Origin of the sequence: Catenulispora sp. MAP12-49 (assembly GCF_041262705.1) — a bacterium.
Taxonomy (GTDB): Bacteria; Actinomycetota; Actinomycetes; order Streptomycetales; family Catenulisporaceae; genus Catenulispora.
Map to the genome: position 1 here is coordinate 169,165 of NZ_JBGCCP010000014.1, position 89,249 is coordinate 258,413.

The window sequence follows — 89,249 nt, forward strand, 5'->3', positions numbered from 1 at the left end:
TGTCCGAAGAGCAGACCCTCGACAAGATCATGGAGGCCACCCGTGGCTGACCCCCGTGGCTTCCTGACCACTCCGCAGGAGCACCCCGAGCGCCGCCCGGTCGCCGAGCGGGTCCAGGACTGGAAAGAGGTCTACAAGCCCGGCGGCCTGCTGCCGATCATCAACAAGCAGGCCGGCCGCTGCATGGACTGCGGCATCCCCTTCTGCCACAACGGCTGCCCGCTCGGGAACATCATCCCGGAGTGGAACGACCTGGTGTGGAAAGGCGACTGGGAGGGTGCCTCGGACCGGCTGCACGCGACCAACAACTTCCCGGAGTTCACCGGGCGGCTGTGCCCGGCGCCGTGCGAGACCGCCTGCGTGCTGGGGATCAACCAGCCGCCGGTGACCATCAAGAACGTCGAGGTCTCCATCATCGACCGGGCGTGGGAGGACGGGACCGTCAGGCCCCTGCCGCCCGAGCGCCTGTCCGGCCGCACGGTCGCGGTGATCGGCTCGGGCCCCTCGGGCCTGGCGGCCGCGCAGCAGCTGACCCGGGCCGGGCACACCGTCGCGGTCTACGAGCGCGCCGACCGGATCGGCGGCCTGCTGCGCTACGGCATCCCCGAGTTCAAGATGGAGAAGCGCCACCTGAACCGGCGCATCGAGCAGATGCGGGCCGAGGGCACCAAGTTCCGCCCCGGGATGCACATCGGCGTGGACCTCACGGGCGACGCGCTGCTGGCGCGCTACGACGCGATCGTGCTGGCGGTCGGCGCGACCAAGGCGCGCGAGCTGGACGTGCCGGGCCGTGACCTGGCCGGCGTGCACCAGGCGATGGACTACCTGCCGTACGCGAACAAGACGTGCGAGGGCGACTACCTGACCGCGCCGATCGACGCGTTCGGCAAGCACGTGGTGGTCATCGGCGGCGGCGACACCGGCGCGGACTGCCTCGGGACCGCCACGCGGCAGGGCGCCGAGTCGGTGACGCAGCTGGAGATCATGCCGCAGCCCGGCGAGGACCGGCCGGCCGGCCAGCCCTGGCCGACCTACCCGATGACCTTCCGCGTCACCTCGGCGCACGAGGAGAACGGCGAGCGGGTCTACGCGGTGTCCACCACCGAGTTCGTGGGCGACGACAACGGCCGGGTCAAGGCCCTGCGCCTGGTCGAGGTGAAGTTCGAGGGCGGGCGCCCGGTCCCGGTGGAGGGCACCGAGCGGGAGATCCCGGCCGACCTGGTGCTGCTGGCCATGGGCTTCGTCGGCCCCGAGCGCGGCAACGGCCTGATCGACCAGCTGGGCCTGGCCCTGGACGAGCGCGGCAACATCGCCCGCGACGGCGAGTACGCCACCAACGTGCCGGGCGTGTTCGTGGCCGGCGACGCCGGCCGCGGGCAGTCGCTGATCGTCTGGGCGATCGCCGAGGGCCGCTCGGCGGCCAGCTCGGTGGACGCCTACCTGTCCGGCTCGACCACCCTGCCCAAGCCGATCCCGCCGACGGCGCGGCCGGTGACGGTGTGACCGCCGGCGCGGCGGCTTCGGACGGCGGACCGTCCGGAGCCGCCGCGCCGTTTCGTCCGGCCGGACCTCAGTGCTGGTTGGCGATCAGGATCAGACCCAGGATCCACAGCAGCAGCGTGACGATCCCGAGTACGAACCCGGCCTGCGCCACGCCGCGGTTGGTGGCCTCGCCGCGGGCCACCCGGGTCAGCCCGATCCGGCCGAAGATGATCGCCAGGATGCTGGCCGGGCCGATCAGGAACCCGACGATGCCCAGCACCAGCGCGGCCGTGCCCATGCCGTTGCGGCGGCGGACCGGGGGAGCGCCGTATCCGCCGTAGTCGTAGCCCTGGCCGCCGCTGTAGGTCGGGTAGGCCTCGGGGGGCAGCGGGGGCGGGGGCGGGTACTGCTGGTCCGGGCCTGGGTACTGCTGGTCCGGCCCCGGGTACCGGGGCACCTCTCCCGGCTGCTGCTCGGGCTCCTGATTGCCGGGGCCCGGGGTCACCGCGGAGGCGGGAGGCTCGATGATCGGAGAGGAAGGAGGCTGAACCGGCTCTTCCGGCTCTTCCGGCGACCGGTCCGCGGGCTTGTCAGAGCTCTGCGAAGATGGCGGGGTCTGCGGGCTCTCGGGCTCCGCCGGCTGGTCCGGCTTCGGGGACCCCGAGGACTCCGAGGACTCCGAAGGTTCCGGCGGTTCCGGGGGAGTTGTCGTCATGGAGGCCAATTGTCTCCATGACTGCCGGTTCAATCCATACAGACACACGGTGAACGGCGGCCGAAAGTTGTGTTCGGAGCCGTGCGAACTTGTGAGACCCGAAAAAGCTACTAACGAGTAGGACATAAGGTAGTAGGCATGCGCCGCGCGAAAATCGTTTGTACCCTGGGCCCCTCGGCCGGAACCCTAGAGCAGCTCACCGCCCTGGTGGAAGCCGGCATGAATGTGGCCCGCCTGAATCTCTCCCACGGTTCCTATGAGGACCACGAGGAGCGATATCGCAACGTCCGGCAGGTCGCCACGACCAGCGGCCAGGCCATCGGCATCCTGGTCGACCTGCAGGGCCCCAAGATCCGCCTGGGAACCTTCGCCAACGGCAAGGAGGTCCTGGCCAACGGCGCGCAGTTCACCATCACTACGCGCGAGGTCGCCGGGGACGCCACCATCTGCGGCACCACCTACAAGGGGCTGCCCGGCGACTGCAAGCCCGGCGACAAGATCCTGGTCGACGACGGCAAGCTGGCCCTGGAAGTGGAGAGCGTCAGCGACACCGACGTGGTGACCCGGGTCCTGGAAGGCGGCCCGATCTCCAACAGCAAGGGCATCAACCTGCCCGGCGTCTCGGTCTCGGTTCCGGCGCTGTCCGAGAAGGACGAGCTGGACCTGCGCTGGGCCCTGGGCAAGCCGGAGACCGGCCACGGCAACCCCGGCGTGCGCGCCGACATGATCGCGCTGTCCTTCGTGCGCGACGCCGCCGACATCGAGCGCGTCCACGAGATCATGGACGAGATCGGGCACCGGGTCCCGGTGATCGCCAAGATCGAGAAGCCGCAGGCGGTGGCCAACCTGGACGCCATCGTCGACGCCTTCGACGCGATCATGGTGGCCCGCGGCGACCTGGGCGTGGAGCTGCCGCTGGAGCAGGTCCCGATGGTGCAGAAGCGCTGCATCACCCTGTCGCGCCGCAACGCCAAGCCGGTCATCGTGGCCACCCAGATGCTGGACTCGATGATCACCAACTCCCGCCCCACCCGCGCCGAGGTCTCCGACGTGGCCAACGCGGTCCTGGACGGCACCGACGCGGTGATGCTCTCGGCCGAGACCTCGGTCGGCGCCTACGCGGTGCAGACCGTGGAGACCATGGCCAAGATCATCACCGCGGCCGAGGAGGAGACCCTGTCCGCCGGCTTGAAGCCGGCCCTGAGCAAGCCGCGCACCAAGGGCGGCGCCGTCGCCCGCGCGGCGGCCGAACTCGGCGAGAACCTGTACGCCAAGTACCTGATCGCCTTCACCGAGAGCGGCGACACCGCCCGCCGGCTGTCCCGCTACCGTCCCCCGACACCGCTGATCGCCTTCACCCCGCACAACGAGATCCGCAACCAGCTCGCGCTCAGCTGGGGCATCCGCACCTTCTGCAGCCCCGAGGTCGAGCACACCGACGACATGGTCCGCCAGGTCGACACCGAGCTGCTCCAGCTGGAGCTGAGCAAGACCGGCGACACGGTCGTCATCATCGCCGGCTCCCCGCCCGGCATCCCCGGCTCCACCAACGCGGTCCGCGTCCACCGCGTCGGCGACGCCATCAGCGGCGTCGCGCCGGCCTACCGCGAGGAGCGGTAGGGCGGGCCTGTTCGGCCCGGCGGCCTCATGAGGAGTTGCCGGGCTGGTGATTTTCGCGCTGCGGCGCTGTTCCGGATCCGGGGCGGCGTCGTTTTCGCTTTTTGGGGGTGGGGGGCCGGGCTGACTCAGAGCGCGTGCCCGATGCGGTTGATCTGTGGGTTTAAGGGCTTTTCTTACGGCTTCGCGCATGGTTTACGGGATCCGCTGGTGGCGCAGTTCGGGTGAGCGTTGCGGGTCGCGTTGGCGGCCGGCGGTTCGGCTGGGCACGACCGCGCATGAGTCCGAGTCACTGCGCACACGTTGATCTGGCGGCCGTCTGCCGCGTTTGGTGGGCACCTAAGATCAAGAGCAGGCGCCTCCGGCGGGCGCTCTACAGCGGGGGGTGCCCCCTGCTGGCCTGCTTGATGCCGGCGGTCCGCGACTGTTCGGCTTTGTCTTCGTGCGTGGGCGCGCCTCGGTGTTCGGTGGCGGTGCTGCTTGTGGTCGCCAGTGTTCCGGGTCCCCCGAACACAACCCCTATTGGTGCGTGGGCTGTTGGTGGGGCGCGAAAAAGCCCGTCCATCGTTGCCGATGAACGGGCTTCGGGCCTTGCCTCGCGATATGTGCTCCGGGTGGGACTCGAACCCACACTGAATGGTGTTTGAGACCATCTTCTCTGCCGATTGGAATACCGGAGCAGCATTCTTGGTGCGAGCCGGGCCATTTCGCGCAGGCGCGAACGGTTCCCGCTCGGCTTCAGCATACCGAACCGCAGACCCACCCCCGCAACCGACTTCCCCGCAGGTAGGCTCGTACTGAAAAGAAACCGGCACCGCCGCCCAGTGAGGACCCCATGGCCACCGAGTCCACCCCTGCCCGTCGAGTGATCATTGCCGAGGATGAGGCGCTGATCCGCTTGGACCTTAAGGAGATGTTGCAGGAGGAGGGTTACGAGGTCGTCGCCGAGGCTGCTGACGGGGCCGCGGCGGTGCGGTTGGCCGAGGAGCATCGGCCGGATCTGTGCATCTTCGATGTGAAGATGCCGGTGTTGGACGGGATCACGGCTGCCGAGCAGGTGATCGAGGCTCGGATCGCGCCGGTGCTGATCCTCACCGCCTTCTCGCAGCGGGAGCTGGTCGAGCGGGCGGCTGAGGCCGGGGTGATGAACTACCTGGTGAAGCCGTTCACCAAGGAGAAGCTGGTGCCGGCCATCGAGATCGCGGTGTCGCGGCACACGCAGCTGACCGCGCTGGAGGGCGAGGTCGCGGACCTGGCCAGCCGGTTGGAGACGCGCAAGCTGGTGGACCGGGCCAAGGGTGTGCTGCAGACCGCCCACGGGATGACCGAGCCGGAGGCCTTCCGGTGGATCCAGAAGACGTCCATGGACCGGCGGATGACGATGCGGGAAGTCGCCGAGGTGGTCATCAGCGGGTCGACCGCGGTGGGGTCGCCGGCCGGGGGGCAGCCGCAGACGCCGGCCAAGGCCGAGTGAGGCACCATAACGATCTTGTGATCCGGCCGGTGGCTGTGACGGGTGTCACGCCGCCGGCCGTTGTCGTGTCCGGGGCTTGATCGACGCGTGCGCGGTGCCTGCGGGGGGCGGCTTCCGTAATATGCCCGCGGCCAGGACGCTGATTACCGTGCTCCGGTGACCCCGAGGCGGCGGGCTTCGAAGATCAACGGACCTCAACTCCGTACCCTGTCGGGAACCATGCCACTTGCGGGCTTTTGGCTCTGGTGAGCGCCTCGGCCCGGTTGGTAACGAGAGCATCACGCGATCTCCGACCCCCTCCCCACGCGTGACGTTCGGCACTAGCCTTCCCATCACCCATTGTGGTGACCGCGTGAATTCGGACGAGTACCAATGCCCAATCGGCTCCGGTGCTCGTCCGACGATCAGGGAGGATCTGGAAGTGCGGACCATCAACCGAGTGCGGGCCGGCGCTTTGATTGCCGCGGGCGTGTTCGCGCTTTCGGCTTGTGCCGGCAGCTCGTCGAAATCGTCGGGCAGCTCTTCGTCAAGTTCCAACGGGAGCGGAAGCTCCACTTCGGCCGCCAACAACGGCAAGCCCACGCTGGAGATCGGCGTGCAGGGTCCGTTGTCGGGCGCCAACCAGGCCCTGGGCCTGAACATCGACTGGGGCGTCAAGCTCGCCGTCCAGCAGGAGAACGCCAAGGGCGACCTGCCCTTCAACCTGGCCGTCAAGGAAGCCGACGACCAGGGTGACCAGTCCAAGGGCGCCGACGCGGCGAACCTGCTGATCCAGGACACCAAGGTCGTCGGCCTCGTGGGCCCGGCCTTCTCCGGCCCGACCGCCGCCGCGGGCAAGCTCTTCTCCGACGCCCACCTGGTGGCCGTCAGCCCCTCGGCGACGCGTCCGTCGCTGACGTCCTCGGGCTTCACCACCTTCTACCGCGTCGTGGCCAACGACGACGTGCAGGGTCCGGCGGCCGCCGACTACATGGCCAAGGTGCTCAAGGCGCCGAACGTCTACGTGGTCGACGACAAGTCGCAGTACGGCCAGGGTCTGTCCACCGCGATCGTCGCCGAGCTGAAGAAGGACGGCGTCACGGTCGAGACCGACAGCGCCGCGGCCGGCACGCAGGACTACTCGCAGCTGGCCTCCAAGGTCGCCGGCTCGCCGGCCAAGGCCATGTACTACGCCGGCTACTACGCCGACGGCGGCGTGTTCGCCAAGGCGCTGAAGGCGGCCGGCTACGGCGGCACGATGCTCTCCGGCGACGGGTCGAAGGACCCGAACTTCATCACCACCGCCGGCCAGGACGCGGCCCAGGGCTGGCAGTTCACCTGCCCGTGCCTGGACGCCGGCAGCGACCCGAAGTACGCGGCCTTCGCCACGGCCTACAAGGCGCTGGCCAACGCGGCCCCCGGCACGTACTCCATCGAGGGCTACGACGCCGCCAACACGATCATCAGCGTCCTGAAGAGCCTGAACACCGCCACCCCGACCCGTCAGGCCGTGGCCGACGGCGTGGGCAAGGTGGACTACCAGGGTCTGTCCAAGGAGATCAAGTTCACCCCCACCGGTGACGTCTCCGGGACCTCGATCTACGCCTACAAGATCAGCGGCAATGACATCACGCTGATCGGCGACATCTCCAAGCTGATCGCCGGCAGCTGACCTGAGACAGGGCCGGTGCCCGCACCCCTTCGGGCGGGCACCGGTGCACCGCCCACTGATCTCCCGGCGCCCGGGTCAGCCAGGCCCGACAGCGTCGCAAAGACGACGACACCCGCGAGCCGTGGCCCGCTGAAATTTCACAGCGGGCCACGGCTTTCGCGTGGCATCGGGCCACCCCCGCAACCCTGACGCCTCCTGCACAGGAAGCCCTTTATGTACATCACCCAACACTTTTGGGAGCTGCTGTTCCAAGGGATCAGGCTCGGCTCCCTCTACGCCCTGATCGCCATCGGCTACACCATGGTCTACGGTGTGCTCCAGCTGATCAACTTCGCTCACAGCGAGGTGTTCATGTCCGGCGCCCTGGGCGGCGTGTTCATGCTCACCGCGCTGGTCGGGACCAACGGCAACACCCCCAGCGGCTTCTCCGCCGTCGAGTACACGGCCCTGGCCCTGATCGCCGGTGCGGCGGTGGGCGCGGCGATCGCGTTCTCGCTGGAGCGCGTGGCCTATCGGCCGCTGCGTAAACGCCACGCTCCGAAGCTGGTCTACCTGATCACCGCGATCGGCGCCTCGATCTTCCTGTACAACCTGGCCGGCAAGCTGTTCGGCCGCAACAACCTGCAGGTCCCGGAGTCCTTCCATTCCGGAAAGGTTTTCGTCCTGCCCGGTACCGGCCCCTCGGGCCCGCGCACCGTCCGGACCCTGGACATGCTGATCATCATCACCGCGGTGGTCATGATGGTCGCGCTGGACCTGCTGATCAGCCGCACCAAGCTGGGCGCCGGCATCCGGGCCGTGGCCCAGGACGCCGAGACCGCGCAGCTGATGGGCGTGGACGTCAGCAAGGTGATCTCCCGGACCTTCATCATCGGCGGTCTGCTGGCCGGCGTCGGCGGCGTGCTCTACGCCATGTTCCACGCGGTGAACTACACGATGGGCTTCGTCCCGGGCATCAAGGCGTTCACCGCCGCGGTGCTCGGCGGCATCGGCAACGTCCGCGGAGCCATGCTCGGCGGTCTGCTGCTGGGTATCGTGGAGACCTTCAGCCAGGGCATCTTCAAGCTGGAGTGGGTCGACGTGGTCTCCTTCGTGGTGCTGGTCGCCGTGCTGCTGATCCGGCCGACGGGCATCCTGGGCGAGCGGACGGGGAGGGCGGCGTGACGACCTCGATCTCCGAGCTGTCGGCACAGGTCCGGCAGCTGCGCAGAAGCGACTCCTGGTGGAAGAACCCGATGATCGGCCGGCTGGCCGCCATCCTGGCCGCCGCGCTGGTCGTCAGCATCCTGACGAACAAGGTGCAGGGCTCCTCGTCCGACTACACGCTGCTGTTCAAGAACAGCTGGTTCTCCGGGCGCGGCGCCGGCTTCCTGGTCGGCGGCGTGGTGCTCTGGTTCCTCGCCGAGGTCTGGCGGATCCGGGGCCTGAGCCGGATCGCCTCGCAGGCCACGGCGCCGGTGCGGCAGGTCAAGGACATCAAGGCCCTGAAGAACATCTGGGTCAAGCGCACCTCGCTGCTGGTCCTGGTCGTGGTGGCCGTGATGCTGCCGACCCTGGGCATGTTCACCCTGCCGTACTTCCAGTCCGTGCTGGCCGGCCAGGTCGGCGTGTACGTGCTGGCCGCGCTCGGGCTGAACGTGGTGGTCGGCTGGGCGGGCCTGCTGGACCTGGGCTACATCGCGTTCTTCGCGATCGGCGCGTACACCACCGCCATCTTGTCCGGCAAGCTGCCCATCGGCGCCGACGGCAACCCCGAGGCGCACCCGCCGATCCACCTGAACCTGTTCTTCGCCTTCCCGATCGCGGTCCTGCTGACCATGACCGCCGGTCTCATCCTGGGCGCCCCGACGCTGCGGTTGCGCGGGGACTACCTGGCGATCGTGACGCTGGGCTTCCACGAGATCGTGCTGACCATCGCGCGGAACAACCCGAAGAACATCACCGGCGGCCCGCTGGGCGCCACCGGCATTCCCACGTTCCGGTTCAACCTGTTCGGCATCCACTACGACTGGGACACCACCGACTCCAAGCCGTATTGGTACCTGGCGATCGCGCTGATCATCATCGTGGTGTTCGCCTTCCGGCGGCTGGAGAACTCCAAGGTCGGCCGGACGTGGACGGCGATCCGCGAGGACGAGGTGGCCGCGGCCGCCTCGGGTGTGCCGACGGTGAAGTACAAGCTGATGGCCTTCGCGATCGGCGCCTCCACCTCCGGCTTCGCCGGCGTGCTGGCGACGGCGAAGATCACCGCGATCACCCCGGAGAACTTCCCGCTCGCGGTGTCCATCTTCGTGCTCGCCTACGTCATCTTCGGCGGCATGGGCTCGCTGACCGGAGTGATCGTCGGCGCCTCGCTGATGACCTTCCTGCCGGCCTTCCTGCAGGGCCCGCCCTCGTGGTTCAACGGCGGCCAGCCGGTGGTGGACCCCAAGGACATCCCGATGTGGATCGGCGCGATCCTGCTGGTCATGATGATCTTCCGGCCCCAGGGCCTGATCCCGTCCAAACGCCGGGCGCAGGAGCTGGCCCAGGCCGAGCACGGCGTGGGCGACGCCGACGCGATGACCGAGCCCGCGGAAGGAGTGGCGCCGTGAGTACGAGCACTGAGACGGTGCCGCAGCCGCGGGCCGAGCAGGGCCGGGCGGTGCTGCGGGCCGAGGGCGTCACGCTCCGGTTCGGCGGCCTGACCAGCCTGGACCACGTCGGCCTGACCCTGCACAGCGGGGAGGTCCTGGCGGTCATCGGCCCCAACGGCGCCGGCAAGACCTCGCTGTTCAACAGCCTGACCGGGGTGTACCTGCCCCAGGAGGGCTCGATCGAGTTCATCCCGGACGGCGGCTCGCCGGTCCCGCTGGTGCGCCTGACGCGCGTCACCCGCCGCCGCGCCAGCCGCAAGCCGCACCTGGTGAACCGCGCGGGCATCTCGCGCACGTTCCAGAACATCCGGCTGTTCAACGCCCTGACGGTCCTGGAGAACGTCCAGATCGCCGCCGAGACCCGCAGCGCCTCCGGCCCGGTCGGGGTCATGCTCGGGCTGCCGCGCAACCGCAAGAACGAGCGGGCCGCGCGGAAGCACTCGCGCGACATGCTGGAGTTCGTGGGGCTGCGCGGCAAGGAGAGCGACATCGCCGGCTCGCTGTCCTACGGCGACCAGCGGCGTCTGGAGATCGCCCGCGCCCTGGCCAGCGACCCGAAGGTGCTGCTGCTCGACGAGCCGGCGGCCGGCACCAACCCCTCGGAGAAGCTGGGCCTGGCGCAGCTGATCACCCGCATCAACACCGAGCTGGGCATCAGCATCCTGCTGATCGAGCACGACATGCGCCTGGTGATGTCGGTCGCGCACCGGATCACGGTGCTGAACTTCGGCAAGGTGATCGCCTCCGGCGCGCCCTCCGAGGTGCAGCAGAACCCGGCGGTCATCGAGGCCTACCTGGGCAGCGAGGCGGCCGAGGAGGCGGTGGCCGAGGCGGCAGCGGAGGCCGAACCGGTGCCGGCGGCGCCGGTGGTCGACGCGGTGCAGGCCGAGGCTGGGGCGGCGGCTGCTGAGGCTGGGTCCGAGCCGGCTGAGGCTGCGGCTGATGAGGCTGAGTCGAGCACAGCTGCCGAGTCCGAAGCCGACGCGCCGGTGATCGAGGCCGCGGCCGAGGAGACCCCGGCCGCTGAGGAGTCGTCGGAACCGGCTGAGGAGCCGGCAACCGAGGAACCCGCTGCCGAACCCGCGGCGCAGGAGTCCCCGGCCACCGAGGAATCCGCCAGCGAGGAATCCGCCGCCGAGGCTCAGGCCGAGGCGCAGGCGGCTTCGGCCACCGAGTCCGCCGAGACCGAGTCCGCCGAGACCGAGGCTGCCGAGTCCACCGGGACCGCCGAGGAATCCGCCCAGGAATCCGCTGCGGAAACCGGCTCCAAGACCGGATCCCCGGCCCGCGACACCAACGAGGAGGGGTCCGCATGAGCGAGGCGACCACCATCCCCGGTCCGCGCACCGAGACGTCCTCCGCCGAAGGCACTCCGCTTCTGGAGCTCCGTTCGGTCGAGGTCGCCTATGGCGGCATCGTGGCCCTGAAGGGCATAGACCTGGAGGTCCGGCAGGGCGAGATCGTGGCCCTGCTCGGTGCCAACGGCGCCGGCAAGACCACGACCCTGCGCACCGTCTCCGGGCTCCTCAAGCCGCGCTCCGGCGAGGTCCTGTACGCCGGCGAGGCCCTGACCGGCATCCCGGCGCACAAGATCGTCCAGCTGGGCATCGGCCACTCCCCGGAGGGCCGGCGCATCTTCTCCCGGATGACCGTCCTGGAGAACCTCCAGATGGGCGCCTACCGCTTCAAGTCGGTCTCCCAGAAGGACCTGGACCAGGTCTTCGAGCTGTTCCCGCGGCTGCACGAGCGGCGCACCCAGCTCGGCGGCAACCTGTCCGGCGGCGAGCAGCAGATGCTCGCCATCGGCCGGGCCATGATGGGCCAGCCCAAGCTCCTGCTGCTCGACGAGCCCTCGATGGGTCTGGCGCCGCTGATCGTGGCCCAGATCTTCGAGATCATCGAGCGCATCAACGCCCTGGGCACCACCATCCTGCTGGTCGAGCAGAACGCGGCGCAGGCGCTGAAGCTGGCGAACCGGGGCTACGTCCTGGAGACCGGCGAAGTCCGGATGAGCGCTCCGGCCTCGGAACTGCTGAACGACCCGCGCGTCCGCGAGGCCTACCTCGGCGAGACGGCGGAAAGTACCGAGAGCACCGAGAGCACCGAGAGCACGGAGTAGTACCGGCAGTACCCCATCAGCGGCCGTCGTCCCTCGCCCTCAGGCGTCGGACGACGGCCGCTGTGGTTCTAGGCCAAGCGCTCCATGGCCGCCTCCAAGAACGCGTCACGCCGCCGCTCCAGCGTCGGCCGATCGAGGTCGGACCGTCCCTGGTCCTGGATCACCGGCGTGAACTCGGCCATCGTCGGCGGCGTGCTCAGCGCGGCCACGACGTCCCAGTACGCCAGATCCTCGACCCGGCCCTGCCCGCTGCCCGTCAGATAGCCGGCCAGCACCGCCTCGGCGTACTCCCCGCCGAACATCAGCGCCGCGTCCAGCCGGATCGAGGCCACGTCCAGGCCCGGCTCCCCGATCCCGGCGCAGTCCCAGTCCACGAACCCGCTCAGCCCCGCGCCGACCCACAGCGTGTTCCCCAGCCACAGATCGCCGTGGACCAGCCCCGGGTCGCCCTCGGGAACCGGACGCCGCGCCACCGCCTCCTCGGCCGCGAGCAGCAGGTCGCTCGCGCCCTGGCGCCGGCGCGCGCCGGCGAAGTCGACCGATTGGATCGGCCGGGTCTTGTGCGCCATCCCGTCCAGCGCGCCGAGCGGCACGCCGCGCAGCGCGGCCGTGGCCCGGCCGTACTCGGCGAGCAGCTCCGGCGTCGGCTCCTCCGGGACGCGGCTGCTGCCCTCGACCACGGTGCTCAGCAGCGCCAGCGCGCCGGCCTCGGCGCCGGTCGGGTCGTGGGCGATCAGGCGGGCGCTCGGGACGCCGTGCTGCTCGGCGATCTCCAGCAGCCGGGCCTCGACGCCGAAGCCCTCGCGCTGCTCCTGGTTCTCGGGGTCGCCGACCCGCAGCACCACGGCCCGGCCGTCGTCCAGGCGCAGCATCCACGGGTTCGAGCCCTCGCGCAGACCCGCGGCGCCGGCCAGGGTCGCCCGCGAGTGGCCCGGCAGCGTCAGGCGCGTGAGGACCCATTCCAGTACCGGCTCGGCGATCTCATTCATGGTGCAAGACCATACGCACCGCCCCTCACAGGGCGCCCAGGCCCCCGATCGACGATGTGCGGCTCAGGAGAACGGCCACGTCCGCGCCGGCAGCGGTGCCCGCACCGTGGGGCCGCCCTCCCCGTCGGAGAACGTGAAGCCGTTCACCGTCGCGTCGCGCGGCACGTCGTAGTAGATGTCGAGCTCGTACCGGTCGTGCGACCCCACCTGCGCGATCTCCAGCGGCTGGCGCTTCACCTCCTGCGCGGGGTAGGAGACCGGGATCGAGGCCCCGGCCGTGGTCGTCAGCGCCGTCTTGTGGGTGTCGAAGGAGTGCGTGAACGTGTCGACGTTGGTCAGCGCGATCCGGACCAGGCAGAACTGGCCGTCCGCCTCCTGCTCGCCGTGCGTGCCGATGACCTCCGACAGCCCGCAGGACATCCGCAGCGGCTCCACGACGATCTTGCCGCTGGTGTACGGGCTCTGCGACGGCAGTACGATCTCCTTGGGCCGCAGCGTCTCGTTCACGGGGTCCGGCGCCAGGGCCGGCCCGGAGGCGGCAGCGGCCTTCGCGGATCCCGCGGCGGACGCGGCCGGGCCGGTGTGGGACGCGGCGGGCCGGGCCGCGACGGCGACCGCGGTGGCCACCGCGGCCCCGGCGAGCAGGCTGCCGAGCGCGACGACGGTGTCGCGGCGTGCGGGTCGAAAGGTCACGTTCCTTGGATACGCCGGGCCCCGTGTCTTGTATAGCCCTGTGTAGTTGTACGGCCCTGCGAAGCCCCTCAGATCCCGCACGCCTCGTAGAGCATCTCCGTCACCAGCCCCGGCCGCAGCTGCGCGACGAACACCTGCTCCACGGGCTCGCTCTGCCCGGCGGCCGGTCCGGTGGTGTGCGCGGTGAACTCCACGCCCAGATCCTGGCTCCAGCGCGGCGCGTGCTCGCAGTCGTCGACGTGCCAGTGCGTCGACACGCGCGCCGTCTGTCCCGGGACCACCGTGACCGGCAGCTCGGTGCCGGTGATGGTGACGCCGGGCCGGAACGCGGTGACCTTGTCCACGCTCCACGTCTGCGCCCCGGCCGACTCGACCGTGAAGGTCAGGTCGAAGCCCTCCGGATCGTCCGGCGCGCCGATCGGCTGCGTGGCGTCGATCGCGGAGGCGGAGATCTCATCGCCGGGCCGTGCGCACTGCGTGGCCCGCTGACGCATATACGTGTCCCATATAGCGTCGGTGAGCGGATAGGCGTAGTCGTGGCCTGCTTCGGGATTCTGCGGAGTGCTGATGCTATAGCGAACCGTGATCGGCAATACCGGAAGGAACCCATATACGTCGCATGCATATGGAAGCGTTACCGGTACCGAAGCAGTGCTGCCCGCACCCAAACCTTGGGCCGGCCACATGGAGGCCGACCCGAGCCGCGTCCCCACCGCATCCCACAGCTCAGCGCTGACCACCTCCAGCCGCGTCGCGGCGTTGTTGGTCAGCTGCAGGCCCAGCACTGCGTGGTCGGCACTGTTCCCGGCCTGGAGTGTGGTGGTGCCCAGCCGGACCTTGTACAGGTCGACGTCCATCTGTGAGGGCGTCGGGACCGGCTGCGGCGCCGCCTCCCGCCGCCCGGCCGCCGGCCACACGGCCAGGGCCAAGACGGTCGCCGCGGCGCACACCCCGGCGATCCGGACTCGGCGGGGGAGTCGCCTGATGCGCGCGTCGAGGCCCTCGGGCCCGTCGTCGCCGCCGCGGATCGTCTCCCGGTCGCTGGTGGCCGAGTTCGGCCCTTCCCCGGGCAGTGAGTCGTCGTCGACGAGCTCGATGACGAGTTCGTCCTCGTCGTCGCCGGGTTCCGGATCGCCTCCCATGGGCGCATTGTCCGTCCGGTGTGGACCTTGCGCCAGAGGATCAGCGGTGCGTTGTCGGCGCACCGCCGCGGGTCATCCCTTGACCAGGCAGGTGATGCGGCTGGTGCAGACCCGCCGGCCGTCCTGGTCGGTGACGACGATCTCGCTGACCACCAGCGTGCGCCCGGCGTGCAGCACCCGGCAGGTGCCGGTGACCAGGCCCTCCTTGGCCGAGCGGTGGTGCGTGGCGTTGATGTCCACGCCGACGACCTGCTTGTCCACGCCGGCGTGCAGCGAGGCCATCAGCGAGCCCAGGGTCTCGGCCAGCACCACCGAGGCGCCGCCGTGCAGCAGCCCGTAGACCTGGGTGTTGCCGGCGACCGGCATGGTCCCGACGATCTCCTCCTTGGTCGCGGAGGTGATGACGATGTCCATGCGCTCGGTCAGGTGGCCGGCGCCGATCTCGTTGAACATCGCCGCGATCTGATCGGCCTCGGACACCTGGTTGTTCTGGTCTATCGACATCGCGGGGCCTTCCTCGGGCGGGACAGGGCGGGACGGGGCAGGGCCGGCGCCGGGGCTCAGGCGCACGGCGGCAGCGGAAAACTACACCACATTAACTGCAACGTGTTACAGCCAGCCTAACCACCGCCGAGTTGCCCCGGCCTGTCGGTACCTCGCCCTAGGATTCATACCGTGAGCCCCGCCAAGAAGACCCCCGAGTCCACCGCAAGCCGCCCCGTCCTGCTCCTGCTGGACGGCCATTCCCTGGCGTACCGGGCGTACTACGCGCTGAAGGAGGCCGACCTGCGCACCACCACCGGTCAGCCCACCGGCGCGGTGCAGGGGTTCACGTCGATGCTGATCAACACGCTGCGCGACGAGCAGCCCACGCACGTCGCCGTCGCCTTCGACGTCTCGCGCCAGACCTTCCGGACCGAGAAGTTCCCCGAGTACAAGGCCAATCGCTCGGCCTCCCCGGACGACTTCAAGAGCCAGATCGGGCTGATCGACGAACTGCTCGCGGGCCTGGGCATCACGGTCATCCGCAAGGAGGGCTACGAGGCCGACGACGTCATCGCGACCCTGACCACCCAGGCCGCCGCCGACGGCTACGAGGTCCGCATCCTCACCGGCGACCGGGACTCGCTCCAGCTGGTCACCGAGGACGTCACCGTGCTCTACCCCAAGCGCGGCGTGTCCGACCTGTCGCGCTTCACCCCGGCCGCGGTCGAGGAGAAGTACGAGCTCACCCCGCAGCAGTACCCCGACTTCGCCGCGCTGCGCGGCGACCCCTCGGACAACCTGCCGAACATGCCCGGCGTGGGGGAGAAGACCGCCGCCAAGTGGATCCGCGAGTTCGGCTCGCTGACCGACCTGGTGGCGCGCGCCGACGAGGTCAAGGGCAAGGCCGGGGAGACGCTGCGGGCGCACCTGGAGCAGGTGCGGCTCAACCGCGAGCTGACCGAGCTGGTCAAGGACGTGCCGCTGCTGTCGGCCCCGGCGGACCTGGCCTGGGCCTCCGAGGGCGACCCGGAGGCGGTGTACCAGCTGTTCGACGCGCTGGAGTTCTCCACCTCCATGCGCGACCGGGTCTCGCCGCTGCTGGCCTCCTCGGCCGCGGACAGCCCGGTGGGCGAGGCCGTCGAGCTGCAGGGGCAGGTGCTGGAGGCCGGGCAGCTGGCCGACTGGCTGACCGCGAACGCCCCCGGCACCGGGGCCACCGGCGTCTCGGTGCACGGCACCTGGGGCCGCGGGACCGGCGACGTCAGCGGCCTGGCTTTCGCCAGCACCGACGGCAAGGCCGCCTACGTGGACCTCACGCAGCTCGACGCCGCCGACGAGACGGTGCTGGCGGCCTGGCTGGCCGACGCCGAGCGCCCCAAGGTCCTGCACGACGCCAAGGGCCCGACCCTGGCCCTGGCCGCCCGCGGCCTCACCCTGGCCGGCGTGGTCGCCGACACCGCGCTGGAGGCCTACCTGGCCCAGTCCGGCCGCCGCTCCTTCGAGCTGGAGCCGCTGGCCGAGGAGGTCCTGGGCCGCCGCCTGACCCCGGCCGGCGCCGACGCGAACCAGGGCACGCTGTTCGCCGACGAGGACGCCGAGGCCGAGCGCCAGATGGCCGCCGCGCACGCGGTCCTGGACCTGGCCGAGGCGCTGCGCGAGAAGCTCGCCGACACCGGCGCCATGCCGCTGCTCACCGACATCGAGCTGCCGCTGGTCGGCGTGCTGGCCGAGATGGAGCAGGTCGGCATCGCCATCGACGACCGGCTGTTCCAGGACCTGGAGAAGGGCTTCACCAGCGAGGCGACCAAGGAGGTCGACGCCGCCCGCAAGGAGGCCGGTGTCGAGACCCTGAACCTGGGCTCGCCCAAGCAGCTGCAGGAAGTGCTCTTCGAGAACCTGGGCATGCCCAAGACCAAGAAGATCAAGACCGGCTACACCACCGACGCCGACTCCCTGGCGTGGCTCCAGGCCCAGACCCAGCACCCGTTCCTGGACCACCTGCTGCGCTGGCGCGAGGTGAACCGGCTGCGCACCGTGGTCGAGGGCCTGTCCAAGTCGGTCTCGGCCGACACCCGCATCCACACCACCTACAACCAGATGATCGCCGCCACCGGCCGGCTGTCCTCGGTGGACCCGAACCTGCAGAACATCCCGATCCGCACGCTGGAGGGCCAGCAGATTCGCAAGGCCTTCATCGCAGGTCCCGGCTACGAGTCCCTGATGACCGCGGACTACAGCCAGATCGAGATGCGCATCATGGCCCACCTGTCCGAGGACCAGGGCCTGATCGACGCCTTCACCTCCGGTGAGGACCTGCACAACACCGTCGCCTCCAAGGTCTTCGAAGTCGACCCGACCGCCGTCGACCCCGAGCACCGCCGCCGCATCAAGGCCATGAGCTACGGCCTGGCCTACGGCCTGTCCGCCTTCGGCCTGTCCCAGCAGCTCGGCATCGAGACCGGCGAGGCCGCCAAGATGATGGAGGACTACTTCCAGCGCTTCGGCGGCGTCCGCGACTACCTCCACGACCTGGTCGTCCAGGCCCGGGCCACCGGCTACACCGAGACCATGTTCGGCCGCCGCCGCTACCTCCCGGACCTGGCCAGCGACAACCGCCAGCGCCGCGAGATGGCCGAGCGCATGGCCCTGAACGCCCCCATCCAGGGCTCCGCCGCGGACATCATCAAGGTGGCGATGATCCGCGTCCGCGAAGCCCTGCGCGAGGAGCAGCTGAAGTCCCGCATGCTCCTGCAGGTCCACGACGAACTCGTCCTGGAGATCGCCCCCGGCGAGGCCGAGCGCGTCGAGGAACTGGTCCGCCGCGAGATGGGCTCGGCCGCCGAGCTGCGCGTGCCCCTGGACGTGTCGGTCGGCGTCGCCGCGAACTGGGCGGACGCCGCCCACTGAGGTACTTGCTTTGCGGTCTGCCGGATGCCCGGCCGGGTGCCGCGCCCGAACAGTGTCGCCGCACCCGGACCCCGCCTACGTGCTCTGAACCACCGCCCCGACCGCCTGCGCGTCCTCGGCTCCGAGCGTCGCGGCGACCGGTTCCGGCGCGGTGCGCGCCATCAGGCACGCCGTCACCGAGGCCGTCGCGGTCACCAGCGAGCACGCCGCGGCGGCCGTCACGATGGCGCCGGCCGAGTCGTGCGCGAAGCCGACGATCACCGTCGTCTCCAGCACGATGCCGCCGAGCACCACCGCCGAGACCACATGCGAGCGGCGCGCGACGCCGTCCAGCAGCGCCAGGTTCACCAGCGCCAGCAGCGCGCCCACGCTCGTGAAGACCCAGCCCTCCGCGCCGAGGTCGAAGCCGCCGGGGGTCGCGTACTTCTCCCCGAACGCCACCCCGATCAGCGGATCGCGGCCCACCCCGGCGATCGCCACCCCGAGCACCCCGATCCCGCCGGTCAGCGCCAGCGACACCAGCAGCGCACGCCGCCGCTCCACCGGCCGCGCCAGCCGCGGATACGCCAGCATCGCCACGAAACTCGGCGCGAAGAACGCCGCCCGCGCCAGCAACGCCCCGGTGTTGTACCGCCCCAGGTCGCCGTCGGTCAGGTAGCGGCTGGCCAGCAGCGTGTCGAGCACCGTCAGCAGCAGGATGCCGCCGAGCCCGCCGGTCGCGCGGAGCACCTCGGGCAGGTAGCCGTGGTGGTGGTCGCGGCGCGCCGCCGACTGCTCAGCCTCCTGCCACGCCGGTTCGGCAGCCGGTCCCGCAGGCAGCTCAGCACCCTGCCGTGCCGCCGCTCCCGGTTCCGCACCCGCCACGGCCGCGCCGGCCACCGCCTCCCCCCGCAGCAACCACCGCCCGGCCACCGCCGCGAACGCCCAAGCCGCCGTCTGCGCCGCCATCACCGTCGTCGGCGATACCTGTGCCGAAGCCGCCACCGCCCCGATCGCCAGCCGCGACCCCTGCGCGGCCAGGTACAGCACCGTCATCGTCATGAACCGCGACGTCCCCTGCGCGATCCCCAAGTACGACGCGAACACCGTGTTCGCCGCCAGCGACACCCCCGTCCACGCAACACCCCCGACCGTCACCGACGGCAGCAGCGCCGCGATCGCCGGCGCGAGGGCCACGAACACCGCCGCGACCCCCGCCGCGACCGCCAGTCCCCGCCGGCGCAGCCCGCGCACCAGCGCGGCGCGCGCTGGCTGCGGGGCGTCCGCCAGCACCGCCAGCCGTCGCGCGTTGATCGCCTGGACCGCCAGCCCCGGCACCGTCCCGATCAGGAACACCGACAGCAGCGTCCCCAGTTCCGCGTACCCGCCGGGTCCGAGCCCGCGGGAGAGCACCAGGTTGAACCCGTACGCCAGCACGTTCCCGACCCCGGTCCCCACCGCCACCAGCAGCCCGGCCGACGCCGTGCGCCGGCCCCCGCGGCGCGGGCCTCCGGAATCCTGTCCGTCCCTGGCCCTGCGGGGCATCGAGGTACCTCCGGTGCTGTGCCGCGCGTGTCGCTGTGCCACGCGTGTCTCTTGAGCGGTCACGCTAGACGACCCGGAGCCCCGCGCCCCCCAAGCTCCGCCGGGACGCGCCACGAACAACCCGAAAAGCGTCACCCGCGTGTCGGGCCCGGCCGGAGCCTCGTTGGATCGCAGTGCGCTTAGCCATCCTGAACTGGCGCGACCCCTGGCAGCAGGCCGCCGGGGGAGCGGAGACGTTCGCCCACGAGATCGCCCGGGGCTTCGCGGCGCGCGGCCACACCGTCGACTTCCTCACCTGCCGCGAACCCGGCCAGCGCCGCCGGGAACGCCGCGACGGCATCAGATGGCTGCGACGCGGCGGACGCTGGACCGTCTACCCCGCCGTCCTCGCCCGACTGATCGCGGCCCGCCTCTCCGGGCGCGGATACGACTTCGTCGTCGACTGCCAGAACGGCATCCCGTTCTTCTCCCCGCTCGCGGTCTCCCGGCGCCGCACCGGCGTGGCGATCGTCGTCCACCACGTCCACGACGGCCAGTTCGGCACCCACTTCGGCCGTCCCCTGGCCGCCCTCGGCCGCTGGCTGGAGGGCCCGGCGGCGCGCCGGGTCTACCGACGCTGCCCCGCCGTGGCGGTGTCGGCGTCCACCGTCGCCGCCATGCGGACCCGGCTGCGCTGGACCGGACCGATCGAGCTGATCCACAACGGCGTTCGCAACAGCCTTCACAGCGGCGTTCACAGCGGCGTTCACAGCGGCCTCAACGGCGGCCACGGCGTGCACAACATCGTTGCCCCACAAGGCTTTCAGCGCTTGGTTCTACCTCTGGCCGGAGAACCGGGCGTACCTCCCCGGCTGGTCGCGGTCGGCCGCCTGGTGCGCCACAAGCGCCTGGAACGGGTCGTCCGTCTGGCCGACGACCTGGCGCCGACCTGGCCCGGCATCGAGATCCACATCGTCGGCCGGGGCCCCGACGAGCCCCGGATCCGCGCCGTCGTCTCGGACCTGCGCCACGCCGACCGCGTCCACGTCCACGGCCACCTCCCCGCCGAGGCCAAGGACCGGCTCCTGGCCTCGGCCGCCCTGCACCTGTCCGCCTCCCAGGGCGAGGGCTGGGGCCTGTCCGTGTTGGAAGCCGCGGCCCTGGGCGTGCCGACCGTCGCCTACGACGTCGACGGCCTGCGCGACGCCATCCGGGACGGCACCACCGGCTGGCTCGTCGCTCCCGGCGACACGCTCGCCGACACCGTCTCCGGAGTCCTGAAGGAGCTCGACGGCGACCCGGCGCGGGCCTCGGAGGTGAGAGCGGCGTGCGTGGCGTGGGCCGGCAGGTTCGACTGGGAGCACACGCGCAACGCGATGGCGCAGTTGGCCGTCAGGAACTCGCGCACCCCCGGCACCCGCACGATCGAGTGAGCCCACGCCGGGTGGTAGCGCGGGAACACCGCCAGCGTCTCCGCGACGCCCTCCCGCTCGGCGTCCTCCACCCACCGCAGCACCCGCCCCACCGAGAGCGGGAAGAGCGTCAGGCCGTACCGGTTGGTCGGGGGAGCGCCGCGCCGCCGTTCGAACCGCCGCGCCGCCCGCTCGCCGCCGAGGTAGTGCCAGGGCGATGTCTCGTGCCCGCCCAACGGCCCCAGCCAGTTGGTGAAGCACACGAACACCAGACCGCCCGGACGGGTGACCCGCAGCATCTCCCGCAGCATGCGCCGCGGATCCGCCACGTGTTCGAGCACGTTGGAGGAGAAGCAGACGTCCACCGCCCCGTCCCGTACCGGCAGCGCCCGCGCGTCGCCGCACACGTCGCCGACCGGCCGCAGATCCACCGACGCGTACCGGGCCCCGGCCGCCCGGAAGGCCGCCGCGAAGAACCCCGGGCCGCCGCCCACGTCCAGCACCCGCTGCCCGCACACGACCGCGTGCCGGGCCACCAGCGCCACCGAGTCGGCCGCCAGCGGCTCGTAGAACGACGCCGGATCGACCTGCTCGCCCCGACAGGCCCGCACCAGCCGCACGGTCCTCCGCATCCCGAAGTACCGCCGCCACACACGCTCGCCAACCACGCCAGCACTGTCGCCACCGGGCCGGGCGCCCCGGCGACGACACGCCGCAACACCCCGTTGCGCCACCCCCGACCCCTGGCGCGCGCCAGGGGTCCGAAGCCCGGGCCGGGTATGTCAGTCCTTCACCGTCACGAAGATCGCCGTGCCCGGGATGACCCGCCCCCGCAGCGGCGACCACCCGCCCCAGACCTCCGTGAGCCCGGCCGGCCACTCCGGCTCCACCACGTCGACTACTCGCAGCCCGGCCGCGACGATCTCGCGGATCCGGTCGCCCAGCGTCCGGTGGTGCTCGGCGTAGGTCGCCAGCCCGCGCTCGTCGTACTCCACGTACGGCCTGCGGTCGAAGTAGGAGTCCCGGGCGGTGAGCCCGTGCTCGCTCGGATCGTCGGGGAAGGACCACCGGATCGGGTGGGACACCGAGAACACCCACCGGCCGCCCGGCTTCAGCACGCGCGCGGCTTCCCGCATCACCGCCGCGGAGTCCGCCACGAACGGGACCGCGCCGTACGCCGAGCACACGATGTCGAACGCCTCGTCGGCGAAGGGCAGCCGCGTGGCGTCAGCCTGCACCAGCGGCAGGCCCGAACCCGCGTCGATGCGCAGCGCGTGCGCCAACTGTCCGAACGAAAGATCGGACGCCACCGCGAACGCCCCCTGCGCCGCCAGCCAGCGCGAACACTGCGCGGCCCCGGCCCCGACCTCCAGCACCCGTTTGCCCGCCAACTCGGTCCCGAGCAGGTGGGCGTGGGCCTCGTCCAGCCCCTCCGGGCACCAGATGAACCGGTCATCGCCCAGGAACGCACCGTGTTCTGCCTGGTAATCGTCCGCGTTGGCGTCCCACCAGCCCCGGTTCGCCCGGATCGTGGCGGAATCTGACAGGTGACGGCGGGCCACGCGGACCGTATCGTTATCACCGATTCCGGGGTCGTCGGAGTTCTCCGGCGGCTCATCCGTCACGTCAGGCACTGTGCGGGCATCCTCTCACCAGCGGGTCGCCAGTCGATCACGCAGGTTGAGACTGTAGCGGGGGTGCCGTCGCTGTGCGGTGTCGCGCCGTGGGACCGTTCGGCGTCCCCGGTGGAGACGGGTATCGGATTGACCACGCGTGCGTACGACCCGTATTCTGGGCGATGCGCTGCGGGCAGGTTCTGAATCTTCTTCGCTGGATACCCGATCCTCGTCGACCGTTCGGCTTCTGACTGGTGATGGACGTGTTCGCCAGCGCCGGCATCCCCGACCGGTGGAGGCCGTCGCCCACAATGTGTCCGCATCCGGAGCCCCCTTCCCCATGACGAGCAGCACCGAGACCGCCCGAACGCCTCAGGTCGCCATCAACGACATCGGTTCGGCGGAGGAATTCCTCGCCGCGATCGACCTCACCATCAAGTACTTCAACGACGGCGACATCGTCGAGGGTGTCATCGTCAAGGTCGACCGGGATGAAGTCCTGCTCGACATCGGTTACAAGACCGAGGGTGTGATCCCGTCCAGGGAGCTCTCGATCAAGCATGACGTCGACCCGAACGAGGTCGTCGCCGTGGGCGACCACATCGAGGCCCTGGTCCTCCAGAAGGAGGACAAGGAAGGCCGCCTCATCCTGTCCAAGAAGCGCGCGCAGTACGAGCGCGCCTGGGGCACGATCGAGGAGATCAAGGAGAAGGACGGCATCGTCACCGGTACCGTCATCGAGGTCGTCAAGGGCGGCCTGATCCTGGACATCGGTCTTCGCGGCTTCCTGCCGGCCTCCCTGGTCGAGATGCGCCGCGTGCGCGACCTGCAGCCCTACGTGGGCAAGGAGCTCGAGGCCAAGATCATCGAGCTGGACAAGAACCGCAACAACGTGGTCCTGTCCCGCCGTGCCTGGCTGGAGCAGACCCAGTCCGAGGTCCGCCAGAACTTCCTCACCACCCTGCAGAAGGGCCAGGTCCGCTCCGGCGTCGTGTCGTCGATCGTGAACTTCGGCGCCTTCGTGGACCTGGGCGGCGTGGACGGCCTGGTGCACGTCTCGGAGCTGTCCTGGAAGCACATCGACCACCCCTCCGAGGTCGTCGAGGTCGGCCAGGAGGTCACGGTCGAGGTCCTGGACGTCGACATGGACCGCGAGCGCGTCTCGCTGTCCCTGAAGGCGACCATGGAGGACCCGTGGCAGACCTTCGCCCGCACCCACGCCATCGGCCAGGTCGTGCCCGGCAAGGTCACCAAGCTGGTGCCGTTCGGCGCGTTCGTCCGGGTGGACGAGGGCATCGAGGGCCTGGTCCACATCTCCGAGCTGGCCGAGCGCCACGTGGAGGTCCCGGAGCAGGTCGTCAACGTGGGCGACGAGATCTTCGTCAAGGTCATCGACATCGACCTGGACCGCCGTCGCATCTCCCTGTCGCTGAAGCAGGCCAACGAGGGCCTGACCGGCGACATCGAGACCGACCAGTTCGACCCGGCGCTGTACGGCATGGCCGCGACCTACGACGACCAGGGCAACTACATCTACCCCGAGGGCTTCGACCCGGAGACGGGCGAGTGGCTCGAGGGCTACGACGCCCAGCGCGAGGTGTGGGAGGGCCAGTACGCCGAGGCCCACGCCAAGTACGAGTCGCACCAGAAGCAGATCGCCGAGGCCCGCAAGGCCGACGCCGAGGCCGGTGTCCAGGAGAACGCCGAGGGTGCGCCCTCGTCCTACTCCTCCGGTGTCGCCGAGGAGAGCACCGGCGGTGCCCTGGCCTCCGACGAGGCCCTGGCGGCGCTGCGCGAGAAGCTGTCGGGCGGCCAGAGCTGAGGCTCACCGCTTGGGGGCTGCCGTGTAACAGCTCATAGCCAAAAGGCCCCGTCCGCCCAAAGCGGACGGGGCCTTTCGCTATTGTTTCGACGTGTATTTGACGGGATCCAGGACCGCCAAGCGCATCCAGGAAGCCAGGAGCACGCGGGAGCGGGTCCCGTTCAACGTCAAGATGCTGGGCACCGTGAGCCTGCTGACGGACGTCTCCTCGGAGATGCTGGTCGCGGTGGTCGGCTACTACCTGCTGAACGTGCTCCACGAGACGCCGACCGCGATCGGCTTCCTGGACGGCCTCTACAACGGCATCCCCGCGCTGTTGGCCATCCCCGCGGCGTACCTGTCCGACCGCTGGCAGCGCCGCAAGCTGCTGGCCGGCATCGGCTACGGCGCCTCGGCGGTGACCAAACTGGGGTTCCCGATCGTCGGCCCGTCCTTCGGCGGCCTGAGCGGGCTGCTCAGCGCGGACCGCTTCGGCAAGGGGATGCGCTCGGCGCCGCGCGACGCGCTGATCTCTTTGTCGTCCCCGCCGCAGATCCTGGGGCGCTCCTTCGGGGTGCACCGGATGCTCGACAACATCGGCGCGGCGACCGGTCCGCTCATCGCGTCCTTCGTGCTGCTTTGGACCACGAAGTTCGGGACAGAACGTAAAGCGTTCGACGCACTGTTCGTCATCGCCTTCTGCGTCGCGGCCATCGGTGTGGTGGTGTTCTGCCTCTACGTGAGCGACCACCGGGAGGAAGTGCGGGAGCGCTCCGCGGCGTCACTGAGCGCGGCCCTCGGGCTGTTGCGCCAGACGTGGTTCATCCGTACGGGTATCGCTGTGGCGCTTCTGGGGCTGGCGTGGGTGAGTGACACGTTCGTGTACCTGACGCTCGCGCACAGGATGTCGCTGAGCGCTTCGCAGTACGCGCTGCTCGCCACCGGCACCATGGGGATGTTCGTCCTCATGGCCATCCCGGTGGGGCGTCTGGCCGACCGGGTCGGGCGGTGGAAGGTGTTCGTGGTCGGGCACCTCTTGTTGGTCATCGCTTATGCGCTCCTGGCTACGAACGTCCCTGACGGCGTCTTGTTGGCCGCCGCACTCCTCCTGCCGGGCATCGCCTACGCGGCCACTGACGGCGTTCTCATGGCGTACTGCGGGCCTCGTATCCCGACGGCCCTGCGGACCTCCGGGCTCGCGGTGATGCAGTCGATCGGCGCGGTCGCCGGGTTCGTGTCGTCGGTGGCGTTCGGGGTCGCGTGGTCGCACACCGATCCCAAGACCGTCATGCTCTGGTTCGCCGGGGCCATGGCCGTCGCGATCACCGTCTCGACGCTGCTGGTGTCGCCGTGGAAGGAGCAGCACGCCGATGGCTGACCGCGCTGAGGTGGCACAGGGGTCCGAGGTCGCAGAGGGGTCCGGGGTGGCACAGGGGTCCGAGGTGGCAGAGCCGGCCGAGAGCGTCCCGGCGCCGCGCGACAACCGGGCCAAGATCCTGATCTCGTCGGTCGTGGTGCTGGTGACGATCGCCGTCGCGGCCGGGCTGGCCGCTTTCCTGGGGCGTTCCACCAAGCGCGCCGGGATAAGCGGGGGATTCACTGTCGCGGCGGGGGAGTTGACCTATCGCTCGACGGTGCTCGGGCCCGACTTCGGCAAGCTGGTGGAAGTCCGTATCGGTGCGGCGTCGACTGCGGTGCCCACCGTTTCCACCGTTCCGTGCGAACGGTCTTATACGGCCTCCCGCGTACTGCTCTGCCTGCAATCCGAGGGAAGCCTCGTGAGCCAGGCATATGCGGAGGTCTACGACAGTTCCCTTAAGCAGATCAAGAAGCTGGCCATCGCCGGTTCGCCGAACCGTGCGCGACTGTCCGCGGACGGCCGGATGGCGGCGTGGACGACCTTCGTCTACGGCGACTCCTATACGACGCCCGGCGCATCGACCCGTGCTTCGATCCTGGACCTGAAGACCGGGCAGTACGTCGACTCCCTGGAGAACTTCAACGCGTTCGTGGACGGCAAGCCCTACAAGGCCGTCGACATCAACTTCTGGGGCGTCACCTTCACCGCGGACGACAACGCCTTCTACGCGACGATGGGCAGCAACGGCAAGACGTGGCTGATGAAGGGCGACTTCAAGGCGCACACGCTGAACGCGCTGCGGGAGAACGTGGAGTGCCCTTCGCTGTCGCCGGACGGCACGCGCATCGTGTTCAAGAAGCGGGTGTCCGACGACGTCCGGCATCCTTGGCGTTTCACCGTGCTGGATCTGGCCACGATGCGGGAGACGCCGCTGGCCGAGACCCGCAGCGTCGACGACCAGGCGGCGTGGCTGGACAACGGGACGGTCATGTACGCCGTCCCGCACGACGACGATCCGGGCAGCGACCTGTACGCCGTGCCCGCGGACGGCAGCGGGGCGCCCCGGCTGCTCGCCGCCAACGGGACGTCCCCGTCGGTCACCTCCGGCTGAGGCGCGGGCCGCGGGGCCGTGAGGCCTGAGGCCTGAGGCCGAGCGGCTGATCCGAAAGCTTCTCGCCCGTCACCGTCATTCGATAGGTTGCCAGGCATGCGGACCCTTACGACCCCGGCCCAAGCCCCGGCCCCGGCATCGGCATCGGCATCGATGACGGCCCGCCGGACCCTGACGCGCATAGCCGTGCTCGGCGTCGCCTGTTCGGCGACCCTGGCGCTGGCCGCGTGCGGCGGCGGCAGCGGCAGCGGCTCGGCGAAGAAGGGCTCGTCGAGCACCACCGCCGCCGGCTCCTTCCCCGGCGCCCAGACCTCCAGCTCGCCGAGCCCGCAGCCCAGCTTCGACCCGGCCGCCGGGCCCACCATGAGCCCGGCCCAGCTGCCGAAGAACTGCGCCGGCCTGGTCACCGACGCCGACATGCAGCTGGCCCTGGGCAACCCGCTCAACGGCGGCGACTTCTTCACCGCCTTCCAGCCTACCGCCGCCAAGCAGCTGGGCCGGGTGCGCTGCCAGTACGGCGTGATCCAGGACAGCACCGGCAAGGTCACCGGCGACCAGGTCGAGATCCAGCTGGCCATCTACGCCGACCCGGCCACCGCCCAGAGCCACGGCGCCAGCACCGTCGGCGACTTCGCCGGCCAGGGCGACCAGTACGCCCCCATCGCGGTGGCCGGACACCCGGCGACGTACGTCACCGAAGCCGGCAAGGACGCGATCCTGGTGATGTACGACGGCAACCGCACCTACCTGATCACCACCGAGGAGGCGCTGGTCAAGGGCGACGACGCCAAGGCGTTCACCCTCAAGATCGCCGAGGCGCTCTACAAGCACACCACCTCGGGCCTGACGCCCGCGGCGCCGAGCGGCGGCGCGACGCCGGGAGCACCGGGAGCACCGGGCTCCTCGAGCGGGCCCGCCACACCGGGAGCACCGAGCTCCCCGAGCGGATCGGCGCCCGCGGGCAGCAGCTCCGCGCCGGCCGGCGCGCCAGCCCCCGGCGGATCCGCGCCGCCGAGTTCGGCACCGGCCGACTAGGTCTGGCCAGGTCTGGCTAGGCGGGGTGGAGAAGCTTTTTACGGCTTCGCGCAAGGTGTCACTGGTCCGGGGTCCGGTGGTGGCGGCCCTGGTGTGTCGGCTGCCGGTTTGCGTGTCCACGGTCCCGTGGCTGGTTCAGGATCCTTCGGCTCAGCTCCCTCGGGGAACTGGCGCGGCTTCATCGGGTGGCCGGGTCACCTCAATAAGCCCGCACCGCCACATCCCCGGCCGCCCGGGCCGACCCCACCAACCCCTCCGCCGACGGCGGCCAGTTCGGCGTCGAGGCGTGCGCCAACCCCGCGGGCCCGGCGGCGAAGGCGGTCAGCACGTTGTCCGTCACCCGCGCCACGACCGCCCGCGCCGCTGGCGGGGCCGGTCCCAGGTGCAGGCAGTCGCCGCTCATCACGCACGGCCAGTACGTCGTTCCGGCGTCGAACACCCCGGCGTGCGAGCTGGCCACGTAGTACGTCGTCGTGGCCATGCCGGCCTGGCCGCTCAGGAATCTGATCGGTATGGCCGCCAGGACGTCCACGTTCGGCGGGGTCGTCGGCTGGTTCACGTCCACCTGGTCGTACTCGCCGCCGACCGTGTTGCGCAGTACCTGGCCGGCGCGCACCCCGGTGCCGGCGAACAGCCACGAGGCCGGGTGCAGCACCCGCAGGGAGCCGCTGGCGCCCAGGTAGCCGTAGCCCTCGCCGATCAGCGCCGCCTCCGGGCGGTTCAGGGGCGGGGCGGACCAGTTCACCGTGGCCAGGGAGGAGTCGCGCAGGGCCGGCGGGTCGCCGGCGACCGAGCGGCGGATCACCACGCGGCGGCCCGGGCCCAGCGGGGAGCCGGTGAGGCGGGCCGCCGTGTAGACCGCGTTGGCGCCGAAGAAGGCGATGTTCACACCCGCCTGGCGCGCCGCGACCGCGCCGTCGTACATGCGCTTCGTCCAGTACTCCGAGTGCCCGCCGGTGACCACGCCCTTGTGCCGCCGCAGCTGCGCCGGGTCGGCGTCGGCGTCGACGTCCGTGAAGTAGTCGGTGTCGATGCCCAGCTTCTCGATCTCCCGTACCAGCGGCAGCTCGTACTGGTACGGCGAGTAGTACCCGCCGTCCTCGTACGGCCGGTCGAAGCTCACCTCGGTGCTGGCCGCGGCCTCGCGGGGGGAGTCGGCGTACGCCGAGTGGCCGCCGAAAGTGTTGTAGGCCTGGTACGTCAGCACACTGGCCTGGAACCCCAGCGGCGCCCGGTCGCCGTCCGCGCGCACCACCAACGGGATCGACGACGCCGTCTGCCCCGGCGCCCGCACCACCAGCAGGTAGTACCCCGGCGTCCAGCGCCCGGTGATCCGGAACGTCAGCGTCGGCCGCCACGGCGCCACGGTCAGCAGGCTCACACCGGTCACCGCGGCCCTGGTCTGCGGCCGCACGCCGATGTGCTTGGCCTGCCAGACCAGCCGGCCCTGCGCCCCGCCGTAGTACCCCATCCGGTACGCCGACAGCGAGGCCCCCGTCACCGGCCCCGGCGAGCTCAGATAAGCGGTGACCGTGTCGCCGCACCGCGCACTGTCCCGGTCCAGGTAGCCGTTCACGCTCCCGGCACGCGTGCGCTTGGCGTCCCGCCAGGCCGTCGTCCCGGGCAGCGTGTCCTCCGCGCGCAGCCAGCCGCGCCCGAGCCCGATCGGGCATCCCGCCTTGCCGGCGGACGCCGAGGACAGCGCGATCTGGTCGCCCGAGCCGAAGCCGAGACTGTCATAGGCCGCCGACTGGTTCGGCAGGTCCGCGGCGCACGCCGCGACGACCGCCGCCGCCAGACCCATCCGCATCAGCCCCATCCGCAGCAGCCGCGCGGGCAGCGGCATGCCCCGCCACAGGTTGAGCCGATCCGGGGGAGCCGCCGCAGGCACAGGCATGCGGCCTTCAGGTTCGACGTACACCGGCAGAGCGACCGGCCCCGAGCCGGCGAAGACACCGGGACCGTCCAGGCCTCCCGGCGAAGCGGCCTCGGCGCTCACGCGACCGGAACCCGAACCGCCCCGGCCCCCGGCACCACCTCTGTGCGCACTGCCTGACTCCGTTCTCCCTGCCCGCCGAGCGTCGGGCTGGTGCCATCTTGGACCAGCCGCCGTCCTCAGCCTGGCAGGCACGCGAAGCGGATCCGGCAGCGCCATCCCGTCGAGCGAACCCGTCGTGCGCACCCGTGCGAGCCCGTGTGAATCCGTCGCGCGGACCTACCCCGCCGTCGGCTTGGGCGGCCCTATCCCGACGTCGGTCTGCGCCGCCGCCGTGGAGATCAGCGCCTGCGCGCTCGGCGCCGGCCGGTGCGCCGACGGGTACAGCCGCCCGGCCGGCCCCTGCGCGTACACCCGCAGCACGTTGTCCGTCATCTCCGCCAGCAGCTTCGCCGTCCCCGGGTCCACCGGACGGTCCCCGCACATCCGTGCCATCTGGCAGTCCCAGTACGTCATCCCGCCGGCGAACACCCCGGCGCCGGAGGGGTCGGTGTAGTACGACATCGTCGCCATCGTCGACAGCCCGCTGAACACGATCGGCACCGCCGCGATCACGTCGATGTCCGGAGGCGTCGCCGCTATGTTCTTCACCGTGTCGTACTCGCCGCCCAGCGAGTTCTTCAGCACCTGGTCCTTGACCACCCCGGTCCCGGCGAAGATCCAGGAGTCCGGCTGGAGCACCCGGAACGCCCCGTTGTCCGCACCGAGCTCGCCATAGGCCGGACCCACGATCGAGGCCTCCGGCATCTGCAGCTGAGGGGAGTCCCACAGCACGGTCGCCTGCGAGGGATCGGACTTGGCCAGCGGATCCTCGTTCGCATAGCGGTAGACGACCATGCGCCGGTCCGCACCGGACGGAGAGGGCTCCAGCCGCGCGTGCCAGTAGATCTCGTTCGCGCCGAAGAAGCCGATGTTGGTGCCCTTGCCCCGCGCATATAGCGCGGCGTCGTACATGCGCCGCGTCCAGTACTCGGAGTGGCCGCCGATCAGCAGCGCCTTGTGCGCGGCGACCTGACTGGGCCGCTCGTCCACGTCTATGTCGGTGGTGTAGTCGACGTCCAGGCCGAGCTTCTCGGCCTCTTCCGCCAATGGGATGTCGTATAGAAACGGCGCGCGATAGCCGTCACCGTTGTACGGACGGTCGAAGGAGGCCACCCGCGAGCGGTCCGAACGCTTAGCGGACTGGTCCTTCGGCCCGTAGTAGAGGCTGTACCGTCCGTAGTTGTTGTACGCCTGGTAAGTGAGCACCGACGCCTGCAACAACAGCGGCGAACTCCCAGTGCCCGGCGCTCCGTTGCCCGCACTGTCGTCCCGGATGATCAGCGGGATGGCGTCCCCCTCGTCATCCGGCTTGGCGCGGACGACGAGCAGGTAGTAGCCCGGCGTCCAGGCCGGCGTGACCTGGATGTGCGCGGCGACCGGCCACGAGGCCTCGACCGTGTACGTCGGCGCACCGGAGTACTTCACCGGACTGGCACTGACCGGGACGTGCGAGGCGCTCCACACCACGCGTCCCCCCGCGCCGCCGTACCAGCCCATCCGGTAGGCGGTCACGGAGGCGGAGGACACGTAGCCGGACAAGTGCAGGGCCAGGGTGTCCCCACAGGCCGCGCTCACTTTGTCCAGATATCCAGCCACCGTGGAGGTGTCCGCGTCGAAGCTGGACCGCCACGAGGAGTCACCGGCCTTGGCGTTCTCGATCTTGGACCAGCCGGCCGGCCGGACCACCGCCGCGCACGGCGCGGAGGAAGGCTTGGTACGGTCCGCAGGAAGCTTCCCATAGGGATTGGGCTGTTCCGGGGTCTGCGTCGTGACCTTCACCGGCGGCCCGGCACTGACCGCGGCCGGGGCCGCGGTCCCGGTGCAGCCGTAGCCCAGGGCGAACACCGCGGCGGCGAAGGCCGTGGAACCGGTGACGGTCACCCAGCGCGGCATCCCCTTAGCGTTTCCCGTCGCGGCATCCCGCGCAGACGGCTCGTCCATTCGCTCCCGTTCATTTCCGCATCAAGCACTGGTGACCCAAAGCGTGCAGCGCCACGTTAGCCTTCTGCAGACGGCGCCCGCGAACAGACGACAGCCAGCCGAACGGAGCCCTATGCACAAGGACCAGCCGACCACGCTCAACGTCGGCCTGACCGGCGGCATCGGCTCGGGCAAGAGCGAAGTCCTCAACAGGCTCAAGGCCCTCGGCGCCACCGTGGTCGACGCCGACCTGGCCGCGCGCCAGGTGGTCGAACCCGGCACCGACGGATATGACGCCGTGGTCGCGGAGTTCGGTTCCGAGGTGGTCGCCCCCGACGGCCGGCTGGACCGGCCCAAACTGGGCGCGATCGTGTTCGCCGACCCCGACCGGCGGGCCGCGCTCAACGCGATCGTGCACCCCCTGGTCGGCGCATTGATGGCCGAATGGGCGAATGCGGCACCGGCAGGGGGCATCGTCGTCTACGATATTCCGCTGTTGGTCGAGGGTGGGGCGGATCGCGGTTACGCGGCCGTGATCGTGGTCGACGCCGACGACGAGGTTCGATACGCGCGACTGCTTGCCAACCGCGGCATGTCCAGACAGGACGCGGCCGCACGGATGGCAGCGCAGGCGACACGTGAGGACCGGTTGGCGGCGGCGGATTACGTGATCGCAAACAACGGGTCGCTCGCAGACCTCGATCAGGAAACGGATCGAGTGTGGTCCGAACTGCTCACCCTCCGCGATTCAACCATCCGATAGGTTTAGCCGGTGACATCCCTTCCCACGCAGTCCGCTGAGCCGCAAGCCGCCGAGCCCGAGCCGGCGACGGTCTCAGCCGGCGCCGTCGAAGCCCCGGCCGACGTGCGCAAGCGCCCTCCATTGCCGGTCGCTCTGGTGCTCGCGGCCCGGCCGCGGCAGTGGGTCAAGAACGTGCTGGTTCTGGCGGCCCCGCTGGCCGCGGCCAAGCTCGGCCACACCGATGTGCTGCGGACCTCGGCGATCGCGTTCGTCGCGTTCTGCTTCGCCGCCTCGTGCATCTACTTCATCAACGACGTCATGGACGTCGAGTCCGACCGGCGCCACCCCAAGAAGCGCTTCCGCCCCATCGCCGCCGGCTGGGTCCCGATCCCGATGGCCATCGTGGCCGGCGTGGTGAGCGGCCTGATCGGCCTGGGCGTGGCGGCCACCGCGAACTGGACCACGGTCGGCGTCGTGGCCGTCTACATGGCGCTGCACATCGTGTACTCGATGTGGTTCAAGCACGTGCCGGTCCTGGACCTGGCCATGGTCGCCTCCGGCTTCCTGCTGCGCGCCATCGTCGGCGGCGTGGCGGCGAACCTGGAGCTGTCCCAGTGGTTCCTGCTGACCACCGGCTTCGGCTCGCTGTTCATGGTCGCCGGCAAGCGCTACTCCGAGATGGTGCTGATGGGGGAGGACGCCGCTTCCTCCCGCAAGTCGCTGCAGGAGTACTCGCAGACGTACTTGCGGTTCGTGTGGCAGGCCGCGGCCACGGTGACGATGGTCACCTACTCGCTGTGGGCCTTCCAGCTCGCCTCCACCCCCGACATCGCGCACAAGTCGGCCAAGCCGTGGCTGGAGATCTCGGTCATCCCCTGGGTCTTCATCTTCCTGCGCTACTCGATGTTCGTCGACACCGGCCGTGCCGGGGAGCCCGAGGACGTCGTCCTGAAGGACCGCGTCATCATGGGTATCGGGGCCGTGTGGCTCGCGGTGTTCGCCACCGGCGTGATCCTGGTCGGCGCGCGCGGCTGAGCCCGGGTCGGGCCCCCGGCTCGCCGGCCGGGGGCCCCACCGCAGTACCGAATGTCGAAATGAATATAGGGACGTGAGAGACGTGGCAGTGCCACAGGAGAGTTCAACCGGCACCGGCGTGCACCCGGAGCGCCTCTACGGCTGGGGCATGACCAGCCCCTCGGTCGCCGACGTCGCCGACCCCACGGCGATCGAGCAGCTGGCCGAACTGGTCGCCGGCGCCGGCCCGCGCGGCGTCATCGCCCGCGGCCTGGGCCGCTCCTACGGCGACCCGGCCCAGAACGGCGGCGGCCGGGTGGTGCGCACCACCTCGCTGGACAAGATCCTGAACATCGACATCGAGCACGGGATCGTCACCGCCCAGGCCGGCGTCAGCCTGCACCAGCTGATGAACACGATGCTGCCGCTGGGCTGGTTCGTCCCGGTCACCCCCGGCACCCGCTACGTCACCGTCGGCGGCGCGATCGGCGCCGACATCCACGGCAAGAACCACCACAGCGCCGGCACCTTCAGCCAGCACGTGCTGTCCATGGACCTGCTCGGCGCCGACGGCCAGATCCGCACCCTCACCCCGGCCACCGAGCCCGAGCTGTTCTGGGCCACCGCCGGCGGCATGGGCCTGACCGGCATCGTCACCCAGGCCACCATCGCCTTCAAGAAGGTCGAGACGGCCCGCATCAAGGCCGACATCTGGCGCGCCCCGGACCTGGACGGCGTCCTGGCAGAGCTGGCCGCCACCGACGAGAAGTACCCCTACACGGTGGCCTGGATCGACTGCCTGTCCACCGGCCGCAACCTCGGCCGCTCGGTCCTGACCTGCGGCGACTTCGCCAAGCTGGACGAGCTCCCGGCCAAGGTCCGCAAGGCCCCCCGCAAGTTCGCCCCGCTGTCCCTGGGCAAGGTCCCCCCGGTCCCGGTCAGCGGCCTGCTGAACAAGATGACCGGCCGCGCCTTCAACGAGATGTGGTTCCGCAAGGCCCCGGTCCGCAAGGAAGGCGTCATCCAGGGCGTCGGCGCCTTCTTCCACCCGCTGGACGGGATCATGGAGTGGAACCGCGTCTACGGCCCGGCAGGCTTCCTGCAGTGGCAGTTCGTGGTCCCCTTCGGGGCCGAGGACACCCTGCGCCGCATCGTCGAGCAGATCTCCACCCACGGCGCCCCCGCGGCCCTGACCGTCCTCAAGCGCTTCGGCGAGGGCAGCCCCGGCTACCTGTCGTTCCCGACCAAGGGCTGGACCCTGGCCCTGGACTTCCCGACCAACACCCCGGGCCTGGCCCAGCTGCTCGACGACCTGGACGAGAAGGTCCTGGAAGCCGGCGGCCGCCTGTACCTGGCGAAGGACTCGCGGATGCGCCCGGAGCTGATGGCCGAGATGTACCCGCGCCTGGAGGCGTTCCGCAAGCTGCGGGCCGAGATCGACCCGCACCAGGTGTTCATGTCCGACCAGGCGCGCCGCCTGCACCTGTAACGGCCCAGCACGTAACTTCGCAGGGCCTTTACAGCAACAACGATTGGAACAACGGATATGAAGGACTCCCTGGGCGCGGCCCAGTCACTGCTGGTGCTCGGCGGCTCCTCGGACATCGCCATGGCCACGGCCCGCAAGATGGCCGCCACCCGCACCAAGAAGATCCACCTCGCCGGCCGCCCCTCCCAGCGCCTGGAGGACAACGCCGCCGAACTGCGCAACCTCGGCGCCGACGTCGACGTCGTCGCCTTCGACGCCGCCGCCACCGACGACCACGACAAGGTCCTGTCCCAGGTCTTCGCCGGCGGCGACATCGACGTGGTCCTGATGGCCTTCGGCGTCCTGGGCGACCAGGCCGAGGACGAGAAGGACCCGGCCCGCGCCGCCGCCGTCGCCCACGTGAACTACACCGGCGCGGTCTCCAGCGGCATCGTGGTCGCCCAGGCCCTGAAGAAGCAGGGACACGGAGCACTCGTCGTCCTGTCCTCCGTCGCGGGCGAGCGCGCCCGCCGCTCCAACTTCATCTACGGCTCCTCCAAGGCCGGCCTCGACGCCTTCGCCCAGGGCCTCGGCGACAGCCTGGTCGGCACCGGCGTCCACGTCATGGTGGTCCGCCCCGGCTTCGTCGACACCAAGATGACCCACGGCATGGAGAAGGCCCCCCTGGCCACCACCCCCGACGCCGTCGCCGACGCCATCATCACGGGCCTGCGCCGCGGCTCCCACACCGTCTGGGCCCCGGGCGCCTTCCGCTACGTGATGTCGGGCCTGCGCCACGTCCCCCGCCCGATCTTCCGCAAGCTGCCGCTGTAGCCCGGGCACGCACACAGCGAACGGCGCGCGCCGGGGACCACATCCCCGGCGCGCGCCGCATTTTCATCACCGCACCAACAACCAGTCGACCGCGGCGGGGAAGTCAGCCGCCGTATGCCAGGTCCCCGGCACATCAGCAGCCTGCGAGTACTCCCCGGTCTTCACCCGAATGGCCCTGATATCCACCCCCGCAGCCCCGATAACATCCTTCTCAGGCCGGTCCCCGACCACCACGCACCGCGAAGCTCCTACTCCAAGCCCATCGAGAGCCGCCAAAAAAGGCGCCGAATCCGGCTTGCGCACCCTCCGCCCACCCAGGGCGTCCGAGACGACGACGCACTCGAAGAACGCGGACAAGCCCAAAGCCCGCACCTTCCACGCCTGCATCTCCACATCCCCATCAGTCACCACCGCGAGCCGCACCCCCGCCACACAGGCGGTGCTGAACAAGCTCGGGGTGAACTCGCGGCTGCAGGCGGCGGCGTGCGCGGTGAGCTATGGGCTGGTCAAGCCGCCGGTGTGACGGCCGGTATCGCCATCAAGCCCGCGAAGCATCAGGCGCCCGAAGGCATCACGCCCGAAGGCGCCGGGGCGGCCGATCCTCCCACAGCTCAGCCACCCCGGCGGGTCCGCGTCCTGCCGGCAGTGTCAGGACGCGGAGTCTTTTGTGAATATCAGTACACAGAGACTTATCTCAGTAACAGAGTCTTATCAGCGCACAGATACTCAAACGCGGGCCAGTGTCGCCCGCCGTGCCGAGGCCGGCACCGGAGCCGGCTCCGGGAAGTGATCCTGCGGCCGCTCCACGCCGAACCGCTCCCGCAACGTGCCCAGGTCATACTCGGTACGGAAAAGCCCGCGCCGTTGGAGCACCGGGACCACCTGGTCGACGAACGCGGCCAGCCCTCCCGGCAGGATCGGCGGCGCGACGGTGAAGCCGTCGGCGGCCCCGGCCTGCGCCCATTCCTGCATCGAGTCGGCGATCTGCTCCGGCGTGCCGACCACCGCGCGGTAGCCGCGTCCGCCGCCGAGGCGCGCGACGATCTGCCGGACCGTCAGCCGCTCGCGGATCGCCAGGTCGGTGATCTGTATTGTCGACCAAGAGCTTGCGAACCGGTGGTCGGCGAGTTCCTCCTCGCGCGGCAACAGGCCCGCGGGGATGGGCCGGTCGGGTTCGAGCCCTGACACGTCGACGTCCAGCAGGTCCGACAGCTGGCTCACGCCGGGCTCGACCAGCTGCAGCTCGCTCAGCTCCCGGGCCAGGCGCCGGGCCTCGGTCTCGGTGGAGCCGATGACCGGGGCGATGCCCGGCATGATGACCGGGACGTCCGCCTCCCGGCCGTAGGCGGCGGCCCGCGACTTCACCTCCAGGGCGAACGCCGCGGCGTCGCCGAGGTTCTGCTGGGCGGTGAGCACGACTTCGGCGTAGCGGGCCGCGAACTCCTGGCTGACGGCCGAGGAGGCGGAGTGCACGAGCAACGGCCAGCCCTGAGGCGTGCGCTGGACGTTCAGCGGTCCTCGGACCTTGAAGAACAGCCCCGTGTGCTCCACCTCGCGGATGCGCGCGGGGTCGGCGTAGCGGCCGGTGCGGCGGTCGTGGACGACGGCGTCGTCGGCCCAGCTGTCCCACAGCTGCGTGGTGACGTCCAGGAACTCCGCCGCGCGCTCGTAGCGCACCGCGTGCTCGACCGGCTCGTCCAGGTTGAAGTTGGCGGCCTCGGCCAGATCGCCCCCGGCGGCCACGTTCCAGCCGGCCCGCCCGTGCGAGATGTGGTCCAGCGAGGCCAGGCTGCGCGCCAGGATGTAGGGCTCGTAGAAGGTGGTCGAGGCGGTGGCGATCAGGCCGATGTGCTCGGTGGCGGTGGCCAGCGCGGTCAGCAGCGTCAGCGGCTCCAGCCCGGCGGCCACGGTCGCGTCGGGCCGGCTGCGCAGGGCAAGGCTGTCGCCGAGGAAGACGGCGTCGAACAGCCCCCGCTCGGCGGTCCGGGCGAGCTCGATGTGGTAGTCGACGTCCAGGACGCGGTGGCCGCCGCTGTCGGGATGCCGCCAGGCCGCGTCATGGTGGCCGGGGGCGTGCAGAAATGCGTTCAGATGGAGCCGGCGTGGCGTGCGTGCGGGCATGAGAGTGCTCCCCGGAATGCGATTCTTCGGTGGCGGAGAAAAGTGGGCTCCGAATATTTCGGAGGCAGAAACTAATGCCTCTGGAGGACGCCTCAAGCCCAGCTCAGGGGCGATGCGGCCTCATACGCACGCAGGACAGATCGCGCTCGCGGTCCGGCGCAGATCGACGTGACGGCGAGCCACGAGAATGGTGGCGCGTCTCATGTTCTGAGAATGACATCACAAGTCAGTGAACGTCAATATCGCGGGATATCCGTCTCAGTATTCGGCGCGATCTGGCGCGATGTGGCGGGACCTGGCGGACGTCGGCGGGCCGGCGTCACCGGCTTTCAAGTGGCCCACAGGCGCGAGCCCTGATCGGCCCTATCAGGGCGCGCCGGCCGACCGTAGTGTTCGGATCATGTCCTACCCCTCACCCCGCTACTTCGCCGACCAGGGCGAAGTCAGTGCCACGTTCCGCACCTCCGACGCCGACCTCGAGCTCAACATCGGCACCGCCTCCCGCGTCAGCCTGCTGTCGACCGGCCAGAGCACCGAAGGCCTGTACGGGCTGTACCGGTGGGACATGCTCCCGGGCACGCCGCAGACCACGACGTCGGCCGGCCACTTCCACAAGACCTTCTCCGAGGCGTTCTACATCCTGGACGGCAGCGTCGCCCTGTACGACGGCGACACCTGGCGCGAGGCGAGCGCGGGCGACTACCTCTTCGTGCCGCCCGGCGGCGTGCACAGCTTCGCGAACACCTCGGGGGAGGCGGCTTCGATGCTGGTGCTGTTCGCGCCCGGCGCGCCGCGCGAGCCGTATTTCGAGGAGCTCGCGGCGATCCGGGGCGAGGGGCGGCAGCTGTCGGAGCAGGAGTGGACCGAGCTGTACGCGCGGCACGATCAGTTCATGGTGTGAGGCCGCAGCGCGTGAAGCTCGCGCACCGGCTTGGACTCGGCGTCGAAAGCGACGAAGACGTCTTCGGTGCCGAGGTGGAACGGGTCGTCTGCAGCGACGCCGGCCAGGGCGCCGACGCCGAACCGCACCTTTGCCTTCGCGGTACGCAGGTGGATCGCCAGCGGAACGAAGAGCGCTGAGTGCGGCTCGTCCGAATCCCACTGGATCGCGGCGGATTCGATCGGCTCCCCGATGAGACCGGCCCACGCTGGATTCATCGTGAGCGTGCACCGCGCGTTGGTGCCCCCGTCCTCGGGGGCGAGCACGTGATCGGTGAGCGGCGAGCGGTGGAGCTCGATCCCGTAGTACTCGAAGGTGTGGTCCCAGACCGCCGAGTGCTGCTCGCCGCCGGCCATCAGCAGCTCGACGCCCATTGTCGGCTGGTGCCAGCCGTCGTAGTCCCAGTCCTCGGGCTCCGTGCCGTCCTCGCCGCCGCTCGTTTCCACTCCCGCGCCCGCCTGCCACCGAGTAATCTCTAGCGCCTTGGCTTGCCGGCGCGCAGGGAGAGTGTGGTCGGCGTCGGTGCCCCGCCCTCGACGAAGCGTTCGAGGACCAGGCCGGCGTCCGTCACCATGTGCAGCAGATCGGTCAGCGGCCAGTGTGTCGCGCCGACCTTGGCGCGGATCCCGTTCGAGGTCCAGGAGTCCTTCGTCCAATATCCGGTGCCGAGGTAGCCGGGCCGGATGACCGTGGCTTCGGGGGCTGTCCGATCGACGAAGCCGCCGCAGAAGCAGGGGTGGACGCCGATGTGGATGAACGTTCCGCCGGGTCGCAGAACCCTTGCGGCCTGGGCGAGGACCTGGGCGTAGCCCGGCATGTCGGTGTGAACCATGACCGCGATCACCGCGTCGAGGGTACGCGTCCTGATGGGGAGGTGCTGGGCGTCGGCCCGGACGACGGGGAGGCGGTCGGCGGCGTGGGCCAGCATGGCGGAGGAGAGGTCGACGCCGACGGGTGTCCAGCCCAGGCCGCGGACGGTTGCCGCGTGGGTCGTAAGCGGCGGGCGTGGAGTGCGACATGCGTTCCACGGTGTCGGATGCTGCGCTCGGGCCGTTGCCGGTTCGCTCCGGGCGATCGCACGCCACCCTCGAACAGCCCTCCGAGCAGCCCTCTGACCAGCCCTCTGACCAGCCCGAATCCCACCCCATCCCGCCGATCGCTCACAGCGAACAGCTCCCCGGGAACACCAGTGGGCTCACAGACATTGAGTGAGTCAGACTCAACTTACTTCTTGTAGGGAGCCACAGCGAATGAGTGAGAACATGACCGGCGCGACCAAGGCCTTCCCGGTTATCCCGCTGGACGACGCCGTCGTCCTGCCGGGCATGGTCGTGCCGCTGGATTTGTCGGATTCCGAGACCCGTGCGGCCGTCGACGCCGCCGCCAACGGCCCCACGCGCGGGGGCAAGTCGCAGGTGCTGCTCGTACCGCGGCTGGACGGCACCTACGCCAAGTCCGGCGTGGTGGGCATCATTGAGCAGACCGGGCGGATGGCCGGGTCCGGGCGCATGGTCGCCGTGGTGCGCGGTACCAACCGGGCCACCATCGGCGTCGGGACCACCGGTCCCGGTGCGGCCCTGTGGGTCGAGGCGATCGTGCTGGAGGAGCCGCCGATCACCTCCCGGACCCGCGAGCTGGCCAAGGAGTACAAGGACCTGGCCATCGACATCCTGCAGCACCGCGAGGCCTTCCAGGTCGTCGACATGGTGCAGCAGATCTCCGACCCCTCGCAGCTGGCCGACTCCGCCGGCTACGCGCCGTACCTGAAGGCCGTGCAGAAGGTCGAGCTGCTGGAGACGCTCAGCGTCGACGAGCGGCTGGAGAAGCTGCTGACCTGGGGTCGCGAGCACCTGGTGGAGCTGGACGTCAGCGAGACCATCCGCAAGGACGTCGAGGACGGCCTGGAGAAGCAGCAGCGTGAGTTTCTGCTTCGCCGCCAGCTCTCCGCGATCCGCAAGGAGCTGGCCGAGCTCGACGGCAAGGAGGCCTCCGAGGAGGAGGACTACCGGTCCCGCGTCGAGACCGCTGACCTTCCCGACAAGGTCCGCGAGGCGGCGCTGAAGGAAGTGGACAAGCTGGAGCGCTCCGGGGATCAGAACCCCGAGGCCGGCTGGATCCGCACCTGGCTGGACACCGTCCTGGAGATGCCCTGGAGCGAGCGCTCCGAGGACTCCTACGACATCGCCGGCGCCCGCGCCGTCCTGGACGCCGACCACGCCGGCCTGGACGACGTCAAGGAGCGCATCGTCGAGTACCTGGCCGTGCGAAAGAGGCGGCAGGACAAGGGTCTGGAGCTGGTCGGCGGACGTCGCTCCGGCGCGGTGCTGGCCCTGGTCGGCCCGCCCGGCGTCGGCAAGACCAGCCTCGGGGAGTCCGTGGCGCGCGCCATGGGCCGCAAGTTCGTCCGCGTCGCCCTGGGCGGCGTGCGCGACGAGGCGGAGATCCGCGGTCACCGGCGTACCTACGTCGGCGCGCTGCCGGGCCGGATCGTCAGGGCTATTAAGGACGCCGGCACCATGAACCCGGTCGTGCTGCTCGACGAGATCGACAAGGTCGGCGCCGACTACCGCGGCGACCCGACGGCGGCCCTGCTGGAGGTCCTGGACCCGGCGCAGAACCACACGTTCCGCGACCACTACCTGGAGGTCGAGCTCGACCTGTCCGACGTGGTGTTCCTGGCCACGGCCAACGTCCTGGAGTCCATCCCCGGCCCGCTGCTGGACCGCATGGAGCTGGTGCGCCTGGACGGCTACACCGAGGACGAGAAGGTCCTGATCGCCCGTGACCACCTGCTGCCGCGCCAGATCGACCGCGCCGGGCTGTCCGCCGACGAGGTGGAGTTCGACGACGAGGCGCTGCGGCTGCTGGCCCAGCAGTACACGCGGGAGGCCGGTGTGCGCGACTTGGAGCGCGCCATCTCCCGGGTGCTGAGGAAGGTCGCTGCGAAGACGGCTCTGGCCGACTCCGAAGCCGCCGCGCTGAGCTTGATTGGAGAACCAGGCACGGCGCCGGTTCTGGATCAGGACGCTGAGGACGCTTCCACCGACGCACCGGCTTCGGCCGAGGCCGAGGTGACAGCCGCCGAGGTCGCTCCGGAGAGTCCGAAGGGCCCGAAGGGTTCGAAGGCCAAGCTCACCATCACGGTCGAGAACCTGAAGGACTACCTGGGCCGTCCCCGCCACACCCCCGAGACCGCCGACCGCCTGGCCGTGCCGGGCGTGGCGACGGGCCTGGCGGTGACCGGAGCGGGCGGCGAGGTCCTGTTCGTCGAGGCCTCCCTGTCCGACCCGGAGACCGGCGGCACCGGCGTGACCCTGACCGGCCAGCTGGGCGACGTGATGAAGGAGTCGGCGCAGATCGCGCTGAGCTACCTGCGCTCGCACGGCGCCGAGCTGGAGCTGCCGGTGGCCGACCTCAGCAAGCGCGCGGTGCACGTCCACGTGCCGGCCGGGGCCCAGCCCAAGGACGGCCCGAGCGCCGGCGTCACGATGACCACCGCGCTGGCCTCGCTGCTGAGCGGCCGGCTGGTCCGCAAGGACGTGGCCATGACCGGTGAGGTGTCCCTGACCGGCCGGGTCCTGCCGATCGGCGGCGTGAAGCAGAAGCTGCTGGCCGCGCACCAGGCCGGTGCCACGACCGTCCTGCTGCCCAAGCGCAACGGCCCCGACCTGGACGACGTCCCGGCCGAGGTCCTGGACAAGCTGACCGTGCACCTGGTCGGCGACGTGCGCGAGGTCCTGGACCTCGCCCTGGAGCCCGCGGAGCGCCCTGTCGCTGTGGCTGCCGTCTAGGCGATTCCGCGAGTGAAACCGAAGCCCTGGACCGATCCCCTCCGGTCCAGGGCTTCGGCCATGCCTAGACATGCCTAGACATGCCTAGACATGCCTAGCCCGGCCGTACGGCCGGTTCCAGCAGCGACAGCGTCCGCCGCCGGGCGTCGAGGCCGACACGAACCCCGACCGGCATCGGCAGATTCGGCCCGGCATGCCCGACCTCGACGTTTCCCAGCACCGGGATGTCACGGTCGCCGAGCACGTCCAGGACGATCTCCCGCAGCGTCGGCGATTCCCCCGGCCCGAGGCCGGCGATGTCCCGCGGAACACCCACGACCATGCCCGCGATCCGATCCAGGATGCCGGCGTGCCGCAGCACTTGCAGGTAGCTCCACACGTACGAGGCCTGGCCGCCCAACTCCTCCCAGAACAGCACGGCCCCGTCGAACGCTTCGAGCGGCAGCGCGTAACCCGTCGCCTGCACCAGCGCGACGCGATTGATCACGCCACCGACCAACCGGCCCTCGACCCGCCCGGTGCGATTGGCACGACCGGCACGCCAGCACTCCCACGTCGGCCCCGCAGGCAGCGCACCGATCGCCTCGCCACTGGTCAGCAGCTCGAAGTAGAGCCTTTCCAGCTCGGCTCGCCGGGCCGCGGTCGCGGACTGCCAGTGCCCGCCGAAGCCCGGCACGGCCATGTCGGCGTGGAACCCGACCAGACCAGTGCGCGCATACAAGGCCAGATGCAGCAACGAGATGTCGCTGTAGCCGAGGATCGGCTTGGGATCGGCCCGGATCGCCTCGACGTCGATCAGATCGAGATAGCCGAACACCGTCTGCCCGCCGTCGCTGGCGACGATCGCGCGCACCTCCGGGTCACGCAGCAGGCCATTGAGCTCCCCGGCGATCTCCGCCGGACCGGCAGCGCTCCACCAACGGCTCCGGCCGACCTCCAGCAGCGGGGCCCGGCGTACACGGAACCCCATGCGTTCGAGCACGACCACGGTCTGCTCGACATTGGGCTCATACTCGGCCGGCAGCGGCCCCGACAACGCCGCGATGACCACGAGGTCCCCAGGCTTCAGAGCACGCGGTCGAAGCACAGGGGGCAATGCGGTAGCAGTCATCGTGTCAGTCTCCCCGCCGTACCCGGCGTAGGTCACCTGACTTTGTCTGGTTCTCCCACCAGGGCTACATCCTGAGCTACACACGGGGCGAAATAGCTAGGCCGGCGCTGGGAAACCCTGCACGGCCAGGCCCGAACAGCCGCGCGTCGCGAGCCGCTCGCTTCGACCCCGATCGCTCAAATCTCCGGCACGCCCAGCATGCGGTCGAGCAGCGTGGCCAGCCGGCGGACCTCGCCCGCCGTCAGGGCGCCGGTGAGCGGCGTGAGCGCCTCGGCGACCTCGGCGGCGCCGATCGCGGCGAGCTCCGTCCCCTGTGCCGTCAGCCGCACGTCCACGGCGCGGCCGTCCAGCGGGTTGGGCGAGCGCTCGAGCAGGCCGCGCTTGACGGCCCGGTCGACCAGGCCTGAGACGCTCGACTTGTCCAGCCCCAGGTAGCGCGCCAAGTCGGTCACCCGCACGCGCCGGTCCCGCAGGATCCCGAGCGTGCGCAGCTGGGTGAGCGACAGATCGTGCTCGGCGCCGACCCGGCTGAGCACCGACATCATCGCGAAGGAGATGCGCACCAGGGCTTCTTGCAGTTCCTCGTTCTCGGAGGTCTCGGAGTCCTCAGAGGTCCCGGAGGCCGCTTCGGTGGTCGCCATGCCCGCCAGCCTACTTGATTTAGTTTGTATTAGCCACTACTTTAGGTGGTATTACAAACCATCAGGAGGTTCCGCCATGAAGGCCGCCGTCGTCACCACATTCGACTCCGTCCCCCGCTACCAGGACTTTCCCACCCCCGTCGCAGCCGGCGAGCACGAGCTGCCGGTCGAGGTGGTCGCCGCCGGACTGCATCCGCGGGTGCGCTCCCAGGCGAACGGCTCGCACTACACCAGCACCGGCGAGCTCCCGCTCGTACCCGGCGTGGACGGCGTCGGATGCGGTCCCGACGGGCAGCTGCGCTACTTCCTGCTGCCGGAAACCGCGGTCGGCTCGATGGCCGAGACCACCGTCATCGACACCCGCCGCAGCGTCGTGCTGCCGGAAGGCGCCGACCCCGTCGCGGTCGCGGCGGGCATGAACCCGGCGATGTCCTCCTGGGTCGCCCTGCGCCGGCGCATCGAGTTCCAGGCCGGCCAGGACGTGCTGATCCTCGGCGCCACCGGCAGCTCCGGGCGGATGGCCGTGCGCATCGCGAAGCTCTGCGGCGCGAACCGGGTCGTGGCCGCCGGCCGGGACCCGCGGGCCCTGGCCGAGCTGCCCGCGCTCGGCGCCACCGAGACCGTGCAGTTGGGGACCGAGCAGACCGCCGAGCAGCTCGCCAAGGCCGCCTCGGACGCGGACGTCGTCATCGACTACGTCTGGGGCCAGCCCGCCGTCGACGCGCTCGTCGCCCTGGTGACCCGCCGCGAAGACCCCTGCAAGCCGCTGACCTGGATCGAGATCGGCTCGATGGCCGGACCCACCGCCGCCATCCCGTCAGCGGCGCTGCGCGCGGTCCGGCTCCAGTTCGTCGGCAGCGGCCAGGGATCCATCGGTCCGCGCGAATACCTCGCGGAACTGCCGGCGTTGGCCAAGGAGCTAACCTCCGGCGGCCTGCCCGTCGAGGCCCGGACCGTCCCGCTGGCGAAGGTCGAACAGGCCTGGGCCGAGCAGTCCTCGCAGCGGATCGTGTTCGTGCCCTGAGAATGGCGCGTGTGGCCCCGGAAACGCCGGGGCCGCCGCGAGGAATCCCCACGGCGGCCCCAGCTCTGAGCTGCTGTCGACTAGCTCAGCGTCCACTGCTGAAGCGCCGACCCGGTGTCCGTCTCCTGCGTCACCAGCGCACCGGCGCTCGACGAGGCCGCGGTCATCAGCAGACCCGTGTGGTTGTTCTTCAACGTCCACAACCCCGACGGCAGCTGTGTCGCACTCCAGCGCTGGTTCACCGCACCGGTGCACGACCACTGGATCACCGCGGTGCCCGGCGCCGTGCTGCCGCCGTTGTCGTCCGCGCACATCCCCGAGTCGCCGTTCGTCAGGGTGTAGCTGCCGTCCGACTGCCGCGCGAAGGTCCACTGGCTTGTGGCACCGCTCGCGGCGCCGGCCACCAGCTGGTCGCCGCCGTTCTTCGAACCGTTCGGTGTCTGCAGCGCCTGCCCGGCCACCGTCAGCGTGTGCACGCCCGACAGGTCCACCGGCTTGGGGCTCACCGCGTAGGTGAACGTGGTGCTCGCCGAGGCGTGCCCGGAGGAGGCGGTCACCGTAACTGGGGAACTCCCCGCTTTGGTCGGCGTGCCGCTGATCAGGCCGCTGGCGGCGTCGATCGACACTCCCGCGGGCAGGCCGGTCGCCGAGTAGCTCAGCGCCTTGCCCTTGGAGTCGCTGCCGGTGACCTGCACGCTCACCGGGGTACCGACCACGCCGCTCTGGCTCCCCGGTGTTACGACGTGTACCACCTCCGGACCCTGCGCCGGATGTGCGGGCGTGAACGACAGCGTCTGCTCCGAGGGCTGCCGGCCGCCGCCGACCGTGCTGCCGGAGGTGTCGGTCCACGACCGCACCGGCGTGGTCTCCGCCGACCGCGAGGAGTCCCACGCCATGCCGAGGGCCAGCCCGCTGTCCCGGTTCACCAGGCGGTACGACCCCGGCGAGGACGTGTCCGGCACCGCGAACCACTCCTGGCCCACGCTCGGGCCGGACGCGCCGATCGGGGTCGCCGACGGCGCCGTGCCCCAGGCCCGCGAAGCCGTCTTCGAGGAGTCCACCCCGAGGGCGTCGCCGGTCACCGCGTTCACCACGGTGTACGAGCCGTCACCGGTCGGCGAGATGCTCCACGCCGCCTGCGCCCAGCCGTAGTACGCGTCCAGCGACGTCACCTGCGAGCTGCCCGCGCTCTGCGCCAGTACCCGGCCGTTCCCGCTGTTGACGACCACGTTCTGTCCCCGTGCCACCACCGGCTTGGCCGGGGCCGAGGAACCGATCGTGACGTCCGCGTACTCGCCGTCGGACGTGGCACACGCGATCGAGCAGTAGGAGCGGAAGGTCTTGCCGACGATCGTCGGGCTCCACTTGTTCGCCGTGTCCGCGAACCACCGGTACCAGGACCCCGACACGTAGCTGCCCGAGTCGCCGATCAGGTGCCACTTCTGCGTCGCCAGGTTGTCCGTGGCGTAGAACTGCTGCGGCTCCTTGCCGGTCTGCCCGACCGTCTCCGGCTCACCGATGTACAGCCCGAGGTAGGCGTCGTAGGTGATGTTCATGATGAACAGCGGCGACTTGGTCGGCAGCTTGCCCGCGGCCATCTGCTGGTCGGCGGTCCCGGTGGTGGCCGGGTTGTAGTCGTGCGCCGGGTCGGTGTAGCCGTTCGGGTTCGCGGCGTCCACCGGCTCCATGTTGCTCTCCAGCCCGCCGATACCGGGCTGCGACCAGCTGCCGTTGTACCACTTCTGCCAGGTCCCGGCGGCCATCTTGCCGCTGATCGGAGCCCGGGCGACGTGCGCCAGGCCGCCGTTCTGCGTGCCCTTGGTCCCCGGCTTGTTGACGATGCGGGAGCCGTAGAACACGTAGAAGTAGCCGGACGCCGGGTCCACGAACAGGCGCTGGTCGCCGTCGCCGTAGTCGTACGTCTGGTTCGGGAAGGCCGTGGTGTCGTTGCGGGTCGTGCTGTACGGCGAGGTGATCGCGTGCCCGAGGATCGACCAGGTCTTGCCCTTGTCGTGCGAGACCGCGTAGTCGATGGCGTCGTAGTGCAGGCCGTCGCCGAAGGGCTGCGGCGTGAACTCGTTGTGGACCAGGCCGTACCAGTCGCCGGAGTCGGGGTCGACCCAGGTGCCGGACAGGTCGCAGTAGTTGCGCTGCGAGTAGTAGCCGGTGCCGTTGTTCATGTACGTCGACTCCAGCCCGGTCGGGCTGTTGTTGCAGCGCCAGGTGGTGTCGTTGTTGGCGTCCTGGGAGTTCGCCGGGTTCACGGCGTTGCTCAGGCTGGTGTCCAGCGTGGCGTCGTCGAAGTCCGTCCCGCTGTAGAACTCCCAGGCACGCGGGTCGGTCTTGGCGTACAGCGAGTACGACTCCTGGAAGTGGAACGAGCCGTCGGTGTCGAGGTAGGCCGACGCCGGGGTGTCGTCCGGGTAGGCGAAGCTGTTCACCGCGCCGATGGTGATCTGGTAAGCGGGGTTCGCGCCGGCTGCTGCGGACGCGGCCGACGCCTGGCCCGAAGGCAGCAGCGCCAGGGTCGCGACCGCCGCGACGGCGGTGGTCACGGCGAGAAATCTGCGCGGGTGGGGCCCAGTTTTGCGCGGGTGGTGCACATTGCGCGGGTGTCGCACAGGTACTCCGTTCAGCTCTGAACGTTCATCCGGTGGTACCTGACGGTTATCTCGCAAGAACGAGCAGACAGTCGAGCATTCTCAAGCAGAATCCAAGCCGCCTTGAGAAAAGTGCAGGCGCCCGGATCGGCATGGATCCGAGCGCCCGCACGGCTTTTCAGCTCTGTGTCCACCTCCCGGCGGAGATCAGGAGATCGTCCACTGCTGGAGTGCCGAGCCGGTGTTCGTCTGCTGCGTCACCAGCGCCCCGTTCGACGTCGAGGCCGTGGTCAGCAGCAGGCCGCTGTTCACGTTCGTCAGCGTGTACGCACCGCCGGCCAGCCGGGTCGCCGTCCAGTGCTGGTTGCCGTTGCCGGTGCAGGTCCACTGGATCACCGAGGTGCCCGGGGTCGTGAACCCGCCGTTGTCGTCCATGCACAGCTGCGACTGCTGGTTCTGGATCTGGTACGAGCCGTCCGACTGCTGCGTGAAGACCCAGTTCTGGTTCGACCCGCCGTTCGGCGACCAGGTGACCAGCTGCGTGCCGGCGGTCGTGGAGTGGTTCGGATCGTCCAGTGCCTGTCCCGAGGCGACCAGCGTGTGCGTCCCGGTCAGGTTCGCCGCCGCCGGGCTCACGGTCCAGGTGAACGTCGTCGAACCGCTCGCGGTCCCCGACGAGGCGGTCACCGTCACGTTCGAGGAACCGGTGGCGGTCGGCGTGCCGGAGATCAGGCCCGAGGAGCTGATCGACAGTCCGGCCGGCAGCCCGGTCGCGGAGTACGTCAGGGCGTTGTTCTCGCTGTCCGAGGCGGTGATCTGCAGCGAGGCCGCGGTGCTCACGGTCGTGGTCTGCGTCCCGGGGTTCGCCACGGTCACCGTCTCGGCACCGGAGGACGTCGCCGGCGTGAACGTCAGCGTCTGCTCCGCCGCGGTCCGGCCGCCGCCGACGCTGCTGCCCGAGGTGTCGGTCCAGGCGCGCGTCGGCGTCGTCTCCGCCGGCCGCGAGGTGTTCGACGACAGCGCCAGCACCAGGCCGCTGTACCTGTTGACCAGCTTGTAGCTGCCGCTCGCGCCGGTGACCGGCACGATCCACCACTGCTGCCCCACGCTGCCGGTCCCGCCGGACAGCGCCGTCGCGGTCGGGGCGGTGCCCCAGGCGCGGCTGGACGTCGCCGAGGAGTCGACCCCGAGCGCCTGGCCGGTGGAGGAGTTGGTGATGCGGTAGGAGCCGTCGCCGTTCGCGGTGAACTTCCACGCCTCCAGCGCCGAGCCGGTCGCCGCGGCGTCGGACGTGGTCGCCGAGCCGCCGGAGACCTGAGCCAGCACGCGGCCCGCCGAGGTGCCGATGGTGTAGGTCTTGGTGGTGTCCACCGGCGGCTGCGCCGGGGCGGTGGAGTCGATCGTCTCGTTGGTGTACAGCGAGCCGGCGTTGTTCACGCAGGCCACCGAGCAGTACGCGCGGAACGACTTGCCCACGATGGTCGGGTTCCACTTGTCGCCGCTGTCGGCGAACCACCGGTACCAGGACCCCTGGGTGTAGGACGATCCGGAGTCGCCGGCGAAGTACCACTTCTGCGTCGACAGGTCGTCGGTGACGTAGTACTGCTGCGGCATGGTGCCGGAGACGACTTCAGGAGTGCCGATGTACAGGCCGAGGTAGGCGTCGTAGGTGATGTTCATGATGAACAGCGGCGACTTCGAGGGCAGCTTGCCCGCGGCCACCTGCTGGTCCACGGTCCCGGTGTTGGCCGGGTTGTAGTCGCCTGCCACCGGCGTGTACCCGTTGGGGTTCGAGGAGTCGACCGGCTCCATGTTGCTCTCCAGGCCGCCCACGCCCGGCTGCGACCAGCTGCCGTTGTACCACTTCTGCCAGGTCCCGGTCGCCATCTTGCCGCTGATCGGAGCCCGGGCGACGTGCGCCAGGCCGCCGGTGCTGCCGCCGACGCCGCCCTTGGGGACGACGCGCGAGCCGTAGTAGACGTAGAAGTAGCCCGAAGCCGTGTCCACGTACAGCCGCTGGTCGCCGTCGCCGTAGTAGTACGTCTGGTTCGGGAACGCGGTCGTGTCGTTGCGGGTCGTGCTGTACGGCGAGGTGATCGCGTGGCCCGTGATCTTCCAGGTCATGCCCCGGTCGGTGGACACGGCGTAGTCGATGGCGTCGTAGTGCAGGCCGTCGCCGAAGGGCTGCGGCGTGAACTCGTTGTGCACCAGGCCGATCCAGTTCCCGGTGTCGGGGTCCACCCAGGTGCCGATCAGGTCGCAGAAGTTCGGCTGGGTGTAGCCCGAGCCGGACCCGGCGCTGGTCGAGGACAAGCCGGTCGGGCTGTTGTCGCAGCGCCAGGTGGTGTTGTTGTTCGCGTCCTGGGAGTTGGCCGGGTTGACCGAGTTGCTGATCGTGGAGTTCAGGCTGGAGCTGTCGAAGTCGCTGCCGGAGTAGAACTGCCAGACCCGGCTGTCGGTCGAGCCGTAGCCCGAGTACGACTCCTGGAAGTAGAACGTGCCGTCCCGGTCGACGAACGCGCCGGCGGGGGAGTCCGACTGCGCGGAGAACGTTCCGTTCGAACCGATCGAGACGGTGTAGGTGGCACTGGGGGGCGTGGCCGAGGCGCTGCCGGGCGCCAGCATGCCGACGCAGGCCAGCGCGCCGCCGGCGAGGGTGGCCAGGAGGGTTTTGCGGAGTCTCACAGGTACTCCTCTCAAGGGGTGGGGATGCCCGAGAGTTATCTCTCGAATGCGGGCGGCCAGTCGAGCGTTTCCAAGCAGAATCCAAGGTGGACGCGAGAAAAACACAGCGGGTTATGTAAGGTCTGGAGCATGGTTTCGGAACTGACGCTGCGGTCGGCCCGGGCCGACGAGGCCGAGGTGCTCACCGAGCTCGTCATGCGCTCGAAAGCCCATTGGGGCTATAGCGATGAGTTCATGGAGCGCTGCCGCGCGGAGCTCGCGATCCACGCCGAGCAGATGGCTCCTTCGCGCATGACGGTCGCCGAAGTCGAAGGGCGCGCCGTGGCCGTCGCGACGTTGGAGGGCGAGCCGCCGGAGGCCGAGCTGGGGAGCCTGTTCGTCGATCCGGACATGATCGGCAAGGGCGTGGGGCGCCGGTTGCTCCAGCACATGGTGGAAATGGCGCGCGGCATCGGGGCCCGCACCATGGTTCTGGATGCGGACCCCAATGCCGAGCCGTTCTACGAGGCGATGGGTTTCGTTCGCGCGGGAGTCGTGCCCTCGGGCTCGATCCCCGGGCGGACGCTGAACCGGTACGCCTTGGACCTCTGACGAGTAGCTGGACGAGTGGCTGGACGCGTGGCTAGTTGATCGACCAGTGCTGCAGGGCGCTGTTGCTGTCGTTCTGCTGCGTCACCAGCGCGTTGTTCGCCGTGGAAGCCGTGGTCAGCAGCAGGTTGCTGTTCGCCGAGGCGAGCGTGTACCCGCCGCCGGCCAGCGCCGTCACGTTCCAGTGCTGGTTCGCGGTCCCGCCGCACGTCCACTGGATCACCGCCGCCCCGGCCGCCGTGGAGCTGCCGGTGACGTCCAGGCACAGCCCGGACGCGCCGTTGGTGAGCTGGTAGGAGCCGTCGGCCTGCTCGGTGAAGGTCCACTGCTGGTTGGTGCCGCCGTGCAGGCCCCAGGTGATGAGCTGGGTGCCGGTCGCGGTGGAGCTGCCGGGGTCGTCCAGGGCCTGGCCGCCGGTGGTGACCGTGTGGGTGCCGCGGACCTGGCTGTTGGCGTCGTCGAAGGCCTCGAACTCCCACAGCGAGTAGCCGTACTGCGTGCCCCGGGCCGTGCCGTACATCCGGATGTAGCGCCCGGTGGCGTTCGGGAACGTCAGCGTCTCGGTGCCTCCGGTGCCGTTCGTGCGGGTGGAGACGGTCGTCCAGGTCGTACCGTCGTTGGACAGCTGGATCTGGTAGTTCTTGCCGTACGCGGCCTCCCAGGCCAGCACCACGCGGTTCACCGTCTGCACCGAGCCGAGGTCCACCTGCAGCCACGTCGGGTCGACGTACTGGCTGGACCAGCGGGTGCTCAGGTCGGCGTCGGTGGCGTCCGCGGCGGGGAAGTTGGGCGTCTCGATGCTGGAGGCCGTGGTCGGCTTGCCCTGCGCCAGGTCGCCGGCGATGGACGGCTTCGGGTAGAGCGGGTTGCGGCCGATGGCGTCCATGATCGGGACGAACGCGGCGTACGTGGAGACCAGCTTGGGGCTGTTCCACGTCATCTGCGCCAGGTCGCGCATCGGGTACTTGATCCCGTCGGCGGTCTGGTCCTCGGTCTCGGCGCCCGGGTTGTCACACCAGACGTGGATCAGGGACCCGAGGTTGGCCGCGTCGTTGGAGATCGTGGTCGAACCGTCGAACAAGTCCGGGTTCCAGGACTGGTACATCCACGTCGTGTCCGGCTTGGCCCCGCCGTAGACGTAGTACGTCGGGGTGTAGGCCTCGTTGGCGATGGTGTGCCCGGCGTCGAGGACCTGTTGCGGGGACAGGCCCGTGTTGCTCCAGTACTCCACGATGACGTCCGGGTTGACGGTGATCGTGCCGTCGCCGGACTTCAGCCCGTCGTTCCACATCCGCATCGTCTTGCCGCCGGCCCGCACGATCCCGTCGGCCCAGTTCACGAAGCCGTAGAAGGTGTCCTTCGCGGTGGCGTTGGCGCCGTAGTTCTGCTGGGCGTAGGTGAGCAGCTGCGGGTAGGAGCTGTAGTTGGTGACGTACTCGTCGGCCCCAAGGTGCCAGTACGGGCTGTTCGTGAACAGCGGCTCGTATTCGGTGATCAGATCGCTGATCAGCTGCCGGGCGCCGGGGATGGTCAGGTCGATGTAGCTGGAGCTGGCGTTGCCCGAGCTGTCCTTGAGCCGGTAGTCGTGGCCGATGCCCAGTTCCGCGGACAGGATCGCGTCCATGTGCCCCGGCATGTCGATCTCCGGGACCACGGTCACGTGGTACTGCTTGGCCAGCGCGATGATGTTCGCGATGTCCTGCTTGGAGTAGTGCTGCGGCGAGGTGATCTCGGGGTGGGTGGTGCTCTCCAGCCGGAAGCCGTAGGTGTCCGACAAGTGCAGGTGCAGGTAGTTCATCTTCAGGTAGGACATCTCGCGGATCTGGTTCTCCACGAACGCCACGTCGAAGAACCTGCGCCCGGTGTCCAGCATCAGCCCGCGCTCGGACTTGTCCGGGGAGTCTGTGGCGGTGCCGGCCGCGATCGTCGAGCCCTGATGCAGCAGCTGCAACACCGTGCGGGTGCCCCAGAACTCGCCGGTGGTGGTGCTGCCCTGGATGGCGATGCCGGCGCCGACGGTCATCGTGTAGCCCTCGGACGGCTGGCTGCCGCCGAGAGTCAGCGCGACGTCGCCGGGGCCGGCCGTGCCCTGCACCACGCCGACGGTACGGCCCTCCAGCGCGGACAGGTCGGCGGCGAAGGTGTTCGCGTCGCCTAGCAGCTGCGAGGCGTAGGCGGGATTGATGACGACACGGCTGGCCGAGCTCCAGGTGAAGGAGCCCGAACCGGCCGACCAGGTGCGCACGGCGGGGACGGTCTGCGGCGGACCGGAGGCCGCGGCCGCGTGCGCGGTGTGCGGCGACGCGGCCATGGTGACGGGAACGACGGCGGCGATGAGGGCAGCCGCCGGGAGCATTCGGAGGGATCGCATGGACCTGCCCGGTTCACTAGAGGATCACTAGGGGAGCGGTGCGTGGTTTTGAGCGAAAGGTGCGTGGGAGTGCGTGGTCTAGACCGCTGGCGCGCGCTAGTGCGCAGTATTGAGCAGGGATCAGCGGTTGGCAAGCGTCTCCACGAACTCTGACAAGAAGTCGGCGACCGGCTCGGGGTCGGTGAGCACGGCGAGGTGGTCGGCGGCCAGCCGGGACGTGGGCCAGCCCAGGGCCTCCGCGCGGTCGGCCTGCTCCTGGTAGCCCTCGCTGAGCTGGAGATAGAGACACTGTGTCTCCGATGGCAACACAGTGTCCGGCATCGGCTCTTCGAAGTACGCGAGCGCGATCGGATGGAGCTCGGCCAAGAAGGCTTTTCGTTGCTCCGCTTGAGGAATCAGCTCTGGTACGAGCTCCGGTGGGAACCACCGGTTCCACGGCGGGAGCATGCCGTCGACGGCCATCGCGCCCAGGGCCTCGCGGAAGTCCGGCGGGGAGGCGTCGAAGTCGCTCAGGCCGGGGCGGGGGAGTTGGGCGTCGACGAACGCGGCGCCGATCACGCGGCCGCCCAGGGCGTTCGTGAGGGCGTCGGCGATGGCCGGGAGGTAGGCGCCGGCGCCGCTGTGGCCGGCCAGGACGATCTCGCCGCGGTGCTCGTCGTTGGCCGGCACGGTCCGGGCCACCTGGTCGGCGATGCGGCGCGCGTATGGTCCGGGTCCGGCGGCGATGCCGTGCAGGCTCGGCACCATGACGTCGTACCGGCCCCGGCCCTGGCCCTGGCCCCGGCCCCGTAGTAGCTCGGCGACCGGCTGCCAGGTCGCCGGTCCTACCAACGGGCTGTGAACCGCGATCAGAAGTGGCGTGTGTGGCATGGGGTGATTGTCGCCGAGTCGCGCTCGTGAAGATTGCTTCGCTTGTCAGAGCCGCCGCGTAGCCTTTGAACCATGCGCCCTCTGTCCGAACTCACCCGCACCGTCGCCCCGATCGAGGTCGTCAGCGACTACCAGCCCGCCGGCGACCAGCCCGCGGCCATCGCCGAGCTGGCCCGGCGGATCGAGGCCGGGGAGAACGACGTGGTGCTGCTGGGTGCCACCGGTACCGGCAAGTCGGCGACCACCGCCTGGCTGATCGAGAAGCTCCAGCGTCCGACGCTGGTCATGGCGCCCAACAAGACGCTGGCCGCGCAGCTGGCCAACGAGTTCCGCGAGCTGCTGCCGAACAACGCGGTCGAGTACTTCGTCTCCTACTACGACTACTACCAGCCCGAGGCGTACGTCCCGCAGACCGACACCTACATCGAGAAGGACTCCTCGATCAACGAGGAGGTCGAGCGGCTGCGGCACTCCACCACCAACTCGCTGCTGACCCGGCGCGACGTGGTCGTGGTCTCCACCGTGTCCTGCATCTACGGCCTGGGCACGCCGGAGGAGTACCTGAAGAGCTCGGTGCAGCTGCGGGTCGGCGAGGAGCACGACCGGGACAAGATGCTGCGCCGCTTCGTGGACATGCAGTACGCGCGCAACGACCTGGCCTTCACCCGCGGCACCTTCCGGGTCCGCGGCGACACCGTCGAGATCTTCCCGGTCTACGAGGAGCACCCGGTCCGCATCGAGATGTTCGGCGACGAGGTCGAGCGCCTGATGACGCTGCACCCGGTCACCGGCGAGATCATCACCGTCGACGAGGAGCTGCGGGTCTTCCCGGCCACGCACTACGTCGCGGGGTCGGACCGGATGGAGCGGGCGCTGGGCGGGATCGAGATCGAACTCGCCGACCGGCTGGCCGAGCTGGAGAAGCAGGGCAAGCTGCTGGAGGCGCAGCGGCTGCGGATGCGCACCACGTACGACCTGGAGATGATGCGGCAGGTCGGGTTCACTTCCGGCATCGAGAACTACTCGCGGCACATCGACGGCCGTGCGCCCGGCTCGGCGCCGTCCACCCTGATCGACTTCTTCCCCGAGGACTTCCTGCTGGTCATCGACGAGTCGCACGTCACCGTGCCGCAGATCGGCGCGATGCACGAGGGCGACGCCTCCCGCAAGCGCACCCTGGTAGAGCACGGCTTCCGCCTCCCCTCGGCGATCGACAACCGTCCGCTGCGCTGGGAGGAGTTCGAGGAGCGCATCGGCCAGACCGTCTACCTCTCGGCCACCCCGGGCCCGTACGAGCTGGCCAAGCAGGCCGACGAGCCCTCGAAGAACCCGGTCGAGCAGATCATCCGCCCCACCGGCCTGGTCGACCCGCAGGTGGTGCTCAAGCCGACGCACGGCCAGATCGACGACCTGGTCGCCGAGGTCCAGGCCCGCGCGGCCCGCGACGAGCGCTCCCTGGTCACGACGCTGACCAAGAAGATGTCTGAGGACCTGACCGACTACCTGCTCGAGCGCGGCGTTCGCACGCGCTACCTGCACTCCGAGGTCGACACGCTGCGCCGCGTGGAGCTGCTGCGCGAGCTGCGCCTGGGCGAGTACGACGTCCTGGTCGGCATCAACCTGCTGCGCGAGGGCCTGGACCTGCCCGAGGTGTCCCTGGTGGCGATCCTGGACGCGGACAAGGAAGGCTTCCTGCGCAGCGGCCGCTCGCTGATCCAGACCATCGGCCGCGCGGCCCGCAACGTCTCCGGCGAAGTGCACATGTACGCCGACACCATCACGCCCTCGATGCGGCTGGCGATCGACGAGACCAACCGCCGCCGCGAGAAGCAGGTCGCCTACAACGAGGCCAACGGAGTCGACCCGCAGCCGCTGCGCAAGCGCATCGCCGACATCACCGACCTGCTGGCCCGCGAGGACGCCGACACCGCCGAACTGCTCGGCGGCTCGGGCCGGCAGCAGTCGCGCGGCAAGGCCCCCGTCCCGGGCGTCGCCTCGAAGGGCAGCGTGCGGACGCTGGACCTGGCCGGCAAGCCGGCCGAGGAGCTGCTGGGCCTGATCGAGGACCTGTCCCAGCAGATGCACGCCGCCGCCGCGGAGCTCCAGTTCGAGCTCGCGGCACGGTTCCGCGACGAGATCGGGGAGCTGAAGAAGGAGCTGCGGGCCATGCAGGCGGCGATGTAGCCGGGAGCGGCGAGCAGGGGGCTGGCTGGGCCGGCGGGACGGCAGGGCTTGCGGGCGTGCTCGGCGGCTGGTTGGCGCCGCGACTGACGGCGCGGCCGGCCGGCCGCGGCTTGGTCGGCGGGCAGTCGGCTGGCGGCTGGCGGGCGGCTCGGTTACAGCGGCGGTCTGGCGGCGCGGCCGGCAGGCGGCCGGCAGGCGGCCGGCTTGCGGCTTGCGGCTCGCGAACCAGCTCGGCCCGCGCTGCTTGGTGCGTTTCGGTGCTGGTGGGCGGCTCGCGCGGGGCAATAGCGCGGGCCGCTTCTTGCATGGGCCCGGCCGCGTCCGGACATGCGGCTCGGCCGGCGGGCATGGCTGAGCCTGCGGCGGGTACCCGGCGCGTCCAGATGATCGCGACAGCGCATGAGCCGGCGCGGGGATCCCGCCGGTTCCGCGTGTCGGTGATATCCCGGCGTCCCCAGCGGGCATTACTCTGGGAGAGAGGAGCGTGGGTACCGCGATGACCAGGTCCGATCCGCGCCGCATTCGCAGCGGCGACGAGCCCATGCACGCGCGCAGTCCGCTGCGCATGCGGTTGACCATGGCGTTGATCGGGCTGGCCAGTGCTATCGGCGGGGTCGTCTTCTTCCTCACCCAGCACGCGGTCGGCTTCGTCGTCTTCTGTGCGGTCGTCGGGTTGGTCGCGCTGGTCGATGCGATCGTGGTGGCGCGGCACATCCGTCAGGGTCCGCATTGGCAGCCCGGGCGGGACATTCCGCCGTACCGGCCCGTGGAGGAGCCCGGGGACGAGCTCGACCAGCGTTCGCCGCTGTCGCAGCACACGCGCGAGCATGTGTACCTCGCCATGATGGGCACCTGCCTGGTGCTGGTCGTCCTGGCCTGGACCGTCGTGCGCCTGTTCTCGCCGGGGCTCGCGATCGCGATGAGCGTGATCGCGGCGTTCATCCCGCCGTTCGCGGTGATGGTGGCGAACGCGCGGGGGCGGGATTGGTGAGTATGGCGGCGCTCGGGGTGGACGGTGTCCCGGCCCTGGACCCGTTGAGCTATCCCGGCCGTGTCGTCGATCAGCCCGTGTTGCTGTGCGGCTCGCAGGTGCTGCCGATGACCCCCGCAGCCGGGCCGATGGGGGACTGGAGCGTAAACGAGGATGCCGTCAGAGCGCTCGATGAAGTGCTCGCAGAGCTGGCGCAACCACCGGCCGGCAAACGCCATCCGGTGATCGCTGTCGGCTCCAACGGCGCCCCCGGCCAGCTCCGCCACAAGCTGCACCGCCTCGGCCTGCCCGTCGTGGTTCCGATGACGCCGCTGCGCGTCTCAGGGCTCGGCATCGGCGTCTCGGCCCACGTGGGCCTGAACGGCTACGTCGCCAACTCCCCGTTCCTCGACCCCGGCGGCACCGCCGAGGTCGTCCTCACGCTCCTGGACCCCGACCAGTTGCATGCCGTCGATGACACCGAACTACCCCGCTACCGCAGAGTCCTGCTGCCGGCTGCTGACTTCCCGATGGTCCTGCCCTCCGGCGAGCATCTGGACGCCGCCTACCTGTACGTCAACGCGACCGGCGTCCTGGCCGACTCCGACGGGACCCCACGCCGCCCCGGCCCGCAGACCGCGCTGCTCGCCGAGCTGCTGCACAGGTCGCCGCGCCTGCGCGAGCTGTTCGACTCCCCGCAGGACTGGGTCACCAAGGCGCGGGCCGACGCGGATCTGCGGGCCGCGGTCAAGCGGATCTTCCACGACTCCGGCTGGGTCCTTCCGCAGGACGCCTGGCGCCAGAGCACGAGCGACCCCGGCACCCCGGCCGCCTCCTACGCCGAGCTCTCGCCTCTGGCGACCGGCCGCGACCACCCGTAGGCTGCACTCTGCGGTCCCGCCACTGTAACGTGTTCTAGTTCGGCAAGGAGCCCTGATGACCACGGACCTCAAGCTCGGCCTCCAACTCGGCTACTGGGCCTCCAAGCCGCCCGAGTACGACTGGGTGGGTCTGGTGAAGTACGCGGAGGACCTCGGCTTCGACTCGGTCTGGACCGCCGAGTCCTGGGGCTCCGACGTGTTCACGCCGCTGGCCTATCTGGCCGCCAGCACCAGCCGCATCCGCCTGGGCACCGGCATCGCGCAGATGGCGGCCCGCACGCCCACCGCCACGGCGATGCACGCCATCACCCTGGACCACCTGTCCGGCGGCCGTGTGATCCTGGGCCTGGGCCTGAGCGGCCCGCAGGTCGTCGAGGGCTGGTACGGCCGGCCCTATCCCAAGCCGCTGGCGCGCACGCGCGAGTACGTCGAGGTGATCCGCAAGGTCCTGCGCCGCGAGACGGTCACCAGCGACGGCGAGTACTACCCGCTGCCCTACCGGGGCCTGGACGCGATGGGCCTGGGCAAGCCGCTGCGCACCAACCTGCGTCCGCTGCGCAAGGACCTGCCGATCATCCTGGGTGCCGAGGGCCCCAAGAACGTGGCCTTGACCGCCGAGATCGCCGACGGCTGGCTCCCGCTGTACTACGTCCCGGAGCGCCCCGAGGTCTACGCCGACCAGATCGCCGGCGCCAGGGACGGCTTCGAGATCACCGCCATGGTCCACCTCGCCTTCACCGGCTCCTCCGCCGAGGACATCGAGCAGGCCCTGTGGCCCATCAAGGGCGCCCTGGCTTTCTACGTCGGAGGCATGGGCGCCAAGGGTGCGAACTTCCACAAGAACCTGATGGTCCGCATGGGGTACGAGGCCGAGGCCGACCGCATCCAGGAGCTGTTCCTGGACGGCAAGCGCGAGGAGGCCGTGATGGCCGTCCCCAGCGCCTTCGCCGACGAGATCTCGCTGGTCGGCCCGGCCGAGCGGATCAAGGAGCGGCTGGCGGCCTGGCGGGCTTCGCCGGTGACGACGCTGCTGGTGACAGCGCGGGAGCAGGAGACGCTGCGCGCGCTGGCGGATTTGGTCCTGTAGCCCGTTTTGGTTCTATGGCCCGAGTCGGTTCTATAGCCCGAGTCGGTTCTGTCGGCGGCAGGCTCGCGATCAGCAGGTTCTCCAGGCGTTCGTGGAGGCGGACGACCTGCGGGTCGCGGGCCGTGAAGACGGCGTCGGACAGCAGCAGGGCCAGCAGTTCCTCGCGGGCGGCGGCGGTCAGCGAGTCCAGTTCGACCGCGGTGGTGAACACGCTGAGCGCGAGCTTGTCGTAGAGCTCTGTCTCGTGCTGGAACTTCGCCTTCAGCCGGGGCAGCGAGCGGGCCAGCTCGATGATCGCCTCGTCGGCCGGCTCGGTCAGGTACGGGGCCACGAACGCCGTGGTCAGCAGCGCGGTGGCGGTCACCAGGCGGCCGTCCTTGGTGTTGTACAGGGCGTTCCCCAGGGTCGGCAGCGCGCCGGCCACCGCCATCATGTTGTGCATCGCGACGTCCATGCGCCGGTCCATCAGGAAGTTCGCCCGCCGCGCCAGCTCGTCGTGCGAGTGCGACTCCCACCGGCCGCCGTCGGGCCACGGCACGTCGGGGATGTCGTACGACCACTTCATGTCGGGCTTGGCAGCCGGTACGACGGCTGGCCCGACGTGCACGATGATGTCCCGGCCCTCCCCGTGCCACACGCGCTCGACCGCCAGGGCGTCGGCGAGCCCGTTCCAGCCCTCGCCCCGGACGCAGCTGCGCCACAGGTTCGACAGCCGGTGCCATTCGTACACCGCGCCGTTGCCCTTCTCCGGGAACAGCTCGCGCAGACTGACCCGGTCGCGGGTCAGGGCCAGCAGCAGGAACAGGTTCGCGTTCCAACAGCTGGCCCGGGTCACCACCTCGGCGGCCACCGGCTGGTAGTCGGAGTACGTGTGGTCGGTGCGCTGCATGAGGCTGCCGTGGAAGAGCTTGACGACGATGTCGGTCATGGCGCTGCGCATCGCCGGGGCGTGGTGGGCGATCAGCTCCCCGATGTACTCCACGATCGGCGCGCGGGCCGCCAGGCAGTCGAACGACAGCAGCGCGTAGAGCATCGCGTCGTTGACCGTCCGGGACACCGCGTACGTCGACGCCAGGTGCTGCGCGGCGAGCTCGGCGAGCAGCCGCACGACCAGGCGCGCGATGAGGTACTCGCTGAAGGTGGCGTGCAGGAACTCATAGGTCTGCAACTCCCCGCCGTCGCGGGTGGCCTGGACGTTGTGGATGAAGAAGAACCGGCCCACCATCTGCTGCCCGGCGCTGAGCGTCGAGCGGAAGGTGTTCTGGTTGCGCTCGGCCTCCCAGATGCCCAGGGCGCGCAGGTCCTCGGTGAGGCTGTCGGCATCGATCCACTGCGCGCCCCGGTTGAACATGGAGAAGGCGACGATCGACAGCCGCAGCAGCTCCACCTCGATCCGGCGGTCCAGGTCGGAGATGTCAGGGTCCTTCGTCAGCTCGCGGCGGGCGAAGTCCTTCAGCAGCTGCTCGTACACCGCGCTCTGGCTCAGGCCCGGGGAGACCGCGGTCAGCGCGTTGTCCGTGGCGTCGTACAACGCCAGCATCAGCAACAGCAGCGGCTGCTCGGCCAGCGTGCGGTAGCGCAGGATCGTGGGCGCCGACAGCGGCAGCACGGAACGATTGGCCAGCGTCGCGCTGTTCGCCCGGTTCCAGATGTCGATCCAGGCGACGATCTGCGCGTCGTCGAACGGCTCCAGCCGGATGATCGGCATGTCGCTGGGCAGCGTCGCGCGGCCGGCGACGGCGGTCCGGCTGGTGACGATCACCGCGACTGAGCGGCCCTGGTCCAGTTCGCGTTCCTGGAAGCGTTCGATCCGCTGCAGGAAGTCGGTCTGGGCCACCCCGGTGGCCTGCAGCAGCTCGTCGAAGCCGTCCAGGATCACCACCGGGGTCAGGGCCGGGTCGGCGGTGGCGAAGCGGGTCCACTGGACGTCCTGGCCGGTCTGCTCGCGGATCGCGGACTCGATGTAGTCCTGCAGGTCGGCCTCGGCGTTGACGCGGCGCAGCTCGACCCGGACCGGCAGGAAGTGCTCGGCCGGCAGGCGCGCGGCCAGGATGCGGGTGAGCACCGACTTGCCGGAGCCGGGCTGGCCGAGGATCAGCAGCGGCGTGCTCAGCGCGTATTCGGACATCAGGTAGGTGCCCAGCAGGGTGGGCAGGTCGTGCCGCAACTCGTGCCGGTCCCAGCTCTGGCTGGTGGGAAGTCTTCCGAAGGCGAGCCGGAAACTGTGGTCGACGTAGCCCTCGCCCAGGGACGGCAGCGTCAGGTGGGAGTCCGGGCCGTTGGTGAGCAGGATCGGCTTGGCCAGGCCCGCCCGGTAGGCGCGGGCCAGGGCTTCCTGTTGGTGCGCGGGGAATCCGGCCGTCAGCGGGGCCAACAGCGTCTCCAGGCTCGCCAGGCCGGCGGTCAGCCGCTCGCGGGTCGCGGCGTGGGCCTGGAGGTTGACCCAGACCCCGAACTCGGGGCATTCGGCCGACAGGCGCCGCAGGTTCTCCTGGTAGCGCGCGGCGGCCTGGTCCGGCACCTGCTCTTTCAGCAGAGTACTGAGACGGTCGTGCTCGGTCGCGGTGAGCTCGTCCCACAGCGCCAGGCCGGTGAGGAACCGGAAGGAGTCCGCGGCCATCTTCGCGAAGATGGCCAGCGAGGTGTTGTCCCACAGCGGCGAGCCGTAGTTCTCCTTGCGGCACAGCTCCTGGAACAGGGCGCGCCACCCGAGGTCTGATTCGGAGCCGGTGGCCAGGGCCGTTTCCTGGGATGCCGAGAAGTGGACGGTCCCGGCGTCCTGGAACTCGCTCATAGCCGCGCCGAAGGCGTCGAAGTACGCGGTGATCCTGATGATCTCGTGCGCCGCGTGGATCCGTTCGGTGCGGGTCAGCCGGTCCAGGCCGCGCAGCTTCTCGCCGAACCTGTCGAGCACCTTCTCCAGCAGTCTGAGCGCCTGCTGCCGGGCTTCGAACAGGTCGAACACCCCCGCGCCCAGCAGCATCGTGGCGCTGGCCTCGTCTATCAGCTTGACCAGCTGGTTCTCGCCTCCGGCCAACACTTTGACCGCGTCCGTATATCGCAAAGACCGCCGCATCCGACCATCATGTCGGCTGCGGCGGTCTGTGATCTACTTGTATCAGGGTTCTCAAAAAACTCGCGGTTCTCACGGGCTCGGCGGCGGCCCGTCCTGGTCGGCCAGGAAGCGCTCGAACTCCGCGGCCAACTCGTCGGCGGTCGGCATGCGGCCGTCGTTGTCGGACAGCAGGTTCTTGCGGTCGGTCACGTTGAAGGCGTCGTACTGCCGCTCCAGGGCCCGCACCACGTCCTCGACCTCCGAGGACTCCTGCACCTGGCGCTCGATGTCCTCCGAGGCCCGGCGGGCCGCGTCGCGCAGTTCGACGTCCGGCAGGACCAGGCCGGTGGCCTCCGAGACCGAGCGCAGCAGCCGGATCGCAGCCTGCGGATACAGGGAGGAGGCCAGGTAGTGCGGGACGTGGACGGCGAAGCCGGCGGCGTCGTGGCCCCACTCGCCCAGGCGGTACTCCAGCAGCGAGGCCGCCGAGCTCGGGACCTGCAGGCGGTCCAGGACCGGCTGGTCGGTGGTGTCGACCAGGCCGGGGTTGGTGGCGTGGGCGGTGATGCCCAGGGGGCGGGTGTGGGGGATGCCCATCGGGATGCCGTGCATGCCGACGGTGATGCTCACGTCGAAGTGCTCGACCAGGGAGCGCACGGCCAGCGCGAACAGCTCCCACTCCCGGTCCGGCTCCAGGCCGTCCAGCAGCAGGAACCGCTTGCCGGCGCCGTCGGTGAGCAGGTGCAGGTCCAGCGCCGGGTCCTCGTAGTGGTCGTAGTGGTCCTTGTCGAAGGTCATCGTGGGGCGCCGGCTGCGGTAGTCGATGAGCCGGTCCACGTCGAAGGACGCCACCAGGCGGTGGTCGAACTGGTCCAGGAGGTGCTCCGAGGCCAGCCGGCCGGCCCCGCCGGCGTCCATGAAGCCTTCCATCTGGTGCAGCAAGACCACGCCGGCCAGGCCCGGTGTGCCGGGCGCCAGCTCGTACAGAGCCTTCGGATCCTTGCGCGCGACCACTTGAAGCACCTCATCCGTCTTTGTCGTGGCTGTCCGGCGGTTCACGTCCAGCCTAACCATCAGCGGCGAACGGGTGGTGATCTATTCCTGCTCCAGGCGGGCTCATCCGCGGGCGTTCGCCGGTGTTTCAGGACGCCGAACGGCGGATCCGCCCGGCGAATCTCGCCTCGAGAACGTCGTTGTGGGCGTCGCCGCCGATGGAGTTGGCCGACAGGTACACCGGCGGCTCGACACCGCGTTCGGCCAGCAGCCGCACCGCCTCGGCGATGGTCATCTGGGCCAGCACCGCGTTGCCGACCGAGGAGATCCCGCAGACGTTCGCGCCCAGGGAGGGCAGCGGCAGCACCGAGTCGCCGTAGGGGGCGCCGTTGTCCAGCACCACGTCCGCGAAGTCCTTCAGACGCTTGCCGGAGGAGTGCCGCGAGGTGATGCGCGCGGTGTGCTCCAGGGAGGTGATGGCGATCAGCTTGTGGCCGGCCGCGATGACGTGCTCGGCCAGATCCACGATCACGCCGTTGCCGCCGGAGTTGGAGGCGATCACGAACACGTCCTGCGGCTCCACCGGCGCCAGGTCGTAGATCCGCTTCGCCAGCCCCTCGCGGCGCTCGATCTTGGGATCGTTGAGGAGGTCCACCGGCTCGCCGCCGAACAGGATCAGGTCGCGCAGCGCGAGCTTGTTGCTCGGCACGAACCCGCCGGCCCGCCCGGCCACCTCCATGGCCAGCGCCTCGGAGTGCCCGGTCCCGAAGGCCTGCAGCACCCCCTCGGCCGCGATGGAGTCCGCGATCAGCGCTCCGGCGGCCAAGACCGCGTCCGTCTGGGTCTTCTCGATGTGCTCCAGCACCCGGCGCACCTCGGCGAGGTATCCGGTCGGCGACAGCTCCGGCGGCAGGGACTCCATGGGCTTCTCCCTCAATGCGTTGGGTCTGGCGCGTGTGGTCTAAACCACACCGATCCGGCTCCATCAAAGCAGATCCGCGCCCGGGCCACGAGGGTTTGCGTGAACACCCGTCTTCCTGGGACCATTGATCTCATCGAAGGGGAGTACTCCTCAATCGGACGGATCGTCATCACGGAGCCGAAGGCTCCCGGTCCCCCGGCCTGAGCTGCGGTTTCAGCGTTTCAGGTGGAGAAGACTTTCGGCGCTTGGGTATGCCGTCGTGCATGCCATGACAACGCCGGAGGAGTCCCGCAATGCACGTCAGCCTCACCGTCTGGATCGCCACCATCGCCGTGCTGGCCGTGGCCGTGGGCCTGGACCTGTGGCACGGCATCCGGAACCCGCACGCGATCAAGCCCCGCGAGGCCGCCGTCTGGGTCACCGGGATCGTGGCGGCCAGCATCCTGTTCGGCATCGGCGTCTCGTACTTCGGCGGGCACCGCTACGGCAGCGAGTTCTTCGCCGGCTGGATCACCGAGTACAGCCTCAGCGTCGACAACCTGTTCGTCTTCGTCATCATCCTGACCAAGCTGCGCGTCCCGCGCGCCTACCAGTCCCAGGTGCTGCTGTGGGGCGTGGTGATGGCGCTGGTCCTGCGCGGCTTCTTCATCGGCGTCGGCAGCGCGGTCATCAACCAGTTCAGCTGGATCTTCTACGTCTTCGGCGCGTTCCTGGTCTACACCGCGGTCAAGCTGGCCACCGGGCACGGCGATGAGGAGTTCAAGGAGAACCGGCTGCTGCGCCGGGTGCGCAAGGCCGTGAAGACCACCGACGACTACGACGGCGCGCGGCTGGTCACCCACGTCGGCGGGCACCGGCGCTTCACCCCGATGCTGATCGTCATGGTCGCCATCGGCTCCACCGACCTGCTGTTCGCCCTGGACTCGATCCCGGCGATCTTCGGGCTCACCAAGGAGCCGTACATCGTCTTCACCGCCAACGTCTTCGCGCTGCTGGGCCTGCGGCAGCTGTACTTCCTGCTCGGCGCTCTGATGGACCGGCTGGTGCACCTGTCCTACGGACTGTCGGTGATCCTGGGCTTCATCGGCGTGAAGATGCTCTTCGAGGCGCTGCACGGCTCCGGGGTCGAGCACATCGGGCCGGTCACCATCCCCACCATCGGCATCGCCGCCTCGCTCGGCGTGATCATCGGGGTGCTGGCGATCACCACGGTGACCAGCCTGTGGAGCACGCGGCGCGCGGATGCCGGTCCCGACAAGGCGGCCGGGGACAACCAGACCGAGCAGCAGGCCGAGGAGCAGACCGAGGTTCAGCCCCCGAGGTAGACCCAGAGGTGGACACAGGGCTGAAAACCCTTATCCGGCCCCACTTCTCGCGGACCGGCCGGATGTGGGATGCTGCCGCGCGCACATCTCGTCAGCATTCTCCTCAGCATCCTGTCGGACCCAGGGGGGTCAATGAACGGCTTCGTGAAGTTCGTCGTGCGCGGCAACGTCGTCGGGCTGGCCGTCGGCGTCGTCATCGGCGCCGCGTTCGCCGCGATGGTGACCGCGTTCACCGGCGCCTTCCTCACACCGCTGATCGGCTGGGCGACCGGCGGCATCGGCGACTACAGCAAGAAGGTCTTCACGCTCGGCAAGACGACGTTCCCCTACGGGACGTTCATCAACGCCGGCATCAGCTTCCTGCTCACCGCCGCGACTCTGTACTTCCTCATCGTGCTGCCGGTGAACAAGCTCACCGAGGAGCTGAACCCGCACCACGACCTGTCCCACGCCAAGCGCGCCTGCCCGGAGTGCCTGCAGCAGATCCCCGCGCGGGCCCGCCGGTGCAGCTTCTGCACCTCGCAGGTCAACCCGATCCTCGACGAGGACTCCACGGACCTCACCGACGAGGCTCCCGGCGAGATCCCGCTGCACACCGCGCTGCCGGAGATGAAGCTCCCCGAGCCGGTCATGGCCGTCGAGGCCAAGCCGGTGGCCGCCGCCGGGGCGGCGGACGCGTAAAAGGCCTCATCCCCTCCCTCATGCGGCGACCAATAAGGTCGCCGCATGAGCTTCTTGCAGGGACCGCTCTTCGTCCTCACAGCGGTCGTCACCGTCGTGGTCCTCGCCTCGATCGTGCGTCGCCTGCTCGGCGTCCGGTTCTCCGCCACCCGCCTGGTCGTGGCCGCCGGGATCTCCTCGGCCATGTCCAGCACGATCCTGACCGCGATGCTCGGCCCCAGACTGCCCGACGGGACCCTGGCGGACTCCAAGAAGCCGCTGCTGCTGGTGCTGTCCCTGCTGATCATCCTGTTGCCCAGCATGGTCTTCCTGGTGGTCGCCGAGGCGCTGGCGCCCAGCGGCAGCCTGCCGACGCCGCTGGAGTGGATCAGGGGCCTGCGCAGCCGGGTGGCCCGCTCGCGCCGCTACTGGCGGTTCACCATGATCCTGATGCGCCACGGCCTGGGCCCCTACCTGCGCGGCCGGCGTCCCCAGGCCAATATCGGACGCTCACTGCGCGAAGCACTGAACGAGGGCGGCCTGACCTTCATCAAGTTCGGACAGATCCTGTCCACCCGGCGCGACCTGCTCCCGGCCGAGATGGTCGACGAGCTGTCGCTGCTCCAGCACCAGGCCGCCTTCGTGCCGTGGCCGGAGATCGAAGCGGTGCTGACCGCCGAATACGGCTCGGCCGAGACGGTGTTCGACCGCTTCGACCGCGAACCGCTGGCCGCCGCCTCGGTCGCGCAGGTGCACACCGCGCGCCTGGTCTCCGGCGAGGAGGTCGTGGTCAAGGTGCGCCGGCCCGGTGTGACCGGCCAGGTGAACCGGGACCTGGACATCATCCGGCGGCTGGCCCGGACGCTGGAGCGGCGCACGTCCTGGGCCCGGTCCCTCGGCGTCAAGGCACTGGCCGAGGGCTTCGCCGCGGCGCTGCGCGAGGAGTTGGACTTCCGCATCGAGGCCCGGAACCTGGCGGCCGTCGCGGTCACCCGGGTCGAGGGCGTGGCGGTCCCCAAGGCGTTCACCGAGCACTCTTCGAGCCGGGTGCTGGTGATGGAACGCTTCGAGGGCGTGCCGCTGCGGCGCGCGCTGCCGGAGCTGGCCCAGCGCGGGATCGCCGCGCGGGAACTGGCCGAACGGCTGCTGGACTACCTGCTGCGCCAGGTGATGGTCGACGGCGTCTTCCACGCCGATCCGCACCCCGGCAACATCCTGCTGCTGACCGACGGCCGCCTGGGCATGCTCGACTTCGGTTCCGTGGGCCGTCTGGACTCCTCGCTGCGCTCCTCGATGCAGCGGCTGCTGGCCGCCGTCGACGCCGGGGACCCGCTGTACCTGTGCGACGCGGTGCTGGAGGTGATGACGGCGCCGGAGGAGATCGACGAGGCCGCGCTGGAACGGGACCTGGGGCGCTTCACCGCCCGGCACCTGCGCAACGACTCGGGGTTCGACGTCGCCATGTTCACCGACCTGTTCCGGATCGTCAGCTCCTACGGCCTGGCGGTCCCGGCCGAGGTCGCGGCGGTGTTCCGGGCGCTGGGCACGCTGGAGGGGACGCTCACCGAGCTGGCGCGGGACTTCGACATCGTCACCGAGGCCCGCAAGCTGGCCGGCGGGTACGCGGCCGCGCAGCTGCGGCCGGAGGCGCTCAAGCGCGAGGCGGCCGCCGAACTGGTCGCCCTGATGCCGATGCTGCGGCGGCTGCCGCGCCGGGTGGACCGGCTGCTCGGGGCGGCCGAGGGCGGGCGGCTGAGCGTGAACGTGCGGCTGTTCGCCGACCGGCGGGACCGGGACGTGGTCACCGGGCTGGTGCACCAGGTGCTGATCACGGTGCTCGCCGCGACGTCCGGGCTGATGGGCGTGCTGATGGTGGGGCGGCAGAACGGGCCGATGGTCGGCAAGTCGGTGAGCCTGTACCAGTTCCTCGGCTACAGCTTCCTGGCGGTGGCCAGCGTGCTGGCGCTGCGGGTGCTGGTGGTGGTCTTCCGGCGGCCGGAGGATTGATGCCGGGGTGCTGAGGCCGGGTTCTGAGGCCCTCAGGTTCTGAGGCCGGGGGCTGAGGCGCTGAGGTTCTGAGCTTTTGAGGCCTGGCAAGGGAATCAGCTTCTGGTTCGACCTCTAGGACGAGGGTTGGGGGCCGGTTTCACGTCGACCACTGCCAGTTGGTGTCAGTGAAGCTGCCGACACTTGGTCCCATGGAACTCGCCGATGCCACGCGGCGGGCCGAGCGGTTGCTCGTGCCCGCCGCCTTCGTCACCGCCCTGGGCAACAACGTGCAGCTGATCGCCGGGGCGCTGCTGATGATCCGGAGCGACAAGACGATGTTGTCGGTCGGATTGTTGTTCATCGCGGTCGCGGTGCCGCAGGCGGTGCTCTCGCCGTACTTCGGGCGGCTGGCCGACCGGTACGACCGGCGGCGACTGTGGATCGGGTGCGATGCGACGTCGGCGGTGCTGGCTTTGGCGTTGCCGGTGTGGCTGACGCTCGGCGGGGCCAAGGGGCCGGGGGTGTACGCGGCGAACTTCGCGCTGGCCGTGGTGGCGGCGCTGTTCTTCCCGGCGAGCAACGCGATGATCAAGGAGCGGGTGCGGGCCTCGCAGGTGCGGCGGTTCACCGCGAACTACGAGATGGCCACGCAGGCCGGGATGCTGATGTCGGCGACGGTCGGCGGGTTGCTGGTGCAGCGGCTGGGGGCGTCGCCGCTGTTGGTGTTCAACGCCGGGACGTTCGTGGTGTCGGCTTTGCTCGTGGGGTCGGTCGGGGCGTTGCCCCGGAAGGTAGAGCCAGAGGTGAAACCAGAGGTAGAACCAAGAGCTGAAAGCGTTGCCAGGACTCAGATCTCGGTCGGCATGGCTTCTCTCAGCTCTGCCGTTCCCGGCGGGCAGCCGGTTCCTCTCGTCCGCCTGATCCTGCTCTATGCGCAGGGCAGTGTCGTGGTGACGGTGTTCAACGCGCTGCTGCCCAAGCTGGTGATGGGGGAGTGGGGACGCGGGGCCGGGTTGTTCGGGGTCGTCGACGCGATCGGGAGTCTGGGGTTCCTGGCGGCCACGGTGTTCTACAAGGTCGTGGGGCGGCGGTTCGGGGATCTGCCGATCGCGGTGGTGGGGTTCTTGGCGTGCAACACCGTGTTCGTGCTGCAGCCGCAGTTCGGGCCGGGGTTCCTGGCGATCGGGGTGGCGATCGGGGCGTTCACGTTCGGGACGGCGCGGATCGCTTCGCGGACGCTGGTGATGACCAGCGTGGACGAGGCGCACGTGGGCCGGGCCTTCGGGCTGGCCAACGGCGGCGGGCTGGCGGCCACGGTGGTGGTGATGCTCGGGGTCGCCGAGCTCACCGACCACACCGACACCCGGTGGGGGTTCGCCGCGACGGCCGTGGTGAGCGTGGCGGCGGCCTTGGCGGCCGGGGCGCTGCTGCGCGGGCGGCTCGGATCTGGTGGGACCGGTGTTGCCGGTGGTATTAGTGATCACGGCGGGAGCGGCGATCTTCCAACCGGTGGCCCATCCGCCGCCGGCGTCTGTCACATTCCCGCGAACGCGGACGTCGAAGTGGTGACCGCCTGAGATCGCCCGTAGAACAGCCCGCCCGCAGAATGTGGAGCCATGACCGACGCCGAGCAGCTCGCCGAGTTCTTCCAGTCCCAGCGCCCGCACCTGAGGGCGGTGGCGTACCGCATGCTCGGGTCGCTGGCCGAGGCGGACGACGCCGTGCAGGAGGCCTACCTGCGGCTGAACCGCTCGGACGTGGCGCAGGTGGAGAACCTGGCCGGCTGGCTCACCACGGTGACCGGCCGCGTCTGCCTGGACGTGCTGCGCGCCCGCCGCAACCACGGCGAGGAGGACCTGGAGGGCCCGGCCGGCGTCGAGGCGGTCGAGGCCACCGAACGCGACGCGCTGGCCGACCCGGAACTGGCGGCCGAGCTCTCGGACTCGGTCGGCCTGGCCCTGCTGGTGGTGATGGACACCCTGGCCCCGGCCGAACGCCTGGCCTTCGTCCTGCACGACCTGTTCGCCGTCCCCTTCGAGCAGATCTCCCCGATCGTCGGCAAGTCCACGGCGGCGGTCCGCCAACTGGCCAGCCGCGCCCGCCGCCGCGTCCAGGGCCAGGGCGAGGAGTCCGAAGCCGACCGAGGCCGCCAGCGCGAGGTCGTCAGCGCCTTCCTGAAGGCCTCCCGCGGCGGCGACTTCGCCGGCCTGCTCAAGCTCCTGGACCCCGACGTCGTCCTGCGCGGCGACCCGACCGCCGTCGCCATCGGCGCCGTCGCCGAACTCCGCGGCGCCGCCGACGTCGCCGGCCAGTTCTCCGGCCGCGCCGAAGCAGCGCAGCTGGCGCTGGTGGACGGCAGCGCCGGCCTGGTCTGGTCGGTGGGCGGACGCCCGAAGGTCGTGTTCGACTTCGTGATCGTCGGCGGACGCATCGTGGGCATCGAGATGCTGGGCGACGCCGGGCTGCTGGGCGACCTGGCGGTGGAGGTCGTGGCGGTGGCGGGGGAGTAGATAACTGGCCCCAGGAGGTCGGACGGGCCGGCATGCTGATCGAGCGGCATGTCGGCAGGGCCACAGCACCACAGCAGCTCGACCAGCCGGCATGTCGGCAGCACCACGGCGGCTCGACCAGCCGGCATGCTGATCGGCGTGCGGCGGCTCGGCACCGGCGAGCATGGCGACCGGCCAGCAGGCAGACAGATCAGCGCGGGGCGATTTGGCGCAGGCGAGCGCGGCGATCAACCGGCTTGCTGATCGGCGTGCGGCGGCTCGGCACCGGCCAGCGCGTCACCCGACTGGCTTGGCGGCTGTCGGGCAGGCGCCGGGTGACTTCGCGGTAGTAGCCCCGGTCGCCGATGTGGAGCATCGGGTAGAGCTGGAAGCGCAGTGGTGTTTCGTGGCGTGACAGCGTGATCGCCGCCGCGCGCACGCCGACGATGCTGTCCTCGACGATCTGCACCTGTGCGCCCCCTAGCTCCCGTCCGCCGCGCCGTCCGCCGCGCCGTCCGCCGCGCCGTCCGCCGCGCCGTCCACCGACACCACCGCCGGTGGTGCCCATCCGCCGTCGCTGTCCGGCGGGCATGCGCGGAGCATCGTCGCGCCCGAGACCAGTAGGAGCGCGACCGGTAACACCGTGGCCGCGGTTGTTGCGGCGATAACCAGGGCCTGGCCTCGGCGGGTGAGGGTGGGGTCCAGGCGTAGGAGGCGGCGGATGCGGCGGAGGGTCGGGGAGGAGTCGATGGCGAGGGCGGTTTCGGGGACCGGGTCGTAGCCGGGGGCTCGGTCGGCGGGGTGGGCGCTGCCGATGACGGCCAGGGCCGCGGCGACGGTGGGGGCTCCGGTGTGGGCCACGGCGGCGTCGTCGGCGATGAGCTCGACCACGCGGCGGGTCTCGCGTTCGGCGTAGGCCAGGAGCTTGATGTGCGGCATGGTGCGGCGGACGGCGGCGGCCAGGGCGATGATCAGGTGGTGGCGTCCGGACATGTGCGCCCGCTCGTGGAGCAGGACTGCCTCCAGCTGCTTGGCGGTCAGGCGTTCCAGGGCGCCGGTGGTGATCACCACGTCGCCGGGCAGGCAGTAGCAGGCCGGTGCCGGGTGGTCCAGGACCAGGACGTCGAGTTCGGCGTCGCGGGTGGCCAGGATGCGGAGCATGTCGGTGTGCGCACGGCGGCGTCGGCGGGCCGTGCCGAAGGTGGCGGCCAGGCAGTACAGCAGGCGGGCCGAGAGCAGGACCGCCGAGATCCAGCCGAGGTGGCCCAGGGCCGTGCCCAGCGAGCCGTGGTCGGCGACCTGGAGCTGGTCGGCGCAGGAGTCCAGGGCCGGTGAGAGTTCGGACAGGCCCTCGACCAGGGTGAACGCCAGGGCCAGGCCCGCGCCGACGGTGGCCAGCAGGAACGAGCACGTCAGGATCTGCAGCAGGGCCACCGTCAGCCGCGGGGCGCGGTCCGAGGGCCAGTGCCGGGCCAGCAGCGGAGGTGCCAGGAGCGCCACCGCGAGTGCGTAGACGACCAGGATGAGCGCGGCCGTCACTGCATCCGCTCTTCCTCCGCGGCCGGGTGGGGCGACGCCGGGGGGCAGATCTCCAGGGCCGCGCGCAGCGCCTTGGCCTCCTCGTCGGACAGCTGCTCCAGGAAGTGGACGAACGCCACCGCCTGGTTGTCGCTGGTCGCCCACGCGTCGCGCATCAGCCGCGCGGTGTACGACTCGCGGGAGGCCACCGCCTCGTAGATGTACGCCCGCCCCTGCGGCTGACGGCGCAGCCATCCCTTGCGGTGCAGCTTGTCCATCACCGTCATGACCGTGGTGTAGGCGAGGGACCGGTCGGCGTTGAGGTCGTCGAGGATGTCGCGAACAAGCACCGGGCGGTTGCGCCGCCATATGCGGTCCATGACCGCCGCTTCGAGGTCCCCGAGTTGTCGCATCGCCACGGCCGTAAGCCTAGAGGTTTCTTTTGGCTGCCGACCAGGGCTGTGACCGCCGGATTCAGGGTTTGAGGGGGTGAGAGGGCAGCCACGCCGGTGTCGCGGGCGGCATCGGGGCCGCCGGACGCGTCAGCGGACGCGGGGCGGGACGCGACTACGGTTGCGAAACGTCGGAGGGATGCGGCCTGTGCCGGTGGTGCGGCTTGAGCTTGGCGTGCGGCTTCGCTTCCGGCTTCGGCGCGCCGGCGGCAGGCGTCCCGGCGGCAGGCTTCCCGATGACCGGTGTCCCAATGACCGGCGTCCCGATGGCGGGCATTCCGGCGACCGGCGGCGCGAAGTGCACGAGCGGCGCGGCCGGGACGAGGATGCCCGGGATTCCAGCCCCGGCGACCCCACCGCTCACCACACTGTCGGCGGTCCGCCCGATCATCGGCGCCGGCCGCACCGCACCCCGCCCGCCGGAGGCGCCGGCGGCGATGAGGATGACGCCGGTGAGGGTCATCCCCACGGACAGTGCGAGGTGGACCCGGCGTGTGGGACGCACCCAGGCCGCGTACGAGCCGTCGACGGTCATGCGGCCACCCTCGCCGACCACGGCACCGATTCCCGCCCGATTCCCGCCTCCGGGCCGCGCGCCGCGGGATCGCGTCACACGTTCGGCGCATTCGTCGGATCAGCGCAATCGTCAGACCTCCCGCGCCCGGCCGCCCGGGGTGGCGGAATGTGGCGCTCGGCGCCGTGCCGGAGCCTCAGGACGGAAATCCTCACTGTCAGTGTTCTTCCACCCCTGGTGGAGTATCCCGATTTGAGCTCGCATTGAGAAAAACAACACGCGCGGTATTGCCTTCCGGCACGCTGGGTGAGCAGAATGGCAGGACCCTGGCAAACATTATTAACGAATTACCCTGATTTTAGGCGATACGGGCGCGCTCGCGGCGCTGTGAGGTGACGGTTCGATGAGGCTAGTAGTGGCCGGCCGCAGGGACGACCGGGTGCAACCGGCGTTGGACAACGCACTGCGCCTGGACGGGTTCGCGGTCCGGCGGCTGCGCGCCGACGATCTGCCGGGCATGGCGGCGTTCTCGCCGCACGCCGTGCTCCTGGATCTCGGGTTACTGGACGAGGAGGCGCTCGCGTTGTGCGAGCGCATCCGCCGCCAGACGGAGGCCGCGCTGGTCGCGATCACCGCGCGCGCCGACCGCGGGCTGTGGATCGAGGGGCGCCGGATCGGCGTGGACGACTTCGTGGTGAAGCCCTACGGCCTCACCGAGCTGTCGACGCGCATCCGCGCCGCGGTGCGCACGCCGACCGAGCGTCCGGACCACCTGGGTGTCGGGCCGGTGGTGGTGGACGCCGAGGAGCGCCGGGTGAACGTGCACGGCCAGCCGGTGGTCCTCACCCGCAAGGAGTTCGACCTGCTGCACCTGCTGGCGAGCACGCCGGGGGCGGTGCTGTGCCGGGAGCTGATACTGCGGAAGGTGTGGCACACCACCGAGAAGTCGGCGAACCGGACGCTGGAGGTCCACATCGCGACGCTGCGGGCCAAGCTCGGCGTGCCGGACCTGATCCGGACGGTGCGCGGGATCGGGTACGTGGCGGACGCGGAACTGCCCAGGAGCATCAGGGTCTGAGGTGACAGAGACTGAGGGCCGTCGGCGGACCCCGCTTGCCGGCCCTCAGTCCTTCGTTTTCCCAGAAGCCAACGCCCGCGCCACCGCATCCGTGCGCGCCGACTCCGCCCGCAGCTCGGCGCGCCGCTCCTGCCAGCGTTCCAGCATCCCGGACAGCTCCCCGCGCAGGAACTGGAACATCAGCACCGACTCGGTCAGCCGCCGTCCGGCCGGGGTGTCCGCGCCGACCACCCCGACGCCCTCGGCCAGGCTCTTCTCCCAGCGTGCCATGATCGTGTCGCGCTCGAACAGGGCGTCCTGCCAGACCTCGTCCAGCACCCGGTAGCGGTCGCGCCGGGTGCCGGGCTCGCGTTCGCGGGTGACCAGGTTGACCTGGGACAGGTAGCGGATGGCGCCGGAGACGGCGGCCGGGGAGATGTCGAGCAGGTCCGACAGTTCCTGGGAGGTCAGGCGGCCGTCGTCCTGGGTGATCAGGGCGGCGAAGACGCGGGAGGGCATGCGCGGGATGCCGCTGTCGGTCAGCACGCCGGCGAAGCGCTCGATGTACACCAGCAGCGGGTCGGGGGCCGGCCGGTCGGCGTCGTCCTTGCGCATGACCCCACGGTAGCGGTCGCGCTCGCACTTTCATAACATTCACAAAACTCTGAAGATTCGGAGTAGCATCGGCGGCATGACGACTGCGATCAGCGCGTCCGGCCTGGTGAAGACCTTCGGCCGGACCCGCGCGCTCGACGGCCTGGACCTGACGGTCCAGGAGGGCGAGGTCCTGGGCTTCCTGGGACCCAACGGGGCCGGCAAGTCGACGACCATCCGCGTGCTGCTCGGCCTGATCCGCGCCGACGCCGGCCGGGCGAGCCTGCTGGGCGGGGACCCCTGGCGCGACCGCGTGGCCTTGCACAAGCGGCTGGCCTACGTGCCCGGCGACGTCACCTTGTGGCCGAACCTGTCCGGCGGGGAGGTGATCGACCTGCTCGGCGGGCTGCACGGCGGGGTCGACGCGCACCGCCGTGCCGATCTGCTCGAGCGCTTCGAGCTGGACCCGACCAAGAAGGGCGGCCAGTACTCCAAGGGCAACCGCCAGAAGGTGGCGCTGATCGCCGCCCTGGCCTCGGACGTGGAGCTGCTGGTCTTCGACGAGCCGACGTCCGGCCTGGACCCGCTCATGGAGGACGTGTTCCGCCAGTGCGTGGCCGAGGAGCGCGAGCGCGGCCGCACCATCTTGCTGTCGAGCCACATCCTGTCCGAGGTCGAGGCGCTGTGCGATCGGGTGAACATCATCCGCGCGGGCAAGACCGTCGAGACCGGGTCGCTGGCCGAGCTGCGGCACCTGACCCGGACCACCGTCGAGGCCGAACTCGCCGGGCCGGCGGCCAGTCTGGCCGGCCTGGCCGACCTGCCCGGCGTGCACGACGCGAAGATCAGCGCTCAGAAGTTCACCGGCCAGGTCGACACCGACCACCTCGACGGCCTGCTCAAAGCCCTGACCGCGATCGGTGTGAAGACGCTGGTCAGCCGGCCCCCGACGCTGGAGGAGCTGTTCCTGCGGCACTACGAGCCCGAAGGGGCGGTGCGGCGGTGAGCGCCGCGACGGCAGGCGAGAAGAGCGTGAAGAAGACCACGAAGAAGACCTCAAAGAAGACCACGAAGAAGACCTCGAAGTTCGCCCCGCGGCCCGGCGCCCAGAAGGACGCCGACGGCGGTCTGCGCACCCTGATCAAGCTGGCCTCGCACCGCGACCGCATCATGCTGCCGGTCTGGATCTACGCGCTGCTGGCGACCGTCGGCAGCACCGCCTACTCGCTGAAGAAGCTCTACCCGGCGCAGAGCGACCGCGACAAGCTCGCCACCAGCATCGGCGCGAACCCCTCGCTGCGTGCGCTGTACGGCCCGCTGTACGACACCCACAGCCTCGGCGCGCTGACCGCCTGGCGCACGCTCGGGTTCGGCGGCCTGCTGATCGGCATCATGGTGGTGCTGCTGATCACCAGGCACACTCGGGCCGAGGAGGAGTCCGGGCGTCTGGAGTTGCTCGGGTCCGGCGCGGTCGGACGCAACGCCCCGTTGAGCGCGGCGCTGACCATCGCCGTCGGCGCCTGCTTCGGGATCGGGCTGCTGGCGGCGGCGGTGATGGTGGCGTTGGGGCAGGGCGTCGGCGGCGCGCTGGCCTTCGGGGCCTGCCTGTTCGCGGTCGGCGTGGCGTTCGCCGGGACGCAGGCGGTCGCGGTGCAGCTCACCGAGACCGGCCGGGCGGCCAACGGGATCGGCGCGCTGATCCTGGGCGTGGCGTATCTGCTGCGGACGGTCGGCGACGCGGCCGGGACCAAGGGCGGCGCCGGCTGGGTGGCGTGGCTCTCGCCGCTCGGGTGGATCGAGCGGGTGCATCCGTGGGCCGGGAACCGGTGGTGGGTCGTCGCTGTGACGCTGGCAGCCGGGGTCGTGGCCGCGGTCGTCGGCTACCGCGTGCAGAACGCCCGGGACCTGGGCAGCGGACTGCTGCCGCAGCGTCCGGGGCCGGCCGCCGCCGGGCCGGGGCTGCGCGGCGTCTTCGGGCTGGGGCGGCGGTTGCAGCAGCCGACGCTGCTGGGCTGGATGGCCGGGATCTTCGTGTTCGGGATCGTCATGGGCTCCATCGCCAAGGGCATCGACCAGTTGCTGAACGACAACCAGCAGGTCGAGAAGATCATCGGCCGGTACGGCGGGGTGCGCGGGCTGACCGACTCCTACCTGGCCACGGCCGTCAGCTTCCTGGGGATGGCCGCCGCTTTCTATGCGGTGCAAGCGGTTCTGCGGCTGCGCGGGGAGGAGACCTCCGGACGCGCCGAGCCGGTGCTGTCCGGCTCGGCCGGGCGGCTGGCGTGGGCTGGCAGCCACTTGGTGTTCCCGGCTGTCGGCAGCGCTCTGGTGATGGCCGCTGGCGGCCTCGGGGTGGGCGTCGGGGCCGGGGCGGTGCTGGGCGATTTCTGGGGCCGGGTCGGGCAGATGGTGAAGGCCGGCCTGATCACCACGCCGGCGCTGTGGGTCATCGCCGCGGCCGCGGTGGCGCTGTTCGGGCTGGTGCCGAAGTGGACGTCGGCGGCGTACGGGGTGTTCGGCGTGATGGTGTTCATCGCCTATCTGGGGCCGTTGGTCAACGCCGGGCAGTGGTTCTTGGACCTGACTCCGTACACGCACATCCCCAAGGTTCCCGGCGGCACCTTTACGTGGACGCCGCTGGTCTGGATGACGGTGGTGGCCGCGGTGCTCAGCACCGCCGGGCTGCTCGGGTTCCGGCGGCGGGACGTGTCCTCGGCGTGAGGCGTTCTGCTACCGTTGATCTCATGAAGCGCGCCATGCAGACGACGACGCCGGACACCGTCCCGGCGCGCTGATTCCTGAACCAGCAAACGAAGCCCCGGGGCGAGTGCCCCGGGGCTTCGTCGTTCTCCCGGGACCCTCGCCCCACCCGATCCGCCAGCGACACAGCGGCGACACATTGGCGAGGAGAAGGTCCCATGAGCGAGATCCAGCACGACCACCGCAGGCTCGGCCGCGAGCTCGGCCTGTTCGACACCGACCCGCTGATCGGCGCCGGGCTGCCGTACTGGCTCCCCGACGGCGCGGTGGTGCGGCATGAGGTCGAGGAGTACATCCGGTCCGCGGAAAGACGTGCCGGATACCGGCACGTCTACTCGCCGGTGCTCGGCAAACGCGAGCTGTACGAGATCTCCGGCCACTGGCAGCACTACAGCGACGACATGTTCCCGCCGATGGACCTCGGCGCCGAGCAGATGGTGCTGCGGCCCAGCCTGTGCCCGACCCACGCGCTGATCTACCGTTCCCGCGCGCACAGCTACCGCGAGTTGCCGTTGCGGATGGCCGAGATCGGCGGGATGTACCGCTCGGAGATGTCCGGGGCGCTCGGCGGCCTGACCCGGGTCCGGGCCATCACCCTGAACGACGCGCACATCTTCTGCACCCTGGAGCAGGTCCGGGCCGAGGCGCAGGACGCGCTGAAACTGATCCGCGACGCCTACGACGCGCTCGGGATCCAGGCGGCGCGGATCCGGCTGTCGCTGCCCGGACCCGGCGGGAAGTACGTCGACAAGCCGCAGATGTGGGAGCGCGCCACCGGGATGCTGCGCGAGGTGCTGGCCGCCTCCGGCCTGGAGTATGAGGAGGCCGAGGGCGAGGCGGCGTTCTACGGCCCGAAGATCGACGTACAGATCGCCGACCCGGCCGGCCGCGAGTCGACCCTGTCGACCGTCCAGATCGACTTCCACCAGCCCGAGCAGTTCGGCCTGGAGTACATCGGCGCCGACGGAGCCCGGCACCGGCCGGTCATGGTGCACCGCAGCATCGTGGGCAGCATGGAGCGGGTGATGGCGCACCTGATCGAGCAGCACGGCGGCGCCTTCCCCGCCTGGCTGGCCCCGGTGCAGGTGGCGGTGCTGCCGGTCGGCGAGGACGAGGCGGACGCGGCCCGGGAGTTCCACGAGCTGTGCCTGGACCTCGGCCTGCGCTCGCAGCTGCTGGACCGCGAGCAGGGAACCCTCGGCGCGCGGATCCGCGAGGCGCGGCTGGCGCCCTACCAGGCGGTGATCGGAGGACGGGAGGCGGCGGCCGGCGCGGTCGCGATCCGGCTGCGCGACGGGCGGAAGCTGGAGGCGATGTCGGTGGCCGAGGCCGGGAAGCGGATCGCCGAGCGGGTCGCGGCTCGCGGGAAGGTGCTGTGGGCGGAGTAGTGGCGTAGTGCGGGTCTGCTGCCGGCGGTCCAGCCGACTTGGCCGACTCAGCCGACTTGTGGTGCGACCGGAGCCGGCGCCGACGCCGCGATCTCGGCGTCGTGCTCCGCCCCGGCGATCAGCACCTGGTCCGGCAGCACGATCACCAGGGAGCCCGGCTCGGCGGTGCCGGCCGCCAGCGCCGCCTCGCGCCACACGTCCGGGGCCGGGAGCACGCGGTGGGTGGTGAGGGTCAGGGCGCCGCCGTCCCAGCCGAGGTAGCGTGCGCCGTCCACCCAGGGCAGCGCCGGCTCCTCGCCGAGCACGACCAGGTACTCCGGGTCGGCGACCAGGCGCAGCGGCGCGCCGTCGGCGATCAGGGCGCGCGCCGCCTCGGCCAGGGCCGCGGCGACCGGGCCTGTGCCGAGTACCGCCGCCGCCCGCAGGGCCGGTTCGCGGCGCTGCCAGGACTCGACCGTGTCGTGGCTCGTCGCGTGCCGGACTTCGCAGATCGTCATCGCCCCGCCCCCGTCGCTCGCGTGTTCACCGCAAAAGGATACGCAGCGCGGCGGCGCCCGGGGACTGTCCGCCCGCCATGCGAGCATGGTCACATGCTGCTGCGCATCGAGGGACGCGATCTGCCGGGCATGCCGCGCATCGCGGTGGCCGTCCAGGGCAAGGGCAAGCCGGCGGAGTTGCTGGACCCGGTGCGCGGTGACGCCGACGAGGCGGTGTGGGAGCTGAGCGTGGAGCCGTTCACCACCAAGGGCGGCGAGCACACGCTGCGAGGCCGGCAGGTGCAGGACGGGATCGGCGGCCGCTTCGTCTACCTGTCGTGGAACCGGATCGGCGAGGACGGCGGCTACACCATGTTCTGCCGCTCGAAGCTGATGCTCTCCGCGATCCCGCCGGAGGTGTACGAGGCCGCCGTCGCCGCCGGTGCGCTGCGTGCGCAGTTCCCGCTGACCGACGACAAGGGCCAGCCGATCACCGCGCGGCTGCTGCCGCCGGCCGTGGAGTGGACCGCGGGCTGAGGTTGAGGCCAAGACTGAGGCTGGGACCGAGACCGAGGTCGAGGCCGCCCGGTTCCGAAGAAGATGGACTGCCGCCCGAGTAGTACGTCTGCAGGACACCCGGCGGCAGTCCACTTCTTCGAATATACGCGCGAACCGGGCCTCTTCGGCGGCGCCGCGCCCGGCCCGTCGCGGGCGTTCGATCCCCCATTCAGGGCACCCCGCGCACCGGGACCAACCTGCGGAATTCCTCCCGTACCGCGCATAGCCGTTTGACTGCTGCGAATGCGGTAACAGCCGACGATATGTATGACTGGGACGAAGTCCTGCGTGACGCCGAACGCTCGCCTGGAGCCGGGCCCGGCGCCCAGGACCGTCTCATCGTCAACATGGGGCCGCAGCACCCCTCGACGCACGGGGTGCTGCGGCTGATCCTGGAGATCGAGGGCGAGAGCGTCGTCGAGGCGCGCTGCGGCATCGGCTACCTGCACACCGGGATCGAGAAGAACCTGGAGTACCGCAACTGGACCCAGGCGGTGACCTTCCTGACCCGCGCCGACTATCTGATGCCGCTGTTCAACGAGACCGTGTACTGCCGCGCGGTGGAGGCGCTGCTCGACGTCGAGGACCAGGTGCCGCCGCGCGCGAACGTCATCAGGGTCCTGCTGATGGAGCTGAACCGCATCTCCTCGCACCTGGTGGCGCTGGCCACCGGCGGCATGGAGCTCGGCGCGATGACCGTGATGACCGACGGCTTCCGGGACCGCGAGCCGATCCTGGACATCCTGGAGGCGATCACCGGCAACCGGATGAACCACGCCTACGTACGGCCCGGCGGGCTCGCGCAGGACCTGCCGGAGGGGATCGACGAGGCCATCAGGACCCTGATTGCGGAGTTCCCGAAGCGGCTCCTGGAATACGAGAAGCTGCTGAACGCCAACCCGGTCTTCATGGGACGCACCAAGGACGTCGGCCATCTGGACCTGCCCGGCTGCATGGCCCTGGGCGTCACCGGTCCCATCCTGCGGGCCACCGGGCTGCCGCACGACCTGCGCAAGTCGGATCCGTATCTGGACTACGAGACGTACGACTTCCAGGTGCCCACCGAGACCTCCTGCGACGCCTACGGCCGCTACCTGGTGCGGCTGCACGAGATGGCCGAGTCGTTGCGCATCGTCGAGCAGGCCCTGGACCGGCTGGAGCCCGGGCCCGTGATGCTCGCCGACCCGAAGATCGCCTGGCCGGCCCGCCTGGGCCTGGGCGCCGACGGCCTGGGCACCACCGAGGAGTGGGTCCAGCACATCATGGCGCAGTCGATGGAGGCGCTGATCCACCACTTCAAGCAGGTCACCGAGGGCTTCGCGGTGCCCGCCGGGCAGGTGTACTCCTTCGTGGAGTCCCCGCGCGGCGAACTGGGGGCGCACGTGGTCAGCGACGGCGGGACCCGGCCGTACCGCGTGCACCTGCGGGACCCCTCGTTCACGCATCTGCAGGCGGTGTCGGCGATGGCCGAGGGCGGGATGCTGGCCGACGTCGTGGCGGTGGTGGCCTCGGTGGATCCCGTGCTGGGCGGCGCGGACCGCTGAACCGGCCGCTGCGCTGAGGTATTGACTGTGCACGTCCCGTGACTAGGTTCGAGGCATCGAACTCTGCGAAAGGGGACGCACGTGAACCAGAAGCAGAAACTCAGGCGGCGCCACGGGAAAATCCGCCGCCACCGCACCATCGCCCGCATCCGCCACCACCACCTGCACGGCCGGCATCTGGGCTGACGGAACCCTGGGCTGACGGAACACTGGGCCAGCGGGACCCGGGGCCGGCGACACGCCGCGAATCTTCTTTACACAAACCCTTGTCGCGTAAAGCATCCTCGGTCAGACTGTGGGCATGGAGCACTTCGACGTGGTCGTGGTCGGCGCGGGCCTGTCCGGGATCGGGGCCGGGTACCGGCTGCAGACCGAATGCCCGGGGCGCAGCTACGTGATCCTGGAGGCCCGGGACGCGATCGGCGGGACGTGGGACCTGTTCCGGTATCCCGGCGTGCGGTCGGACTCCGACATGTTCACGCTGGGGTACGCCTTCAGGCCGTGGCGCGAGCCCAAGTCGATCGCCGATGGGGACACCATCCGGGACTACATCCGCTCCACCGCCAAGCAGTTCCGGATCGAGGACAAGATCCGGTTCCGGACCAAGGTCGTGGGCACCGACTGGTCCAGCGAGCAGCAGCGGTGGACCGTCACGGTCGAGCAGGGCACCGGGCAGGGGGACGGCGACGGCGCTGGTGAGCGCCGCACGCTGACCTGCGACTTCCTGTACTCCTGCGCCGGGTACTACGACTACGGCAGCGGCTACACCCCCGACTTCCCGGGGCTGGAGGACTTCGGCGGCACGGTCGTGCACCCGCAGTTCTGGCCCGAGGACCTGGACTACGCCGGCAAGCGCGTCGTGGTCATCGGCAGCGGCGCGACGGCGGTGACGCTGGTGCCCTCGATGGCGCGCGAGGCCGGGCACGTCACCATGCTCCAGCGCTCGCCGAGCTGGATCGGCGCGGTGCCGGGCCGGGACAAGCTGGCCGACCAGCTGCGCGCGGTGCTGCCGCCGCGCGTCGCGCACCGGATCATCCGGGCCAAGAACATCGCCTTCACGATCGGCGTCTACCAGTTCTGCCGCCGCCGTCCGGCCGCCGCGCGCAAGGTGCTCACGAAGCTGGCGACCAGGTTCCTGAAGGACGAGGCGCTGGTGCGCGAGCACTTCACGCCGAGCTACAACCCGTGGGAGCAGCGGCTGTGCGCGGCCCCGGACGCCGACTTCTTCCGGGCCATCCGCGGCGGCAAGGCCGACGTGGTCACCGACCACATCGAGGCCTTCGTGCCCGAGGGCATCCGGCTGGTCTCGGGCAAGGTGCTGCCGGCCGACGTCGTGGTCACCGCGACCGGCCTGCGCCTGCTGGCCTTCGGCGGGATCGCGCCGAAGGTCGACGGCGTCGAGGTGCCGCTGGCCGAGCAGTTCGTGTGGCGCGGCGCGATGGTGACCGGCATCCCGAACTTCGCGGTCTGCATCGGCTACACCAACGCCTCCTGGACGCTGCGCGGGGACCTGAGCTCGCGGCTGGTGTGCAAGGTGCTGAACCACATGGCGGCACGCGACTTCGCCTCGGTGGTGCCGGCGCCCGACGGCAAGCTGCGCGAGCGGCCGCTGCTGGACCTGAGCTCGGGCTACATCCGGCGCTCGATCCAGGAGTTCCCGCGCGCCGGGCACCGCAGTCCGTGGCGGGTGCGGCAGAACTACATCCTGGACGCGGCCACTACCATGCGGACAGATCTGGACAGGACGCTGCGTCCCACGCGGCGGGAGAAGGCGAGGACTGGTTCGTGACCACAGTGAGCGGGATCCCGAAGCTGCCGCCGTTCCGTTTCAACGGCGCGGTCGCGGTGGTGACCGGGGCGGCCGGCGGCATGGGGGAGCAGCTCGCCTACGGCCTGGCGCTGCGCGGGACCCACCTGGTGCTGGTGGACCGCGACGCCGAGCGGCTGACGGCGGTCGCCGGGACCGTGACGCGGCGCCGGCCCGAGGCCCGGGTGCGCACGTTCGTCGCCGACCTGTCCGACGCCGCCGCCGTCGGCAAGCTCGCCGCCGACATCCTCGAGGCCGAGCCGGTCCTCAACCTGCTGGTCAACAACGCCGGAGTGGCGCTGGCCGGGACCTTCGCCGAGACCTCGGCCGAGGAGTTCGACTGGGTGATGGCGGTCAACTTCGCCGCCCCGGTGGCCCTGACGCGGGCGCTGCTGCCCCGGCTGCGGGAGTCGGCCGGCAGCCACGTGGTGAACACCTCCAGCCTGTTCGGCCTGATCGCCCCGCCCGGGCAGAGTGCTTACTCGGCCAGCAAGTTCGCTTTGCGCGGCTTCACTGAGGCGCTGCGGCACGAGCTGGCCGGCGAGGTCGGCGTGACGTGTGTGCACCCCGGCGGCATCAAGACCCGCATCGCCCTGGACGCGCGCGTGGCCGCCGGTGCCGACCAGGAGCAGAGCGTGAAGGCGATGCGGGCGTTCAACAGGGTCCTGACCTACCCCGCCGACCGTGCCGCGGCCCGGATCATCGAGGGGGTGCGGCACCGGCGTGGCAGGGTGCTGATCGCGCTGTCGGCGCGGGTGCCGGACCTGCTGGCCCGGTTGTTCCCGGCGACGTACTGGGATGCCTTCGTGCGGTTGAACCCGCGGGCCGGTGCCAAGCGCTAGCGGTGCTGGCCAGGGTGCTCGTCAGGGAGTTGGTCAGGGTGCTGGTTCAGCGGTCCGAGCGTGCGTCGATCAGGCAGATGAACGCCAGCGCCACGGCGACGACGGCGGCGATGAGGATGACCAGGCCCATGGGGAACATGTGCGACTCCTCGGATCGGGTGGTTTCTTAGAGCTTCGATCCGGGAGGAAGGATCGTCCAGAGGCGGATGGCACGACAATCCATCAGGGTATCAACACCCGAATAAGTAGTCCGTGACGTAGGGATCCCGATCCCCTGCGTGTCGCGGCGGCCTACCGTGGCCCGCATGGTGCGTGTGTTGTCCGTCCCGGCCTCGGTGCTCTACGCGGTCTGCTTCCCGGTGCTCATGCCGGTGCGGCTCGCCTGGAACTGGCTGCGGGTGCGCGGTGAGCTGCGCGGTGTGGTGTGGTCCACGGAGAGCCTGCGGATGGCGGCGCACGAGATCGCGCTGCTGGTGTGGCCCCCGCTGGCGGCCTTCGGGACCTGGGGGCTGTACTCGGCCTCCGGGTGGGGCCCCGGCGGCGTCGACGGGGACCTGCGCGGCGCGGTGCTGGGCTGGCTGGCCGCGGGCCTGGTCGTGCTGGCGGTGTACGGGGCCCGGTACGGCGATGTCGGCGGCGCGGACGACCACGCCGGCGCCGTCGAGGGCGACGGCGGGCGTGGCGGTGGCGGTGGCGAGAGCGACGGCGGGCGTGGCGGCGGGCGTGCTGGCGGGCGTGACGCCGGCGGCGATCCGGCCGTGCCCGCGCACCCCCTGCGCTACTTGGCCCGCTACGGCGCGGTGTTCAGCCTGTACCTGGTCGTGGCCCTGACCCTGGTGCTGGTACCCGTGGCGCTTATCCTCAGCATCTGATCGGCCGCTGATCTATCCTCGACGCATGCGCGCGGCCATCCTCGTCGAGGGAGTGAGCGACCAGGCGGCGCTGTGCGCGCTGGCTCTGCGACGGGGCCGCGACCTGGCCGCCGAGGGCATCGAGGTGGTCGCGATGGACGGCGCCACCAACGCCGCGCGCTATCTGCACGACTACGGCCCCCATGGCCGCGGCCTGGTACTGGCCGGGTTGTTCGACGAGGCCGAGGAGCGCTTCTTCCGCCTGGGCCTGGAGCGCGCCGGGTTCGACCCGGGCCCGAAGACCGAGGACCTGGAGGAGTTCGGCTTCTTCGTCTGCCGCGCCGACCTGGAGGACGAACTCATCCGCGCGGTCGGCGCCGAGGAGGTGCTCCGCCTGGTGATCGCCGAAGGCGGGGAACGCTCGTTCCGCACCCTTCAGCGCCAGCCCGCGATGCGGGACAAGAGCCTGGTGCACCAGCTGCGGCGGATGATGGGCGGCCGCAGCGGCGGCAAGGAGCGCTGGGCGCGGCTGCTGGTCGAGATGGTGCCCTCGGATCAGGTGCCGTATCCGCTCGACGCGGTGCTGGCCCGGGTGTAACGCGAAATGAGCCGGGGCAAGGCTTTCAGCGCTTGTGTCTACCTCCCGGTGGAGAGTCGGTTCTCCGTTTCGGCCGAGAACAGCCTGATGCCCCGCAGCGGGGTCGGCGTGCGGGGCATCAGGGATCTCACAGGGACGCGGGCGTCCCGGGGTCGGCGTCGGCGTCGGACCTGAGCGGCGGCGCCGGCGTCATCGGCGTGACGTCAGGCGACGTCAGCAGGGCCCGTCGTCGGTCCACACGCCGGCCGCGCCGCCGGGGGTGTCGGCCTCGGTCCACCACTTGGCCGTCCACTGGTGGCCGTTGTACGACACCACCGCGCCGCCGTTGTACGCGGTCTGCGAGTTCCAGGCCGCCGCGGTGCACGTCCCGCCACCGCCGCCGGTGGACGACGTGGACGTGGTCGGCGTGGTCGGAGGCGTGGTGCTCGGGGTGGTGCTGGTGGTCGGCGGCGGCGGGGGCGGGGTGGCCACGCCGGCGAACTGCGCCGTGAACTTCGTGAAGTCCCAGGCGTTCTGCGGGACCGAGGAGCAGCTCCCGGACAGCGTGCCGTTGTTGTCCGGCGGGCTGCACTGCCGGTCGCGGTTCACCGACCAGTAGGTGTAGCGCGCCAGGCCGTGGCTGGTCGCGTAGTTCAGCACCGTCTGGAAGTCCGACTGGTAGAAGAACTCCGCGGCGTCGGTGCGGCCGTTCATCATCGACACGCCCTCGTGCTGGTAGGCGGTCGTGGAGTCCCAGCCCATGTGCGTCTCCAGCAGGCCGTGGAACGCCTCCAGGGCCGAGACCTGCGAGGCGGCGCCGCTGAAGCCGCCGTCGAAGGGCATGATGGAGAAGTTGTTCGGCGTGAAGCCGATCGTGTGCGCCTGGTCCAGCAGCTGCGTGCCGAACCAGCCGGTGCCGGCGCTGGTGCCGGGCATCGTCACCGAGACGTACAGGCCCGGGTTGTTCTTCTGCAGCGTCTGCGCGGCGCCGAGCTCGTTGGCGATGGCCGCGGTGTTCTCGTACTCCGGCTCTTCGAGGTCGAAGTCGATCGCGTGCAGCGAGTAGGTGGTGATGACCTGCTGGTAGGCCGCCGCGGTGGCCGCGACGCTGCCGCAGGTCTGGCCCAGCTTGGTGCCGCCGTAGCCGCCGACCGAGACCGAGACGTCGCCGCCCTTGCCGCGGATGGTGCTGATGACGGCCGGGATGGTGGTGTCCGAGCCGATGGGGCTGGTGCCGCCCCAGGTCGCCGAACAGCCGCCGCCGTTGGGCGCCAGGATGAACGCCAGCTGGAAGGCCTTCTGGCCGGTGGCGTCCATCACCGCCGAGACGTCCGGCGGCGAGTTGTCCTCCGGCATCAGGTAGGGCGCTGAGGCGTACCAGGTGCTGCTGAGCGGGGCCGAGCCGGGCGCGGCGTGGCCGGTGGCGGCCAGCGCCATGGTGGTGCCGGCGGCGAGGGCCAATGCCGCTGTGGGCAAAGCCAATCGCCGCTTCAAACTAGCGGTTGCCATGGGGTCTCCGAAACGTGGCGGGGAGGGAGGGAAGAGCAGACTCCGGAGTCGCGAATCATGATTGGACTAGACCAGCTCCCCGTCAAGGGTTCCGGGTAAAGCGCCGGCAAATAAGGGTCAAGCGCGAGTGATCGCTCGGTTGACCTGCGAGAAAAGATCAGTGGTTTAGACCCTTGACAGCAGTCAGTGGTCTAATCCACTTTGGGTGTCAGGGCGATTACATCGCCCCGCACTGTCACCTTCCTGTCCCCACACGGAAAGGTACGACCCCCGCATGAAGACTCCACCCCCGGGCCGCCGCCGCACGGCGGTCCGGTCCGGCGCGTTGCTCGTCGCCGCGATAGCCGCGACGGCCACCGCCCTCGCGCACAGCGCCTCGGCCAGTCCGAAGGCGGCCGCCGCCGGCGCCAGCGTGTACTCGGTCGCCCCGTACGTCGACATGTCCAACGGCCAGGAGCCGGTCCTGGACACCGCGATCACCGGGCACGGCCTGAAGGCCTACACCGCGGCCTTCGTCATCGGGACCGGCTGCACCCAGGAATGGGGCGACACCCTCCCGGTCGGCAACGACTCCTACACCGACCCCGAGATCGCCCGCGCCAAGTCCGAGGGCGCCTCGGTCATCATCTCCTCCGGCGGCGCCGCCGGCGAGCCGCTGGCCTGGACGTGCACCAACCAGTCCCAGATCCAGGCCGGCTACCAGGCCATCATCAGCGACTACGGCGTGAACCAGCTCGACTTCGACGTCGAGGGCGCCGCCGTCGCCGACCAGACCTCGGCCACCCGCCACTTCACCGCCATGAAGGCCCTGCAGGCGGCCAACCCCGGCCTGCAGTTCTCGATGACGCTCCCGGTGCTGCCCTCGGGCCTGACCCAGGACGGCGTCAACATCCTGCAAAGCGCCAAGAACGTGGGCGTGAAGATCAACGTGGTCAACATCATGACCATGGACTACTACCAGGGTCAGCAGGACATGGGCGCGGCGGCGGTCAAGGCCGCGCAGAGCACGCTGGCGCAGATGAAGTCGGTGGACTCCAGCTACACCTACGCCAACCTCGGCATCACCCCGATGATCGGCGTCAACGACGACGGCTCGACCTTCACCGCCGCCAACGCCGCCACCGTCGAGCAGTTCGCCGCCGCCAACGGCGTCGGACGCCTGGCGTACTGGTCGGTCGACCGCGACCAGCCCTGCCCCGGCGGCGCCGGCGGCGGCGCGTCCTCGACGTGCAGCGGGGTGAGCAGCGCCAAGCTGGCCTTCGCCGACGCGTTCGTGCCGTACACCGGCAGCGGCGGCGGGACCGGCGGGACGACCGGCGGCACCACCGGCGGGACGACCGGAGGCACCACGGGCGGCACCACCGGAGGTACCACGGGCGGGACGACCGGCGGCGGTGGCTGCTCGGCGACGCCGTGGAGCTCGACCACCTCCTACGTCCCGAACGACGTGGTGTCGTACAACGGCCACAGCTGGACGGCGACGTACTGGTCGACCGGCGTGACGCCGGGCTCGGCCATCGCCTGGAACATCTGGAAGGACGACGGCGCCTGCTGAGCAGAAGCCCCCGAGCGGCCTGACGATGGCAGCCGCCGCCCCGGTTTGGTTCCAGGCCGGGGCGGCGGCGTTTGTGCGCCCAGCATGGGTGGTTGTTTGGGGGTGGAAGTCCCCTGGAGGAGGAGGCGGTCCTAACTCCGAGCCGGAGGCAAGGGCGTCATCGTGAGGTGGGGTCTGGAGGAAGC

General features: G+C 70.4%; 74 protein-coding genes, 1 tRNA gene and 1 pseudogene (1 of these 76 running past the window's edge). 44 read left to right on the plus strand and 32 right to left on the minus strand.

Translation table 11 applies throughout. The features are described from left to right. A protein-coding gene (gene gltB / locus ABIA35_RS24990) for a glutamate synthase large subunit (RefSeq protein WP_370359511.1) crosses the window boundary here: on the plus strand, positions 1-50 show its end. Its footprint begins 4,630 nt before the window's first position; the window shows 50 of its 4,680 coding nt (coding positions 4,631-4,680); the start codon falls outside the window, past its left edge; it ends in the stop codon at positions 48-50. Further along, positions 43-1,503, plus strand: coding sequence for a glutamate synthase subunit beta (locus ABIA35_RS24995; protein WP_370344883.1), 1,461 nt, complete (start codon positions 43-45; stop codon positions 1,501-1,503). Before gltB ends, ABIA35_RS24995 begins: the two co-directional genes overlap by 8 nt. A 67-nt stretch (positions 1,504-1,570) precedes the next feature. Here the strand turns inward: ABIA35_RS24995 and ABIA35_RS25000 are convergent, their stop codons facing one another. Continuing rightward, positions 1,571-2,197 carry a DUF4190 domain-containing protein gene (locus ABIA35_RS25000; RefSeq protein ID WP_370344884.1) on the minus strand — a complete coding sequence of 209 codons (627 nt, stop codon included), beginning with the start codon at positions 2,195-2,197 and terminating at the stop codon, positions 1,571-1,573. Positions 2,198-2,335: 138 nt separating this feature from the next. On the opposite strand from ABIA35_RS25000, the gene pyk reads away from it, so the two are divergent. Beyond that, on the plus strand, positions 2,336-3,817 hold the full coding sequence (gene pyk, locus ABIA35_RS25005) for a pyruvate kinase (protein ID WP_370344885.1): 1,482 nt from the start codon (positions 2,336-2,338) through the stop codon (positions 3,815-3,817). Between the two features lie 603 nt (positions 3,818-4,420). Here pyk and ABIA35_RS25010 read toward each other — a convergent pair. Further along, positions 4,421-4,494: transfer RNA gene (locus ABIA35_RS25010), tRNA-Leu, on the minus strand. A 155-nt stretch (positions 4,495-4,649) separates the two neighbouring features. On the opposite strand from ABIA35_RS25010, the gene ABIA35_RS25015 reads away from it, so the two are divergent. The 6 genes from ABIA35_RS25015 (at position 4,650) to ABIA35_RS25040 (ending at position 11,694) form a co-directional block, all read left to right on the plus strand. Then, complete coding sequence (locus ABIA35_RS25015; RefSeq protein ID WP_370344886.1) at positions 4,650-5,288, plus strand: ANTAR domain-containing response regulator; 639 nt, start codon at positions 4,650-4,652, stop codon at positions 5,286-5,288. A 421-nt stretch (positions 5,289-5,709) separates the two neighbouring features. Next, entirely contained in the window at positions 5,710-6,939 is a 1,230-nt protein-coding gene (locus tag ABIA35_RS25020) for a branched-chain amino acid ABC transporter substrate-binding protein (protein WP_370344887.1), read from the plus strand. Positions 6,940-7,152: 213 nt separating this feature from the next. Further along, complete coding sequence (locus ABIA35_RS25025) at positions 7,153-8,103, plus strand: branched-chain amino acid ABC transporter permease (RefSeq protein WP_370344888.1); 951 nt, start codon at positions 7,153-7,155, stop codon at positions 8,101-8,103. Further along, the gene (locus ABIA35_RS25030) at positions 8,100-9,533 is read left to right on the plus strand and encodes a branched-chain amino acid ABC transporter permease (RefSeq protein WP_370344889.1); all 1,434 of its coding nucleotides are present in this window, start codon (positions 8,100-8,102) and stop codon (positions 9,531-9,533) included. Before ABIA35_RS25025 ends, ABIA35_RS25030 begins: the two co-directional genes overlap by 4 nt. After that, positions 9,530-10,891 (plus strand): ABC transporter ATP-binding protein, encoded by a 1,362-nt coding sequence (locus ABIA35_RS25035; RefSeq protein WP_370359512.1) that lies wholly within the window; start codon positions 9,530-9,532, stop codon positions 10,889-10,891. The genes ABIA35_RS25030 and ABIA35_RS25035 overlap by 4 nt, the downstream gene beginning before the upstream one ends. After that, entirely contained in the window at positions 10,888-11,694 is an 807-nt protein-coding gene (locus ABIA35_RS25040; RefSeq protein ID WP_370344891.1) for an ABC transporter ATP-binding protein, read from the plus strand. Before ABIA35_RS25035 ends, ABIA35_RS25040 begins: the two co-directional genes overlap by 4 nt. A gap of 68 nt (positions 11,695-11,762) precedes the next feature. Here ABIA35_RS25040 and ABIA35_RS25045 read toward each other — a convergent pair whose 3' ends face one another. From ABIA35_RS25045 to ABIA35_RS25060, 4 genes are all read right to left on the minus strand, one after another. Next, positions 11,763-12,683, minus strand: a complete 921-nt coding sequence (locus ABIA35_RS25045) for a phosphotransferase family protein (protein WP_370359513.1) — start codon at positions 12,681-12,683, stop codon at positions 11,763-11,765. Positions 12,684-12,746: 63 nt separating this feature from the next. Next, positions 12,747-13,376, minus strand: coding sequence for a hypothetical protein (locus ABIA35_RS25050; RefSeq protein ID WP_370359514.1), 630 nt, complete (start codon positions 13,374-13,376; stop codon positions 12,747-12,749). A 68-nt stretch (positions 13,377-13,444) separates the two neighbouring features. Then, positions 13,445-14,518 (minus strand): hypothetical protein, encoded by a 1,074-nt coding sequence (locus ABIA35_RS25055; protein WP_370359515.1) that lies wholly within the window; start codon positions 14,516-14,518, stop codon positions 13,445-13,447. Between the two features lie 72 nt (positions 14,519-14,590). Continuing rightward, positions 14,591-15,022: a PaaI family thioesterase gene (locus tag ABIA35_RS25060; protein WP_370344895.1), complete on the minus strand. Its 432-nt coding sequence runs from the start codon at positions 15,020-15,022 to the stop codon at positions 14,591-14,593. A 171-nt stretch (positions 15,023-15,193) separates the two neighbouring features. On the opposite strand from ABIA35_RS25060, the gene polA reads away from it, so the two are divergent. Further along, positions 15,194-17,911, plus strand: coding sequence for a DNA polymerase I (gene polA / locus ABIA35_RS25065; protein ID WP_370359516.1), 2,718 nt, complete (start codon positions 15,194-15,196; stop codon positions 17,909-17,911). A gap of 75 nt (positions 17,912-17,986) precedes the next feature. Here polA and ABIA35_RS25070 read toward each other — a convergent pair whose 3' ends face one another. Continuing rightward, the gene (locus ABIA35_RS25070; RefSeq protein ID WP_370359517.1) at positions 17,987-19,477 is read right to left on the minus strand and encodes a hypothetical protein; all 1,491 of its coding nucleotides are present in this window, start codon (positions 19,475-19,477) and stop codon (positions 17,987-17,989) included. Positions 19,478-19,608: 131 nt separating this feature from the next. Between ABIA35_RS25070 and ABIA35_RS25075 the strand changes: the two genes are divergently transcribed. Then, positions 19,609-20,847 carry a glycosyltransferase family 4 protein gene (locus tag ABIA35_RS25075; protein WP_370359518.1) on the plus strand — a complete coding sequence of 413 codons (1,239 nt, stop codon included), beginning with the start codon at positions 19,609-19,611 and terminating at the stop codon, positions 20,845-20,847. 233 nt (positions 20,848-21,080) lie between these two features. Here ABIA35_RS25075 and ABIA35_RS25080 read toward each other — a convergent pair. Together ABIA35_RS25080 and ABIA35_RS25085 are read right to left on the minus strand one after the other, a co-directional pair. Next, positions 21,081-21,458, minus strand: a pseudogene (locus ABIA35_RS25080) (class I SAM-dependent methyltransferase); the annotation flags it as partial. Positions 21,459-21,608: 150 nt separating this feature from the next. Then, the gene (locus tag ABIA35_RS25085) at positions 21,609-22,460 is read right to left on the minus strand and encodes a class I SAM-dependent methyltransferase (RefSeq protein WP_370344899.1); all 852 of its coding nucleotides are present in this window, start codon (positions 22,458-22,460) and stop codon (positions 21,609-21,611) included. Positions 22,461-22,782: 322 nt separating this feature from the next. Here ABIA35_RS25085 and rpsA point away from each other — a divergent pair, with 322 nt between their 5' ends. The 4 genes from rpsA (at position 22,783) to ABIA35_RS25105 (ending at position 27,749) form a co-directional block, all read left to right on the plus strand. Continuing rightward, complete coding sequence (gene rpsA, locus ABIA35_RS25090) at positions 22,783-24,264, plus strand: 30S ribosomal protein S1 (protein ID WP_370344900.1); 1,482 nt, start codon at positions 22,783-22,785, stop codon at positions 24,262-24,264. A gap of 91 nt (positions 24,265-24,355) precedes the next feature. Beyond that, positions 24,356-25,621 carry an MFS transporter gene (locus ABIA35_RS25095; protein WP_370344901.1) on the plus strand — a complete coding sequence of 422 codons (1,266 nt, stop codon included), beginning with the start codon at positions 24,356-24,358 and terminating at the stop codon, positions 25,619-25,621. Then, positions 25,614-26,714, plus strand: a complete 1,101-nt coding sequence (locus ABIA35_RS25100) for a TolB family protein (protein WP_370359519.1) — start codon at positions 25,614-25,616, stop codon at positions 26,712-26,714. The genes ABIA35_RS25095 and ABIA35_RS25100 overlap by 8 nt, the downstream gene beginning before the upstream one ends. 96 nt (positions 26,715-26,810) lie before the next feature. Continuing rightward, complete coding sequence (locus tag ABIA35_RS25105; RefSeq protein ID WP_370359520.1) at positions 26,811-27,749, plus strand: hypothetical protein; 939 nt, start codon at positions 26,811-26,813, stop codon at positions 27,747-27,749. Positions 27,750-27,948: 199 nt separating this feature from the next. Here the strand turns inward: ABIA35_RS25105 and ABIA35_RS25110 are convergent, their stop codons facing one another. Both ABIA35_RS25110 and ABIA35_RS25115 read right to left on the minus strand, forming a co-directional pair. Continuing rightward, positions 27,949-29,748 (minus strand): N,N-dimethylformamidase beta subunit family domain-containing protein, encoded by a 1,800-nt coding sequence (locus tag ABIA35_RS25110; RefSeq protein ID WP_370344905.1) that lies wholly within the window; start codon positions 29,746-29,748, stop codon positions 27,949-27,951. A gap of 216 nt (positions 29,749-29,964) precedes the next feature. Continuing rightward, positions 29,965-31,728, minus strand: a complete 1,764-nt coding sequence (locus ABIA35_RS25115; RefSeq protein WP_370344906.1) for a N,N-dimethylformamidase beta subunit family domain-containing protein — start codon at positions 31,726-31,728, stop codon at positions 29,965-29,967. Positions 31,729-31,840: 112 nt separating this feature from the next. On the opposite strand from ABIA35_RS25115, the gene coaE reads away from it, so the two are divergent. The 4 genes from coaE (at position 31,841) to ABIA35_RS25135 (ending at position 35,765) form a co-directional block, all read left to right on the plus strand. Further along, a complete protein-coding gene (gene coaE, locus ABIA35_RS25120; protein WP_370344907.1) occupies positions 31,841-32,470 on the plus strand; it encodes a dephospho-CoA kinase in 630 nt (209 codons plus the stop codon). A gap of 9 nt (positions 32,471-32,479) precedes the next feature. Continuing rightward, positions 32,480-33,484 carry a decaprenyl-phosphate phosphoribosyltransferase gene (locus tag ABIA35_RS25125; protein ID WP_370344908.1) on the plus strand — a complete coding sequence of 335 codons (1,005 nt, stop codon included), beginning with the start codon at positions 32,480-32,482 and terminating at the stop codon, positions 33,482-33,484. An 82-nt stretch (positions 33,485-33,566) separates the two neighbouring features. Next, positions 33,567-34,952 carry an FAD-binding protein gene (locus ABIA35_RS25130; RefSeq protein WP_370344909.1) on the plus strand — a complete coding sequence of 462 codons (1,386 nt, stop codon included), beginning with the start codon at positions 33,567-33,569 and terminating at the stop codon, positions 34,950-34,952. Between the two features lie 57 nt (positions 34,953-35,009). Continuing rightward, positions 35,010-35,765 carry a decaprenylphospho-beta-D-erythro-pentofuranosid-2-ulose 2-reductase gene (locus ABIA35_RS25135; protein WP_370344910.1) on the plus strand — a complete coding sequence of 252 codons (756 nt, stop codon included), beginning with the start codon at positions 35,010-35,012 and terminating at the stop codon, positions 35,763-35,765. Between the two features lie 66 nt (positions 35,766-35,831). On the opposite strand, the gene ABIA35_RS25140 is transcribed toward ABIA35_RS25135, so the two are convergent. Beyond that, positions 35,832-36,152, minus strand: a complete 321-nt coding sequence (locus ABIA35_RS25140) for an HAD family hydrolase (RefSeq protein ID WP_370344975.1) — start codon at positions 36,150-36,152, stop codon at positions 35,832-35,834. On the opposite strand from ABIA35_RS25140, the gene ABIA35_RS25145 reads away from it, so the two are divergent. Continuing rightward, positions 36,061-36,288 carry a hypothetical protein gene (locus ABIA35_RS25145; protein WP_370344982.1) on the plus strand — a complete coding sequence of 76 codons (228 nt, stop codon included), beginning with the start codon at positions 36,061-36,063 and terminating at the stop codon, positions 36,286-36,288. The two genes, ABIA35_RS25140 and ABIA35_RS25145, sit on opposite strands and share 92 nt — an antisense overlap. A gap of 203 nt (positions 36,289-36,491) precedes the next feature. Here the strand turns inward: ABIA35_RS25145 and ABIA35_RS25150 are convergent, their stop codons facing one another. Then, on the minus strand, positions 36,492-37,886 hold the full coding sequence (locus tag ABIA35_RS25150; protein ID WP_370344911.1) for an LLM class flavin-dependent oxidoreductase: 1,395 nt from the start codon (positions 37,884-37,886) through the stop codon (positions 36,492-36,494). A 120-nt stretch (positions 37,887-38,006) separates the two neighbouring features. Then, positions 38,007-38,090, minus strand: a complete 84-nt coding sequence (locus ABIA35_RS25155) for a putative leader peptide (protein WP_370344976.1) — start codon at positions 38,088-38,090, stop codon at positions 38,007-38,009. A gap of 196 nt (positions 38,091-38,286) precedes the next feature. Here ABIA35_RS25155 and ABIA35_RS25160 point away from each other — a divergent pair, with 196 nt between their 5' ends. Further along, complete coding sequence (locus ABIA35_RS25160; protein ID WP_370344912.1) at positions 38,287-38,787, plus strand: cupin domain-containing protein; 501 nt, start codon at positions 38,287-38,289, stop codon at positions 38,785-38,787. Here the strand turns inward: ABIA35_RS25160 and ABIA35_RS25165 are convergent. Together ABIA35_RS25165 and ABIA35_RS25170 are read right to left on the minus strand one after the other, a co-directional pair. After that, a complete protein-coding gene (locus ABIA35_RS25165) occupies positions 38,772-39,272 on the minus strand; it encodes a hypothetical protein (protein ID WP_370344913.1) in 501 nt (166 codons plus the stop codon). The genes ABIA35_RS25160 and ABIA35_RS25165 overlap by 16 nt on opposite strands. A gap of 29 nt (positions 39,273-39,301) precedes the next feature. Further along, complete coding sequence (locus ABIA35_RS25170; RefSeq protein ID WP_370344977.1) at positions 39,302-39,964, minus strand: class I SAM-dependent methyltransferase; 663 nt, start codon at positions 39,962-39,964, stop codon at positions 39,302-39,304. A 112-nt stretch (positions 39,965-40,076) separates the two neighbouring features. On the opposite strand from ABIA35_RS25170, the gene lon reads away from it, so the two are divergent. Then, positions 40,077-42,617: an endopeptidase La gene (gene lon, locus ABIA35_RS25175; protein WP_370344914.1), complete on the plus strand. Its 2,541-nt coding sequence runs from the start codon at positions 40,077-40,079 to the stop codon at positions 42,615-42,617. Positions 42,618-42,711: 94 nt separating this feature from the next. Here lon and ABIA35_RS25180 read toward each other — a convergent pair whose 3' ends face one another. Both ABIA35_RS25180 and ABIA35_RS25185 read right to left on the minus strand, forming a co-directional pair. Continuing rightward, the gene (locus ABIA35_RS25180; RefSeq protein WP_370344915.1) at positions 42,712-43,728 is read right to left on the minus strand and encodes an LD-carboxypeptidase; all 1,017 of its coding nucleotides are present in this window, start codon (positions 43,726-43,728) and stop codon (positions 42,712-42,714) included. Positions 43,729-43,904: 176 nt separating this feature from the next. Continuing rightward, the gene (locus ABIA35_RS25185) at positions 43,905-44,369 is read right to left on the minus strand and encodes a MarR family winged helix-turn-helix transcriptional regulator (protein WP_370359522.1); all 465 of its coding nucleotides are present in this window, start codon (positions 44,367-44,369) and stop codon (positions 43,905-43,907) included. Between the two features lie 76 nt (positions 44,370-44,445). Here ABIA35_RS25185 and ABIA35_RS25190 point away from each other — a divergent pair, with 76 nt between their 5' ends. Further along, a complete protein-coding gene (locus tag ABIA35_RS25190; protein ID WP_370344917.1) occupies positions 44,446-45,393 on the plus strand; it encodes a zinc-binding alcohol dehydrogenase family protein in 948 nt (315 codons plus the stop codon). Positions 45,394-45,473: 80 nt separating this feature from the next. On the opposite strand, the gene ABIA35_RS25195 is transcribed toward ABIA35_RS25190, so the two are convergent. Both ABIA35_RS25195 and ABIA35_RS25200 read right to left on the minus strand, forming a co-directional pair. Continuing rightward, the gene (locus tag ABIA35_RS25195) at positions 45,474-47,948 is read right to left on the minus strand and encodes an RICIN domain-containing protein (protein ID WP_370344918.1); all 2,475 of its coding nucleotides are present in this window, start codon (positions 47,946-47,948) and stop codon (positions 45,474-45,476) included. 252 nt (positions 47,949-48,200) lie between these two features. Beyond that, positions 48,201-50,618: an RICIN domain-containing protein gene (locus tag ABIA35_RS25200; protein ID WP_370359541.1), complete on the minus strand. Its 2,418-nt coding sequence runs from the start codon at positions 50,616-50,618 to the stop codon at positions 48,201-48,203. A gap of 189 nt (positions 50,619-50,807) precedes the next feature. Here ABIA35_RS25200 and ABIA35_RS25205 point away from each other — a divergent pair, with 189 nt between their 5' ends. Further along, positions 50,808-51,269: a GNAT family N-acetyltransferase gene (locus ABIA35_RS25205; RefSeq protein ID WP_370344919.1), complete on the plus strand. Its 462-nt coding sequence runs from the start codon at positions 50,808-50,810 to the stop codon at positions 51,267-51,269. Between the two features lie 31 nt (positions 51,270-51,300). On the opposite strand, the gene ABIA35_RS25210 is transcribed toward ABIA35_RS25205, so the two are convergent. Both ABIA35_RS25210 and ABIA35_RS25215 read right to left on the minus strand, forming a co-directional pair. Beyond that, positions 51,301-53,637 carry a family 20 glycosylhydrolase gene (locus ABIA35_RS25210; protein ID WP_370344920.1) on the minus strand — a complete coding sequence of 779 codons (2,337 nt, stop codon included), beginning with the start codon at positions 53,635-53,637 and terminating at the stop codon, positions 51,301-51,303. A 120-nt stretch (positions 53,638-53,757) separates the two neighbouring features. Beyond that, positions 53,758-54,507, minus strand: a complete 750-nt coding sequence (locus ABIA35_RS25215; protein WP_370344921.1) for an alpha/beta fold hydrolase — start codon at positions 54,505-54,507, stop codon at positions 53,758-53,760. A 72-nt stretch (positions 54,508-54,579) separates the two neighbouring features. Between ABIA35_RS25215 and uvrB the strand changes: the two genes are divergently transcribed. The 4 genes from uvrB to ABIA35_RS25235 all read left to right on the plus strand — a co-directional run bounded on the left by uvrB (position 54,580) and on the right by ABIA35_RS25235 (position 59,629). Continuing rightward, entirely contained in the window at positions 54,580-56,691 is a 2,112-nt protein-coding gene (uvrB, locus tag ABIA35_RS25220; protein WP_370344922.1) for an excinuclease ABC subunit UvrB, read from the plus strand. Positions 56,692-57,187: 496 nt separating this feature from the next. Further along, complete coding sequence (locus tag ABIA35_RS25225; protein ID WP_370344923.1) at positions 57,188-57,682, plus strand: DUF6343 family protein; 495 nt, start codon at positions 57,188-57,190, stop codon at positions 57,680-57,682. Between the two features lie 2 nt (positions 57,683-57,684). Further along, positions 57,685-58,542 carry a hypothetical protein gene (locus ABIA35_RS25230; RefSeq protein WP_370344979.1) on the plus strand — a complete coding sequence of 286 codons (858 nt, stop codon included), beginning with the start codon at positions 57,685-57,687 and terminating at the stop codon, positions 58,540-58,542. Positions 58,543-58,597: 55 nt separating this feature from the next. Further along, positions 58,598-59,629, plus strand: coding sequence for an LLM class F420-dependent oxidoreductase (locus ABIA35_RS25235; RefSeq protein WP_370344924.1), 1,032 nt, complete (start codon positions 58,598-58,600; stop codon positions 59,627-59,629). Here the strand turns inward: ABIA35_RS25235 and ABIA35_RS25240 are convergent. The 3 genes from ABIA35_RS25240 to ABIA35_RS25250 form a co-directional block, all read right to left on the minus strand. Then, positions 59,526-62,669 carry an NACHT domain-containing NTPase gene (locus tag ABIA35_RS25240; RefSeq protein WP_370359523.1) on the minus strand — a complete coding sequence of 1,048 codons (3,144 nt, stop codon included), beginning with the start codon at positions 62,667-62,669 and terminating at the stop codon, positions 59,526-59,528. The two genes, ABIA35_RS25235 and ABIA35_RS25240, sit on opposite strands and share 104 nt — an antisense overlap. A gap of 105 nt (positions 62,670-62,774) precedes the next feature. Beyond that, positions 62,775-63,698, minus strand: a complete 924-nt coding sequence (locus ABIA35_RS25245; RefSeq protein ID WP_370344926.1) for a proteasome assembly chaperone family protein — start codon at positions 63,696-63,698, stop codon at positions 62,775-62,777. A 127-nt stretch (positions 63,699-63,825) separates the two neighbouring features. Further along, positions 63,826-64,599 (minus strand): sugar isomerase domain-containing protein, encoded by a 774-nt coding sequence (locus ABIA35_RS25250; protein ID WP_370359525.1) that lies wholly within the window; start codon positions 64,597-64,599, stop codon positions 63,826-63,828. A gap of 293 nt (positions 64,600-64,892) precedes the next feature. Between ABIA35_RS25250 and ABIA35_RS25255 the strand changes: the two genes are divergently transcribed. The 5 genes from ABIA35_RS25255 to ABIA35_RS25275 all read left to right on the plus strand — a co-directional run bounded on the left by ABIA35_RS25255 (position 64,893) and on the right by ABIA35_RS25275 (position 71,083). Beyond that, positions 64,893-65,924: a TerC family protein gene (locus ABIA35_RS25255; protein ID WP_370359526.1), complete on the plus strand. Its 1,032-nt coding sequence runs from the start codon at positions 64,893-64,895 to the stop codon at positions 65,922-65,924. A 132-nt stretch (positions 65,925-66,056) separates the two neighbouring features. Continuing rightward, positions 66,057-66,605 carry an MscL family protein gene (locus ABIA35_RS25260; protein ID WP_370344929.1) on the plus strand — a complete coding sequence of 183 codons (549 nt, stop codon included), beginning with the start codon at positions 66,057-66,059 and terminating at the stop codon, positions 66,603-66,605. A gap of 45 nt (positions 66,606-66,650) precedes the next feature. Then, positions 66,651-68,591: an ABC1 kinase family protein gene (locus ABIA35_RS25265; RefSeq protein WP_370344930.1), complete on the plus strand. Its 1,941-nt coding sequence runs from the start codon at positions 66,651-66,653 to the stop codon at positions 68,589-68,591. A 191-nt stretch (positions 68,592-68,782) separates the two neighbouring features. Beyond that, positions 68,783-70,150, plus strand: a complete 1,368-nt coding sequence (locus tag ABIA35_RS25270) for an MFS transporter (RefSeq protein WP_370359527.1) — start codon at positions 68,783-68,785, stop codon at positions 70,148-70,150. A 39-nt stretch (positions 70,151-70,189) separates the two neighbouring features. Then, complete coding sequence (locus ABIA35_RS25275; protein ID WP_370359528.1) at positions 70,190-71,083, plus strand: sigma-70 family RNA polymerase sigma factor; 894 nt, start codon at positions 70,190-70,192, stop codon at positions 71,081-71,083. A 190-nt stretch (positions 71,084-71,273) separates the two neighbouring features. Here ABIA35_RS25275 and ABIA35_RS25280 read toward each other — a convergent pair whose 3' ends face one another. The 4 genes from ABIA35_RS25280 to ABIA35_RS25295 form a co-directional block, all read right to left on the minus strand. Continuing rightward, complete coding sequence (locus ABIA35_RS25280; RefSeq protein ID WP_370359529.1) at positions 71,274-71,531, minus strand: hypothetical protein; 258 nt, start codon at positions 71,529-71,531, stop codon at positions 71,274-71,276. 11 nt (positions 71,532-71,542) lie between these two features. Continuing rightward, positions 71,543-72,601: a M56 family metallopeptidase gene (locus ABIA35_RS25285; RefSeq protein WP_370359530.1), complete on the minus strand. Its 1,059-nt coding sequence runs from the start codon at positions 72,599-72,601 to the stop codon at positions 71,543-71,545. Further along, entirely contained in the window at positions 72,598-72,993 is a 396-nt protein-coding gene (locus tag ABIA35_RS25290; RefSeq protein WP_370344980.1) for a BlaI/MecI/CopY family transcriptional regulator, read from the minus strand. The genes ABIA35_RS25285 and ABIA35_RS25290 overlap by 4 nt, the downstream gene beginning before the upstream one ends. A 154-nt stretch (positions 72,994-73,147) precedes the next feature. After that, positions 73,148-73,567 carry a hypothetical protein gene (locus ABIA35_RS25295; RefSeq protein WP_370359531.1) on the minus strand — a complete coding sequence of 140 codons (420 nt, stop codon included), beginning with the start codon at positions 73,565-73,567 and terminating at the stop codon, positions 73,148-73,150. Between the two features lie 382 nt (positions 73,568-73,949). On the opposite strand from ABIA35_RS25295, the gene ABIA35_RS25300 reads away from it, so the two are divergent. Continuing rightward, positions 73,950-74,624 (plus strand): winged helix-turn-helix domain-containing protein, encoded by a 675-nt coding sequence (locus tag ABIA35_RS25300; RefSeq protein WP_370344936.1) that lies wholly within the window; start codon positions 73,950-73,952, stop codon positions 74,622-74,624. 45 nt (positions 74,625-74,669) lie between these two features. Here the strand turns inward: ABIA35_RS25300 and ABIA35_RS25305 are convergent, their stop codons facing one another. Then, positions 74,670-75,218, minus strand: coding sequence for a GbsR/MarR family transcriptional regulator (locus ABIA35_RS25305; RefSeq protein ID WP_370344937.1), 549 nt, complete (start codon positions 75,216-75,218; stop codon positions 74,670-74,672). A gap of 76 nt (positions 75,219-75,294) precedes the next feature. Here ABIA35_RS25305 and ABIA35_RS25310 point away from each other — a divergent pair, with 76 nt between their 5' ends. The 3 genes from ABIA35_RS25310 to thrS all read left to right on the plus strand — a co-directional run bounded on the left by ABIA35_RS25310 (position 75,295) and on the right by thrS (position 79,345). Next, a complete protein-coding gene (locus ABIA35_RS25310; protein ID WP_370359532.1) occupies positions 75,295-76,203 on the plus strand; it encodes an ATP-binding cassette domain-containing protein in 909 nt (302 codons plus the stop codon). Next, entirely contained in the window at positions 76,200-77,918 is a 1,719-nt protein-coding gene (locus ABIA35_RS25315) for an ABC transporter permease (RefSeq protein ID WP_370344939.1), read from the plus strand. Before ABIA35_RS25310 ends, ABIA35_RS25315 begins: the two co-directional genes overlap by 4 nt. 197 nt (positions 77,919-78,115) lie before the next feature. Continuing rightward, positions 78,116-79,345 (plus strand): threonine--tRNA ligase, encoded by a 1,230-nt coding sequence (thrS, locus tag ABIA35_RS25320; protein ID WP_370344940.1) that lies wholly within the window; start codon positions 78,116-78,118, stop codon positions 79,343-79,345. A gap of 47 nt (positions 79,346-79,392) precedes the next feature. Here the strand turns inward: thrS and ABIA35_RS25325 are convergent, their stop codons facing one another. After that, positions 79,393-79,842, minus strand: coding sequence for a hypothetical protein (locus ABIA35_RS25325; protein WP_370344941.1), 450 nt, complete (start codon positions 79,840-79,842; stop codon positions 79,393-79,395). 93 nt (positions 79,843-79,935) lie between these two features. On the opposite strand from ABIA35_RS25325, the gene ABIA35_RS25330 reads away from it, so the two are divergent. The 6 genes from ABIA35_RS25330 (at position 79,936) to ABIA35_RS25355 (ending at position 86,021) form a co-directional block, all read left to right on the plus strand. Beyond that, positions 79,936-80,358 (plus strand): DUF5990 family protein, encoded by a 423-nt coding sequence (locus ABIA35_RS25330; protein WP_370344942.1) that lies wholly within the window; start codon positions 79,936-79,938, stop codon positions 80,356-80,358. Between the two features lie 284 nt (positions 80,359-80,642). After that, complete coding sequence (locus ABIA35_RS25335; RefSeq protein WP_370344943.1) at positions 80,643-81,923, plus strand: NADH-quinone oxidoreductase subunit D; 1,281 nt, start codon at positions 80,643-80,645, stop codon at positions 81,921-81,923. A gap of 301 nt (positions 81,924-82,224) precedes the next feature. Further along, on the plus strand, positions 82,225-83,712 hold the full coding sequence (locus ABIA35_RS25340) for a flavin-containing monooxygenase (protein WP_370359533.1): 1,488 nt from the start codon (positions 82,225-82,227) through the stop codon (positions 83,710-83,712). Beyond that, the gene (locus tag ABIA35_RS25345; RefSeq protein WP_370359534.1) at positions 83,709-84,572 is read left to right on the plus strand and encodes an SDR family NAD(P)-dependent oxidoreductase; all 864 of its coding nucleotides are present in this window, start codon (positions 83,709-83,711) and stop codon (positions 84,570-84,572) included. The genes ABIA35_RS25340 and ABIA35_RS25345 overlap by 4 nt, the downstream gene beginning before the upstream one ends. Before the next feature lie 305 nt (positions 84,573-84,877). Then, entirely contained in the window at positions 84,878-85,444 is a 567-nt protein-coding gene (locus tag ABIA35_RS25350) for a hypothetical protein (RefSeq protein WP_370344946.1), read from the plus strand. 25 nt (positions 85,445-85,469) lie between these two features. After that, the gene (locus tag ABIA35_RS25355) at positions 85,470-86,021 is read left to right on the plus strand and encodes a TOPRIM nucleotidyl transferase/hydrolase domain-containing protein (protein WP_370359535.1); all 552 of its coding nucleotides are present in this window, start codon (positions 85,470-85,472) and stop codon (positions 86,019-86,021) included. A gap of 213 nt (positions 86,022-86,234) precedes the next feature. Here ABIA35_RS25355 and ABIA35_RS25360 read toward each other — a convergent pair whose 3' ends face one another. Beyond that, positions 86,235-87,509, minus strand: coding sequence for a chitinase (locus ABIA35_RS25360; RefSeq protein ID WP_370359536.1), 1,275 nt, complete (start codon positions 87,507-87,509; stop codon positions 86,235-86,237). A gap of 274 nt (positions 87,510-87,783) precedes the next feature. Here ABIA35_RS25360 and ABIA35_RS25365 point away from each other — a divergent pair, with 274 nt between their 5' ends. Continuing rightward, the gene (locus ABIA35_RS25365) at positions 87,784-89,064 is read left to right on the plus strand and encodes a chitinase (RefSeq protein ID WP_370359538.1); all 1,281 of its coding nucleotides are present in this window, start codon (positions 87,784-87,786) and stop codon (positions 89,062-89,064) included. Positions 89,065-89,249: the final 185 nt, after the last annotated feature.

Bases quoted from the DNA above. Each gene is read 5' to 3' on its own strand.
- ABIA35_RS25300 (WP_370344936.1), top strand. From the start codon at position 73,950: ATGAGGCTAGTAGTGGCCGGCCGCAGGGACGACCGGGTGCAACCGGCG.
- ABIA35_RS25335 (WP_370344943.1), top strand. From the start codon at position 80,643: ATGTATGACTGGGACGAAGTCCTGCGTGACGCCGAACGCTCGCCTGGA.
- ABIA35_RS25360 (WP_370359536.1), bottom strand. From the start codon at position 87,509: ATGGCAACCGCTAGTTTGAAGCGGCGATTGGCTTTGCCCACAGCGGCA.
- ABIA35_RS25265 (WP_370344930.1), top strand. From the start codon at position 66,651: ATGAGCTTCTTGCAGGGACCGCTCTTCGTCCTCACAGCGGTCGTCACC.
- ABIA35_RS25190 (WP_370344917.1), top strand. From the start codon at position 44,446: ATGAAGGCCGCCGTCGTCACCACATTCGACTCCGTCCCCCGCTACCAG.
- ABIA35_RS25325 (WP_370344941.1), bottom strand. From the start codon at position 79,842: ATGACGATCTGCGAAGTCCGGCACGCGACGAGCCACGACACGGTCGAG.
- ABIA35_RS25330 (WP_370344942.1), top strand. From the start codon at position 79,936: ATGCTGCTGCGCATCGAGGGACGCGATCTGCCGGGCATGCCGCGCATC.
- ABIA35_RS25235 (WP_370344924.1), top strand. From the start codon at position 58,598: ATGACCACGGACCTCAAGCTCGGCCTCCAACTCGGCTACTGGGCCTCC.
- ABIA35_RS25115 (WP_370344906.1), bottom strand. From the start codon at position 31,728: ATGGACGAGCCGTCTGCGCGGGATGCCGCGACGGGAAACGCTAAGGGG.
- ABIA35_RS25305 (WP_370344937.1), bottom strand. From the start codon at position 75,218: ATGCGCAAGGACGACGCCGACCGGCCGGCCCCCGACCCGCTGCTGGTG.
- ABIA35_RS25255 (WP_370359526.1), top strand. From the start codon at position 64,893: ATGCACGTCAGCCTCACCGTCTGGATCGCCACCATCGCCGTGCTGGCC.
- coaE (WP_370344907.1), top strand. From the start codon at position 31,841: ATGCACAAGGACCAGCCGACCACGCTCAACGTCGGCCTGACCGGCGGC.
- ABIA35_RS25310 (WP_370359532.1), top strand. From the start codon at position 75,295: ATGACGACTGCGATCAGCGCGTCCGGCCTGGTGAAGACCTTCGGCCGG.
- ABIA35_RS25210 (WP_370344920.1), bottom strand. From the start codon at position 53,637: ATGCGATCCCTCCGAATGCTCCCGGCGGCTGCCCTCATCGCCGCCGTC.
- ABIA35_RS25230 (WP_370344979.1), top strand. From the start codon at position 57,685: ATGGCGGCGCTCGGGGTGGACGGTGTCCCGGCCCTGGACCCGTTGAGC.
- ABIA35_RS25160 (WP_370344912.1), top strand. From the start codon at position 38,287: ATGTCCTACCCCTCACCCCGCTACTTCGCCGACCAGGGCGAAGTCAGT.
- ABIA35_RS25040 (WP_370344891.1), top strand. From the start codon at position 10,888: ATGAGCGAGGCGACCACCATCCCCGGTCCGCGCACCGAGACGTCCTCC.
- ABIA35_RS25025 (WP_370344888.1), top strand. From the start codon at position 7,153: ATGTACATCACCCAACACTTTTGGGAGCTGCTGTTCCAAGGGATCAGG.
- ABIA35_RS25100 (WP_370359519.1), top strand. From the start codon at position 25,614: ATGGCTGACCGCGCTGAGGTGGCACAGGGGTCCGAGGTCGCAGAGGGG.
- ABIA35_RS25270 (WP_370359527.1), top strand. From the start codon at position 68,783: ATGGAACTCGCCGATGCCACGCGGCGGGCCGAGCGGTTGCTCGTGCCC.
- ABIA35_RS25000 (WP_370344884.1), bottom strand. From the start codon at position 2,197: ATGACGACAACTCCCCCGGAACCGCCGGAACCTTCGGAGTCCTCGGAG.
- lon (WP_370344914.1), top strand. From the start codon at position 40,077: ATGAGTGAGAACATGACCGGCGCGACCAAGGCCTTCCCGGTTATCCCG.
- ABIA35_RS25135 (WP_370344910.1), top strand. From the start codon at position 35,010: ATGAAGGACTCCCTGGGCGCGGCCCAGTCACTGCTGGTGCTCGGCGGC.
- ABIA35_RS25055 (WP_370359515.1), bottom strand. From the start codon at position 14,518: ATGGGAGGCGATCCGGAACCCGGCGACGACGAGGACGAACTCGTCATC.
- ABIA35_RS25350 (WP_370344946.1), top strand. From the start codon at position 84,878: ATGGTGCGTGTGTTGTCCGTCCCGGCCTCGGTGCTCTACGCGGTCTGC.
- ABIA35_RS25015 (WP_370344886.1), top strand. From the start codon at position 4,650: ATGGCCACCGAGTCCACCCCTGCCCGTCGAGTGATCATTGCCGAGGAT.
- ABIA35_RS25105 (WP_370359520.1), top strand. From the start codon at position 26,811: ATGCGGACCCTTACGACCCCGGCCCAAGCCCCGGCCCCGGCATCGGCA.
- ABIA35_RS25340 (WP_370359533.1), top strand. From the start codon at position 82,225: ATGGAGCACTTCGACGTGGTCGTGGTCGGCGCGGGCCTGTCCGGGATC.
- ABIA35_RS25355 (WP_370359535.1), top strand. From the start codon at position 85,470: ATGCGCGCGGCCATCCTCGTCGAGGGAGTGAGCGACCAGGCGGCGCTG.
- ABIA35_RS25215 (WP_370344921.1), bottom strand. From the start codon at position 54,507: ATGCCACACACGCCACTTCTGATCGCGGTTCACAGCCCGTTGGTAGGA.
- ABIA35_RS25150 (WP_370344911.1), bottom strand. From the start codon at position 37,886: ATGCCCGCACGCACGCCACGCCGGCTCCATCTGAACGCATTTCTGCAC.
- ABIA35_RS25045 (WP_370359513.1), bottom strand. From the start codon at position 12,683: ATGAATGAGATCGCCGAGCCGGTACTGGAATGGGTCCTCACGCGCCTG.
- ABIA35_RS25275 (WP_370359528.1), top strand. From the start codon at position 70,190: ATGACCGACGCCGAGCAGCTCGCCGAGTTCTTCCAGTCCCAGCGCCCG.
- uvrB (WP_370344922.1), top strand. From the start codon at position 54,580: ATGCGCCCTCTGTCCGAACTCACCCGCACCGTCGCCCCGATCGAGGTC.
- ABIA35_RS25365 (WP_370359538.1), top strand. From the start codon at position 87,784: ATGAAGACTCCACCCCCGGGCCGCCGCCGCACGGCGGTCCGGTCCGGC.
- pyk (WP_370344885.1), top strand. From the start codon at position 2,336: ATGCGCCGCGCGAAAATCGTTTGTACCCTGGGCCCCTCGGCCGGAACC.
- ABIA35_RS25205 (WP_370344919.1), top strand. From the start codon at position 50,808: ATGGTTTCGGAACTGACGCTGCGGTCGGCCCGGGCCGACGAGGCCGAG.
- ABIA35_RS25225 (WP_370344923.1), top strand. From the start codon at position 57,188: ATGACCAGGTCCGATCCGCGCCGCATTCGCAGCGGCGACGAGCCCATG.
- ABIA35_RS25200 (WP_370359541.1), bottom strand. From the start codon at position 50,618: ATGCTGGCGCCCGGCAGCGCCTCGGCCACGCCCCCCAGTGCCACCTAC.
- ABIA35_RS25140 (WP_370344975.1), bottom strand. From the start codon at position 36,152: ATGCAGGCGTGGAAGGTGCGGGCTTTGGGCTTGTCCGCGTTCTTCGAG.
- ABIA35_RS25260 (WP_370344929.1), top strand. From the start codon at position 66,057: ATGAACGGCTTCGTGAAGTTCGTCGTGCGCGGCAACGTCGTCGGGCTG.
- ABIA35_RS25250 (WP_370359525.1), bottom strand. From the start codon at position 64,599: ATGGAGTCCCTGCCGCCGGAGCTGTCGCCGACCGGATACCTCGCCGAG.
- ABIA35_RS25155 (WP_370344976.1), bottom strand. From the start codon at position 38,090: ATGAGACGCGCCACCATTCTCGTGGCTCGCCGTCACGTCGATCTGCGC.
- ABIA35_RS25295 (WP_370359531.1), bottom strand. From the start codon at position 73,567: ATGACCGTCGACGGCTCGTACGCGGCCTGGGTGCGTCCCACACGCCGG.
- rpsA (WP_370344900.1), top strand. From the start codon at position 22,783: ATGACGAGCAGCACCGAGACCGCCCGAACGCCTCAGGTCGCCATCAAC.
- ABIA35_RS25290 (WP_370344980.1), bottom strand. From the start codon at position 72,993: ATGCGACAACTCGGGGACCTCGAAGCGGCGGTCATGGACCGCATATGG.
- ABIA35_RS25060 (WP_370344895.1), bottom strand. From the start codon at position 15,022: ATGTCGATAGACCAGAACAACCAGGTGTCCGAGGCCGATCAGATCGCG.
- ABIA35_RS25180 (WP_370344915.1), bottom strand. From the start codon at position 43,728: ATGACTGCTACCGCATTGCCCCCTGTGCTTCGACCGCGTGCTCTGAAG.
- ABIA35_RS25185 (WP_370359522.1), bottom strand. From the start codon at position 44,369: ATGGCGACCACCGAAGCGGCCTCCGGGACCTCTGAGGACTCCGAGACC.
- thrS (WP_370344940.1), top strand. From the start codon at position 78,116: ATGAGCGAGATCCAGCACGACCACCGCAGGCTCGGCCGCGAGCTCGGC.